The 115343-nt window shown below is 45.4% G+C and carries 100 protein-coding genes, 14 tRNA genes, 3 rRNA genes and 3 pseudogenes (2 of these 120 cut by a window edge); 23 read left to right on the top strand and 97 right to left on the bottom strand.

Going from position 1 to position 115343, the window contains the following annotated elements:
* Positions 1-520, top strand: the 3' portion of a protein-coding gene (locus AC0QUU_RS03030; protein ID WP_474544522.1) for a glycosyltransferase family 2 protein. Its footprint begins 401 nt before the window's first position; only the last 520 of its 921 coding nucleotides appear in the window; the start codon falls outside the window, past its left edge; the stop codon is at positions 518-520.
* 74 nt (positions 521-594) lie between these two features.
* Here AC0QUU_RS03030 and treR read toward each other — a convergent pair whose 3' ends face one another.
* Positions 595-1368: a trehalose operon repressor gene (gene treR, locus AC0QUU_RS03025; protein ID WP_474544521.1), complete on the bottom strand. Its 774-nt coding sequence runs from the start codon at positions 1366-1368 to the stop codon at positions 595-597.
* A gap of 187 nt (positions 1369-1555) precedes the next feature.
* Between treR and treP the strand changes: the two genes are divergently transcribed.
* The 5 genes from treP (at position 1556) to AC0QUU_RS03000 (ending at position 7833) form a co-directional block, all read left to right on the top strand.
* On the top strand, positions 1556-3544 hold the full coding sequence (treP, locus tag AC0QUU_RS03020) for a PTS system trehalose-specific EIIBC component (RefSeq protein WP_474544520.1): 1989 nt from the start codon (positions 1556-1558) through the stop codon (positions 3542-3544).
* A gap of 47 nt (positions 3545-3591) precedes the next feature.
* Entirely contained in the window at positions 3592-5253 is a 1662-nt protein-coding gene (gene treC / locus AC0QUU_RS03015) for an alpha,alpha-phosphotrehalase (protein ID WP_474544519.1), read from the top strand.
* Positions 5254-5583: 330 nt separating this feature from the next.
* Positions 5584-7473, top strand: coding sequence for a DUF975 family protein (locus AC0QUU_RS03010; protein ID WP_474544518.1), 1890 nt, complete (start codon positions 5584-5586; stop codon positions 7471-7473).
* A 121-nt stretch (positions 7474-7594) separates the two neighbouring features.
* Positions 7595-7666: transfer RNA gene (locus tag AC0QUU_RS03005), tRNA-Glu, on the top strand.
* Between the two features lie 95 nt (positions 7667-7761).
* Positions 7762-7833: transfer RNA gene (locus tag AC0QUU_RS03000), tRNA-Cys, on the top strand.
* Positions 7834-7887: 54 nt separating this feature from the next.
* Here the strand turns inward: AC0QUU_RS03000 and AC0QUU_RS02995 are convergent.
* The 4 genes from AC0QUU_RS02995 to AC0QUU_RS02980 form a co-directional block, all read right to left on the bottom strand.
* Entirely contained in the window at positions 7888-8130 is a 243-nt protein-coding gene (locus AC0QUU_RS02995) for a helix-turn-helix transcriptional regulator (protein ID WP_474544517.1), read from the bottom strand.
* A gap of 137 nt (positions 8131-8267) precedes the next feature.
* A complete protein-coding gene (locus AC0QUU_RS02990) occupies positions 8268-8879 on the bottom strand; it encodes a nucleoside recognition protein (RefSeq protein ID WP_474544516.1) in 612 nt (203 codons plus the stop codon).
* Positions 8880-8898: 19 nt separating this feature from the next.
* Positions 8899-9429: a spore maturation protein gene (locus AC0QUU_RS02985; RefSeq protein ID WP_474544515.1), complete on the bottom strand. Its 531-nt coding sequence runs from the start codon at positions 9427-9429 to the stop codon at positions 8899-8901.
* A 3-nt stretch (positions 9430-9432) separates the two neighbouring features.
* On the bottom strand, positions 9433-11133 hold the full coding sequence (locus AC0QUU_RS02980; protein ID WP_474544514.1) for a DUF885 domain-containing protein: 1701 nt from the start codon (positions 11131-11133) through the stop codon (positions 9433-9435).
* A gap of 258 nt (positions 11134-11391) precedes the next feature.
* On the opposite strand from AC0QUU_RS02980, the gene AC0QUU_RS02975 reads away from it, so the two are divergent.
* Positions 11392-12072 carry an ABC transporter ATP-binding protein gene (locus AC0QUU_RS02975; protein WP_474544513.1) on the top strand — a complete coding sequence of 227 codons (681 nt, stop codon included), beginning with the start codon at positions 11392-11394 and terminating at the stop codon, positions 12070-12072.
* 10 nt (positions 12073-12082) lie between these two features.
* Here AC0QUU_RS02975 and rsmI read toward each other — a convergent pair whose 3' ends face one another.
* The 26 genes from rsmI to AC0QUU_RS02845 form a co-directional block, all read right to left on the bottom strand.
* A complete protein-coding gene (gene rsmI / locus AC0QUU_RS02970) occupies positions 12083-12931 on the bottom strand; it encodes a 16S rRNA (cytidine(1402)-2'-O)-methyltransferase (protein ID WP_474544512.1) in 849 nt (282 codons plus the stop codon).
* Positions 12932-12982: 51 nt separating this feature from the next.
* Positions 12983-13735, bottom strand: coding sequence for a tRNA1(Val) (adenine(37)-N6)-methyltransferase (locus tag AC0QUU_RS02965; RefSeq protein WP_474544511.1), 753 nt, complete (start codon positions 13733-13735; stop codon positions 12983-12985).
* Positions 13725-14630: a PSP1 domain-containing protein gene (locus tag AC0QUU_RS02960; protein WP_474544510.1), complete on the bottom strand. Its 906-nt coding sequence runs from the start codon at positions 14628-14630 to the stop codon at positions 13725-13727. Before AC0QUU_RS02960 ends, AC0QUU_RS02965 begins: the two co-directional genes overlap by 11 nt.
* Positions 14631-14635: 5 nt before the next feature.
* Positions 14636-15631, bottom strand: a complete 996-nt coding sequence (gene holB, locus AC0QUU_RS02955; protein WP_474545509.1) for a DNA polymerase III subunit delta' — start codon at positions 15629-15631, stop codon at positions 14636-14638.
* A gap of 165 nt (positions 15632-15796) precedes the next feature.
* The gene (locus AC0QUU_RS02950) at positions 15797-16417 is read right to left on the bottom strand and encodes a guanylate kinase (protein ID WP_474544509.1); all 621 of its coding nucleotides are present in this window, start codon (positions 16415-16417) and stop codon (positions 15797-15799) included.
* Entirely contained in the window at positions 16410-17879 is a 1470-nt protein-coding gene (locus AC0QUU_RS02945) for an aminotransferase class I/II-fold pyridoxal phosphate-dependent enzyme (protein ID WP_474544508.1), read from the bottom strand. The genes AC0QUU_RS02950 and AC0QUU_RS02945 overlap by 8 nt, the downstream gene beginning before the upstream one ends.
* 366 nt (positions 17880-18245) lie before the next feature.
* Positions 18246-18318 (bottom strand) — tRNA-Lys (locus AC0QUU_RS02940).
* Positions 18319-18369: 51 nt separating this feature from the next.
* Positions 18370-18442 (bottom strand) — tRNA-Phe (locus tag AC0QUU_RS02935).
* Positions 18443-18475: 33 nt separating this feature from the next.
* Positions 18476-18549: transfer RNA gene (locus AC0QUU_RS02930), tRNA-Met, on the bottom strand.
* 34 nt (positions 18550-18583) lie between these two features.
* Positions 18584-18656 (bottom strand) — tRNA-Thr (locus AC0QUU_RS02925).
* Positions 18657-18663: 7 nt separating this feature from the next.
* Positions 18664-18745, bottom strand: a tRNA-Tyr gene (locus AC0QUU_RS02920).
* A 14-nt stretch (positions 18746-18759) separates the two neighbouring features.
* Positions 18760-18832: transfer RNA gene (locus tag AC0QUU_RS02915), tRNA-Val, on the bottom strand.
* A gap of 5 nt (positions 18833-18837) precedes the next feature.
* Positions 18838-18911, bottom strand: a tRNA-Asp gene (locus tag AC0QUU_RS02910).
* Between the two features lie 80 nt (positions 18912-18991).
* A 23S ribosomal RNA gene (locus tag AC0QUU_RS02905) occupies positions 18992-21882 on the bottom strand.
* Between the two features lie 227 nt (positions 21883-22109).
* Positions 22110-22182 (bottom strand) — tRNA-Ala (locus AC0QUU_RS02900).
* Positions 22183-22265: 83 nt separating this feature from the next.
* Positions 22266-22339 (bottom strand) — tRNA-Ile (locus AC0QUU_RS02895).
* A 5-nt stretch (positions 22340-22344) separates the two neighbouring features.
* Positions 22345-22462: ribosomal RNA gene (gene rrf / locus AC0QUU_RS02890) — 5S ribosomal RNA — on the bottom strand.
* 104 nt (positions 22463-22566) lie between these two features.
* Positions 22567-24099, bottom strand: a 16S ribosomal RNA gene (locus AC0QUU_RS02885).
* The 16S, 23S and 5S rRNA genes sit together here with 10 tRNA genes alongside, the layout of an rRNA operon.
* 495 nt (positions 24100-24594) lie before the next feature.
* A tRNA-Ser gene (locus AC0QUU_RS02880) sits at positions 24595-24682 on the bottom strand.
* Positions 24683-24891: 209 nt separating this feature from the next.
* Positions 24892-25602: a lysophospholipid acyltransferase family protein gene (locus tag AC0QUU_RS02875; protein ID WP_474544507.1), complete on the bottom strand. Its 711-nt coding sequence runs from the start codon at positions 25600-25602 to the stop codon at positions 24892-24894.
* 40 nt (positions 25603-25642) lie between these two features.
* A complete protein-coding gene (locus tag AC0QUU_RS02870; RefSeq protein ID WP_474544506.1) occupies positions 25643-26131 on the bottom strand; it encodes a deoxycytidylate deaminase in 489 nt (162 codons plus the stop codon).
* Between the two features lie 20 nt (positions 26132-26151).
* On the bottom strand, positions 26152-26781 hold the full coding sequence (gene upp / locus AC0QUU_RS02865) for a uracil phosphoribosyltransferase (protein WP_474544505.1): 630 nt from the start codon (positions 26779-26781) through the stop codon (positions 26152-26154).
* On the bottom strand, positions 26763-28307 hold the full coding sequence (locus AC0QUU_RS02860; RefSeq protein WP_474544504.1) for an L-threonylcarbamoyladenylate synthase: 1545 nt from the start codon (positions 28305-28307) through the stop codon (positions 26763-26765). Before AC0QUU_RS02860 ends, upp begins: the two co-directional genes overlap by 19 nt.
* 82 nt (positions 28308-28389) lie before the next feature.
* Positions 28390-29085 carry an N-acetylmuramoyl-L-alanine amidase gene (locus tag AC0QUU_RS02855; RefSeq protein WP_474544503.1) on the bottom strand — a complete coding sequence of 232 codons (696 nt, stop codon included), beginning with the start codon at positions 29083-29085 and terminating at the stop codon, positions 28390-28392.
* An 80-nt stretch (positions 29086-29165) separates the two neighbouring features.
* Positions 29166-31106, bottom strand: a complete 1941-nt coding sequence (locus tag AC0QUU_RS02850; protein WP_474544502.1) for a glycosyl hydrolase family 18 protein — start codon at positions 31104-31106, stop codon at positions 29166-29168.
* 124 nt (positions 31107-31230) lie between these two features.
* Positions 31231-31482 (bottom strand): hypothetical protein, encoded by a 252-nt coding sequence (locus AC0QUU_RS02845; protein ID WP_474544501.1) that lies wholly within the window; start codon positions 31480-31482, stop codon positions 31231-31233.
* 538 nt (positions 31483-32020) lie between these two features.
* Here AC0QUU_RS02845 and AC0QUU_RS02840 point away from each other — a divergent pair.
* Positions 32021-32743 carry an adaptor protein MecA gene (locus tag AC0QUU_RS02840; protein WP_474544500.1) on the top strand — a complete coding sequence of 241 codons (723 nt, stop codon included), beginning with the start codon at positions 32021-32023 and terminating at the stop codon, positions 32741-32743.
* A gap of 82 nt (positions 32744-32825) precedes the next feature.
* Here the strand turns inward: AC0QUU_RS02840 and AC0QUU_RS02835 are convergent, their stop codons facing one another.
* A complete protein-coding gene (locus AC0QUU_RS02835) occupies positions 32826-33035 on the bottom strand; it encodes a DUF1858 domain-containing protein (protein ID WP_474544499.1) in 210 nt (69 codons plus the stop codon).
* 529 nt (positions 33036-33564) lie between these two features.
* Entirely contained in the window at positions 33565-34626 is a 1062-nt protein-coding gene (locus AC0QUU_RS02830; RefSeq protein WP_474544498.1) for a C40 family peptidase, read from the bottom strand.
* A 451-nt stretch (positions 34627-35077) separates the two neighbouring features.
* Between AC0QUU_RS02830 and AC0QUU_RS02825 the strand changes: the two genes are divergently transcribed.
* The 3 genes from AC0QUU_RS02825 to rbr all read left to right on the top strand — a co-directional run bounded on the left by AC0QUU_RS02825 (position 35078) and on the right by rbr (position 36712).
* Positions 35078-35473 carry a Fur family transcriptional regulator gene (locus AC0QUU_RS02825; protein ID WP_474544497.1) on the top strand — a complete coding sequence of 132 codons (396 nt, stop codon included), beginning with the start codon at positions 35078-35080 and terminating at the stop codon, positions 35471-35473.
* 39 nt (positions 35474-35512) lie between these two features.
* A complete protein-coding gene (locus AC0QUU_RS02820; RefSeq protein WP_474544496.1) occupies positions 35513-36058 on the top strand; it encodes an NADH peroxidase in 546 nt (181 codons plus the stop codon).
* A 117-nt stretch (positions 36059-36175) separates the two neighbouring features.
* A complete protein-coding gene (rbr, locus tag AC0QUU_RS02815) occupies positions 36176-36712 on the top strand; it encodes a rubrerythrin (RefSeq protein ID WP_474544495.1) in 537 nt (178 codons plus the stop codon).
* Between the two features lie 39 nt (positions 36713-36751).
* Here rbr and AC0QUU_RS02810 read toward each other — a convergent pair whose 3' ends face one another.
* The 6 genes from AC0QUU_RS02810 to ileS all read right to left on the bottom strand — a co-directional run bounded on the left by AC0QUU_RS02810 (position 36752) and on the right by ileS (position 45984).
* Positions 36752-37027 (bottom strand): GIY-YIG nuclease family protein, encoded by a 276-nt coding sequence (locus AC0QUU_RS02810; protein ID WP_474544494.1) that lies wholly within the window; start codon positions 37025-37027, stop codon positions 36752-36754.
* A gap of 461 nt (positions 37028-37488) precedes the next feature.
* Positions 37489-38241 carry a peptidoglycan DD-metalloendopeptidase family protein gene (locus AC0QUU_RS02805; RefSeq protein ID WP_474544493.1) on the bottom strand — a complete coding sequence of 251 codons (753 nt, stop codon included), beginning with the start codon at positions 38239-38241 and terminating at the stop codon, positions 37489-37491.
* Positions 38242-38301: 60 nt separating this feature from the next.
* Entirely contained in the window at positions 38302-39291 is a 990-nt protein-coding gene (locus AC0QUU_RS02800) for a SpoIID/LytB domain-containing protein (RefSeq protein ID WP_474544492.1), read from the bottom strand.
* Positions 39292-39386: 95 nt separating this feature from the next.
* Positions 39387-40334 (bottom strand): hypothetical protein, encoded by a 948-nt coding sequence (locus tag AC0QUU_RS02795; protein ID WP_474544491.1) that lies wholly within the window; start codon positions 40332-40334, stop codon positions 39387-39389.
* Positions 40335-40349: 15 nt separating this feature from the next.
* Positions 40350-42824 carry a glycogen/starch/alpha-glucan phosphorylase gene (locus AC0QUU_RS02790; RefSeq protein ID WP_474544490.1) on the bottom strand — a complete coding sequence of 825 codons (2475 nt, stop codon included), beginning with the start codon at positions 42822-42824 and terminating at the stop codon, positions 40350-40352.
* Between the two features lie 4 nt (positions 42825-42828).
* Positions 42829-45984: an isoleucine--tRNA ligase gene (ileS, locus tag AC0QUU_RS02785; RefSeq protein ID WP_474544489.1), complete on the bottom strand. Its 3156-nt coding sequence runs from the start codon at positions 45982-45984 to the stop codon at positions 42829-42831.
* Positions 45985-46051: 67 nt separating this feature from the next.
* Here ileS and AC0QUU_RS02780 point away from each other — a divergent pair, with 67 nt between their 5' ends.
* Positions 46052-46189 (top strand): hypothetical protein, encoded by a 138-nt coding sequence (locus AC0QUU_RS02780; RefSeq protein ID WP_474544488.1) that lies wholly within the window; start codon positions 46052-46054, stop codon positions 46187-46189.
* Positions 46190-46743: 554 nt separating this feature from the next.
* On the opposite strand, the gene AC0QUU_RS02775 is transcribed toward AC0QUU_RS02780, so the two are convergent.
* From AC0QUU_RS02775 to AC0QUU_RS02705, 15 genes are all read right to left on the bottom strand, one after another.
* Complete coding sequence (locus AC0QUU_RS02775; protein ID WP_474544487.1) at positions 46744-47535, bottom strand: transporter substrate-binding domain-containing protein; 792 nt, start codon at positions 47533-47535, stop codon at positions 46744-46746.
* Positions 47536-47540: 5 nt separating this feature from the next.
* Positions 47541-48965 carry a D-alanyl-D-alanine carboxypeptidase family protein gene (locus tag AC0QUU_RS02770; protein WP_474544486.1) on the bottom strand — a complete coding sequence of 475 codons (1425 nt, stop codon included), beginning with the start codon at positions 48963-48965 and terminating at the stop codon, positions 47541-47543.
* A 137-nt stretch (positions 48966-49102) separates the two neighbouring features.
* Complete coding sequence (locus AC0QUU_RS02765; protein WP_474544485.1) at positions 49103-50512, bottom strand: glycoside hydrolase family 32 protein; 1410 nt, start codon at positions 50510-50512, stop codon at positions 49103-49105.
* A gap of 78 nt (positions 50513-50590) precedes the next feature.
* Positions 50591-52537 (bottom strand): PTS sucrose transporter subunit IIABC, encoded by a 1947-nt coding sequence (locus AC0QUU_RS02760; protein WP_474544483.1) that lies wholly within the window; start codon positions 52535-52537, stop codon positions 50591-50593.
* Between the two features lie 199 nt (positions 52538-52736).
* Entirely contained in the window at positions 52737-53801 is a 1065-nt protein-coding gene (locus AC0QUU_RS02755; RefSeq protein ID WP_474544482.1) for a LacI family DNA-binding transcriptional regulator, read from the bottom strand.
* A gap of 26 nt (positions 53802-53827) precedes the next feature.
* Entirely contained in the window at positions 53828-54256 is a 429-nt protein-coding gene (locus AC0QUU_RS02750) for an Rrf2 family transcriptional regulator (RefSeq protein WP_474544481.1), read from the bottom strand.
* A 128-nt stretch (positions 54257-54384) separates the two neighbouring features.
* Positions 54385-55224, bottom strand: a complete 840-nt coding sequence (locus AC0QUU_RS02745; protein ID WP_474544480.1) for a protein-ADP-ribose hydrolase — start codon at positions 55222-55224, stop codon at positions 54385-54387.
* Positions 55211-56170, bottom strand: coding sequence for an SIR2 family NAD-dependent protein deacylase (locus AC0QUU_RS02740; RefSeq protein ID WP_474545508.1), 960 nt, complete (start codon positions 56168-56170; stop codon positions 55211-55213). Before AC0QUU_RS02740 ends, AC0QUU_RS02745 begins: the two co-directional genes overlap by 14 nt.
* A gap of 283 nt (positions 56171-56453) precedes the next feature.
* Complete coding sequence (locus AC0QUU_RS02735; protein WP_474544479.1) at positions 56454-57023, bottom strand: hypothetical protein; 570 nt, start codon at positions 57021-57023, stop codon at positions 56454-56456.
* A 4-nt stretch (positions 57024-57027) separates the two neighbouring features.
* Entirely contained in the window at positions 57028-58161 is a 1134-nt protein-coding gene (locus AC0QUU_RS02730) for a HAMP domain-containing sensor histidine kinase (RefSeq protein WP_474544478.1), read from the bottom strand.
* Positions 58158-58829 carry a response regulator transcription factor gene (locus AC0QUU_RS02725; protein WP_474544477.1) on the bottom strand — a complete coding sequence of 224 codons (672 nt, stop codon included), beginning with the start codon at positions 58827-58829 and terminating at the stop codon, positions 58158-58160. The genes AC0QUU_RS02730 and AC0QUU_RS02725 overlap by 4 nt, the downstream gene beginning before the upstream one ends.
* A gap of 93 nt (positions 58830-58922) precedes the next feature.
* A complete protein-coding gene (locus AC0QUU_RS02720) occupies positions 58923-59291 on the bottom strand; it encodes a hypothetical protein (protein ID WP_474544476.1) in 369 nt (122 codons plus the stop codon).
* Positions 59291-59557 (bottom strand): hypothetical protein, encoded by a 267-nt coding sequence (locus AC0QUU_RS02715; protein ID WP_474544475.1) that lies wholly within the window; start codon positions 59555-59557, stop codon positions 59291-59293. The genes AC0QUU_RS02720 and AC0QUU_RS02715 overlap by 1 nt, the downstream gene beginning before the upstream one ends.
* Before the next feature lie 228 nt (positions 59558-59785).
* Positions 59786-59953 (bottom strand): 4Fe-4S binding protein, encoded by a 168-nt coding sequence (locus tag AC0QUU_RS02710; RefSeq protein ID WP_474545507.1) that lies wholly within the window; start codon positions 59951-59953, stop codon positions 59786-59788.
* A 76-nt stretch (positions 59954-60029) separates the two neighbouring features.
* Complete coding sequence (locus tag AC0QUU_RS02705) at positions 60030-61712, bottom strand: phospho-sugar mutase (protein WP_474544474.1); 1683 nt, start codon at positions 61710-61712, stop codon at positions 60030-60032.
* Between the two features lie 299 nt (positions 61713-62011).
* Here AC0QUU_RS02705 and AC0QUU_RS02700 point away from each other — a divergent pair, with 299 nt between their 5' ends.
* Entirely contained in the window at positions 62012-63220 is a 1209-nt protein-coding gene (locus AC0QUU_RS02700) for an ion transporter (RefSeq protein ID WP_474544473.1), read from the top strand.
* A gap of 35 nt (positions 63221-63255) precedes the next feature.
* Here the strand turns inward: AC0QUU_RS02700 and thpR are convergent, their stop codons facing one another.
* The 9 genes from thpR to AC0QUU_RS02655 form a co-directional block, all read right to left on the bottom strand.
* On the bottom strand, positions 63256-63741 hold the full coding sequence (gene thpR / locus AC0QUU_RS02695) for an RNA 2',3'-cyclic phosphodiesterase (protein ID WP_474544472.1): 486 nt from the start codon (positions 63739-63741) through the stop codon (positions 63256-63258).
* Positions 63742-63770: 29 nt separating this feature from the next.
* Positions 63771-64760 (bottom strand): helix-turn-helix transcriptional regulator, encoded by a 990-nt coding sequence (locus tag AC0QUU_RS02690; RefSeq protein WP_474544471.1) that lies wholly within the window; start codon positions 64758-64760, stop codon positions 63771-63773.
* A gap of 137 nt (positions 64761-64897) precedes the next feature.
* Positions 64898-69289 carry a pectinesterase family protein gene (locus AC0QUU_RS02685; protein ID WP_474544470.1) on the bottom strand — a complete coding sequence of 1464 codons (4392 nt, stop codon included), beginning with the start codon at positions 69287-69289 and terminating at the stop codon, positions 64898-64900.
* Positions 69290-69538: 249 nt separating this feature from the next.
* Complete coding sequence (locus AC0QUU_RS02680) at positions 69539-69961, bottom strand: hypothetical protein (protein WP_474544469.1); 423 nt, start codon at positions 69959-69961, stop codon at positions 69539-69541.
* A 78-nt stretch (positions 69962-70039) separates the two neighbouring features.
* Positions 70040-70267, bottom strand: a complete 228-nt coding sequence (locus AC0QUU_RS02675) for a hypothetical protein (RefSeq protein WP_474544468.1) — start codon at positions 70265-70267, stop codon at positions 70040-70042.
* A gap of 339 nt (positions 70268-70606) precedes the next feature.
* Complete coding sequence (locus AC0QUU_RS02670) at positions 70607-71086, bottom strand: hypothetical protein (RefSeq protein ID WP_474544467.1); 480 nt, start codon at positions 71084-71086, stop codon at positions 70607-70609.
* Positions 71007-71291, bottom strand: coding sequence for a hypothetical protein (locus AC0QUU_RS02665; RefSeq protein WP_474544466.1), 285 nt, complete (start codon positions 71289-71291; stop codon positions 71007-71009). Before AC0QUU_RS02665 ends, AC0QUU_RS02670 begins: the two co-directional genes overlap by 80 nt.
* A 20-nt stretch (positions 71292-71311) precedes the next feature.
* The gene (locus tag AC0QUU_RS02660) at positions 71312-71839 is read right to left on the bottom strand and encodes a hypothetical protein (RefSeq protein ID WP_474544465.1); all 528 of its coding nucleotides are present in this window, start codon (positions 71837-71839) and stop codon (positions 71312-71314) included.
* Between the two features lie 226 nt (positions 71840-72065).
* Positions 72066-72257 (bottom strand): MerR family transcriptional regulator, encoded by a 192-nt coding sequence (locus tag AC0QUU_RS02655; RefSeq protein ID WP_474544464.1) that lies wholly within the window; start codon positions 72255-72257, stop codon positions 72066-72068.
* 342 nt (positions 72258-72599) lie between these two features.
* Between AC0QUU_RS02655 and AC0QUU_RS02650 the strand changes: the two genes are divergently transcribed.
* Positions 72600-73550, top strand: a complete 951-nt coding sequence (locus AC0QUU_RS02650) for a PDDEXK nuclease domain-containing protein (protein WP_474544463.1) — start codon at positions 72600-72602, stop codon at positions 73548-73550.
* Positions 73551-73854: 304 nt separating this feature from the next.
* Here AC0QUU_RS02650 and AC0QUU_RS02645 read toward each other — a convergent pair whose 3' ends face one another.
* From AC0QUU_RS02645 to AC0QUU_RS02625, 5 genes and pseudogenes are all read right to left on the bottom strand, one after another.
* A complete protein-coding gene (locus tag AC0QUU_RS02645; RefSeq protein ID WP_474544462.1) occupies positions 73855-74172 on the bottom strand; it encodes a DUF4315 family protein in 318 nt (105 codons plus the stop codon).
* Between the two features lie 15 nt (positions 74173-74187).
* A pseudogene (locus AC0QUU_RS02640) lies at positions 74188-74604 on the bottom strand (C40 family peptidase); the annotation flags it as partial.
* 467 nt (positions 74605-75071) lie between these two features.
* Positions 75072-76151 (bottom strand): HigA family addiction module antitoxin, encoded by a 1080-nt coding sequence (locus AC0QUU_RS02635; protein WP_215632548.1) that lies wholly within the window; start codon positions 76149-76151, stop codon positions 75072-75074.
* Positions 76144-76551, bottom strand: a complete 408-nt coding sequence (locus tag AC0QUU_RS02630; RefSeq protein WP_474544461.1) for a hypothetical protein — start codon at positions 76549-76551, stop codon at positions 76144-76146. Before AC0QUU_RS02630 ends, AC0QUU_RS02635 begins: the two co-directional genes overlap by 8 nt.
* 261 nt (positions 76552-76812) lie before the next feature.
* Positions 76813-77406, bottom strand: coding sequence for a biosynthetic peptidoglycan transglycosylase (locus tag AC0QUU_RS02625; RefSeq protein ID WP_089705449.1), 594 nt, complete (start codon positions 77404-77406; stop codon positions 76813-76815).
* On the opposite strand from AC0QUU_RS02625, the pseudogene AC0QUU_RS02620 reads away from it, so the two are divergent.
* From AC0QUU_RS02620 to AC0QUU_RS02605, 4 genes and pseudogenes are all read left to right on the top strand, one after another.
* Positions 77318-77962: pseudogene (locus AC0QUU_RS02620) on the top strand (tyrosine-type recombinase/integrase); the annotation flags it as partial. The gene AC0QUU_RS02625 and the pseudogene AC0QUU_RS02620 overlap by 89 nt on opposite strands.
* A gap of 15 nt (positions 77963-77977) precedes the next feature.
* Positions 77978-79708 (top strand): tyrosine-type recombinase/integrase, encoded by a 1731-nt coding sequence (locus AC0QUU_RS02615; RefSeq protein ID WP_089705380.1) that lies wholly within the window; start codon positions 77978-77980, stop codon positions 79706-79708.
* Positions 79701-81212: a tyrosine-type recombinase/integrase gene (locus AC0QUU_RS02610; RefSeq protein ID WP_204907370.1), complete on the top strand. Its 1512-nt coding sequence runs from the start codon at positions 79701-79703 to the stop codon at positions 81210-81212. The genes AC0QUU_RS02615 and AC0QUU_RS02610 overlap by 8 nt, the downstream gene beginning before the upstream one ends.
* Positions 81175-81474: a DUF6262 family protein gene (locus tag AC0QUU_RS02605; RefSeq protein WP_311136023.1), complete on the top strand. Its 300-nt coding sequence runs from the start codon at positions 81175-81177 to the stop codon at positions 81472-81474. The genes AC0QUU_RS02610 and AC0QUU_RS02605 overlap by 38 nt, the downstream gene beginning before the upstream one ends.
* A 518-nt stretch (positions 81475-81992) precedes the next feature.
* On the opposite strand, the gene AC0QUU_RS02600 is transcribed toward AC0QUU_RS02605, so the two are convergent.
* The 21 genes and pseudogenes from AC0QUU_RS02600 to AC0QUU_RS02500 form a co-directional block, all read right to left on the bottom strand.
* Positions 81993-83846, bottom strand: a complete 1854-nt coding sequence (locus AC0QUU_RS02600) for an LPXTG cell wall anchor domain-containing protein (protein ID WP_474544460.1) — start codon at positions 83844-83846, stop codon at positions 81993-81995.
* Positions 83847-84156: 310 nt separating this feature from the next.
* Positions 84157-87372 carry an InlB B-repeat-containing protein gene (locus AC0QUU_RS02595; protein WP_474544459.1) on the bottom strand — a complete coding sequence of 1072 codons (3216 nt, stop codon included), beginning with the start codon at positions 87370-87372 and terminating at the stop codon, positions 84157-84159.
* 162 nt (positions 87373-87534) lie between these two features.
* A complete protein-coding gene (locus AC0QUU_RS02590) occupies positions 87535-87720 on the bottom strand; it encodes a hypothetical protein (RefSeq protein WP_087163023.1) in 186 nt (61 codons plus the stop codon).
* On the bottom strand, positions 87710-88054 hold the full coding sequence (locus AC0QUU_RS02585; RefSeq protein ID WP_474544458.1) for a hypothetical protein: 345 nt from the start codon (positions 88052-88054) through the stop codon (positions 87710-87712). The genes AC0QUU_RS02590 and AC0QUU_RS02585 overlap by 11 nt, the downstream gene beginning before the upstream one ends.
* Before the next feature lie 52 nt (positions 88055-88106).
* The gene (locus AC0QUU_RS02580; protein WP_021950629.1) at positions 88107-89243 is read right to left on the bottom strand and encodes a hypothetical protein; all 1137 of its coding nucleotides are present in this window, start codon (positions 89241-89243) and stop codon (positions 88107-88109) included.
* 33 nt (positions 89244-89276) lie between these two features.
* On the bottom strand, positions 89277-89627 hold the full coding sequence (locus AC0QUU_RS02575) for a hypothetical protein (RefSeq protein ID WP_474544457.1): 351 nt from the start codon (positions 89625-89627) through the stop codon (positions 89277-89279).
* Between the two features lie 34 nt (positions 89628-89661).
* Complete coding sequence (locus AC0QUU_RS02570) at positions 89662-89988, bottom strand: hypothetical protein (RefSeq protein WP_087229370.1); 327 nt, start codon at positions 89986-89988, stop codon at positions 89662-89664.
* 418 nt (positions 89989-90406) lie between these two features.
* Positions 90407-91822: a LuxR C-terminal-related transcriptional regulator gene (locus AC0QUU_RS02565; RefSeq protein WP_474544456.1), complete on the bottom strand. Its 1416-nt coding sequence runs from the start codon at positions 91820-91822 to the stop codon at positions 90407-90409.
* Between the two features lie 17 nt (positions 91823-91839).
* A complete protein-coding gene (locus AC0QUU_RS02560) occupies positions 91840-92046 on the bottom strand; it encodes a helix-turn-helix domain-containing protein (RefSeq protein ID WP_087163027.1) in 207 nt (68 codons plus the stop codon).
* 252 nt (positions 92047-92298) lie between these two features.
* Positions 92299-92553, bottom strand: coding sequence for a helix-turn-helix domain-containing protein (locus AC0QUU_RS02555; protein ID WP_087163028.1), 255 nt, complete (start codon positions 92551-92553; stop codon positions 92299-92301).
* Positions 92554-92782: 229 nt separating this feature from the next.
* A pseudogene (locus tag AC0QUU_RS02550) lies at positions 92783-93238 on the bottom strand (type IV secretory system conjugative DNA transfer family protein); the annotation flags it as partial.
* A complete protein-coding gene (locus AC0QUU_RS02545) occupies positions 93232-93582 on the bottom strand; it encodes a prealbumin-like fold domain-containing protein (RefSeq protein ID WP_474545506.1) in 351 nt (116 codons plus the stop codon). The gene AC0QUU_RS02545 and the pseudogene AC0QUU_RS02550, both read right to left, overlap by 7 nt.
* 849 nt (positions 93583-94431) lie before the next feature.
* Positions 94432-94503: transfer RNA gene (locus AC0QUU_RS02540), tRNA-Arg, on the bottom strand.
* A 530-nt stretch (positions 94504-95033) separates the two neighbouring features.
* Positions 95034-95939 (bottom strand): hypothetical protein, encoded by a 906-nt coding sequence (locus AC0QUU_RS02535; RefSeq protein WP_474544455.1) that lies wholly within the window; start codon positions 95937-95939, stop codon positions 95034-95036.
* Positions 95940-96374: 435 nt separating this feature from the next.
* A tRNA-Arg gene (locus AC0QUU_RS02530) sits at positions 96375-96448 on the bottom strand.
* 287 nt (positions 96449-96735) lie between these two features.
* A complete protein-coding gene (locus AC0QUU_RS02525; RefSeq protein WP_474544454.1) occupies positions 96736-97611 on the bottom strand; it encodes a DUF3881 family protein in 876 nt (291 codons plus the stop codon).
* Between the two features lie 98 nt (positions 97612-97709).
* The gene (serS, locus tag AC0QUU_RS02520) at positions 97710-98999 is read right to left on the bottom strand and encodes a serine--tRNA ligase (protein WP_474544453.1); all 1290 of its coding nucleotides are present in this window, start codon (positions 98997-98999) and stop codon (positions 97710-97712) included.
* Positions 99000-99009: 10 nt separating this feature from the next.
* On the bottom strand, positions 99010-99534 hold the full coding sequence (locus AC0QUU_RS02515) for a DUF4446 family protein (protein ID WP_474544452.1): 525 nt from the start codon (positions 99532-99534) through the stop codon (positions 99010-99012).
* A 197-nt stretch (positions 99535-99731) separates the two neighbouring features.
* Positions 99732-100643 (bottom strand): ParB/RepB/Spo0J family partition protein, encoded by a 912-nt coding sequence (locus AC0QUU_RS02510; RefSeq protein ID WP_474544451.1) that lies wholly within the window; start codon positions 100641-100643, stop codon positions 99732-99734.
* Between the two features lies 1 nt (position 100644).
* A complete protein-coding gene (locus AC0QUU_RS02505) occupies positions 100645-101412 on the bottom strand; it encodes a ParA family protein (RefSeq protein WP_474544450.1) in 768 nt (255 codons plus the stop codon).
* A gap of 290 nt (positions 101413-101702) precedes the next feature.
* Positions 101703-103022 carry a transposase gene (locus AC0QUU_RS02500; protein WP_474541810.1) on the bottom strand — a complete coding sequence of 440 codons (1320 nt, stop codon included), beginning with the start codon at positions 103020-103022 and terminating at the stop codon, positions 101703-101705.
* A 286-nt stretch (positions 103023-103308) separates the two neighbouring features.
* Between AC0QUU_RS02500 and AC0QUU_RS02495 the strand changes: the two genes are divergently transcribed.
* Complete coding sequence (locus AC0QUU_RS02495) at positions 103309-104271, top strand: alpha/beta hydrolase (protein ID WP_474544449.1); 963 nt, start codon at positions 103309-103311, stop codon at positions 104269-104271.
* Positions 104272-104368: 97 nt separating this feature from the next.
* On the opposite strand, the gene rsmG is transcribed toward AC0QUU_RS02495, so the two are convergent.
* The 8 genes from rsmG to rpmH all read right to left on the bottom strand — a co-directional run bounded on the left by rsmG (position 104369) and on the right by rpmH (position 111656).
* Positions 104369-105079 carry a 16S rRNA (guanine(527)-N(7))-methyltransferase RsmG gene (gene rsmG / locus AC0QUU_RS02490; protein ID WP_474544448.1) on the bottom strand — a complete coding sequence of 237 codons (711 nt, stop codon included), beginning with the start codon at positions 105077-105079 and terminating at the stop codon, positions 104369-104371.
* Positions 105080-105229: 150 nt separating this feature from the next.
* On the bottom strand, positions 105230-107122 hold the full coding sequence (gene mnmG / locus AC0QUU_RS02485) for a tRNA uridine-5-carboxymethylaminomethyl(34) synthesis enzyme MnmG (RefSeq protein ID WP_474544447.1): 1893 nt from the start codon (positions 107120-107122) through the stop codon (positions 105230-105232).
* Positions 107088-108461, bottom strand: a complete 1374-nt coding sequence (mnmE, locus tag AC0QUU_RS02480) for a tRNA uridine-5-carboxymethylaminomethyl(34) synthesis GTPase MnmE (RefSeq protein WP_474544446.1) — start codon at positions 108459-108461, stop codon at positions 107088-107090. Before mnmE ends, mnmG begins: the two co-directional genes overlap by 35 nt.
* A 184-nt stretch (positions 108462-108645) precedes the next feature.
* Positions 108646-109539, bottom strand: coding sequence for an RNA-binding cell elongation regulator Jag/EloR (jag, locus tag AC0QUU_RS02475; protein ID WP_474544445.1), 894 nt, complete (start codon positions 109537-109539; stop codon positions 108646-108648).
* Position 109540: 1 nt separating this feature from the next.
* Positions 109541-110869 carry a YidC/Oxa1 family membrane protein insertase gene (locus AC0QUU_RS02470; protein WP_474544444.1) on the bottom strand — a complete coding sequence of 443 codons (1329 nt, stop codon included), beginning with the start codon at positions 110867-110869 and terminating at the stop codon, positions 109541-109543.
* Positions 110870-110881: 12 nt separating this feature from the next.
* A complete protein-coding gene (gene yidD, locus AC0QUU_RS02465; protein ID WP_474544443.1) occupies positions 110882-111094 on the bottom strand; it encodes a membrane protein insertion efficiency factor YidD in 213 nt (70 codons plus the stop codon).
* A 16-nt stretch (positions 111095-111110) separates the two neighbouring features.
* Complete coding sequence (rnpA, locus tag AC0QUU_RS02460) at positions 111111-111449, bottom strand: ribonuclease P protein component (RefSeq protein WP_474544442.1); 339 nt, start codon at positions 111447-111449, stop codon at positions 111111-111113.
* A 72-nt stretch (positions 111450-111521) separates the two neighbouring features.
* The gene (gene rpmH / locus AC0QUU_RS02455) at positions 111522-111656 is read right to left on the bottom strand and encodes a 50S ribosomal protein L34 (RefSeq protein WP_004613283.1); all 135 of its coding nucleotides are present in this window, start codon (positions 111654-111656) and stop codon (positions 111522-111524) included.
* 481 nt (positions 111657-112137) lie between these two features.
* Between rpmH and dnaA the strand changes: the two genes are divergently transcribed.
* The 4 genes from dnaA to recF form a co-directional block, all read left to right on the top strand.
* The gene (dnaA, locus tag AC0QUU_RS02450) at positions 112138-113508 is read left to right on the top strand and encodes a chromosomal replication initiator protein DnaA (RefSeq protein ID WP_474544441.1); all 1371 of its coding nucleotides are present in this window, start codon (positions 112138-112140) and stop codon (positions 113506-113508) included.
* Positions 113509-113849: 341 nt separating this feature from the next.
* Positions 113850-114959, top strand: coding sequence for a DNA polymerase III subunit beta (gene dnaN, locus AC0QUU_RS02445; protein ID WP_474544440.1), 1110 nt, complete (start codon positions 113850-113852; stop codon positions 114957-114959).
* A 14-nt stretch (positions 114960-114973) separates the two neighbouring features.
* Positions 114974-115195 carry an RNA-binding S4 domain-containing protein gene (locus AC0QUU_RS02440; RefSeq protein WP_474544439.1) on the top strand — a complete coding sequence of 74 codons (222 nt, stop codon included), beginning with the start codon at positions 114974-114976 and terminating at the stop codon, positions 115193-115195.
* A 41-nt stretch (positions 115196-115236) separates the two neighbouring features.
* A protein-coding gene (gene recF / locus AC0QUU_RS02435; protein WP_474544438.1) for a DNA replication/repair protein RecF crosses the window boundary here: on the top strand, positions 115237-115343 show its start. 982 nt of this gene lie beyond the right edge of the window; 107 of the gene's 1089 nt are visible here — the first part of the coding sequence; it begins with the start codon at positions 115237-115239; its stop codon lies off the right edge, out of view.

Raw genomic sequence — 115343 nt, 5'->3', positions numbered from 1 at the left:
TTTTCTCTCCCATGCATTTTACAAAATAATCGGCCGGCTCTGCCGCCTGGACATGACAGACGGCGCCGGTGATTTCCGTATGATGAACCGGACCATGGCCGACTCTATCCTGGAACTGAAGGAATATAACCGCTATATGAAGGGAATCTTTTCTTTTGTAGGATTTGATACAAAGTGGATTCCATTCCACAATGTAGAGCGGGCGGCAGGAGAAACCAAGTGGACATTCCGTTCTCTGTTCCGTTATGCGCTGGACGGCATCCTTTCCTTCTCTTCCGCGCCGGCCACTCTGGCGGGAACCGCAGGATTTTTTCTCATTGCGGCCGCATTTATCATTGGAATTGCCACTCTGCTGATCCGGCACAGTCTGCCAGGCCTCACCCTGGTCATCTGCCTGCTGTTTTTCCTGAGCGGCATTCAGATGTTTTTTATCGCGATTCTGGGACAGTATATTGCAAGGGACTATATGGAAAGCAAAAAACGTCCCATCTATATTATAAAGAAAAAAGGCGGGTTCTGATCTCCCGCCTTTCGTACCGTTTTAACCGGTATGCAGGATCTGTACTTTCTGCTTTACCGGACATTTCTCCTGTTCTATGCCCCTGCCAGCCTGAGCTCTGTTTTCAGCGAACCTTCCATAGCCCCCGACTTTTTTCTCACAGCCACATCCTGGAACTGAAAATAATCCGGATGATGTCTGGACTGTGTATATTCGAACTGGACTCCCTCGTCATTAAATGTCTGGCTCGTTATAACCGCCATACAGTTATAACCTTTCAAATCAATGTATTTTTCATCGACCTGTGTGACATGCTCTACAGTAAGCGTCCTTTTACTGGTGACAATGTTCATCCCCAGCTCCTCTTCCAGATACTCATAGACGGATCCTTCCGCAATCTGCGGGGTGAGCTCCGGCATCAGCTCCCGGAGGAAATAGTTATGATCAAGGATCAGCGGCTTTCCATCCAGAATACGAAGTCTCTGAATATACAGAACTTCCGTCCCTTCCGGAAAACCTGTCCTTTTCTCAATCCTTGCATCTGCTGTAAGCTCCGTAAACTGAAGCACCCTTGTGGCGCTCAGTCTCCGATTGCGCCGGGACGCTTCTTTAAACGACTCAATCCCGCCGACCGTATACGCATTCTGATCGACAGGCTGGTAAATATTGCGCACACCCTTTCCCTGCATAGACTGAATATAGCCTTCCGACGCCAGTTCAGCCAGCGCCCTGCGCACCGTATTGCGCGAGCATCCGTACAGGCTGATCAGGTTATGCTCCGAGGGAAGCAGCTCCTGATACGCGTATTGCTCCGTCTCTATTTTTTCTTTTAAATCTCTGTAGATCATGTCATATATTGCTTTTGGCATGGCAACCACCTTCTTGTTTAAACATTTATTTTTATTATAGAAAGACACTCAAAAAAAATCAATAGAAACCGGCAAAAAATAATTGACATGTTTAAACAAGCGTGTTATATTTAAGTTGTTCAAACAAGTGCGGTTTATTTGCTGTAAAAGCAGCCGGAAACAAAATCATGGAAAGGATGAGAAAAACATGGGAAAGTATGAAAACGATGTAAAACAGCTGCTGACCCTGATCGGCGGCAAAGAAAACATCCAGGCAGTCTCCCACTGCATGACAAGGATGAGATTCGTCCTTGTAGACCCGAAAAAAGCAGACGAAAAAGCAATCGAGGAGCTGCCGAGTGTTAAGGGAACATTTACTCAGGCCGGCCAGTATCAGGTTATCATCGGCAACGACGTGGCCGTCTTCTATAATGAATTCACTGCTTACGCAGGAATTGAAGGCGTAAGCAAAGATGCCGTAAAGGCGGCGGCAAAGACAAACCAGAATCCCCTTCAGAAGATTATGGGAACCCTGGGAGAGATCTTCGCTCCTCTGATTCCGGCGCTGATCTGCGGCGGTCTTGTCCTGGGATTCAGAAACGTGATCGGCGAAATCAATTTCTTTAACAACGGAACCCAGAGTCTGGCAGATATTTCCCAGTTCTGGTCAGGGACCTACAATTTCCTGTGGCTGATCGGTGAAGCTGTCTTCCACCTGCTGCCGGTCGGAATTGTTTGGTCTATTACCAAGAAAATGGGGACCACTCAGATCCTTGGTATTATCCTTGGTCTGACGCTGGTATCTTCCCAGCTGCTTAACGGTTTCAGTGTATCTACTACAAAAGCCGCTGACATCCCGTACTGGGATTTCGGATTTGCAAAAGTAGATATGATCGGTTACCAGGGACAGGTAATTGCGGCAATGATGGCCGGTTTTGTGCTTGTATACCTGGAGAAATTTTTTAAGAAAATCTGTCCGGAAGTCATCAGTATGATCGTTGTGCCATTCTGTTCCCTTGTTCCGGCGGTTATTATTGCCCACACCGTTGTAGGCCCCATCGGCTGGGCAATCGGAGACGCAATCGGCAACGTAGTATACACAGGACTTACATCAGATTTCCGTTTCCTGTTTGCGGCGGTATTCGGACTTTTATACGCGCCGCTGGTTATGACCGGTCTGCACCATATGACAAATGCCATCGACTCACAGCTTCTGGCGATTCCGCCGAAGACTACAATCCTGTGGCCCATGATCGCGCTCTCCAATATCGCTCAGTGCTCCAGTGTACTGGCTATGTCTATTCTTCAGAAAAAAAATGAAAAAGCTCAGCAGGTTAATGTTCCTGCATGTATCTCCTGTTACCTGGGCGTAACAGAACCGGCGCTCTTCGGTGTCAACTTAAAATATGTATTTCCCCTTGTCTGCGGGATGATCGGCTCCTGCTTCGCGGCGATGATTTCTGTAGGATTTGGTGTGGAGGCTCTGAGTATCGGCGTAGGCGGTCTTCCGGGCATCCTGTCCATCAAGGCTGCGGACTATCTGACCTTCCTTCTGGCAATGGCAGTGGCAATTGTAATTCCTTTCACACTTACTTTCATTGTAGGAAAGATGAGACTTTCCGGAGAAGACCGTTACGGAAAAGAGGCCGCTGACGCTGCTGAAGCCGCACAGGATAAGCAGGCCGCTGAAAGTGAAAATAAAATTGCTGATACGGCAGCAAACGCCAGTGCCGCAGCAGATGTAAAAGAACTGAAATCTATTCTTGACGGAAGAGTAATGCCGGTTACTGAGGCGCCGGATGATGTATTCTCGCAGAAAATCATGGGAGACGGACTGGCAATCGAACCCTCCGGCACAGTTGTAAAAGCACCGGCAGACTGTGACGTAAGCGTTGTAATGGCTGACACAGGCCATGCATGCGGACTGACTCTTGCAAATGGAATTGAGCTTCTGATTCATGTAGGCGTTGACACGGTAGACATGGGCGGAGACGGATTTGAGCTTCTGGTTCAGGAAGGCCAGCATGTAAAAGCCGGTCAGGAACTGATCAAATTCGATCCGGAAAAGATAAAAGCAGCCGGACATCCCTGCACCACCATGCTGATTGTAACATCAGAAGGAAATGCCTCCGGCATCACAATGCACACAGGAATCGACGCAAAAGCAGGCGAAACTCCGGTTATCACCTGGGACTGAACCGCAGGGGATTCTCAAAAGCTTCATAGCAGAAAGGAGCATATAAAATGAGCACAGATTTCAGAAAAAGCACAGTATATCAGATTTACCCGAAGTCATTCTGTGATACGAACAACGACGGACTGGGCGACCTCCGCGGCGTAATTGAAAAACTGGATTATATCAAAGAACTTGGCGTTGATTATATCTGGCTGACCCCGTTTTTCGTTTCCCCGCAGAATGACAACGGATATGATGTAGAAGACTATTACAATATTGATCCCAGATATGGTACAATGGCAGATGTGGAAGAACTGATCGCCGAAGGAAAGAAGCGGGGGATCGGTCTGATGTTTGACATGGTATTTAACCATGTATCCACACGCCATGAGTGGTTCCGGAAAGCCATGGACGGAGATCCGTATTACAAAGATTTCTTCTTCTTCCGCAAGGGAAAAGGAAAGGATGTGCCTCCTACAAACTGGGAAAGCAAATTCGGCGGGAATGCCTGGGAATACGTGGAAAAGTTCGATGAGTATTACCTTCATCTTTTTGATGTAACACAGGCGGACCTGAACTGGGACAATGAAAATGTACGGAAAGAAATTCAGAAAATCGTCCGGTTCTGGATGGATAAAGGCGTCCGCGGTTTCCGTTTCGACGTGGTCAACCTGATCAGCAAAGCTGCTTTTGAGGATGACGAAACAGGAGACGGAAGAAAATATTACACAGACGGCCCGAATATCCATAAATATCTGAAAGAGCTTCACGATATGACATTCGGAACCGATGCGGAAATCCTCACAGTCGGCGAAATGTCCAGTACCTCCATAGAGAACTGCTACCAGTATGCCGGAGCTGATACCGGAGAGCTGTCCATGGTATTCAGCTTCCATCACCTGAAAGTGGACTTTATGGGAAATGAAAAATGGGTGCTTGTGCCTGCAGATTTCGGAAAGCTGAAAAAAATCATTTTCGAATGGCAGACAAAAATGGCTGAACACAACGCATGGAACGCCGTTTTCTGGTGCAACCACGATCAGCCCAGAGTGGTATCCCGTTTTGGAGATGAAGGGAAATACTGGAAGCAATCTGCCAAAATGCTGGCAACAATTATACACTGTCTGCGTGGAACTCCCTATGTATACCAGGGTGAGGAAATCGGCATGACAAACACAGACTTTACAGAGATTTCCCGGTTTAAAGATGTGGAGAGTCTGAACCACTACCAGATTCTGCAGGACAAGGGACTGTCTGCTGCAGATGCCCTGCGTATTGTCCAGGTACACTCCCGGGACAACGGACGTACGCCCATGCAGTGGAATGATTCCGCCTACGCCGGATTTACATCTGCAGACAGCGAAGAGCCCTGGATCGGCGTAAACAGTAATTACACGAAAATAAATGCTGCCAGCCAGCTCGAAGATCCCGATTCCATCTTCCATTATTATCAGAAGCTTATCGCTCTGAGAAAAGAAGTTGATGTTATCGCTTTCGGTGATATTGAACCACTTGCCGAATCTCATCCGTCTGTCTTCGCCTACAGAAGAACCTATGAAGGCCATGAGCTGATCGTAGCTGCTAACTTCTACGGCAGGGAATGCTGCTGGAAGGACGCGCCGGATATGAGCGGATTTGAAAAGCTGACCGGCAATTATCATGAAGAAACTGCTCCGAAAAACGGAGAGTGGACTCTGAAGCCGTATGAGGCACAGGTATGGTACAAATAATCCTGCTTAAACCAATGGCCAGATAATAAATAGAAAGAACCGGAAACATGAATACAGCGCAGTTTCTGCCGATACAGTACTGCCGCCATTTCTGTTTCCCGGTTCTTTTGTTATTTCGTTCTTTTCCTTTTCTGCATTCTCCTTTCTGCCCGTATTTACCTGAAAAACCCATTGCCATGACAAAATGAATTGTTTATACTATAAAAAGTATTTTCTCCGGAACCCGGCAAATAGTTTACTGCTGTGTGTCCGGAAATTTCTGCTCTTCTGCAGCGCACAGAGCAGAAAGGAAGGGGGATAACAGACTGATTTTACAGTCTTACTATACAAATGCTTACAAGAAAAGAAATGAAACAGAAGGGACGGCAGTCCCTGAAAAAGCACTATCTGATATTTCTAGCCGCCTGTCTTGCCGCAGCGTTCCTTGCATCAGAATTCCGCAGCGCTCTCGCTTTCACCACGATCCGGTCCTATGAACTTCCGGCAGATTTTTCCGGTACGGAAAGTCCGCCCCCTTCGCAGCGCCGGAGTATTGCCTGGGAAGATATTCTTATGAACATAGCGGAACATGACACATTGTCCGGCCGCCAGCTGTCTGAACAGATCAAACAAAACGCGATCGAGCAGGCAAAAGACGGAAATCCTATGTTTGGCCGGAGCCGCGGCATACTCTCCGGACTGGTGAACTCTGTTTCGTCCGGTTCCATAGTCGTATCTGCCGTTGCCGCCGTTACTTCCATCACCGGTTCTGAAAATCTGGGAATTCTTTTTCTGATCCTCATCGGAGAACTGGGATTTTTCCTGTTCTGGTTTTTAATACAAAATACATACCCAGTAATTATGAGGCGGATTTTTCTGGAAGGCCTGAATTACGGACGAGTAACTCCTCAGAGGTTTCTCTTTCTTCTGAGAATAAAAAAATGGCTGAAAGCCTCGCGTATTATGTTTGTAAGATATATTTTCTATACTCTGTGGTGTCTGACCATAGCAGGAATCTTTATAAAGCGGTATTCTTATTTTATGGTGCCCTATATTGCGGCTGAAAATCCGGATATGAGCGGCCGTGAAGCTGTAACTTTGTCTCGCAGAATAATGCGGGGACATAAATGGGAATGTTTTGTCCTGGAGCTTTCTTTCCTGGGCTGGCAGATTCTGGGGCTTCTCACCTTCGGGCTGTTTAACGTGCTCTATACAAATCCATATAAAACAGCTGTTTTTACTCAATACTACGGACAGCTCCGGGCACTGGCCAAAGAAAACGCTGTTCCTGTAACAGAGCTTCTGAACGATACATGGCTCTATGAAAAACCGGATCCGTCGCTTATAGAAGAAAAGTATGCCGACGTAATTTCCGTAATGAAGAACCCTGCAGATCCCGCAGGCGGTCTCACCGGATGGCGCGCTTTCTTTGCGCGGAATTTTGGCGTTCTGCTTTTTGCGCGTGAACGGGAAAAACAATATGAAAGCAGGCAGGCAGCATGGGTTAAATTTCAGGAACTTATGGATGATGCAGACGGCCGTGCCTATCCGGTCAGGCTTTTCCCGGTTCCCGAAGACAGCCGCCGGATGCTGGTGGACTCCCTTAACTATATGCGGCACTATTCCGTCTGGTCCCTGATTGTCATTTATCTGGGACTTGCCATTTTCGGCTGGCTGTGGGAAGTCGCAATGCATCTCATTACGTACGGTACTTTTGTAAACCGGGGCGCTCTCCACGGTCCCTGGCTTCCGATATACGGTCTGGGCTCCGTGCTCATCCTTACATTTTTAAACAGACTTCGCAGCCATCCTGTAATTGAGTTCTGCGCAGCAATTGTTCTCTGCGGTTTCCTGGAATACATGACTTCTGTCTTTATGGAATTTACCACAGGCGGTAAAAAATGGTGGGACTACAGCGGATATTTTCTTAACCTGAACGGACGAATCTGCGCGGAGGGACTTCTGGCATTCGGAATCGGAGGCATCGCCGTAGTATACATTCTGGCCCCGCTGATTGATAATATTATAAACCGGATCAATTCGAAAATCCTCCGGCCCGTCTGTATCGCTGTGGCGGCAGTTTTTCTGGCTGACTTCGTGTACTCACAGTTTTATCCCAATACAGGACACGGAATTACGGATATTGAAGCGCAGATCCAGATCCGGGATCCGGATGCATATACCGCTCAGTTTGAGCTTTCTCCACGGGTGACAGATAATGGCCGGACATATTATTTATAAAATCCGTCCGGGCTGCACGGCCCGCCGGCAGATAATATAAAATTTCAAAAAAACACTTGCAATTATACACTCCTTATGCTAATATATAACACGGTCACTGCGAAAACAGCGACCGTGTTATGGCCCCGTGGTCAAGCGGTTAAGACATCGCCCTTTCACGGCGGTAACACGGGTTCGATTCCCGTCGGGGTCATTTGTCGTTTTCCAGGTCAGATAATTTTCATCAAATCTGTAACGGCAGAAAAGCACTGCAGTATCCGGAATCCAGATGCCCAGTGTTCACAGTAAGGCGCAGTAGCCAAGCGGTAAGGCGTGGGTCTGCAACACCCTGATGCACCGGTTCAAATCCGGTCTGCGCCTCTTTATAAAAAGCAGCGGGAATGTCGCATATGCGATATTTCCGCTGCTTTTTCTCTAAAGATTTTCCACACAGTTATCTGTGTCCGTCTTCTTCTGTTCTTCATATGAAAATATATTTTCGATAGCCGTATTAAACACTTTCGCTATATCTGCCGCCAGTTTCAATGACGGATTATACTTTCCTTTCTCCAGTCTTACTATTGTTTCTCTTCTTACATTAACCTTATCGGCCAGTTCTTTCTGTGTCATATTTTGTTTTTCTCTGAATGCCTTTATCTTTGTAACAAGTTGCTCCATTTGATCCTGTCTCGCCTTTCTTCAGTATCCGCCTGTTTTTCCAGTCATCTCACAATAATAAACTGCGGCTGCGATAAAAGTATCACTGTATTTCTATGCTGTCAATATCTTATTTAAATAAAACACCGCCCTTATATTCAGCAGCGTTTGTCCATTATCTTACAGAATATTACAGCTGTTCCTGTACTGATGGCGGTTGCCACAATCCCTGCTCCCACAATTGCCGCCGGATTCACACTTCCGTACTGACTCCGAAAGGCAATTACATTTACCGGAATCAGCTGAAGAGAAGAAATATTGATAATAAGAAAAGTACACATTTCATTGCCGGCAATTCCTTTTTTCCTGGCCGGACCTGCCGTACGGCCGGACCTTCTCTCATCCTCCAGTTCCCGGAGTTCTTCCATGGCCTTAAGTCCTGCCGGTGTGGCCGCCCATCCAAGCCCCAGAAAGTTCGCGATCATATTTGTGGCAATGCTTTTCTGTGCCGGATGTCCTGCCGGAAGATCCGGGTAAAGGAACTTAAGCACCGGCCGAAGTTTTCCTGACACACTTTCAATTACGCCTGCTTTAGAGGCAATCTCCATCAGCCCGCTCCAGAGAGAAATTACTCCCATCATAGTAATACACAGTGTGACCGCTTCCCGGGATGAATCAATCGCCGCATTTGTAACCTCCGGTATTCTTCCGGTTACAACCGCATAAATAATACCGGTCAGTATCATACCCGCCCAAAGATAATTTAACATATCTCCGCATACTCCTTTCCTAGGACACCATCATACCGGCCAGAACCACGCTTGCCGCAAGTCCGGCGCCCGTAGCCGCAAGCGCCCCTGCCAGAGTGTATCTGGTCTTTGTGATTTTAACCGACATAAAATACACACTCATGGTATAAAAAATCGTTTCTGTACAGGACATGGCAATGGAAGCCGTCAGCCCCAGAAATGAATCTGTACCGTATTCTTTGTATACATCCAGAAGGAGTCCGGAGGCGGCGGAAGAAGAAAACATTTTCACAATTGCCAGCGGAACAAGCTCCCCCGGAAATCCTATATATGCAGTAAACCGGCCGAGAAGACCTGCAAGAAAATCAAGAAACCCGGAGGCGCGGAGAATGCCCACTGCGGTCATCAGACCGATTAAGGTGGGCAGAATCCGTATTACTGTAAGAAAACCGCTTTTTGCCCCCTTCACAAAAGTATCATATACCGGTACTTTCATCAGAATTCCGTAACAGACAATCAGAAAAATAATAAACGGGACGATAAAATCAGAGAGAAGGAGAAATACATTCATACTTTACATCTCCCACATGTAATCTTCCACGATATCAAAGGGGGCGGGCCCTACTTTCAGCACGGCCTCATGAAATTCCTTCTGTGAAAATTCTTCCCCCTTCTCGCTGATCCAGTCTTTTTTCAGTTCCAGAAACTCAACATAGCCGATATAATATTTCAGGTAATTTCCCGGAGAACCGATGATCAGTTCATAGATTCTTTCTACTGTATCCGTATCTGTAATGCCGTAGTTGCTGAAAAATGCTACAGTATCCATACGGGTCCACCCTTCATAATGAATGCCGATGTCCGCCAGGGTATACAGGCCCAGTATTATTGAATTGTTTTTCTGCAGAAGCGTGGCCTGCTCTTTGGAAAGAGGCATCAGATAATAGCTCCCCATCTCTGCATAAGTCGCCCACCCTTCTACATACCCGCCGAAACTAAAGATACTGCGGAGAGGGTCCGGATCAGTACTCTCATAGTAAATCGTCTGATACAGATGACCCGGATATCCTTCATGAGCCAGCGTAGTAAACAGAGTCAGATCATCATTCATATGTGCCCGGTTGATGTAAATTACATTTTCATTCGTATTGTCAATCGCGGGAATCATATAAAAAGCCGGACTCAGATGCTCTTCCATCTCCTCCGGCACGTATTTCACTTCCAGCGTTGTATCCGGTGCCTCCGGAAATGTTCCGGAAATCCCCTGCTCCAGCTCATTCAGAATCAGTTCTGCATTATTTTCTCCCATTTCTTTTGCCGTCTCCTGCGCTTCCTCCGCAGTAATGCCCAGCACCTGCTCCATTGCTGTAAGGTCATCTGATATCTGTCGTCTGGTCAGATCTTTCATCTCTTCCACCGAACGGTCCGAGCCCGTAGACTGCCTGACTGCCAGCTCATAATATTCCTTACCCTGCGGCAGGCCGGCAAGACCCTTTTCGTTTTGTCCCGTTCCTTTCAGTTTTTCAATTTCAGCAGTCAGTTTCTCATATGCCGGGATAATATTGTCCGATACGACAAGCGCATTATCCTGTATATAGTCACTTTTTTCTTTCTCTGTCAACTCTTCAACACCCCGTATTCGGTCCGCAAATGTAGAATACAGATAATTTCCGTCTCCCATATCCAGAAATGCCCTGCACTGTTCGATAACTGTCTCCGCCGTATAATCTGCCATAAAAAGACCTGCCTGTGATTTCGCTCTCTCAAATGTAATCAGACTGTCAAAGTATTCCCCTGTTGTTTCCAGAAGTGCAAGATATGTATCTACGTCGTCCCTGTCATAAAACTGATATTCCGAAAGAGCAACCGGGAGCTGCGTCTGCACCCCGCTGACCAGCGCAAGCGGTTCTTCGTACAGAATATAGTCCGCGCTTTTTTCCGCCTCTTTCAGATAATATTCCAAAACATCATATGTAACCTGATTCTGCACATTCAGATCTCTTTGTTCAAACTGCTCCAGTGCTTTCTGTGTGTTTTCCAGAGCCGCCTCAGTCCGGGCAGAATCCGTATCAAAAATGCCGAAAGTAACAGGCTGTTCTTCAATACCGTATGCTTCCGGATCTTTCAGGGAATAATGAAGACTGATCGTATTGGATGCCGTCTCCCGGCAGAACAGCGCATTTGTAAAATTTTCAAATTTCTCGTCTTCGCCTTCTGTACTTCCTCGCCCACATCCGCCTGTCAAGACAGACAGAGGAACTATTACGCCAGTCATTAGTAATGTAAAACATTTTTTTCGCAATTTATAAATATCTTTGAATTTATTATGAGCTCTATGCATTTCGTATAACTCACTGCCCTTTGAGATGCATTTACTGTATAGTATGATTATCCGAAACACATTATTCCAACAGGAACAGGGCACCGAATACGCAAACGATTCTCGTTTTCTATACTGGTTTTAGGATTGTTTACCGCATTTCTTTATGCTAAAATTAGAATATGCAGAAAAGAACTTGATGGAGGTGTACTGATGTCCAGCGTGACCTTTGAACACTTAACAAAAACATACCCGAACGGCTTTGTCTCCGTAGATGATGTAAACCTTCACATTGAAGATGGAGAATTTGTAGTTTTTCATGGCCCCAGCGGATGCGGGAAATCTACAATCCTCCGTATGATCGGCGGGCTTGAAGATATTACTTCCGGCAGAATCTATCTGGACAATGAACTCCTAAATGACATACTTCCCCGGGACCGGCGCCTTTCCATGGCTTTTCAGAACTACACGTTATATAAAAATTTTAATACTTATGAAAATATTGCCCTTGGATTGCGGCTGCGCAATTTCCCCCTGACTGTAATTGACTCGAGGGTTAAAACTGCTGCAAAATTTCTTGGAATCGCAGAAATACTGGATAAAAAACTCAAGGCTATCTCCGACGCGGATAAGCAGCGTACTGCTCTGTGCCGCGCTATTGTCTGTCAGCCGAAAGTTATGCTGGTAGATGAAGATTTTGCCCGCCAGGATGAAAACCGCCGTAAAGAAATGATTTCTGATATTCTGAAAATAAACAGGGTAATGAAAATAACCGTACTATATGTAACAAACAACTACGAAGAAGCTGTTTCTCTCGGAAAAAGAACTGTTTTTATGAAAGACGGAAAAATCACCCGCATATCGGAAGCCGCTGAAAAACGGAGTAAATGTTAACAGCAGAAGATCACTTCTTCTGCTGTTCCAGATAATTGTAGATATCCCGCTTTGATACTCCCCGGTCTTTTCCGGTTTTTTTCATTGCCTCCTTTTTGTCAAACCCCTGCGCCAGATAATACTGCATATGGTCGTCTATGCTCATATTCTCCCATTCCGCGCGCTTTTCGCGTTCCATATCCTCTCTGCTTCTGCCTTCAATAACAATAACGCATTCTCCTTTTGGCTCATTTGCCTCATAATATGCAGCTGCATCCTGAAGGTCCGTACGCAGGGCTGTCTCATACTTCTTGGTCAATTCCCGGCATACAGCCGCTCTCCGGTTTCCCAGCCTTTCCGCCAGAAACTTCAGAGTCTTCACAAGCCGGTGGGGAGCTTCATATAATATAATCGTTCTTGTTTCCCGCTCCAGCTCCCGGAAAATTTCCTCACGTTCTTTTTTTTCTGTCGGCAGAAATGCCTCAAAGGCAAATCGTCTGGTCGAAAGCCCCGAAATTGTCAGTGCAGTAATGCATGCCGCCGGTCCAGGAAGAGATGTCACAGGGATCTCTGCCTCACAGCACATTCTCACCAGCTCTTCTCCCGGATCTGAGATCCCGGGAGTTCCCGCATCTGTAATCAATGCAACATTCTTCCCTTCCATAAGCTGTTCCACAAGCTTCTTGCCTTTGTCATATTTGTTATATTCGTGATAGCTGGTCAATGGCGTCCTGATCTGGAAATGATTCAGCAATCGTATACTGTTTCTTGTATCTTCCGCCGCGATCAGATCTACCTCGCCCAGAATGCGTACAACCCGATATGTAATATCCTCCAGATTTCCAATGGGTGTGGCACACAGATATAATGTTCCTGGCATATTCCTCTTCTCCTTCTGCTTCCCGCAAAACAGATCTGTGATCTTCCCCGGTCACACATTCGTCCTGCCGCGTCCGCCTTCATTTCCGCCTTCTGCACGTTCATACATTATTATCGGAGGTTCCACTGTAACTCGTGACCTGGCTCCTCGCACCCCTTCAATCAGAACCATCGTCGGTTCCTTATCAATATAGGAATGTACAAACTGAATTCGTTTTGCCTCTATTTTATATGCATTCATTTTTATCAGAATCTCTGTCAGCCGGAACGGACGGTGTATCATATAAAATCTTCCTTTATCCTGCAGAAGCCTCATACTCTCCCGCAGAATATCATCCAGCGAACACAGCACTTCATGCCGTGCAATTGTCTTTGTGTCAGCTGAATTTGTCAGACCGTGCCGAGCCAGCATATAAGGCGGATTTGTTGTAATCACATCAAAAAAGGCCGGCCTGAATATCTCTGCCGCCTCTTTGATGTCTCCTGTCACAATATCTATTTTGTCTTCCAGACTGTTATAAAGCACGCTTCTTCTGGCCATCTCTGCCGTATCTTCCTGTATTTCCAGTCCGGTAAAATGTCTGCCCCGGGTTTTTGCAGACAGCAATATGGGAATAATACCGTTCCCGGTCCCCATGTCCAGTACTGTTTCTCCCGGTTTTATCTTCACAAAATCCGAGAGCAGTACCGCATCTACGCCAAAGCAGAACTGGCCGGGATTCTGAATCAGTTCGAGCCCTCCGAGCTGCAGATCATCCAGTCTTTCACCCGGCTTTACCAGACCCAATCTTTTCTCATTTGTCATCTAACTTTGACGCCCTTTCTCCTTTTTCCAGCTCAGCCAATTTTTTCATTTCCTCTTTGGAAACCTTCTGTTTCTTCTTTCTGGGCTTGAATTTCAGGTCATCCGCCACATATTCCCGGATTTCTTTCTCATCGTTTTCCAGATTTACAATAACCTTTACCTGCTTTCTCAGCACACTCAGAGAGTGCACTACACCTGTTAATCCGTCTTTTGTCGTAACGGCATCTCCCACAGACGGAAGCTGGCTGTTCAAAAGTTCATATGTTTCTTCCTCATTTGTAAGGCAGCACATCAGCCTGCCGCATACTCCGGAAATCTTTGTTGGATTCAAAGACAGATTCTGTTCTTTTGCCATTTTAATCGATACTGCAGCAAACTCTGTCAGATAAGTGCTGCAGCACAGCGGACGGCCGCAGATACCGATGCCGCCGCGGATCTTAGTCTCGTCTCTGACACCAATCTGTCTTAACTCAATTCTGGTACGGAATACTGCTGCCAGATCCTTTACCAACTCGCGGAAATCAATTCTTCCGTCTGCAGTAAAGTAAAACAGTACCTTATTATTATCAAAAGTATATTCCGCGTCAATCAGCTTCATTTCAAGCCCATGCCTGCGGATCTTCTCCTGACATATTTTAAATGCTTCTTTTTCTTTCTGATGGTTCTTTTCAACTGTTCTGCAGTCCTGCTCTGTAGCAATCCTCAGCACCGGTTTAAGGGGCTGTACTACTTCCTTTTCCTTTACATCTCTTGGACCGCTCACCACTCTTCCGAATTCGACTCCTCTTGCAGTCTCTACAATAACATTATCGCCACATTTTATATCAAACTTTCCAGGTGCAAAAAAATAAATTTTCCCTGCTGTCCTGAATCTTACCCCGATTACTTTTGTCATCCTTGTCAGTTCTCCTTTATTGTCAGTAAAAGCAGTTCCATCGCCAGCTCCAGATTGACATTTGCCTTTATTCTTGATTTAGCCTTGTCCAGACCGTCAAGAATGTTCTCTATCCCTTCATAGGAGCTCTTACTTGCCCTTTCTCTGATATATCTCAGCTGATCCGAAAAAACAACTCTGTCTACATTTTTTGTTGCTTTGTAGATAAGCACGTCTCTGTACCAGATGGCAATAACATCCAGATAATCGCCTATTTCCAGTTTATATGTCATACAGTGCTTTACTGCCTCCATCAGATCCGAAACGCTCATGCTGTCAATGTTTCGCAAAAGATGTACGGCATCTTCTTTAATCTCATTGAAATACTCAGAAGTAGCGAGCATAATTGCCTTTCCCATATTACCCTGGGCAAATGCGACGCATACATCTGCTTTGTAATCCGGTATCTCCATCTGCTCCATAAGATATTTCTTTACAAGCTGATCTTTGATATTCCGAAGCTTCATCATTACGCATCTGGAACGGATTGTAGGAAGCAGCGCTTCTGCATTTTCCGTGAGGAGCATAATAACCGCATACTGAGGCGGCTCTTCCAGAGTCTTTAAAAGAGCGTTCTGCGCCTGTACACTCATCATATCCGCATCCGCAATAATATAGATTTTATATTTGCTGCTGTATGGTTTAATTACAACATCATTATTTACCTGCTCCCGGATATCGTCAACACTGATCGTATTGGGTTTTTCATGACTTACACGGATAATATCCGGATGATTTCCGCTCACTGCCTGTTTACAGGATCTGCATTTTCCGCAGGCATCTCCGTCTTCTTCTCTATTCTCACACTGCAGACTCATGGAAAAAAGATTCGCCAGAAGTTTCTTGCCTGATCCCCTCTCGCCATTCAGAATATAAGCATGAGAAACTGCATCTGCAGACACTGCGCTTTCAATATATTTTATTATATTCTTATGTCCTACTACATCCTTAAAACTGCTCATATTCATCACCTGCCGTGCATTCATTCTCTTCATCTCTGTTACATCCGCCATACTGCAGCCACCAGCTGCAGAATCTAAGACTACCTATTAAGTATAACACAATCCCCGCGCAAGATATACCCCAAAATTTACCCTTCCACTCAGGGAATCTCTGGGCTTTTCCTCTCATAGGACTTCACTCTGATCTCCCCTCTTTGACTTCTCTTTATCTCTGCTGATAAATCCTTCAATTTCACTCAGACAGCTTGCCAGATCCCTATTTTCAAACCGGATCCGTATCCCCGCCTCCTGAAGTTTTTCTTCCGAAAAATCTTCCTCGTCCGCCAGAAATCTCCGGCACAGCTCCGTATATCTGGGGTGCGCTTCCTTCCTCTCCCGTTCAATTGCGCGAAAAAGTCTTTCTCCGTCTTCTACCTGGATATACAAAGGCACAATCCTCTCCTCACCAAAATACGCTTTCAGCGCACGGTAAGATACCAGAGTACCTATCATCAGATAGTCATGTTCTTCCAGGTTTATCTGACCGTCATCTGCGGTAAAATATGTCCACACGCCGCATTTCGTATCATAGGACCGCACCTCTATAACCTGGCCTGCCTTCTCCATCTTCGCCAGCTGTTCCCGGTTTACAAAAAAATATTCTACGCCGTCTGTCTCTCCTTCTCTGATCGGACGTGTAGTATAGGGAACTACCATCCTGAGCTCCGGATTCTCCTCGGCCAAATGTTTATAAATCGTATCTTTCCCGGAAGAGCTTTTTCCCATAACATAATATATTTTACTCATTTGCCAATACCTCAATCATTCCCGTATGTTCCGTCCCTTCTATATCAAATCCCATCTCCTCATATCGCTCAATCTGAGTTACTGTCTGATCCGATATACGTTCCCCCGGTACGATCAATGGAATTCCCGGTGGATACAGGTAGGTATATTCCAATGAAATTCTTCCCTTTGCCTCTGCCCACCGTACTGGCTTGCTTCCTTCCGCCCGCTTCTGTTCTGCATCATACGCATTATATACCGTTTCATACGATACAGTGTTCTTCTCTAAAAACGGCATATCCTCTTCTGCCGTGGATTCAGAAATATCTGTAAAGTCTTTTTTATTTCTTTTCTGCAAGTCCAGTTTCCGGTCTATTTCAAATAAGGCCGTCAGAAGACGCTCTATTCCCTCCCTTGTATCAGCCGGTGATGTCATAAGGACTACATAGAAACCCGCGGCCATCTCAGCCTGAAGATGGTAATTCTCCGCCAGACACCTATACAGTTCCCGTCCGGTAAATGTGTTTCCTGAATCTGGAAGTACCGTGCCTTTGACAGAAATAACAATCTTTGACGGATCATATCGTTCCGTCCGCATCAGCTTCATATGCCGGAGTCCCTGAAGTCTTCTCCTTGCATCGTCAAGGAGAATCGTATATTCTGCAAATACTTTCTCTCCTCTATCGTTCAGCATCCGGATACACTCATCCATTCCTGCCATAAGCACGTACGAAGGGCTGCTGGACTGCAGCATATGAAGATATCTCCTTACCTTGTCTCTTTTAACGATACTCCCGTTCATATGTAGAAGCGCTGTCTGAGTAAGAGAAGGAAGTGTCTTATGCAGGCTGTGAACCACTATATCTGCTCCAAGCTGATTTCCATTCTCCGGAAAATACGGATGAAATCCCAGGTGTGCTCCATGTGCCTCATCAAGAATCAGCGGAATATTTTTTTTGTGCACTGCTTCAGCAATTTTCCTCACGTCTGACACCACACCGTCATATGTAGGTGAAGTCAGAACTGCCGCCCGAATATCCGGATATTCCGCCAAAATTAATTCAACCTGTTCTGCGGATATCTCTCCGTTCATATCAGTTCCAGGCACATATTCCGGATAAATATATACCGGATGCAGATCGTTAAGAAACACAGCATTATACACCGATTTGTGGCAGTTTCTTGCTATCAGAATCCTGTCTCCGCGCTCCGTGCAGCCCAGCAGCGCGCTCAACAGCCCTGTTGTACTGCCGTTAATAAGATAATGGGTCTCATCTGCATGAAAGGTCTCGGCTGCCCGTCCCTCAGCTTCTTTCAGTATACTTTTTGCATGATGCAGATCGTCAAACCCTTCAATCTCCGTAATATCAATCTCATACGGCAGATCTGCGTCTGTTATATTATTCCGTTTATGTCCCGGCATATGAAAGCCATAATAATCAGATGAAGCATACTTCATCAGCTTCTCATATAAGTATTCCATATCATAAACCTTTCTTTTTCCCTGATTTTTCTTATTTTATCACAGCCGCATGTATTTTACTACTCTATTGATCTACTGAACTCCTCATCCCCCCTATTACTTCTTTACCACAATTTTTTAGAAATCTTAACTTCTTTTTTATATAAACGACACATACTTCTCACATTTTCTGGTTATATTATAGGCAAATAAAGCAGTAATGCTTTTTTACAATATATTTCCTCTTTTCTCAGTCGGGTGCCCTTGCTTCCGGCTTTTTTTATTATATTTTTAATGAATAAAGCTTGAGCAGCAGAAAAAATATAAATCTTCTGTTTCTGAAATAAAAAACCGGGGAATCGCTTTCCCCGGAATCGTAATATTTACTGAGCGTGCGGGGATTCGAACCCCGGACAACTTGATTAAAAGTCAAGTGCTCTACCACCTGAGCTACACGCCCTTATTCAGTTTTGTTTTCTCCAGCTATTTTGTAATTTATTGCAGAGAAAAATGCCCAGAACCGGAATCGAACCAGTGACACGAGGATTTTCAGTCCTCTGCTCTACCAACTGAGCTATCTGGGCATTTGACACATCCGCATATATGCAGTGTGTAAGTTGCGGGAGCAGGATTTGAACCTGCGACCTTCGGGTTATGAGCCCGACGAGCTTCCAGACTGCTCCACCCCGCGATATTAAATTTTTGTCTTCTTTTTAAAAGACAAAAGCCGATGATCGGACTTGAACCGATAACCTGCTGATTACAAATCAGCTGCTCTGCCAATTGAGCCACATCGGCATATAAATGGATGGAGGTGGATTCGAACCACCGAAGCAACTTGCAACAGATTTACAGTCTGCCCCCTTTGGCCACTCGGGAACCCATCCATAAATTTTTTAAGTGGGGCCTACAGGGCTCGAACCTGTGACCCTCTGCTTGTAAGGCAGATGCTCTCCCAGCTGAGCTAAGACCCCACATACGACCCAGAAGAGACTCGAACTCTCGACCTCCGCCGTGACAGGGCGGCGCTCTAACCAACTGAGCCACTGGGCCATTTTCCAATTATTCAGGATATATATACCCTGAAAACTACATACAAAGAATCAATCCATCCATCTTCACCTATTCCCGCTTTGGTTATGCCCTCGACCGATTAGTAACAGTCAGCTCCATGCGTTACCGCACTTCCACCTCTGCCCTATCTACCTCGTCGTCTTCAAGGGGTCTTACTAACTTGTCGTTATGGGATATCTCATCTTGAGGGGGGCTTCACGCTTAGATGCCTTCAGCGTTTATCCCTTCCCGGCTTGGCTACTCTGCTATGCTCTTGGTAAAACAACAGATACACCAGCGGCCAGTCCATCCCGGTCCTCTCGTACTAAGGACAGCTCCTCTCAAATATCCTACGCCCACGCCGGATAGGGACCGAACTGTCTCACGACGTTCTGAACCCAGCTCGCGTACCGCTTTAATGGGCGAACAGCCCAACCCTTGGGACCGACTACAGCCCCAGGATGCGATGAGCCGACATCGAGGTGCCAAACCACTCCGTCGATGTGAACTCTTGGGAGTGATAAGCCTGTTATCCCCAGGGTAGCTTTTATCCGTTGAGCGATGGCAATCCCACTTTATACCACCGGATCACTAAGTCCTACTTTCGTACCTGCTCCACCCGTCGGTGTCGCAGTCAAGCTCCCTTCTGCCTTTGCACTCTGCGAATGGTTTCCAACCATTCTGAGGGAACCTTTGAGCGCCTCCGATACCCTTTCGGAGGCGACCGCCCCAGTCAAACTCCCCACCTGACATTGTCCCCCAGCCGGATCACGGCTGCTGGTTAGAAACCCAGTACTGCAAGGGTGGTATCCCAACATTGGCTCCATGGCAACTGGCGTCACCACTTCACAGCCTCCCACCTATCCTGTACATGCAATACCGAATCCCAGTATCAAGCTGGAGTAAAGCTCCATGGGGTCTTTCCGTCCTGGCGCAGGTAACCAGCATCTTCACTGGTATTTCAATTTCACCGGGTGCATTGTTGAGACAGTGCCCAAATCATTACGCCTTTCGTGCGGGTCGGAACTTACCCGACAAGGAATTTCGCTACCTTAGGACCGTTATAGTTACGGCCGCCGTTTACTGGGGCTTAAGTTCAAAGCTTCGCTTGCGCTAACCTCTCCCCTTAACCTTCCAGCACCGGGCAGGCGTCAGCCCATATACCTCACCTTTCGGTTTCGCATAGACCTGTGTTTTTGCTAAACAGTTGCTTGGGCCAATTCTCTGCGGCCTCTCTCGAGGCACTCCTTCTCCCGAAGTTACGGAGTCATTTTGCCGAGTTCCTTAACAATGCTTCTCCCGTCGGCCTTAGGATTCTCTCCTCATCCACCTGTGTCGGTTTACGGTACGGGTACCCTGCAAACAATAGCGGCTTTTCTTGGCAGTCAGCTCACGTGCTTCCCTACTTGTTTTCGGTCCGCGTCACGTCTTCGGATTGTGTACCGGATTTGCCTGATACACTCCTACCTCGCTTGCACCGGTCTTTCCATTCCCGGCTCACGCTCTCTGCCTGCGTCCCCACAGTTCTGTTACAGGATAGTACAGGAATTTCAACCTGTTATCCATCGACTACGCCTCTCGGCCTCGCCTTAGGTCCCGACTTACCCAGGGCAGATCAGCTTTACCCTGGAAACCTTAGATATTCGGCCGGAAGGATTCCCACCTTCCTCTCGCTACTCATTCCGGCATTCTCTCTTCTTAACCGTCCACGGCTCCTTCCGGTACCGCTTCGTCCAGTTAACAATGCTCCTCTACCGATTTACATTCGTAAATCCCTGAGCTTCGGCAGTGTGTTTCAGCCCCGGACATTTTCGGCGCAGGACCTCTCGACTAGTGAGCTATTACGCACTCTTTTAATGGATGGCTGCTTCTAAGCCAACATCCTAGTTGTCTTCGAAATCCCACATCCTTTTCCACTTAACACACATTTTGGGGCCTTAGCTGCAGGTCTGGGCTCTTTCCCTTTTGACCACCCAACTTATCTCGGATCGTCTGACTCCCATGCATCATCTACACGGCATTCGGAGTTTGATATCCCTTGGTAAGCTTTGACGCCCCCGCAGGAATTCAGTGCTCTACCTCCGTAAGATTAACATGAGGCTAGCCCTAAAGCTATTTCGAGGAGAACCAGCTATCTCCGGGTTCGATTGGAATTTCTCCCCTACCCACACCTCATCCCCACCCTTTTCAACGGATGTGGGTTCGGTCCTCCATTGCCTTTTACGGCAACTTCAACCTGGACATGGGTAGATCACCCGGTTTCGGGTCTGCTCCGACTGACTGTGGCCCTATTCAGACTTGGTTTCCCTTCGGCTCCGGACCTGAAGTCCTTAACCTCGCCAGCCAGCGCAACTCGCCGGACCGTTCTACAAAAAGTACGCGGTTCATCATATAAAGATGTTCCACAGCTTGTAAACATATGGTTTCAGGTTCTTTTTCACTCCCCTCCCGGGGTCCTTTTCACCTTTCCTTCACAGTACTATGCGCTATCGGTCACTAAGGAGTATTTAGCCTTACGGGGTGGTCCCCGCGTGTTCAGTCAAGGTTCCACGTGTCTCGACCTACTCTGGATACCGCCATGTCAACTCGCCTTTCGCTTACGGGGCTTTCACCCTCTCTGGCCGGCTTTCCCAAAACCGTTCTGCTAGGCTCATTGAATCAATTCCGCGGTCCGAACCCCAGGATGCACGCACCCTGGTTTGGGCTCTTCCGTTTTCGCTCGCCGCTACTCACAGAATCACATGTTGTTTTCTCTTCCTCCGGCTACTTAGATGTTTCAGTTCACCGGGTTCCCTTCCCTGAGTTATGGATTGGCTCAGGGACGACTGAGGTTTGCTCAGCCAGGTTTCCCCATTCGGATATCTCCGGATCGATGGGTATTTGCCCCTCCCCGAAGCTTTTCGCAGCTTATCACGTCCTTCATCGGCTCTTAGTGCCAAGGCATCCACCATACGCTCTTATCAGCATAACCAAACGATTCAGATCCACGGGAATGGATCTTCCTCTACACATGTATAGCGTTACACATGTTGGCAATAGGCCAATTTATTTTAAGTCTGTTTTCTTCAGACTGTATTGTTAATGTTGTTAAATAACATTACCTCGGATGTCTTGTATAAGATATATAAGATCTTATATCATTGATTTTCTCTGTATGCAGTTTTCAAGGTACATTATCTGGCTTCTTGCGAAGCCAAGTGGAGAATACGAGAGTCGAACTCGTGACCTCCTGCTTGCAAGGCAGGCGCTCTCCCAACTGAGCTAATCCCCCATATTTAGTTAATACCTTTTCAGCTAAACGGGCTTAAGTAGACCTTGCCTCTTTTAACTGTAAGGCTTACCCGTCTGGGTAAATGGGCTTAAGTGGACTCGAACCACCGACCTCACGCTTATCAGGCGTGCGCTCTAACCGGCTGAGCTATAAGCCCATTTAATTTGGCAGCCACCTACTCTCCCACACCGTCTCCAGTGCAGTACCATCGGCCGTCCAGGTCTTAACCATCGTGTTCGGGATGGGAACGGGTGTTGCCCCTGGACGCATCGCCACCAAAAAATCTTAGGTTATCTTGATAACCCAACAATAGACAACAGCTCTTTACTTCTTCTTCCGTTTTAGTTGGATTGCTCCGGACGGAAAAAGTTATTTCTTCCTTAGAAAGGAGGTGATCCAGCCGCACCTTCCGATACGGCTACCTTGTTACGACTTCACCCCAGTTATCGGTCCCACCTTCGGCAGCTCCCTCCTTTCGGTTGGGTCACTGACTTCGGGCGTTACCAACTCCCATGGTGTGACGGGCGGTGTGTACAAGACCCGGGAACGTATTCACCGCGACATTCTGATTCGCGATTACTAGCGATTCCAGCTTCATGTAGTCGAGTTGCAGACTACAATCCGAACTGAGACGTTATTTTTGAGATTTGCTCGGCCTCGCGGCTCTGCCTCCCTTTGTTTACGCCATTGTAGCACGTGTGTAGCCCTGCCCATAAGGGGCATGATGATTTGACGTCATCCCCACCTTCCTCCAGGTTATCCCTGGCAGTCTCTCCAGAGTGCCCGGCCTGGCCGCTGGCTACTGAAGATAAGGGTTGCGCTCGTTGCGGGACTTAACCCAACATCTCACGACACGAGCTGACGACAACCATGCACCACCTGTCTCGAATGTCCCGAAGGAAAGGTGACATTACTCACCGGTCATTCGGATGTCAAGGGCAGGTAAGGTTCTTCGCGTTGCTTCGAATTAAACCACATGCTCCACCGCTTGTGCGGGTCCCCGTCAATTCCTTTGAGTTTCATTCTTGCGAACGTACTCCCCAGGTGGACTACTTATTGCGTTTGCTGCGGCACCGACAGGCTTTGCCTGCCAACACCTAGTAGTCATCGTTTACGGCGTGGACTACCAGGGTATCTAATCCTGTTTGCTCCCCACGCTTTCGAGCCTCAACGTCAGTTACTGTCCAGTAAGCCGCCTTCGCCACTGGTGTTCCTCCTAATATCTACGCATTTCACCGCTACACTAGGAATTCCACTTACCTCTCCAGCACTCTAGATAAACAGTTTCCAAAGCAGTCCCGGGGTTGAGCCCCGGGCTTTCACTTCAGACTTGCCTATCCGTCTACGCTCCCTTTACACCCAGTAAATCCGGATAACGCTTGCACCATACGTATTACCGCGGCTGCTGGCACGTATTTAGCCGGTGCTTCTTAGTCAGGTACCGTCATTTTCTTCCCTGCTGATAGAGCTTTACATACCGAAATACTTCTTCGCTCACGCGGCGTCGCTGCATCAGGGTTTCCCCCATTGTGCAATATTCCCCACTGCTGCCTCCCGTAGGAGTTTGGGCCGTGTCTCAGTCCCAATGTGGCCGGTCACCCTCTCAGGTCGGCTACTGATCGTTGCCTTGGTGGGCCGTTACCTCACCAACTAGCTAATCAGACGCGGGTCCATCCCATACCACCGGAGTTTTTACCCCTGCACCATGCGGTGCTGTGGTCTTATGCGGTATTAGCAGTCATTTCTAACTGTTATCCCCCTGTATGGGGCAGGTTACCCACGCGTTACTCACCCGTCCGCCGCTCAGTCACAAAACTTATCCTTCCGAAGATCTCAAAGTAAAGCGCTTCGCTCGACTTGCATGTGTTAGGCACGCCGCCAGCGTTCATCCTGAGCCAGGATCAAACTCTCGTTAAAAATGTTTGTTCCAAGTTCAGAACTAACTACTAGCTAATTCTTCCCTTTTTACTGTTTGTTTGGCATTGAACACTTGATGAGGTCTTTCACGAATCTGGTGTGAAAGCCGTTCGACGGAGTCGAACCTCATTGTTCAATGACGTTCTTAGAAATTTTCTCTTCAAAGAAATTTTCAAGGGTTGTTGTCTATTGTTCAGTTATCAAGGTTCCTGTCATTCTTTTTCTGCGACAGCTTTGATATTCTATCAAATCCATTCCGCTTTGTCAAGAACTTTTTTATTTTTCTTTGTTTTTCGCTGTCCTTCATGAGTCAGCTTTGATATATTACCATTTTTGTAGCCATATGTCAACCACATTTTACAAGTTTTTTCATTTTTTTCTTGGTTTCCATTTCGCTACTACATATGGTAGTTTTACAAGATATTATCCACAATCTTACATTAAATATACAAAAACTACTGGGAATTTCTCCAGTAGTTTCCGGATAATATCAAACGGAGAAAGAGGGATTTGAACCCTCGCGCCGGTTTCCCGACCTACACCCTTAGCAGGGGCGCCTCTTCAGCCTCTTGAGTATTTCTCCTGATTCTGAACACCGCCGCAGAAATACTGCGGAACTATATTCTGTTCTACACGAATAGTGCGAAATTTATTATACAAAATAACCATTCTAATGTCAATGTATTTTTTTCTTTTTTTTATTTTTGTCGGCGCATTCTCTGCAGACCGGAAAAATGTATTGGCAGTACCGGAATATTTCTAAGTTTTCCCTTAAATATCCGGCCTGGCCATTTATACATTTGCATCAATTGTCTTCTGTATACGTTCCTGAACCAATGCAGCCAGCTCTGTAGTCTTCATATTTTTATACTCTTCATATAAAACAGGCTTCAGAAAATGAACCTGAACCGTTACAGGCTGGATGGTATTTGTATCAAATGGTTTAAAAGAATCAATCAGAGCGACCGGCACAACCGGACATTTTGCTTTCGTAGCAGCTTTAAAGCTTCCGCCTTTGAATGCGGCAATCTTATTTCCGTTCTTTGAGCGGGTTCCCTCTGCAAAAATAAGATAATTTCTTCCATTTGCAACTTCTTTAGACACATCAAGAATAACCCGCATAGCCTGACGCACATCATCTCTGTCAAGCATATACGCTTTCATGCAGGCGAAAACCTGTTTAAGGAAAGGAACATTTGCAACTTCTTTTTTTGCGACCACGGAAAACGGCCTGGGACATGCTTCAATTATCGCCAGCACGTCATAGAGCCCCTGATGATTCGGGAAAAACATAAAACCGTCCTTTGGCGGAATATTTTCTTTCCCATGAACATCTATATGGACATTCCCGCCACGGTTGGCATGCAGATCAATCCATTTAAGAAACATATACATATCTTCCTCTGAATATTTTTCTACATGAGAAGCTCTGTAGCACAGACGGAACCACGCAAAGGGCACCATGAAAATATTTCTCAATACCATCATCAATATCCGTCTCATAATGCCTCTTCTCCTCTTCCGCCGGATTTTAAGGCCGCCATTACAGCTCAACCTCAATCTTTCTGCCAGTACGATGATACTGCCGGTATTTCACTCCCGCAGAATCCATCATACGTTTGGATGCAATCACACCGGCTGTATCGGCGTATTTATCGCAGTCATAAATAACCTCCCTGATTCCGGACTGTATAATTGCTTTCGCGCATTCATTGCAGGGGAACAAAGAAACATAGAGTTTTGCTCCTGCAAGACTTCCGCCGCTATAATTAAGTATAGCATTTAACTCACTGTGCGTAGAATAAACATATTTTGTCGCGAGAGGATCGTCCCCTTCTCTTGCCCAGGGATATTCATCATCCGAACAGCCGATCGGGAAACCGTTATACCCCATAGATAAGATCTTATTGTCCTGACTGACAATGCAGCAGCCCACCTGTGTGTTCGGATCCTTCGAACGCATGCCGGAAAGCATTGCCACGCCCATGAAATATTCATCCCATGTTAAATAATCTTTTCTTTTGTCTGACATGATCTTCTCTCCTTTTTGAATTATTTTGTCCCGAAAATCCGGTCACCGGCATCGCCCAGACCAGGCACAATGTAGCCATGTTCATTCAGCTTTTCGTCCAGTGCTCCTATATAAAGATCTACGTCCGGATGCTCTTTCTGCATGCGCTCCACGCCCTCCGGCGCTGCAATGATGCAGAGAAATCGAATATTGTTTACACCTTTTTCTTTCAGCATTCGGATTGCAGCCGCGCTGGAGCCGCCCGTAGCCAGCATAGGATCTACAACAAACACTTCCCGTTCCTCACAGTCGGAAGGCAGTTTGCAGTAATATTCCACCGGTTCCAGCGTCTCCGGATCCCGGTACAAACCAATGTGACCGACTTTCGCAGCCGGTATAAGAGACAACATGCCGTCAACCATTCCGACTCCTGCACGAAGGATCGGCACAATAGCAGGTTTTCTGCCTGCCAGTTCTTTTCCTACCGTTTCAGCAATCGGGGTCTTAATTTTTACATTTTTCGTTTTCAGATCCCTGGTCGCCTCATAGCACATAAGCTGAGCGATTTCATTAATCACTTCCCGAAATTCTTTTGTCCCCACATCTTCTTTTCTGATATAGCTGATTTTATGGGCAATAAGCGGATGATCCATTACATGTATTTTTCCCATCGTTCTTCTCCTTCTGCAAACGAGTTCAGTTTTACGGCAAGTTTTTTCACCAGCCCTTCCAGTACTTCCAGGCACTCTCCATATGCCGTCAGAGGCTTGCCATATGGATTTGGTATCTCCGTCTCATCTTCTGTAAACTCATTCAGAGTATAAATGTTCCGTATATTTTCGTTCTCTGCTTTCAGTTTTAACTTCTGGCCGTGTTCCATCGTAAGTACCAGTGTATCATCCGGTATATTGCCGCCCTCAAACTGTTGGGAGAAATGACTCTCCATAGTCATCTTCGCACTTCGCATGACAGCTTCCGCCTTCTGATTTACCGGTTCCGGGAAAAGTACAACCATCCCCCGGGAATCTATTACATATTCCTGTTCAAGGTCCTGGTTTCTGAGAAGTTCTGCCGCGATAGGTCCTCTCGCCGAATCCGTGCCGCTTACAAATATAATCCGACGGTATTTCTGAAGCCTCACGATCTCCGCAGCCGTAATTTTCTGATGTCCGGCTGCTTTTTCCAGCCGGTTCATCACAGCCTGGCCTATTCCCTGCACGGCAAACGACTCGCTGTAAATCACTTCTACATCTTCCTGATCGAACTCACGAAGTACCCGATACAGATTTCTTGCTATTGTTTTTTCATTCTCCCTGGTGCCGGCATTTTTCACTATTCCATAATTATAGAAAGGAAGTGTTTCATTTGTAGCAATAATGCCAATCTTCTTTTTCCTTCGATGAGCAGCATACGCAAGCTGGCGGATAGCCAGAATTTCTTCCCTGATATCCCCTTCCACTATCATCAGCCGGGCTTTGGGAGCATAATGCCTGTACTTCATACCCGGTGCTTTGGGCCGCACGCCGCTTTCCGCTTTTAAAATTGTTCTGTCTATATCCACCGGTCCGATTACTTCGGCAAACATCTCAGCCGTAACAGCGCCCGGTCTCAGAATCATCGGCGGCGAAACCGTCATATCCAGGATCGTAGACTCCACGCCAATATCCACAGCCCCGCCATCAATAATCATATCTATTTTTCCGTTCAAATCATGAACAACATGCTCCGCAGTGGTAGGACTGGGTCTGCCTGATGTGTTTGCACTGGGGGCAGATACAAAGCCGCCGGCCGCTCTGATCAGCGCAATCGCAATCGGGTCAGACGGCATTCTGACTGCGACTGTCTCCAGGCCGCCTGTCGTTCCGTAGGGCACTATATTGCTCTTCCAGAATATCATCGTCAGCGGACCGGGCCAGAAATGTGCGGCAAGCGCATCTGTCTCAGGGGGAATATTTACGGCAATCCGGCGCAGATCCTCATAATCAGCAATATGAACTATAAGCGGGTTATCTGACGGGCGTCCTTTCGCGTCATAGGTCTTTTTTGCCGCTTTTTCTTCCAGCGCGTTTGCGCCCAGCCCATACACTGTTTCAGTTGGAAATGCCACCAGTCCGCCGTCCCTTAAAATACTGCCGGCTGTCTGTATAACATCTTCATCTATATTATATTTATCTGTTTTTCTAACTATTGTTTCCATAAATTTCATTATATCATTATTTCATATAAAAAAAAACTGTTTTATCATCTGAGTTTCTCTGTCCGCACCGGTCTGCAGCCCCTCAGCTGCCTGAATTTCCGATATAATTCACTATTCCTTCTCTCACTACATCCGCCATTGTCTGCTGATATTCTTCATCTGCGAGTTTTTCCGCCTCCTCATAATTGCTCAAAAAGCCGCATTCCACAATTATGACAGGAACTTCCGTTTTTTTCAGAATATAATAAGATCGGTTTGCCTTTGCCTCCTTGCCATTGCCCTCCAAATTCTCATTTAACGCATTTTGCATAATTTCCCCTGCTTTTTTCCCTTTCGCGGAATCACTGTAATAAAAAACCTGCGCGCCTCTCACGCTCTCATCATGATAACTGTTCTGATGTATACTTACAGCCAGCACCGGCTGCTCTTCATTCATTATTCTGACTCGCTCCTTTAAATCTTCGACCTGGGTTTCCGCCAGTCTGCAGTCCTCTGCCCTTGTCATAATAACCGATATTTTTTCTTTCTCAAGTAACTTTTTAATATATAAAGCAATATTAAGATTTATATCTTTTTCCTTCGCACCATTAATTCCCGTTTTTCCCGCATCAATTCCGCCATGCCCCGGGTCCAGAAGCACCAGAGGTGGCGCAGTTTCCCCGGATACCTCTCTGCTCTTTTGTATCTTGCTCCGCAATACTCCGCCTGCATTCAGGCAGAACACAATCAGACAGATAAGCAGAACGGCAGCCACTACATATTTTCCTTTTTCTTTCAAATAAAACAGCCTCCTTCCATATAACAAGTATATGTAGAAGAAGGCTGTCTCTTTCTCTGTCTTTTGTTTCCAGACGCTTTTTAGTTAATATATCGGAGAATGACATCCCACGCCTCGGGAGCTTCCATTCCAAGGCTCCATTCGGCCACACCTGCCAGCTCATTTTGCCGGATCACCTTAAGTTTTTCCTCCAGCGACTGTACATCCTCCAGCCAGATTTTGTACGTACCGCCATCGGCATCCCACTGGGCATAGTTCTGCTTTACATTGTCATCCCATTCTGCCTGCACACCGGCGTTTTCCACCACTGCTGCCGCGTCGCCCATGCCATATGCCTGACTTGTAACCTTATTCGGATACGAAGCAGCTTCTGTCCCGGCCTCCTGGGCAAGTTCCTCTTCTGTCTTCGGCGTCTCAAACCACAATCTTGTGAAAAACGGAACTCCTGCGATCAGTTTTTCTGCTGAAACCGAATTGAGAGCATCTGTAATTCCGTTTTCCAGGTAACCGATGGATGCCACCGGGCCGGCCGTATAAGAACCATCCGTATGCTCGTCATAGCCCATGATTATTACATAATCGGCTACTTTCCCCTGCTCTCCAATATCGTAATGAGAATTATATGGCTGCGGCACATAATTATCTACCGACAATACCAGATTGTTTTCCCTGCATCTGACAGACAATTCACGAACAAACTGAATATAATGCTCTCCGCATTCTGTCGATACCAGTTCAAAATCCAGATTGATGCCATTTATTTTATTCCGGACCGCCTCCGCAATTACCTGATCGATTATCTTTGCACGTTTGGATGTATAACTCAGCACTTCATACGTTTCATCATATGAATTGATTCCGCCGTGAAAGTCTCTGAGAACCGCCCATACTTCCAGACCTGACTGGTGAGCATAATTTACATAATCCGGATCGGCCAGCGATGTTATATTCCCTTCCGTATCTGCAAGGCTGAACCAGGTGGGTGCAATTGTAGTCAGCCCTTTTGTCTGTGAAAGCGTCTCTGTGATATATCCGTTAGCATCCGAATTGGTCACATTATGCCACGCCATATTTATCGTATAATCTTTTGAAATATTTGTATAAACCGGTTCTTCAAATTCACGGGAGATCTCCTCCTCCTTTATATCGCCAAGCGTCCTCGTCTTAACGTATCCGACAAATCCGTCGCTTGTGGCTACTTTCATCCAGTTATTTTCATCTTCCAGCACGGTTACTTTATCGGACGCTTTTACTTCCGTAAGAATCGGGCTCTTTACGCCGCCCAGACGACGGACCTCCGTATCCCGTTTTAATTCAGACGACTGGATCGTCCCCCACTCAGAAGTAATTACAGCACGGGCAGGATCTTCATAGACAGAGTACTCCATATTCGTATACTTCTGAATAAACGGAAGTGCTATATACGCAATTGTGCCTTCTGTTTTCAGAATAATATAGTCCTCGCTTTTGGCTTCTGTAATATCTGTATACGTACTGCTTCCGGCCTCCGCCGAAACATTGCCCGACGGCAGGGTATACAGCAGGACATTTTCATTAGGATCCCAGTAAAACCGTTTATTAATCTGATCCCGTACAACAGAATATTCAATATAATATTGCCCGTCATATATTTTCCCAGGCGCAGGGGATGTCTCCTGTTCGCTTTGTTCAGCAGCTTCTTCCCTGCGTACCACTTCATTATTAATTACAACAGCCAGATCATTTTCCTCTTCCAGCCCATAATAACTCTTCAAATCGGCCTTCTCATTTGATGAACCGTACCTCTGCCAGATCAGAAAACCGCCTGCTGCTGCAGCAACAACAATCAGGACAATAAAAATAGTCCAGCGAATGATTGTATTACGCCTTCTGCGCCTCGCACGGCTGCTCTTCTTCCTCGGACCGGACTCATACATAGTATTTGCCGGCCTCCGGGCATTTCTGTCAGGGCGCCTTCTCCGTGTACTGCCTGAGGGCACCGCACGCTTTGAACCCGCTCTCTTTCTTTCTCTTTTGTCCATGCCGCACCTCCTATCAGGAATCATTATAACAACATTTTCATTATACGTCATTAATAATTTACCTGCTCCGGAGCTTTTTAAACCTTATACATCATAATTATACACACATATTTTCGTCCGACAGTTAAGGGGTATTCTCTGTCTGTCCAAATTCATTACAGTCTGCATGTATATCTGTAAAGGCCAGAGACTCTATATTCCCTTCCATATCCATAACATAATCGCGCATATAGGCGCCCTCTTCTCTGGTCATATATGCTGTTACAATCTGGAGCGGGCTGGCCTGATATCCGTCAATTGTAATATCAATCCCCTTGTTCTCATAATTTTCCAGTTCAGCATATAATTCTCTGTAAAGCGTTTCTTCCGTCTTCATCTTCGTATACTCCTTTCTCTGCAGACACCCTGATAAACACTATTTCCCGCCAATATTTCCCATATGGAAGCACGTGTGACATACTCATGGATTTTTCAACGGAACAAAAGACAGCATCATCCGCAGAGTCTATGTTTTCTTTCCGGCCCATTTCCGGGCACAACATCTCATTTCTAACGCAGAATTAAATTTCTCCTCCTTTCGTATAACATCCGTTCATCAAGCAATACTATCTTCTGTAAGTGCCATTATAGGTACGCTTCTATGGCGGCGCAATGTGTTTTTTGTTTGTAAGTGCATGGGATTTGTTGATAACTCAGAAGCCTGTATACAGACGCCGTTATACTGTATATCAGGCAAAGTACATCACAAATAACCCAGCAGATGATTATTCACTATATTCACATGAAAATGCTGCCAGTATATTCTTCTTTACATATTTTCATTTTTTGTTTATACTATGGTAGAAAAGATATATCCTGCCGAACATTCACTGAACGGCATGCATATTATCTTATAAAGATAAGGATGTGATCATATGAAAATTGAAAAGCTGAATGAAAATCAGATTCGTTGTACGTTGACACATGCTGATCTGGCAGCCCGCCATTTAAAATTAAGCGAGCTGGCTTATGGTACCGAGAAAGCAAAATCATTGTTTCGTGACATGATGCAGCAGGCATCCTTTGACTTTGGTTTTGAGGCAGAGAATATCCCCCTGATGATTGAAGCAATTCCTTCATCCTCGGATTCAATTGTCCTTATTATCACTAAAGTAGAGGATCCGGAAGAACTGGATACACGTTTTTCGAAATTTACACCCATCGGTGATACAGATACAGTGAACACAGAAACCCTGGAAAAGCTTCAGGGAGCGGATGAGCTTCTCAATCTGTTAAATAAAGTAAAGGAAGCGGCCGCAGGCGTATCGGTTCCGGAAGAAACCACTTCAGCAGAGAACGCCCCCTTCTCCATCCGTCTCTTCTCTTTCGAGACGCTGGACGGCGCAATCAGGGCCTCCCGCCTTCTTGCTCCGGGATACCACGGAGCCAATACACTGTATAAAGACCGTGACAGCGGCATGTTTATTCTGGCTCTTGCACCGTCAGACCACTCTGCGGGCGAGTTTAACAGAACGTGCAATATGCTGGCCGAATATGGCTCACCTGAAAAAGCTTCGCCGGCGGTTCTTGCTTTTCTTGAGGAACATTGCGAAACAGTCATTTCAGCAAACGCCGTACAGAGATTAGCCGGACTTTAAAATATGACAATTTTTAATTCCGTACAAAAAGCAGCAGGATTCTGATGAATTCTGCTGCTTTTTATGCTTACTTTTTGTTGGTTTATTTTGCTGCAGCGTTCATTGCCGCATTGATCTTTTCAACCAGAAGAGTGCTGTCAATTCCATGTACCATAGCTGCTTCTTCAAGAGTCTCCATCTGAGATGCCGGGCAGCCCAGGCAATGCATACCAATCTCCATCAGTATAGGCGCGCTCTCCGGAAAAATATTCAGCAGTTCGCCGATTTTTGTATCTTTAGAAATCTGTGCCATTTCTGTTTTCCTCCTTTTAAATTGTAAAATATCATCCAATGGCTTTTATTATAAGCCCTGTCTGTTAAATTATCAACTACCTTTTCTCCTTTTATCTACAGGGCAGCACATCTGCATAGTCCTGCCGTATTTTCACTTCAGCCGTTATGTCTGTCTGAATTTTCTGATAAATATTCTTCCCATTTTTCTTTCTTTTGAATACTCAAAAGTCAAGAATTTTGTCAGGTTTTTTCGACAAAATCTTATTTTCATCACAACTCACCAAAACGTCCGTTCTTTTTTCCAGCAGAAGTAATTCACCAAAAACACATGTTTTGATGTGGATAATGTGGATAACTCAGGTGAAAGGTACGGTTTTTTCACGTTTTTTTTGATTTTTGATGTGGATAAGTTGAAAACTTCACATTTCTCTCTCTCGACTCAATTTTACAATTTAGAACAAATTTGTGCATTTTGCTTATTTATCCAAAAAAGAAAATCCTGCGCTTTTTCTGAAGTACAGGATTTTCTTTATCTTTTTCAAACGAATCTAAAGCACACGTCTGACAGCTATAATCTGCATATATGTGGCATCACATATACCAATTCCTTTTTCCTCATTCATGGCATTGACAATATTTCCATCACCCATATAAAGTCCTACATGTCCGTCATACAGAATCAGATCGCCCGGAAGGGCGTCTTCATAACTGACAGCATATCCCGAATGCTCCATGTCATAAGTTGTCCTTGGAAGGCTGACGCCAAAATGTGCATATACCGACTGAACGAAACCGGAACAGTCTGCTCCGTCTGTAAGACTTGTCCCGCCCCATACATAAGGATTCCCGATAAACTGACATGCATAGTCAATCACTGCCTGTCCATCGGCTGCAGCCTGTTCCGCTTCCTCCCGGGCCTTTTCTTCCGCAATCCGCTCTTCCTCTTCTTCTTTTGTCTCCCCGTAAGAATAAGAAGTTTCCGCCGTAATATACTCTCCGCATACCCAGCCGTCAAGCTCTCCGATTTTAACCGGATACCAGCCGTCCACAGCCTCCCCGGTTATCACATATTCCTCGCCCTGTTCTACCTGAGTCAGTATGGTATATTCTGTCCCCTGCCCGTCCCTGACATTAAGCACAGAAGCTGTAACCGTCGCTTTATCTGTCTGATAGTCTTCTGCACTGGAGCGCGCTTCTGCGCCGGTAATCAGCGCATCTGCCGGAACATAACCCTCTGCCGAGCCTGATCGGATTTTCGTCCAGCCGTCCAGATATTCCAGCACTTCTGCCGCCGAGTCACTGTAGAGTTTCCCGACCCAGTCGCTTTCTTCATCTGGCGCGCTTCTGATATAGGTAAAATCATCTGTATCAGAAAACGCCATATTCAAATACTCTCCCTCTCCTGATGGCACCAGATAGAGATTGATATTATCTTTTACATCTGTCTCATAACATTTTTCCAGCACCGATTCAATTCCAGCAACCTGTACAAACGACTGCTTCTCTTCTGCTTTCTCCGCAGCCGAAGCATTGATTGCTCTCCCCGGAATCATAATCATTCCTGTCATTACAGAAATGATTATCCTTTTTCTGATGTGTGTTTTTTCCATTTATATAACCTCCTTGCAGTTCTGTCTTTATCTTTTGTAGGAAGCTATAAATGTTACACATTTGTTAATTTTGTTACATGCAAATTATATCAACAGAAAACCGCTGTGTCAAGCTATTTACCTGTCTTTTTCATTGACATACAACGACAGTACCTCTAACTTTTCCTCTTATAAATTTGTTTTTTACTTCTTCTCTTAATCATTTTGTAATATATTGCCGAAAATATTCCTTCCATATTTTAGTCAGTCAGATGCCCCCGGTCCGATACCCGGTCATAACCGAATATCTGTTTCACAGTCAATACGCTGTTGCTCCGGATAAAAAATTTAACGATAAAATACTAAATAACGGTTGACAATCTCCTTTTTATATATTATATTCTAATTACAGTAATCGTTACTGTTATTGTTTCTGAGAATCGTTATTATTTACGAGAAAGGAGGATTCCCCTTGGCAGCTCTAAAATACAGCAGACAGCGAGAATCCATCAAACATTTCCTTGCGGAAACAAAAGAGCATCCGACTGCTGATGCTGTATATCTGCATGTGAAGAAACAATTTCCCAATATAAGCCTGGGCACAGTATACAGAAACCTGAATCTTCTGACAGATCTGGGAGAAGCGGTCAAAATTTCAACGCCCTATGGCGGCGACCGATTTGATGGATGTATCGAACCGCACAATCACTTTCTCTGTACGAAGTGTGGACGGTTACTGGATCTGGATCTCGATATGAAAAGTATTGAAGAAGTAAACCGCCTGGCAGCGGAAAACTTTGGCGGGAAAATCGAATCCAGTACAACCTTATTCTATGGTGAATGCAGCGACTGCATTAAAAAGTCATAACAATAAAACACTATTTCAAAGAAAAGGAGACAGAAAATTATGAAAAAATGGGTTTGTACAGTATGTGGTTATGTTTATGAAGGAGAAGCAGCTCCGGCTGAATGTCCGGTATGTCATGCACCGGCTGAGAAATTCCAGGAGCAGTCAGGAGAGATGACATGGGCAGCTGAGCACGTTGTAGGTGTTGCTCAGGGCGTAAGCGAGGACATTCTTGCTGATCTGAGAGCTAATTTCGAAGGCGAGTGCTCTGAAGTTGGTATGTACCTTGCAATGGCAAGAGTCGCTCACAGAGAAGGATATCCGGAAATCGGCCTGTACTGGGAGAAAGCTGCATACGAAGAGGCTGAGCACGCTGCTAAATTTGCTGAGCTGCTTGGCGAAGTTGTTACAGACAGCACAAAGAAGAACCTGGAGATGCGCGTAGAAGCTGAAAACGGAGCTACAGCCGGTAAATTCGATCTGGCTAAACGTGCGAAAGCCGCTAATCTGGATGCAATCCATGACACAGTTCATGAGATGGCAAGAGACGAAGCACGTCACGGAAAAGCATTCGCAGGACTTCTGAAGAGATACTTCGGAGAGTAATATCCGGAATTATACAACAACCGGCAGATAAAGGAAACCATTTATAACAAGGCAGTCTTTTAGAACTGAATACAGTTGTTAAAAGACTGCCTCTTTTTATATGTATGGAGGTATGTTATGTCTAAATATGCAGGAACAAAAACAGAAAAGAACTTAATGGAAGCTTTTTCCGGCGAGTCACAGGCCCGCAATAAGTATACTTATTACGCATCCGCCGCGAGAAAAGCTGGATTTGTGCAGATGGCCAATATCTTTGAAGAGACCGCAAGCCAGGAAAAAGAGCATGCAAAAATGTGGTTCAAAGAATTCCACGGAATCGGAACAGTAGAGGAAAATCTTGCCGATGCCGCTGCAGGTGAAAATTACGAATGGACAGATATGTATAAACGTATGGCTGAAGAAGCAGAAGAGGAAGGCTTTACCGAACTTGCCGCTAAATTCCGCGGCGTAGCCCAGGTAGAGGCTGCTCATGAGAAACGCTATCAGAAGCTGCTTGATCATTACCGCGAAGGAAAAACTTTCAAGGACGAAGCTCCTCTTGGCTGGAAATGCAACAACTGCGGATATATTTATGAAGGCGATGAGGCTCCGGAAATCTGCCCGGTATGCGCACATCCAAAGGCCTATTTTGAAAGAAAGGCCGAGAATTACTAATAACAGCTGATTTTTCAAACCCGGAGGAATGCTCATTATTTATGGATATGTTTCTCCGGGTTTTTCTGCGTAAGTCTGCCCCTCTATTAACAAAAGCTTCTCTAGGTGCTTCAGCTGTTTAATCTCCCACTCCCGGCGCATGGCCTCCTCTTTAGTGGCAAACTGTTCGTAGTAGGCAAGAACAACCGGACGCCGTGACTTTGTATATTTCGCGCCGTTCCCGGCGTTGTGATCTTTAATTCGTTTTTCCAGATTATTTGTCCAGCCGGTATACAGAGAGCCGTCCCGGCAGCGGACAATATATGTATAATTCATAAAAATTTCCTCTTTTTCTTTGGATACAGAAACTTTGCCTCTTTCCTCTTCTATATTACTCTATTTTTCAAATAAATTCCACGCCCCTTTACCGTTTAAAAATTCGAATTGTCGGGGATACTGCTGACTGGATGTGCGCAGAAAACAGCGGGATACCGCCGATTGGATGCGACTTTTGGAAATGAGGGATGTGTGCTTTTGGTGACTTTGGAGCAGATATTAGAAAAACAGAAAACCTGGCGGCAGGCGTTAAAATTTACAGCAGAATTGTCTGAGCGAATGCGAGTTTTCTGCTGTAAATTTTGCTCTTAGCCTGTCGTCAGGTTTTTTAGTTTTTCTTTATCTGCGGAACGGAAACAAAAGCACACATCCCTCATTTCCAGATCCGATTATCCAATCTCCTGGTATCCAGGTGTTTTCGGAGGCCTCTCCACTCACAGCTCTCCGACAAATCCGGATTCTTACTCCATATAGTTCGTCGGATCGACCGGCTCCCCGTCTTTAAGGACTTCAAAGTACAGGTTCGGCCCCTCCACGCTGTAGTACTTTGTCGGCTCACTCAGGTATCCGACAGTTTCCCCGGTTCCTACATAATCTCCTGCTGAAACGGGTACTTCTTTAAGCTGGCCGTATACTGCCGTGTAACCATTTCCCATGTCCAGAGTTACTGTTGTCCCTGTCTGCGCAGTCTGTTCAATGTTGGTAACAATTCCTGCCGCTGATGCTCCGATAGTTTCTCCGACTTCTCCACCTACTATCAGCGCAGGATTGTATTTATACTGCTCTAATGTCTGGAAAAACACTGTCTGATCCATACTGTAACTCATTATAACAGCGCCGCTTGCCGGCCATTCAAGAATACTGTCCTCGCTGAACCAGACGCCTGATGTATTGTCTCCGGTAACTGCCGTCTCATCTGTATTAGTGTCGCTTTCCTCTGTCTGTACTTCTGCCGGCGTTTCTGTCTCACTCTCGTCTTCCTGCACTGCATCTTTTTCTTCCGGCAGTACAATATCATCCGCAGTAGTTTCTTCTGATTCTTTGGCCAGCTCTTCTGCCTGTTGTTCTGCTTTCGCCACCTGCTCGTCTATCTGCTTCTGATAATTATTAAATGTATATGCTCCGGCTATTGCTATGACCGCAACAAAGCAGATTACGATTCCAACTGCGATGGCCTTTCCTTTTAATAAGGACGGCTTTTCATTTCTATTCATAATCATCACCTCTGACTATATCTTTGCCAGAAAGATGATGTCTTATTCTTTCAAATAAAATTAAATCAAATCTGATTCCTGGACATCATTTTTCAGAGTGGCGCCTTCAAAGAAAAAACTCAATATTTCTTCGTAACTTTTTCCCTCTTTTGCCATTTCATTTGCCGTCCACAGACTCATACCCATCCCGTGCCCTCTTCCTGTAGTAGTAACAATCAATTTATTATCTCCGGCGCTCAGGGAAAAATCACTCGACGGAAGAGATAACGCATCCCTGAACTGATCTCCGGTACAGACTGTTGTTCCTATTCGCAGTTCCTGAACATAACCGGCAGAATCCCGTGAACGGATTTCAAAGTCCTCAAAAGAATACCCTTTCCGCGCCTCCTCCTCTCCTGCAGCAGCTACAAGGAAATCCCTGCAGCATTCCTGAATTTCATCATAACTGAATGAAAACATCCCGATCTCATCATCAGCCTCTTTATCAAGAGGACATTCTTTCACTGCTAAATAAGGATACTCCTGACTGTTCAGCACTTCTTCCGCACTTCTTGTCATTCCGCTGCTGGACTGATGAAAAGGCAGCCAGGGGTATGCATCCTGATACCAGAGTACAATATTATCCGTCTCTTCCACTGCACGAATGCAGCGTTCATATTGCTTCTGTGCTTCTGCCGCTCCCCACTTTTCCTCCATTTCTTCTCTGGTCAGATAACCGGAATCCAGTGTTTTATCTTCGCCTCCGCTCAGCTCCCGATAAATATTGGTTCTTATCAGGACAGCCTGGGCCTTCATCGCTTCTGTTCCACTGTCCTTCTGCATTTCCGCCGCAAGCATTCCGGCCAGATACTCCGTCCATCCGATTTCCACAGTCTGTACATTTCCTTCTGCGTCTGCTGTATTTACCCGTACGAAAGAATTTTCCTGGCTCCTGGAGGCCTCTGTATCCGTTCCATTCACAAACACAGAGACAACATAAGGCAGCAGAATAAGAATAATAAGGAATGCTGCTGCAGATTTCAGCTTTTGTTTCATATAATACCGTCTCATAAAAAACAGTCCTCCATATTTTAGTATATGAAGGACTGTCTGACAGCAGAACATATAGTATATGCAGGAGCATATACTCCTGCATATTGTTTCACTTATTGAACATTATTATCCGGATTCTGCGGCTGCTCATCAGAACAATTTTCCCCTGTCTCCTGCCGAGAATACGGCTGCGGATTCTCTCCCGCGTCCTGGTACGAATACTGCTGAGAGGACGTCTCTGCTTCCTGCTGCGCATAGTACTGCTGCTGCGGGGGCGTCACAGTTTCCTGCTGCGTATAGTACTGCTGCTGCGGAGGCATTCCGTTTCCCTGCTGCGCATAATACTGCGCGGAATTCATTCCTGCTTCCTGTTGGAAATTATCTGCAGGATTTACCGGTGAAACCGGCGGCGTCATTCTCTGCGGCGGCACAGGCGGCTCCATTCCGGGCATAAAATCTTTGTTGCGAAGAACAAAGGTACAGATCGCCTCGTAAAGGGGAACCAGAGAAGACAGCACCGCATGCACGATCGCCATGTTTCCCGCAGTAAATCTGCCGTAAATCTGTTTGTTGATCAGAATACGAAGAACCTGGTAGACAGCGCTGTATAAAACTGCGACAACAATCCAGATAATAAGGAAGAATATCATCCCCATAATCGTGCCTGTGCTAAGTCCGCCATATCCGCTTGATGACCGGTAATCCATCATCATTCCCATTCCGCTGACTAGGAAAAACAGCATATAAAATATCCAGAAAATCACACCGGATATAATCGGCACGACCAGATTCCATACCCCGGGATTTTTTATTTTCTTTGTTTTCAGAGAAATCTCTCCCGCCAGCTCGCCCTGCATATATTCTCTTGCGAACGGAATGAAAGCAAGCCACGGAATCGAATACCCGATCCTTTTCCCTATCGTATATAAGCCGATTGAGTGAAGGATATAAGCGGCCAGTGCGAAAACACCGATCAGCACCAGAACGATCAGACAGATCGATAAAACTGCTATCGCCGTATTTTCCGCTGAATCATATGAATAATGGTAATACGTGTGCATTGCAAACGCCTCCTTTTACGCTTCCTGTCCGGAAGGAACTTCTACCTTATCCAGTTTCCAGATATCTCTTACATACTCCTCGATGGTTCTGTCTGAGGAGAATTTTCCGCTGCATGCAGTCTGCAGCATAGCCATTCTGGACCATCTCTGCTGGTCTCTGTAAGCCTCTTCCACTCTCCTCTGCGCATCTGCGTAAGAGCGGAAATCTTTCAGAATGAAGTACATATCCGGCTTATCTGTGCTCTGCGTATTCAGCAGTGAGTTGTACAAATTCTTATACATATTGTGGTCGCCATGAGAATAAGTACCGTCCATAAGCTGATCTACAACACGCTTCAGTTCCCAGTCGTTGAAGTAGATTTCCTGCGGATTATAGCCGCCGTTATTCTCATAATTGATAACTTCCTGTGAACTCAGTCCGAAGATAAATGCATTCTCTTCTCCGACTTCCTGAACAATCTCCACGTTGGCTCCGTCCATTGTTCCCAGCGTAGGCGCGCCGTTGAGCATGAACTTCATGTTTCCTGTACCGGAAGCCTCCTTGGACGCTGTGGAAATCTGCTCGCTGACATCCGCCGCGGCAAAAATTATTTCTGCGTTGGATACCCGGTAGTCCTCAATGAAGACAACTTTCAGCTTGCCGTTGATACTTCTGTCATTATTGACAACATCTGCCACGGAGTTGATCAGCTTGATCGTCTCTTTCGCGCGGAGATAACCGGCTGCCGCCTTCGCGCCGAAGATAAATGTTCTCGGATAGAAGGATATTTCCGGATGTTCCTTGATCTTATTGTACAGGTACATAATATGCAGTATATTCAGGAACTGGCGTTTATATTCGTGGAGACGTTTTACCTGCACGTCAAAAATGGAGCGCGGGTCCACGTCAATGCCGTTGTGTTCTTTAATGTATTTAGCGAGACGCACTTTATTCTGGTATTTGATCTGCATAAATTCACGTCTTGCGTCCTCATCTTCCACATATGGTCTGAGCTTTGCGATCTGAGACAGGTCTGTGATCCAGCTGTCGCCGATCTTATCTGTAATCCAGTCTGCAAGCAGCGGATTGCCGTGAGCCAGAAATCTTCTCTGGGTAATGCCATTTGTCTTGTTGTTGAATTTCTCAGGCATCATTTCATAGAAATCTTTCAGCTCCTGGTTCTCCAGAATCTCTGTATGGAGTTTTGCCACGCCGTTTACGGAAAATCCCGCGATAATAGCCATATTCGCCATGCGGACCTGACCATCCATAAGGATCGCCATCTTCTTCACCTTCTGCTCGTTACCCGGATACATTTCACGGACTCTGATCAGGAAGCGGCGGTCGATCTCCTGTACGATCTGATAAATACGCGGAAGAAGTCTGGAGAACAGGTCGATAGGCCATTTCTCAAGGGCCTCCGCCATAATTGTATGGTTTGTATAAGCACATGTCTTCGTTGTAACATCCCATGCTTCTTCCCAGTTTAAGCCCTCTTCATCGATGAGAAGTCTCATCAGTTCCGGAACAGCAACTGTCGGATGCGTGTCGTTCATCTGAATTACTACTTTTTCATAGAGCTTACGCACATCGCTGTGTTTCTTTTTGTACTTTGCAATCAGCGCCTGAAGGCTTGCTGAAATAAAGAAATACTGCTGTTTCAGACGAAGTTCTTTTCCGGAATAGTGATTGTCATTCGGATAGAGAACATCAACGATCAGTTTTGCCAGATTTTCCTGTTCAACAGCTTTGTGATAATTTCCTCTGTCAAACTCATCAAGCTTGAAGTCCGTAATAGCCTTCGCGTCCCATACACGCAGCGTGTTGACTACATGGTTACCGTATCCTACGATAGGCATATCGTAGGGAATAGCCATAACAGATTCATAGTTTTCCTGGATGAATTTATCCTTGCCTGTTACAGGATCTTTTTCAAAACGGATATTTCCGCCGAAACGTACTTCCTTCGCATACTCTTCCCTGCGGAGCTCAAAGGGGTTGCCCTCTTTGAGCCAGTTGTCCGGCACCTCGACCTGGTAGCCGTCCCGGATCTCCTGTTTGAACATACCGTAACGGTAGCGGATACCGCAGCCGTACGCCGGATAGTTCAGAGTAGCAAGGGAATCAAGAAAACATGCCGCCAGTCTTCCCAAACCTCCGTTTCCAAGAGCCGCGTCCGGCTCCTGATCCTCTACGACATTCAGGTCAATGCCCATCTCGTCCAGTGCTTCTTTCACATCTTTATACACGGTCATGTTAATCAGGTTGTTCCCCAGAGCCCGGCCCATGAGAAATTCCATTGACATATAGTAAACTGTCTTCGCGTCTGCTTTATCATATGCCTTCTGTGTAGCAAACCAGTCGTCAAAAATGACATCTTTTACCGCATAGGACACAGCCTGAAATACCTGCTGCGGGTTTGCTTCCTCGATAGTTTTTCTGTATAAAGTCCTGATATTGTCCTTTACCGTCTGCTTAAATGTTTCTTTTTCAAATCTTTTGCTGAACATTGTACTATCTTCCTTCCTTTTCAACACCCATTGTAACCGCTTCACCGTTGATCTTCCACTCCTTCACATAGCCTGCTGGCTGAGCTTTTACAACCTCGTCGGCCAGAACTTCGCCGGCGATTTCCGTGCTGTTCTTTTCAAAAACGGCTTCTGCCTTTTCACTTCCATCATAAGTTACGCGGATTCTGTCCATAACTTCAAAGTCTGCTTCTTTTCTCATGGTCTGGATCTTGCTGATGATCTCACGGACAAAGCCTTCCTCCAGAAGTTCCGGTGTCAGATTGGTGTCGAGAACTACCGTAATTCCGTTGTCATTCTCAGACACATAGCCTTCTACCTGGGCCGTGTCAATCAGAAGGTCTTCTTTAAAAAGCGTCACTTCCTGTCCGTTTACATCCAGCTTCAGAGCGCCGGACGCATTGATCTCATCCATCGCGGCGTTGCCGTCCACGCTGTCAAGAGCAGCTTTTATGCCACCTAACAGTTTACCATATTTCGGGCCTACAGTCTTTAACTGGGGTTTAAAACTGTATGAAGTAAATTCTCTTACATCTTCCGTAAATTTAACATTCTTCACATTCAGTTCATCTGCTACGATTTCCTGATAGAATTCCGGAAGCTCAAATCCGGCTTTTACAAACATCTGACCGATAGGCTGGCGGTTCTTTATGTTGGACGCGTTTCTGCAGGCACGTCCCATAACAACCAGCTTGAGCACGTTATCCATATTCTGCTCCAGCTCCGGATCGATCTGCTCCTCTTTTACTTCAGGGAAGAGGCACAGATGGATGCTTTCCGGCGCGTCTTTGTCAATGCTGCAGACAAGATTCTGATAGATCTCCTCTGTCATAAACGGAATCATGGGCGCTGCCGCCTTGGAAACAGTAACCAGTGCGGTGTACAGAGTCATGTATGCATTGATCTTATCCTGCTCCATTCCCTTTGCCCAGAAACGTTCGCGGCTGCGTCTTACATACCAGTTGCTCATGTCATCTACGAACTCCTGGAGAGCACGTGCTGCTTCAGGAATACGGTAATTTTCAAGATGATTGTCCACTGCTTTTATCATGGTGTTCATTTTAGACAGCAGCCATTTATCCATAACGGAAAGTTTGTCATATTCCAGTGTATATTTTGTAGCGTCAAAGTTGTCAATATTCGCGTACAGAACAAAAAATGCATATGTGTTCCACAGCGTTCCCATGAACTTTCTCTGTCCTTCGGTTACAGCTTTGCCATGGAAACGGTTGGGCAGCCAGGGCGCGCTGTTGATGTAGAAGTACCAGCGGATCGCGTCCGCGCCGTATTTCTCCAGCGCGTCAAAGGGATCCACTGCATTTCCTTTGGACTTGCTCATTTTCTGGCCGTTTTCATCCTGAACATGGCCCAGAACAATAACATTTTTATAAGGCGCCTTGTTGAAAATCAGCGTAGAGATCGCCAGCAGGGAATAGAACCATCCTCGTGTCTGGTCAACCGCCTCGGAGATAAAGTCCGCCGGGAACTGTTCTTCAAATAATTCCTGATTTTCAAACGGATAATGATGCTGCGCAAAAGGCATGGAACCGCTGTCGAACCAGCAGTCGATTACTTCCGGCACACGATGCATCTCTTTGCCGCACTTCGGACACCTGATGGTCACCGCGTCGATATACGGACGGTGCAGCTCAATATCGTCCGGACAGTTATCGGACATCTCCTTCAGTTCTGCGATGCTGCCGATGGAATGCATGTGTCCGCACTCGCACTCCCAGATATTCAGCGGTGTACCCCAGTAGCGGTTACGGCTGATGCCCCAGTCCTGAACATTCTCGATCCAGTCTCCGAAACGGCCTTTTCCGATACTCTCCGGAATCCAGTTGATCGTGTTATTGTTCGCGATCAGGTCGTCCCTTACCGCTGTCATCTTGATGAACCAGGATTCACGCGCATAGTAAATAAGCGGCGTGTCGCATCTCCAGCAGTGCGGATAGCTGTGTTCAAACTTCGGCGCGTCGAAAAGCAGTCCTCTGCTGTCCAGATCCTTCAGCACTTCCGGATCTGCTTTCTTTACAAACAGTCCTGCAAACGGCGTGGACTCCGCCATGTTTCCTTTTTCATCTACAAGCTGTACGAACGGAAGACCGTATTTTCTTCCTACATTCGCATCATCTTCACCGAATGCCGGCGCAATGTGAACAACACCGGTACCGTCTGTCAGTGTAACATATGTGTCGCAGGTCACATAAAACGCTTTCTTGTTCTGCTTCGCAGCCGCATCTGCCGCGCACTGATAAAGAGGCTCATATTCCTTGCCCTCAAGATCGGTTCCCTTGTATGTCTCAAGGATCTCATATGCAGGCTTTCCTTCTTCACCCAGCTTTCCAAGCACGGTATCAAGAAGCGCGCATGCCATATAGTAAATATATCCGTCTGCTGCCTTTACCTTTGCGTAATCTTCATTCGGATTTACACAGAGAGCCAGGTTGGAAGGCAGCGTCCACGGTGTGGTGGTCCATGCCAGGATATAGGCGTCTTCGTCTTTTACCTTAAATCTCACAACCGCGGAACGCTCTTTTACATCTTTGTAGCCCTGAGCTACTTCCTGGGCGGACAGCGGCGTACCGCAGCGCGGGCAGTAAGGAACGATCTTAAATCCTTTATAGAGCAGGCCTTTATCCCAGATCTGCTTTAAAGCCCACCACTCAGACTCAATAAATGTATTGTGGTAAGTTACATAAGGGTGTTCCATGTCAGCCCAGAAGCCGACAGTGGAAGAGAAATCCTCCCACATTCCCTTGTACTTCCATACGCTCTCCTTACATTTGTCAATAAACGGCTCCAGACCGTACTCCTCAATCTGATCCTTTCCGTCCAGGCCGAGAGCCTTCTCAACTTCCAGCTCTACCGGCAGGCCGTGGGTATCCCAGCCCGCTTTTCTGGGAACCATATAACCTTTCATTGTACGGTATCTGGGGATCATATCCTTGATAACACGGGTCAGGACATGACCAATGTGGGGTTTTCCGTTTGCAGTCGGAGGGCCGTCGTAGAAAATATATTCCGGACATCCCTCACGCTCTTCGATACTCTTCTCGAAGATGTGGTTCTCCTCCCAGAACTTCTCCACTTCCTTCTCCCTGCCGACAAAATTCATATCTGTTGGGACTTTCTTATACATGTTCATTTTCCTTTCTTTCGCCGGCCCGCCGGTATCCTGTGTCCATTGCGGGCGCAATTTTTTTGGAATGAAACAGAGCTTTTCATCAAACCCGAAAGATCCGGGACCGCCTTCCGACTGCAGGTCCTGTCCCGGCAAGATCTTTTTCTTTCAGCACAGAGATGCTCCGGCCTGGATGAGCCGGGCGGACGGGGATGTCCGTTAAGGACCGTAGAAAAACGCCGGCACTTGGGCTGCGTACTTTGCAGCCCTATGTACCGCTGCGTTTCTCTCCGAGCGAAAGCGTGTCCGCAAGGGACATCCCCGTCCGCCCGGCGCCTTTCAAACGGTCCTTCTCCTGTCTGAAAGAAAAAAGCTTCCGTCCTGTAATAGGACGAAAGCTGTCTCTCGTTTTTACCACCTGTTACAACATACTCAGGCACACGCACCTTTCATATGCGTCCCCATAACGCGGGGACTTACGTCAGCCCTTACTCTGTATGTATTTCAGGGACTGCAGCTCGGGAGTGATCTTCGATAATCTGCTACTGATACCGGGCTTCCACCAATCCCGGCTCGCTGTGACGTTCATCAGATCTCTACTCTCTCCGTTATCACTTTTTCCTTTGAAATTCAATACAGAGTTATTATAAAAAGAAACCTGCAGTTAGTCAAGATTTTTTCTCCATTATAATTTATAACCCTTCATCAGCCGGGCTGTTCGTAAGAAAAATCCATGCTCGTGTTTTTCCAAAAGTGCCGGTCTGCGGACGAACTTTACTATAACAGATATCTCGCTAAAATCTCATCATATTCACCGCTCGCCTTTATATTTGCCAGGCCTTTATTAAACATATCCAGAAGCTCCTGATTTTTTTCTTCCATTATTCCCATACCATAAGGAGCCGGCTCACTCTCCATACCGTCAGGAATCCGAAGCGCCAGGTTCTCATCCCTGACAGAAGCCTGAATAACCGCTTTATCTTCCACGCACGCCGCGCTGTTGCCAAGGAGAACGTCCTGATACATTGTAGGAGAATCTTCGTATACGATTATAGTAAAGTCATATTTTTCTTTCAGGCTGTCTGCAAATTTCTCCCCTGCCGTACCGTTTTTCACTGCTACTATTTTGCCGTTCAAATCGTCAAAAGAAGAAACCGCACTGTCCTTCGGCACAACAAATGTCTGAGTACTCTCATAGTAGCCGTCTGAAAAGATCCACCCGTTATCGATTCTCTCCTGACTGATTGTGGCGCCTGCCATAACCGCGTCAGCCTGCCCGGACTGAACCGCCGTTACTGCTGTATCCCAGCCAAGGCTTTGAAATTCATATTCAAAACCCTGATCTTCGGCAATAGCCTCAATAATATCTACATCTATGCCGACAAATTCACCATTTTCATCTGTATATTCAAAAGGTCTGAAGGCCGTGTCTGTTGCAATTACCCATATTTTTTCATCAGGCGAACTGTTTCCGCCAAAGCTGCTGACGCTGATATCAGATGATTCGCATCCTGCTGTTATAACGGCAGTCATTGCGGCGCACAGCAGCAATGCAACCTTTCTTTTCATAAATATTATCCTCTCCTTCTGCCTGTATACCGTCTCCGCTTGCCGCCTCTTCCGCGCATTTCTTTTATCTGCTGTCTTCTTCTCCGCATCCTGCGCTGTTTTCGGCGGCGCCGAATCCGCACCAGAATCAGGGTCAGGATAACGGCCAGAATAACACATGCCGCCCCTGCGCAAAGAAGTACTTTTCCCCACATGGGAATTCCTCCGTTTTCCCGAACATCATCACCGGCTTCTGACGCTCCGCTGATCTGAAGCCGGGTAGTATATCCGGTAGCTGACTCAATATATTCCGGAGTGAGTGTAACATCCGTACTGCCCACATTCTGATTCTGATAAAAATATGTGACTCTGCCGGTTCCTTCTTTTTCATCCTGAACGGTAATCTCCATCTCCAGATCTTTATATTCTACCCCCGGAGGCAGTACCACATATGCTTCAGGATCCGTGAATTCCTCAATCTGTTTTGGCTTTTCTTCTTTCATCAGGCTGATCTTCGAAAAATTACCGTAGGTATAATCAAACATTGCCCGGGTATCTACATATGCATCAGTTCCGTAATCATACAGAACAACTGCGGCAAGACGCATCTGTCCGTTATCCGCCATTGTAACAAGTGTAGTCCCCGCATCATCTGTATAACCGGTTTTCCCTCCGATACAATATTCATAATAATTGCTGTTTCCCTCCCAGAGCATTTTGTGATGCTGCTGAAATGTCCGGTTCTCGTCTACCAGATTGGTGGCTCCAATCGTATAATTCATGGTCTGCATAATGCCCAGAAGTTCCTGATGCTTAGATACTTCCGAGGCGATCAGCGCCATGTCATGGGCCGTTGTATAGTGATTTTCATTGTGCAGGCCATTAGCGTTTGTCCAGTGGGAACCTGTGCACCCGAGTTCCGTGGATCTCTCATTCATTTTATCAATAAATGTGGTATAGCCGCCGCCCAGTTTGCCGCCTACATTTTCTGCTATTGCATAAGCCACCTCATTTGCCGAAGCAAGCAGCAGCGCATGCAGCGCATCTTTCATATTTATAATCTCTCCCGGCCGCATTCCTATATGGGCATCGTCATACTGGAGAAAAGAAATACTGTCATCTGTAAATAAGACTTCATCTGTAAAATCGGAATTCTCCACCGCCACCAGCGCTGTCAGCAGTTTAGTTATACTGGCCGGATAAAGTTTTTCGTCTGCGTTCTTTGCATATAATATGGCTCCGCTGTCCATATCCATAATAACAGCAGCTTTTGCGTAAACCTTCGGACCCGCCGGCCATCCTGTCAGACTGTCCGTATCTGCCGGTGTCTCGTAAGATTGTTTCTTAAGTTTCTCTGCGTCATTCTCATCTGCATATACCGCTGCGGGGAGTCCAAGCACAATTACTGTCATCAGTATCACTGCCAGAACAGATTTCTGCAACTTTCTCATTCCGGTTTTAACCTCCGTATATCAAACATGCCCATTCAGAGCTTTATTTATTATAGACTCACAACACAGAAGTTGCAAGAAACAAAGCGGTTTCTGCAAAAATTTGAATTTGTGAGGGAAATAACTTCAGCCGGATTTTAATCAATCCGGCTGAACTCTATCTCCGCTCCCTCTGCTTCTATAGAGAAGCAGAACCGATCAGGATAATATCTTGTAGTAAACACGTACTGTCCGTCATTGATGAATACTTCCACGGAAGATACATCGGTCAGAATCCGGACATTTTCCACAGATTCGATCTGCGCGTACCGAAGTCCCCGCCCGGCAGAAACCGAATTCCGGTTCTGATCTGTAAAGCGCATCTCGAACCGGCCTTCCCGGTACTCCAGGATCAGCTCTTCCGCCAGCACCGCCCGGAAATGATTTTTCCGGATACCGCTGATATAAGCCTGATACGCCGGGCATGCATCCTGTTCATAACGGCTTGCAGTCTTTTCTTCCGGCGTAAGGTGTTCCTGCAGTTCCCGCGCCGGACGCTGGCACACCTGTCCGTCCCGGACGAAGATCTCCCGTGGAAAAGTAAAGCAGTGCTGCCATCCCTCGTCCAGCGTCCGGTTCGTGTATTCCTCACAGTCCGGCATTCCCATCCATCCGATCTGGATCCGTCTGCCGTCCTCTGTCTCAAAGCTCTGAGGCGCATAATAGTCAAACCCGTAATCCCAAAGCCGGTATCCGGACAGACTGTATTTATCCAGAATGTCCCCTTCCACGGCAAACCAGCCTGACTGGTATACGTTCCGGCTGTCCCATATGCCACCTGTCAGCCCCTGGACAGAAGCCGACAGAATCTTCTCTCCATCCACTGTAAAATAATCCGGGCACTCCCACATATATCCGAAGGCTTCCTCTGTCTCAACCCGTCCGCAGTACGTCCAGTTTCTTTTATCCTCAGACCGGAAAAGTATGGCCGTTCCCGCATCATTCTTCGTGCGTGCCCCCTGTATCATATAGTAGGATCCATTCTCTTTCCAGACTTTCGGATCCCGGACATGACATGTCAGATCAGAAGGATAATCACTGTTCCGCATCAGTTCTTCCTTTCTTCCGAAATGCTTTCCGTCTCTGCTGACTACAAGGCAGGTATTTGCTTCCCGGCCGGTATTGATATAGTCAAAATTTTCTCCGTCCAGCTTTACATTCCCCGTATAATACAGGTACATAACGCCGTCTTCAATCAGGGCGGCCCCGGAATATACCCCATGACAGTCAAAGGGCTGATCCGGATACATGCTGACTCCTTCATATTTCCATTCAACCATATCTTCGCTTGTACAGTGTCCCCACATTTTCACGCCGCCTTCCGCATTAAAAGGAGAATACTGAAAAAAGGCGTGATAAACTCCGCCGTACCGGCAGAGTCCGTTGGGGTCATTGAGCCACCCCACCGGCGGCATAAGGTGAAATTTCTGCCGGAATCTTCCGTCCGATACCGCGTTTCTTTCCGCGGCTTCTGTCAGATTCATCAGATCTTTTGTCAATGCATTCATACTCTGTCTCCTGTTGCATATCTGAAAATCACCGCCCGGCAGAACTTCCGCGCCGCCGGGCCGGGTGTTATACTTTTTCTATTTCTTCAGCTTCAGAATCGGCTGATCCCTTCCCGTCTCTCCGGGAGCGGCCTTTTCAACCGTGCTGAACTGATCTGCGTTGGTCAGGATAACCATTGTCGTAGCCGGATATCCCGCTGCTCTGATCTGGTCCAGATCCGCTTCGATAAGCACGTCCCCGGCGTGGATTTTATCGCCGTCGGATACTTTCTTTGTAAATCCTTTTCCATCCAGCTTCACTGTGTCGATTCCCACATGAATCAGCAGCTCCGCTCCGGATTCTGTCGTGAGGCAGACAGCATGGCCCGTGTCAAATATATTCATTACTTCACCGCTGCAGGGCGAGGTGATTTTTCCATCCGAAGGCTCTACCGCGACAGTAGTTCCCAGAAGTTCTGACGCGAAAGTCTCATCACTTACCTGATCTGTCGGAACTACGGTTCCTGCCACAGGACTTGTGATGGTTTCTTCCGTAAGTTCTTCTGCTGAAGATGTTCCTTTCGTTGTCTCCGGCGTTTCTGCCGGATTTCCGGATGTTTCCAGTGCCGGAGCCTCTGTTCCCGCGCCGGCGGCCGCCTCCGGTTTCTTCTGATCTTTATAAAGGACAAATGATATGGCAAATGCAACTGTCACGGCAATTACCATTTCGATCAGGTACTGAACCGGCTGATCCAGGCAGAGCAGGATTCCGAAGATACCGGTCACGCCGGTTCCCCTGGCTCCCAGATGCACAATCGAAGCATAGAGGGCTCCGCAGCCTCCGCCGATACATCCCGCGATAAACGGCTTGAAGAATCTCAGATTCACACCGAAGATTGCCGGCTCTGTAATTCCCATGAACGCGCTCAGGGAAGACGGCAGAGCAAGGGATTTCACTTTTTTATCTTTTGATTTCACTGCTACCGCAAGAGCGGCCGCTCCCTGTGCCACATTTGCCGCGCTTGCCAGCGGGAGCCAGTATGTAACGCCGTACTCAGCCAGCTGTCCGATATCAATGGCCGTATACATCTGGTGGATACCGGTAACAACCGTAGGCGCGTACAGACCGCCCATGACAAGACTTCCCAGTCCGAGGGGCAGCGTTAAGAGCCACTGGATGCCGTACAGAACAGCATTTTCCGCCCAGACAAACACCGGACCAATCACTGCCAGGGTAAGATATCCTGTCACAAATACGCTGACCAGAGGAGTTACGAACAGATCCAGCACCTCCGGAACAATTTTGTGCAGCCGTTTTTCAATAAACGCCAGCAGCCACACAGCAATTACAACCGGGATAACATGGCCCTGATATCCGACCATATCAATCTCGTAAAGTCCGAAGAACACCGGCTGCTTCAGATGCACGCCTTCTGTTGCGACTGTATAAGCGTTCTGCAGCGCCGGGTTAATCATAATCATACCGATAACCGCGCCCAGATACGGGTTTGCCCCGAATGCCTTTGCCGCGGAAAAGGCGATCAGGATCTGCAGGAATGTATATGCCGTGTTGCTGAACAGATTGGCGAATACATAGATCGAACTGCTGGTATCCATGGAAATAAATCCGTTATTGATCATGAAATCCAGAGAGTTCATAATTCCCATCAGGAAACCGCTGGCAACGATCGCCGGGATAATGGGCACGAAAATATCTCCCAGCAGTTTGATGGCCCGCATAAATATATTCTGCTTCTGAGCCGCCGCCTCCTTGGCCTCTGCCTTGGAGCTGGCTGTAATGCCTGCAATGGCTATAAACTGGTCAAACACCTTGTTTACAGTTCCAGTGCCCAGAATAATCTGGAGCTGGCCGGAGGCCTCGAACACACCTTTTACCCCTTCCACATTTTCCAGCGCTTCTTTGTCTGCTTTGCTGTTGTCGGCAATAACAAGACGAAGCCGGGTTGCGCAGTGCGCTGCCGAGACAATGTTTTTGCTTCCGCCCACAAGATTCAGAATCTCCCGGGCTGTCTTCTGGTAATCCATCCTCATTCTCCTTCCCTTATATATGAAATCGTTTTCATATTATTTCTGTAAAAATAATATGAAAAAAAATGCCATTTGTAAAGATGGCATTTTTACTGATATTTCATGTTTATAATTGTAAATAGTGCACGAAAACGATTTCACATATATCTTCTCACTTGCAGAGGATCTACAGACATTCGGATCATCCGGCCAATTTTCATTCTGCCTGCTGCCCGCCGCTCCAGCCCGGGGCTTCCACAAACTGAAATCCCAGTTTCATCTCCACCGGAATCCGTTCTTCCTTCTCCACTACATCCAGAAGCAGCTCCGCCCCCTTGATTCCGCTTGTTTTGTATGCAAAATGAACCGTCGGAATTCCGCCCGTAACCGCCTTTAAAAACTGGTTGTCGCCGAATCCGGTCACCTTTACCGGTGAGTTGCCGAAACGATACCTCTTTGACCCATCCGTATCACTTTCTTTCTCCGGCCCGTTCTCTTTCCTGTAGTCCAGAATGGCTTCCATGGCCCCGGCCGCGATGGTATCTGTGGCGCAGGATATGATAACGATATCATCTTTTTTCTTCAGCAGATCCATAGCCGCCTCATACCCGGCCTCCATGCGGAACCGGGAAACCCGCCGGTATTCTTCCTCCAGTTCCTGCCCTTCTGCCTTCAGGCCGGCACAGAAGCCGTCCTCTCTTGCGGCGCCTGCCGCCTTGTCTTCCCGGGTAACACCGATATAAGCCGCTCTGCCCTCCGGATAAAGGGCCAGCGCCCGGCCCACCGCTCTGCCCATAGCCTTTCCCGCGCCGTAGTCGTCGTGGTAGACGCAGTTGGCCAGTCTGGTGTACTGTCCGATTACAACTACAGGAACTCTGGATTCCTTCAGAAATTTTCTGTGCTGAGCGGTAATCATGGTACCGATGAGGATAATCCCGTCAACCGGATAATTTTCAAAGATTTTCATGTACATCACTTCTTTGTCCGCCTGGTTGTCCGTGCTGGCAAGAAGCATGTGATAGCCCCGCTCCGAAAGGACCTGGCCTACGCCTTCTGTAACCCGGCTGATGGACTCGGAATTGATCTTCGGAACCACCACGCCCACGAGACAGGCCTTCTTAGTCCGGAGCGTCCGGGCCTGCATGGACGGCTGATATCCGGTTTCCTGAATAACTTTTTTAATCCGCTCCTTCTTCTCGCCGCTGACATATCCTCCGTTCAGATATCTGGATACCGCGGCGTTTGATACACCGGCAAGCTGTGCGATTTCTCTGATTGTCATCTTTTCTGCTCCTTACACGAATCCATTCAGATATATTTTCCCAGATCAGCCATTACATCCGCCATGGTGATAGCCTTCAGTTCCCGCTCCATCGCTTCCTGCACCCGGAGCAGCTTATCGTCCAGAATATTGTGGATATTCCTTCCTACCGGACAGTCCGGATTGGGATTCTCATGAAAATGAAACAGCGTGTTCTCCTCTATGCACTCCACGGCACGGTATATGTCCAGAAATGTAATCTCTTCCAGCGGCTTTATGACCGCCGCGCCCCCGGTCCCGCGCTTCACTTCGATCAGTCCCGTATCCTTTAACTGGGACAGGATCCGGCGGATAATAACCGGATTCACATTAATACTGGCAGCAAGAAAATCACTGGTAATCTTATATTCTTCTTTGAATGTCTCCATACAGGTCAGCATATGGACGGCAATCGTAAATCTGCTTGAGATCTGCATAACACACTCTGCTCCTTTCTCCTGAGCTTCCGCGTCTGCCGCGGCACACAGGATCGACCTCTGGTTTTATAACCTTCATTTTACCTGCTGTTCCCTGCGGTGTCAATTCTGACACCGGCGCCCCGGCTTTACCGCTTCAATTCCGCCTCATACAGCTCCCGGTCCACATCTTTGAACACATTGAAAATAATCCGGTCAAAGTCCGGATCATGCTCTTTAAGAAAGCCGGTCACGGTATCAGCCGCGATCTTTGCCGCCTCATCGTTCGGAAAATGAAATTCCCCTGTGCTGATACAGCAGAACGCCACGGAACGGATCCCATGCTCCACACAGCACTCCAGCACATTCCGGTAACAGCTTTCCAGATCATCCTTCAGCTTCTGATTCAGGCTTCCTCCTACAATGGGACCAACTGTGTGAATCACATAATCCGCGGGCAGATTGTAACCCTTTGTCAGAACCGCCTGGCCCGTGGGCTCCTCATAGCGGGCGCCGTACTGCATCCGTCTGCGCTTCATATAATGGCTGCATGCTTCCCTGAGCTCAATCCCGGCCGCGCTGTGAATAGCATTGTCTATACATTTATGGCATGGCACAAAACACCCCAGCATCTGCGAATTCGCCGCATTGACAATAGCTCCCGCACGCAGTCTCGTAATATCCCCCTGCCAGACGGAAATTTTGTCCGCATACGGATGGCTGCTCCCGTACTGCTCCGCCGCTGTCGGAATATCCGCAAGCCCAACAATTCCTTTTTCTCTGGCCTCCTCAGTCAGAAATTCATCCTGCACTTTTACAACGTTTTCATTCATTTTCCCGGGCATCCGGATATTCATAAGAGAACGCAGAAGCATTCTCTTCTCTCCGTAATCCTCTCCTGTCTCCAGATCTCTGTATCTGCCGGAATCTTCCTTGAATTCATGAAGAAGATAATCCAGCCGCTCTTCCTGTTTCTTATCTGCCCCCATCTTTCTCCGCCTCTTTTCTTATATCTTCAATACTTCTCGATATATCGTCATTGATTCCCACAGCCCGTTTCCCCAGGCTTTCCGGTACAATGGCCTCCCGGAGATTCATGCGGACCAGCGACCAGCCGCCGTTTTCCTTTACCATCTTTTCAAAGGGGAAACGGATAATCGCAGGTGTGTTAAATCCCACGCCCAGCTCCAGAAGAAGAGTTTTCTCTTTCCCGTGTTCCTTCAAAAACGCGGCGTACCTTCCAGCCGCCTCGTTCCAGTGCTCATCCTCCACAAAATACTGGTCGGACCTTAAGTGCATGGCCATATTTCCGCCGCAGACCGGACAGCGGGGCACCAGTTCCGACGGGATCCCGCAGTTTTTCCGCGCCCGGTTCATCTCCTGAAACAGCTCCACGGCGTCATATACTTTATCATGGCAGCCTTTCTCGCACTGAATCTCCCCGTAGTCTCCCTGGGTGGCAAAGATATCTTCATCTGCAAACCCGGCCTTCCAGAACTGGTGATCCACGTTGGTGGTCAGAACGAAATGGGGCTTATCCTTCACCAGTTCATAAACTGCCTGATAGAGCGGAAGCGCCGCCGGTTCGATCCGGTTCAGATATGCGTGTTTTGACCAGTATCCCCACTTTTCCTCCTCCGACAGGAAAGGATAAAATCCTGCGCTGTACATATCTGTCATAGCTTCACGGCCATACTTTTTTATAAAGTCCCCGAAGTTGTCCCGGAAGCGTTTCCCGCCGTAGCTTAATCCTGCTGCCGTGGATAGCCCTGCTCCCGCGCCGATAATCACTGCGTCCGCCTGTTTCAGAAGGGACGCCGCTTCCCGGATCTGTTCTTCATAAGGGGTGTGCTGGAACACATAATCCCTGGCCGGCACGCCGCTTAAAAACTGCATAAAATCCACTCTTTTCGTCTGTTTCTTCCGGTTTAATATCTGAATTGCCATATTGTTATTCATCCTCCTTTTCCCTGGCTGCCATAAAATCCGTGTATCCCGCGCAGCGCCAGTTTTATTGTAATATCAATTATTACATCTTGCACTGTCAAGATACCACTTCTTTGTTGTAATGTCAATAGTTACATATGATTTGCAGGAAATCACACCTATAAGACACATGGGGTTTATAAAGTATGAAGCCGGGATAAAGCCAAATGGAGTGAAGGAGTTATCGAAGAAAGATGGGACCCGGAGCTGTAAAGCTTCAGATCCCATCTTTCTAGTTCAATAATTTATTCCCCTTCTCACAGATTTCATAAATCTCGTCATACTTCTCTTCGATCAGCGGCGTCATCTTCTCTGTCTGCTTTCTGACGCCTGCTTTGTACAGGAAATACGGAAGGATCCAGCCGAGGAATCCCGGTATCGCCAGAATAATGCATAACAGGATCCGGGGCGGCTCCGCCGTCACTGCAAATGTCGCTCCCGCCATAAAAGCTGTGCCAAGGATCCCCACAGTCAGTGCTGTCACAGATGGACGGGATGTCTTCTCTTTCTCAAGATTCCCTATTTCTGCGACACACGCTTCAAAATTTCTCTGAAGTCTGGTCAGTTCCATTTTATTCAGGATTCTGCGGTCGCGCTTCATCCGGATAACGATTTTTTTATGCTGATGTTTCCCTTTACCTGCGGAATACCTTTCTGTGGTATCCGGCATTACATTTTCATCAATCTCCCAGCCGAAATTTGCATATCCGTCCATGAGGAAAGATGCCTGTGCAATGTCCGCGGTCACTTCCTTATATTCAAACGCAATAAAGCTTCCGTTTCTTCTTTTTGTCTGTTCCATCTGATCACTCCCTTTGACCCTTTTCCTGTAGTTTGCCTGCTGCCGGGACTCTTACCGTAAATGTACTCCCTCTGCCTTCTTCGCTGACAACGCTGATTTCTCCGTTCATCAGAACAAGGATCCGTCTGACGAGGGCAAGCCCCAGTCCGTTGCCTTCCTGAGAATGAGAGGTATCCCCCTGGTAGAACTTATCAAAAATATGACGGATGTTTTCTCTGCTCATGCCGCAGCCGGTATCTGTCACTTCCACCTCCGCATATCCGTCGGAAGATATCTGCCGTACCGTCACTTTTCCGCCGGGCTCCGTGAACTTGACCGCGTTGGAGAGCAGATTGTTCCAGACCAGTTCCATCAGGCTCCTATCCGCGTCTACGACAGCCTTTTCCTCCATATCCACTTCCAGATCCAGATTTTTTTCATCCCACATTTCTTCATAATTCAGGATACACTGTTCAAGCTGGCCGCACAGATCGTAGGATTCGATCTCCGGGTCGATCTGCTGATGCTCCAGCTTATTCAGCCGCAGGATATTGCTGATAAGGCTGGAAAGACGGCCTGCCGCTTCTTCGATATTCTGCGCGTATTCAAGCCGCTCTTCTTCTGTCCCTTTTCCGGTCTGGAGCACCTCCGCATAATTTTTGATAACAGCGATCGGTGTCTTCATCTCATGGGAAACATTGGATACGAAATCCGTTTTCAGTGTCTCCACGCTCCCCAGCTCCTCCACCATCTTGTTAAAGTCCAGGATCATAACATCCAGATAGTCCAGTCTGTCGGATGTATGCGTCGTAGGAACATATACCGAAAAGTCCCCGTTCGCCACCTGCTCCGTTGCCTCAGCCAGCCTGTGGAGGGGTTCCTCGTATGTGCTCTTTATCTTCCTTCGTGTAAATAAAGTCAGTCCCACTGCCACACATCCCCAGTAGACCATTGGAACAATCGTCTGGACGAGTTCATTCCATTTCAGCCTGTTCATCAGCACCACAAGTCCTACATGAATTCCGGACATAAGAAAAAGAACTCCCAGGAAAATCGCAAACAGCGAAATTGGGAATAGACTGTCCTTTATAATGGGCTGTCCGTTTTTTCCGGTTCCTTTCCGGGCAGAAGCTCTGGTATTTCTGCTGTTCCTGTTCATTGCAGCACCGCCTTGTATCCCAGTCCCCGGACTGTGACAATCTTAAATCCGTCACAGCCGGACAGTTTATTCCTGAGCTTGGTCATGTACACATCCACCGCGCGCAGACTGGTGTCACTGTCCACATCCCAGAATTCATCCATAAGCTGGGCTCTTGAAAATGTTTTTTTCGGATAGGATAACAATTTATATATGATATTAAATTCCCGTGTCGTCAGACTGATCTCCTCTCCGTCCACCTCCGCGCTCATGCCGTCTGCATCCAGCGTCAGATTGCCGACAGTGATTTTCCGTTCTGTCTCAATATTTGCCCGGCGCAGAAGCGCGCACACACGGAGTACCAGCTCATCCAGATCAACCGGCTTGACCATATAGTCGTCGATGCCCAGCCGGAACCCCCGCTGCTTGGACGGCAGATCATCCTTCGCGGACATAAAGAGGATCGGGATTCTCTCATTTACTTTTCTCACAGACCTGGCAAGCTCAAATCCGTCAATCTCCGGCATCATGATATCCGAGATGATCAGATCGTAAAGCTGACTGTACATCTCGTCATAGGCATCCCTTGCGTTCAGACAGCCTTTGGTCTGAAAACCACTGTCATTTAAGTAAGTGCAGACAATCCGGTTGAGTTTTTCATCGTCTTCCACAACAAGGATATGTATCATATTCTTTTCCTCCGTTATTTATAATAGCAAAAATAATCTTACAAAAAAGTATAGGCCGCGGCTGCATAAATAACACCCCCCGGATGCCCTTTATTATTTGAATCCTTTTGTCAGCGGAATCAGACACAGAAGCAGGACAATTCCCGCAATTCCGATCACAATCCCCAGAACCATATTGCTCCACACCATGGTCAGACACATGCCCTCTCCCAGGGTAAGAGCTCCCACAATTCCCAGAAGTACAGTACCTATCGTCTTTCCGGACAGGCGGATGGGACTCTTATTTTCCATCTTTCTCCACACAAGCACCATGATCAGGAGAACAACCACACCGATCACTCCCATAATAACTCCCGGCCGGAATGCGTTCCACTCGGGAATCAGTGCCATGCACATACCCAATGCGAATAAAATACCTCCGATCGTACTTAAAATCATTGCTACAAAACTGCTCTTTTTCATTATCTTTTTCCCTCCTGTTTTGCTTTTCTTTCCGCTTCTCTTTCCTGCTGTTCCGCTGCAAGTCTCGCCTTTGCTTCTTCTACCGTTTCGCCGTCTTTTGTCAGAAACTGATCTACAAAAGAATCTGAGATTTTTGTAAATCCGCTGACCGCGCCGTTCTCAATCTTTTTGTAGCCCCCGACTACTCCTTCCTCGATTTTCTTATAGCCGCCGACAACTGCATCGGCGATCTTTTCGTTTGCTTTTACAAGCTTTGATTTTGCCATTTTTCATGCTTCCTTTCTCTTTTTGTTTTCCTGTATTTCCTTTCGACGATATAAAGATACCGCCGCAACGTTGAAGAAATATTTCTGTTTTGTTTCTGAAATATTAATTGAAATTTTCTTTTGAAATTAAAAAACGTGTATGCCGCACTATGGATCATATAGTGTGACATACACGTTTCTTTTTATCGGTTTAAAAACGGAGGTCATCTTTCATTATGGCTTTCGCTGTCATATAGAATTCCCTTTCTTCACAGCGTCAAACGGACACGCTTCCATACAGTTTCCGCAGTGCAGACAGTGCTCCTGCCAGATAGTGAAAGGGATTCCTGTCATATCAATACATTTCTGCGGACATCTGCTGACGCAGGTACCGCAGCCCCGGCACCGGCCGGTAATGAAAAATTCTCCGATCTGACCGTCCGTCCCGGCAGGGAAAGTTAAAATACCACCTATATAAACAGCTGATCCGCTGTTACGCCATAACCGGCTTCAGCGCTTCCGCGAGCTTGTCTTTCTCTGCCTGTGCCTCTGCCAGATCTTTACCCAGTGTTGTGTAATAGATCTTAATCTTCGGCTCTGTTCCGGAAGGACGAACGATAACAGTCTCGTTGTTCTCCAGCTTGTAGATCAGAACATTTGCTGACGGAAGGCCTGTCTCCTCCGGTTTCGTATAATCTGTTACACTTACTACTTTGTATCCCGCAACCTCTGTCAGCGGGTTCTCACGAAGTCCCTGCATAATTCCTGCCATCTTGTCCATTCCGCTTAATCCCGGGAATTCGAAGCTGTCAACCTTGTTGAGGTAACGTCCGTACTGTGCGTAGATTTCTTCCATTCTCTGCTTCAGTGAGCTGCCGATGCTTCTGTAGTAAGCAGCCATCTCGCAGATCAGCATGGAACCGATAACCGCATCTTTGTCACGTACATACGGTCCTGCCAGATATCCGTAGCTCTCTTCAAATCCGAAAATAAAGCGGTCTACCTCTCCTGCTTCTTCCAGCTGCGCGATCTGATCGCCGATCCACTTGAATCCTGTCAGAACGCTGCGAAGCTCTACCCCGTAGTGCTCTGCAATGGCGTCAGCCAGCGGTGTGGATACAATGGATTTTACCGCAACGGCTTTCTCCGGCATAGTGCCTTTCTCAATACGTCCCGCGCAGATATAATCAAGAAGAAGAACGCCTACTTCATTTCCGCTTACCAGTTCATAGGAGCCGTCCGGACACTTCATGGCAATGCCTACACGGTCCGCGTCCGGATCGGTTGCAAGCATCAGATCCGCGCCTGTCTCCTTTGCCAGGTTCAGTCCCTGCTCCAGAGCCTCGAAAATCTCCGGATTCGGATAGCTGCATGTGGTAAAGTAACCGTTCGGATATTCCTGATCCGGTACGATGGTAATATCTGTAACGCCAATATCTTTTAACACCTGAGTTACCGGTACAAGTCCGGAACCGTTCAGCGGGCTGTATACCAGCTTCAGGCCTGCTGTCTTACAAAGACCCGGACGAACCTGTCTGGATTCAATCGCATCATAGAGAGCTCTCTTGCAGTCGTCTCCCACGAAACGGATCAGGCCTTCTTCAACACCTTCCGCAAAGGACATATATTTCGCGCCTGTCAGAATGTCCGTCTTCAGAATCTCATCATATACAATGGCAGCCGCATCGTCTGTCATCTGACATCCGTCCGGGCCGTAGGCCTTATATCCGTTATATTTTGCAGGATTATGTGAAGCAGTTACCATAATGCCCGCGTTGCAGTTATAATAGCGTGTCGCAAATGAAAGAGCCGGTACGGGCATCAGCGCGTCATAAATTCTTACTTTAATGCCGTTGGCTGCAAGAACGCCTGCCGCGTTCTTTGCAAAAACATCACTCTTAATACGGCTGTCATAGCTGATTGCCACCGTCTGGGTACCCCCCTGTGTTTTTACCCAGTTTGCAAGTCCCTGTGTAGCCTGACGTACTACGTAAATATTCATACGGTTTGTTCCTGCGCCAAGCACACCTCTCAGACCTGCTGTACCGAATTTCAGTGCAACCGCAAAACGTTCTTTGATCTCATCGTCATTTCCCTCAATTCTGGATAATTCCGGTTTCAAATCCGGATCTTCCAGATCGGCTTCCATCCAGCGCTTATACTCTTCCTGATACATTTTTACCACTCCTATTACTTATCTTATAATTTTTTTGTGAAAAAATCACAATATTTACTAACACTATACCATGTTTAAGGACAGACGGCAATCATTCTTGTACGACTATTTTTCTCTTTTTTATCTGTGGCCGACTTTTCTCAGAAAGACAGAACCGCATGGCCGGGCATTCAGAATAAACCCCTGCCTGTTTGCCTGAAAAGGTTGAATTATCACTTGTTTTTTCGCCTGGTTTTGTCTACTCTATTAGTAAGACCTGAAATCATTTATTTCGGATTAATTGTGGGGGATTGATCGATATGAACAGCAGGGAAAAAGAACAGATCAGATATCGTGTTTACGAAATACTTGAAGTGAGAAGCGGGCCGGATCCGGCTGCCCGCGTATATGATTTCGTATATCTGATTACGATTATCCTGAATCTGACTGTCAGCGTTCTTTATACATATGAAAAATACCGGATGCGGTACGGCAGTCTGTTTCTTGTGCTGGAAAATATTACTGTAGCCATGTTCTGCCTGGACTACCTGCTCCGGATATGGACGGCAAAATACGCCCATCCGGAATCCGGCGGCCTGAAGGCTGTCCGGAAATATATTCTGTCCTTTACCGGAATTGTGGACATGCTTTCCTTTCTCCCCTATTATCTGCCGATCTTCTTCCCGTCCGGAGCGGTGGCTTTCCGGATGCTGAGAATCATGCGGGTATTCCGGCTGTTCCGGATCAATTCCTACTATGATTCCTTCCGGCTGATTACAGAAGTACTGAACAGCAAACGGCAGCAGCTCTTCTCCTCTGTATTTACCATACTGATTCTCATGGTTGCGTCCAGCCTGTGCATGTACAGCCTGGAACACGAAGCGCAGCCGGAAGTATTTACCAACGCATTTTCCGGCATCTGGTGGGCCGCATCCACTCTGCTTACCGTCGGATACGGGGATATCTATCCCATAACCACTCTTGGAAAACTGTTCGGTATTTTTATCACATTTCTGGGAGTGGGCATGGTGGCGATCCCTACCGGTATTATATCCGCGGGATTTGTGGATCAGTACTCCCGCATCAAGCGGATGGCCGAATACGGGCGGGAAGAAGACGTGCATTTTATCAAAATCCACCTTACATCCCGGGACCCCTGGATCAATAAGAGCATCGCCCAGCTTCACCTGCCTGAAAGAGTCATTGTTGCCGTAGTGCAGAGGAACCATCGGATTCTTGTTCCCCGGGGCAATCTTGTCCTCCAAGAGGACGATGTAATGGTCCTGGCGGCGGAATCCTTCCAGGATAAAGATCATATCCGCCTAAAAGAGATTACTCTTCAGAAAAATAATCCCTGGAACGGGCATCGCATCCGGGATCTGGATATTTCCAGACATTCTGTCATCGTCCTTGTAAAACGAAGGGATAAGATCATGATTCCCAACGGGAATCTGATTCTCAGAGAAGGAGATATGGTAATACTGTATACAGAGATGCGGATCGCGGAGGGAACGGAGATTGAGATATAACGATACTAACAGGATTAATTTAAAAACTTCTTTTCTTACAGTTCTTTATACATAACTTTCCCGTTCTTCTGTTCTGACTTCATAAGAGAAGCTTTTTTTACAGTCATCTCTGCCTTTGGCATGTGAAACTGATACGGTTTCTTCGCGGAAAATTTCCGGATCAACGTAATATGGGGGACAAATTTATCCTTCTCGCAGGGAATTCCCGCTGCTGCCAGGGCGGCTCTCAGGTCTCTGACATATGTTTTCAGTTTCTGGTTGCCCTTGACGCCTGCCCACAGAATATTGCCGAAATTTCCTTTATCCGCCAGAGTCAGACGGAATTCCGGAAGCGGAACTTTTCCCATAACTTCTTTTACTTTGCCTGGATCGTCATACTCTCCGATAAAGGCCAGAGTCATATGCAGATTCTGAGCCGGAACGTAATTTCCTTCCATTCCCTGCTTCTTCAGATCATGCATACAGCTCACCAGAGCCTTTTTCATCTCCGGAGACAGCTGAATCGCTATGAAAAGTCTCATGATGCATTCCTCCTTACACGTTTATTCTCTTACTTATACTGCCGGATCAGCCGTTCTGTTTCTTCACACATCTGCTCCACAACATCCTCCGGCCCGGTAATCTTTACGCCTTCGCCAAGAGAAAAGATCCAGCCAAGAAACTGACTGCTGACACGGACATTTACATTTACCGTAAAATGTTCCTCATCCGTGGGAATCAGCAGCACATCTTTTCCGAACCGGTCAATAATCACCCCGGCCAGGCGGTTTTCCACGAAAAGTTTCACCTGCCGCTCTCTGCCTCCGAACATGCCGAAACTTTTCTTTGTATAATCCGCCATATCCGGCTTTTGAAAATATTCTTTTCCCTCCCTGGACTCATCCGACATGCGGATGTGCAGCATCTTGTCAACCCGGTAATGTTTGATCATTCCCGCATCGGAATCATATCCCACCAGATAATAATTTTCATTGTCCCAGGAAAGTCCCCAGGGACTGATATGATAATACGCGCCGTTATGCCGGAGCTCCATCTCCTTTTTCACATTCCACTGAAAATACTGAAATTTTATTTTCCGGTTTTCCGCAATTGCATTGTGGATGGCGTCAATCGTGTAATAAATGCTCTCGTTCATGGTTTTGATTCTTCCGGACACATAGACCTGGCGCTGCAGTTTTGTAGCCTCATATCTGCTGACCAGCTTTTCCAGCTTTCTGATCAGAGCGTTTGTCTTTCTCTCTGTAATAAATCTGGAAGACTGGATGGCGTCCACCAGCAGCTTCAGCTCCGGCAGTTCAAAAGGACGGTTTACAACATGGTAATGATACCCTTTTCCCACAGCCTCCCCTTCCACCTCGATTCCAAGATGCTCCAGATCTCTCAGATCTTCATAAACACTTTTGCGGGCCGCGCTGATTCCCTGCCGCTCAAGCGCGGACAGAATCTCCGGCATGGTAAGATAGTGTTCATCGTCTGTATTCTCCAGCATAATCTGCGCCAGACAGTATAATTTGAATTTCTGATTCGCGCCTTTTGCCATAACCTGCTTCCTCTCCTGTACGATAATGTCAGTATAACACAGATGACGGCATTTATGACAAAAAGGTGTCCCATAAAAGGAACACCTTTTCAAATGACCGGTCACAGTCCGCAGCTGTTTCAATCGGTTTTATTCTTTTATCTGGACTGACGTCCTCTTCTCCTGATAACAACGGCCGACGCTCCGGCAGCGCCTGCAAGAACCAGTACTGTACTCCACAGCGCTATATTGGTATGGTCTCCGGTATCTACAGGATCAGCCGTCAGTTCCTCTGATTTCTGTCCGTCGCTGCCGGCAGATCCTTCTGTTTCCTTATCCCCGGACACGCCGTTATCTCCCGGCCTGACTTCCGTATCAGTTCCGCCGCCTTCTCCTGACGGATCGGAAGGCTCCTGAGAAGGATCCTCTGCGGGAGGCGTAACCGGTTCATCCGGTTCCTCTGTCGGCGGCTCTTCCGGTTCTTCCGGCACTTCTGTCACAATATCGCCAACATAGGACTTGCTGATTGCCTGGGATGCCTCACAGGGATTCCATCCCAGATCTGCCAGCAGCGCTTCGGCTGCAGACGGTGATATCTGTCTTCTGTCAGCATTGACCGCATATCCCGGACCATAGGAACCGCATTCATAGAATCTGGCTTCTGTATGCAGATTGCCGCTCATATCCGCATATGGCTCATCTTTATCTATGGCGCTGCCCATATAGCAGCCGATCCAGTAGATACATGCGTCCGGTCCCCACGGCCTTGCCAGACGGTATGTGCCGTCCACACATCCCTCTTCCGATGTAATTACACAGTGATTAAAGATCAGTCCGTAGGGCGCGTCTGCCTCTGTTCTCGGAGCACATACATATCCGCCCTCCGGGTGAGTCTCTTCATAGACAAATACAAGTTCGCAGTCCTCGAACAGCGCTCTGGCGTCATCACCGGAATAAATAAAGTCAATCAGACCCTCAATCCGGCAATTCCTGTAATACTGGTTACCGGCATGCATGTAAAGAGTATCCTGCACGCCTGAAATGGTTACATTTACAAAGGATGCGCCGTCCGCGTCACACCGGAGCGCGTCCGCGGATTTGTTGCTCTTTCCGTCCGGTGTGGAATAATCGTAATCATTTGCGAATGTAAGATTCTCCGCCGAAAATCCTGTCGCTCCGCTCATAATATAGGTTGCGCACCGTTTGGACATGTCTCCTCCGGCCTCGTATCCTGCATCTTCCGGATACAGTTCCGCCGGATAACAGTGGATGCGTACGCTGTCGCTGTCCTCGCCGATCAATGAAATATAGGGCGTATTCACGACAAGGCGTTCCTTGTAATCACCGGATTTTATATAAATAACCTGTCTTTCGGCATTGTCTGACGGAACGGCATCCACCGCCGCCTGAACCGTGCTGTAGGTAGGAAGGCCGTTTATCAGCGCTCCGTCTTCCCCGGTGTAGGAAGCATCTACAACCATATCGTAATTTGTCAGATATACAAATGTATAGACAAGACGGGTCTCTTTTCCGTTTTCATCAGTAAAGATCAGCTCTGCATTATTTCTGCCTTCCGCCGCTGTCAGACTGAAACGGAAGTTTCCGCCTGCATTTACCGCCTGCTCCGAAGCCGTTCCTCCGTTTACAGACGCTCTGATTACGCCTGCGCGGTCAACTGTTCCTGCCAGAACTGCCGTCTCCCGGAATATTGTTCCCTGAGGAGATTCGGTAATGGTAATCTCTGCCGCCTCATCCTCATATACATAATCCCCTGTGTGTCCTGCAGACGCCATGGCCCATACAGTCTGGGACGGATTGCTGGAATTAACCTCCTGACCGTCTGCATACGCACAGGCAATAACATAATAGTAATAGGGCACTTCCGGTGTTACGTCTGTATCCGTATAAGCTGTACCGGTAGCCGCTTCTGTACTGTAAATCAGCTTCGAATTCTCCGCGCCCTCATCAGAAGAATATCTGTACACTTCATAAGCGGTTGCTCCTTCGGATTCTGTCCAGGAAAGATCGATGGAATTCTCACCTGCGGTCAGGCTGAGCACCGGAGTGGGAAGTGCCGGAAGAAAATCTACCACTTCTGAAAGTTCATCACAGTATGTGACTTCTCCTTCATTTCCAAGTTTTCCTCCTACACGGAACTGATACTGTCCGGCTTCATCTGTCCGGTACAGCCAGGATGTGGCTGTTGTTTCTGCAGCATCTTCCCACTCTCCTCCGTCTTTTCTTACCTGAATCACATATCTTCCGTCCCCGTCAGCCGGTTCTCTGCTGTTCCAGGTAACATTGATGGCGTCCCTTGTATCTGCCACGACTGCCTGTACAGATGAAACAACCGGTTCTGTTCCGATGGGTTCATAGCAGTCATTCTGATCGTATAAAAGCGTGCCGTCTGCATCATAATATTTCATATTTGTGACCGTAACCGATGCGTCGGCCAGAATAAATCCGAAGGAAATCTCCGTCTCCTCTCCATTTTCGGCAAAGAGCGCGTCACTGTCAGAACTGAGCATAACAAAACGCTGTCCGCTCTCAGGTACTGCTGTAATGATCAGTCCGTCCTCCGTTCTCTCCGCAGTAAAATGAACCGTACTTCCTGCCGCAATTGTTTCATTCATCCGTCCTGCACCGATTTCCCCGGTTTCATCGGAATAAACGCCTCTCAGATTTGTTGTATTACGGATTGCAGCTGTCTCAATATTTGTTCCGTCAAACGCGCCGAAAAACACACCTTTTGAGGAAGATGAGCCGCAGGAATTTACTGTTACATCCGCCTCCAGCCGGTTTCTGTCAGAGGTCAGATCAAATCCATAATATCCCACATTTTCCGAAAGCGCGGCTCCGGTCAGCAGACTTCCGCCTGTCTGTGTAAGAGTAAGGCGCTGCCCTGCAGCCGAAACTGTCATGCTGTCCGGCGTACCGAAGTCCTTTATCTCCGGCATTGCATCCTGAGGATTGACTTCCGTCTCTTCCATCTCATTTGTTACCGACATGGTGTGAAGATATCCGGACCCGCTTCCTTCATAGGTAAAGGTCAGGGTCGCCGCCTCTCCGGTATAGCTGAATACTTCTGTATTCCCGTCTGCCGCCGCTTTCGCGGAAACAGATTCCGGAGTGACTGCCCCGTTTCCGTCTGTCACCTCAGCATTCAGCATACTTCCGTCAGCCGTATATGCACAGAGTTCCATTACAATTTCTGCATTTCCCGCAACTTTTACGCTGACCTGATCGCCGTTTCCGATCATAATGCCATGTGATCCGTTGTACCGGATCCGGTTATTTCCTGTAAGAGTAACCAGGCCGTCCGGTGAGCTGACAGAGTCTCCTCCTGTAATAGAGTAATTGCCTGTATAAAGCTCAGATACAATGCTGCCGTCACCGAAATCATAGGTAATGGTCCGGCCGTTGGCATGGGGATTTCCCGACGCGCTGTTGTCTTTTACCTGTACGGTATAAGAGAGGGGAGACGTATCTGCATCATTATATGTAAATGTGACAGTGTTGCCATCAATGGTATAGGAGACATTTTCACTTACATCTTCCAGGGTATCCTGCATAAGCGTTCCCAGTCCTCCGCCTTCCAGATCCGCCCATATGATGGCTGTCTCCGGCGTTGCCAGTTCTGTCCGCCCGTCTCCGCCTTCTGCCTTCACCGTAAAATCAGCGGAAGAGGACTCCCCCGGTGATACGGTGAACACGGTATTGCCGATTGTAAAATGGAAATCTTTTGACAGATCCCAGATAATACGGTAGGTAATATCATTTACCGCTTCATCTCCGTTTTCTGCATCGGTCAGATCAACTGTGCTTCCCTCTGTCACCTCATAAACATCAGAATTTTCAAATGATACGGTATATGCATGACCCACAGGAAGAGATACGCTGTACGCGCCTTCATTGATCACCGTCTCAACTTCTGAACCTGACTCATCCGTAAACAGAAGGGTCTGCCCGTCCGCCGAATCTTCTGATCCGGAAGCCGCGGAAACACTTCCGCTGACCACCGCTGTCCGGGGCGGCGTAATGGTTTCTGCCGAAATATGATGAATATAACCGTTTCCGGTTACCTCAACAGTAATAACCGCCTCTGCGTCAGATGTATAACTGACAGAAGTTTCCGCTCCGTCTTCAAGAGCTCCGTTCAGAGGCAGATCTTCCGCAATAATCTGCCCGTTTGCTTTTACTACAGCCATAGAAGACCCGTAGGCGCAGATGCCAAACGATACTGTCGTCCGGCCCGCGGGCACTGTAAGGGTAAATACCGTATCATTTCCGATATCCGCTCCGTGCCCGCCGCTGTTAAGAGCCAGCGTTCCTTCTGCACTCAGGGATCCATCCTGTCCGTCGGTGTAGATAGGAGAACTTCCGTCTCCAAAATCCCATGTGATTTTCCCGCCGTCGGTTTCCAGAACATTTCCTGCTGCCTGTACTGTCCTTAATCCCTGCGGAAATAATGACACAACCAGGATCAGAGAAAGCAGCCCCGCCAGAAACCGGAACGGTTTTTTCATCTGATTTCTTTTCAATCGTTTCATTCTTTCACTCCTTTGAACTTACAAATGCTTCCCTTTCTGCTGCCGGAGCATTTTTCATTCAAAATATGAAGTAAAACCCTGATTGATGCCGATAGAATAAAAACCACTTCTGACAACAGAAAAAGGGCCAACCGATAACCAGTCAGCCCCTTTGATGTCTCAATAAGTCCATTGGAAATACTACCATATTATTCCAGTTGTTTCAATCTTTTTGTGAAAATTATCACAAATTTAACACTGGATAAAATATCAGTTATTTTCTTCGTTTTTCTTTTCTATACTTAATTTCCCGGATTCATAATCTGCGTGTACGATTATTTCCTGATCATCCTCTTCGATTTTGAATTCCAGCGCACCTAAAGTACTTGAAAGAAGAACATAATTTCCCGGCGGGATGTTCAGAGTCCTAACATCACTGTTGGACGTAGCAATCCCCATAACCGCCCGCTGGTCTAATTCTGTAAATGCCAGTACATCCCGCTCCTCTAACTGATCCTCGCCCTTATAGTCCATCGTTATCTTTACACGCTCTGTTGTTTCCTCCTCCGGATCATCGGACGAAACGGTATCGGCTGTTCCGGAGGCAGATTCCGCCGGGGAATCCGGTCCGGCGCAGGCTGAGAAAGACAGTATGAGGGTGGCAGTTAATAAAAGAATTGTTGGCTTTTTCATAAGATTTTTCCTCTCCGGTTAATTGTTTTATTTCGTGTGTAAAGGAACTTCTGAGTAAATATATCATTAATACGATAATTATCTTATAAATCCATACCAGCTGTTTAACGGGATAAATGCCCGTCTCAGTCGTTCTTTTTCTTTGTATTGGTTTATATGATTATACACATTATGAATGCTTTCCAGATAAAGAATAAATGATTTTTTATGAGGATCTCTATTCCTGTTCTTTATTTTAAGATATTCATCTTTAATTATATTCCATCCTTGTTCGTATTCAAGTATTTCTTCAAGTTTATCATCCACGTTCTGTGATAGTTTTCTTTCTTCGAATGAATACCCGTTATTTTTTCTCCTTTTTAAGTACATATAACCTGCATTTGTATCTTCATCATCCAGGTAATAAATAATATATACCTTCTTTCTCTTTTCCCCATCCGCCCATTTAGAAGAACTAAATCGTATTATTGTACTTATATAATAACTGAATGTCAAGTTTTTTCAAAAAATATTGAAAAATGAAAAATATCATAAATTTCACATAATTAAAATTACTCCAGCCCTTTGCGAGTTGGAGTAATTCACTATAATTCATATTCATTTTTCTTCTAAGAACAATAACGTTCATCCTTCATCGAACTCTTTTCAGATCACATGCAGAACAGCCTTCACATCCGCTCCGTTTAATGCAGTCAGACTTTCATCCATGGTAAATGCGGAAATATTCAGATGGATCTCATAATCTCCTGCTTCCAGAGGTTCTGACACCTCAAATTCAGTGATTGCTTTCCCCGGCTCGATCAGATCAGATTCATAAATCGGGGTATCCGAATCATCAATCGTAATGGCATACTGGAAATAGCAGTCATTTCCTTCAGGATTCAGAAGTGTGATCTCCCATGTTGTAGAACCGCTGTTCACGGTAATGTCCCCATAACCGGGGATTTTAATTCCCGGCTGGCCCCCTGAAGTATCTTCAAGGTCTTTATTCCATTCCACGGCTTCATCGGATACTACGATTCCCGCAGAGTTTCTTCCATTGTCTTTATCCCTCAAAGCCATCCACAGGATCACTGCCGCAAGGAGGATCAATGCTATGATTAAGATCACCAGAATTTTTTTCATTCCTGTCTGTTTCTGCATAAATTACATTCTCTTCTTTCCTTATATTTTCTTTGATTCCTGAAGTACCAACACCTGCCGGAACGCGTTTTTCTGTTTCCGCCTGTACATACATTTCCAGCCTGCCGCTCTCTTCAGCCGCAAAACGACAGCAAGAGAGTGACAGACTGGATGCTGAAATGCTTATATAATGATTCTTTTCAATCACTGTAATCCGCTTACTCTGAATTACTCTGCATCTGCGAGTTCAATTCCAAAAGTAATACTTCCTGTGTAAGGAACACCAGTTACAAGTCTGTCCTTATTGGCGTCCACAATAACCGGCTTGATCTGATACTGTTTTGTCTCATTTCCGGTAAAAGAAACCACTTCACTTCCAGTAGCAGTATCCTGGCCTGTTGTCTCGATTACTTCTCCATCTTCGGAAATGATCTGGTAACGAAGAGTACGGGCATGATTGACGTCAACAAGGTCCCTGTCTGCTTCCAGAACCAGCTGATTTCTGTAATAATTTGTTCCGGCAATCGTTACGGAAATCTTCTGTCCGTCTGCAAGGTTTTCAACATCAGATGCTGTTACATCTACTGTTGTTCCGTCATTTCCCATGTTAACAGTAGCCGGAATTGTCACAGTATAAGTCGGATCTGCTGTCAGCACTGCTGAAATTTCCTGAGTGCTCTCTGCCGCCATAGCAGTAACAGACATTGCCATACAGGATACAGCAGCAAGAAATGCAGCTAAAATTTTCTTCTTCATAATATATTCCTCTTTTCTGATGAATTAGTGTTTTGCTATCTTTTTTCCAAGGCCCCTGGAATTTTCTTCATCATACATGGAGAATATTAAAACTATGCACTTCTATTTGTAAAAATCAGGAAAAGTTTTTGAAAATTCCTGTACCGTTCTGATCCTTTCAGGCTGCGGGCATAGAAAAAGAACAGTCGGTTTTTCGTTCCATCGAACCACTCCTTTTCCTATGTAATTATGAAGCCAAGTCCTGCGGCTTAACTTCATAATACCGGTCATTTATTCTTTTTTGAAGTTTGCCACCTTCTCCTTTTTTGTCAGAAGGACTGATCATATCCCGTTCAATATAATACTTAAGCGTTCGCTTGTTGATTCCTGTTAATTCTGAAACCTGATCTATTGTATATAAGCGCTTCACTCCATTCACCTTCTCTACTTAACAGAATATTATTAGCCGATATCGGCTTCAACATTTTTTAAATTTTGTAATCTTACTACACGCTTATTTAATCTGAAAACTATGTAAAAATATCTATATTCCAAAATCTACAATGATTATTTCGTCAAGTCCAGTCCAGTCACAAACTCTTGATCCCCGGCGCTGCCTCTGAGGATTCAGCTGTCCAATCTGGCAGTTCCTCCGGAGATCTCACCCTATTCAGTTTTTGTATCAATTCAGCCCTGTACTAATCAGTGTGGCAGTACCTGAACATAAAATTCAAGGACATAAAATTCAATAATACTGTTCTATTGTTTCAAAATATAGGACATGATAATATATATTATATTCAATAGATCAATTCGTCAAAATTACGCCTGGGGGTCTCATTTTTTTGAGCAAATTAGCAAAGACCTCAAAGAATTGCTTCCTGATGTAAAATCGTTTAGTCCCCGCAATTTGCAATATATGTGTCAGTTTTACAGTCTCTATCCAGAACTTAAAATTACGAATCAAGCTGATTCGCAAATGGATACCGCAGAAATTACGAACCAGCTTGATTCGCAATTCATTTTTTTAATTCCCTGGGGACATCACAAGGTAATTATGTCAAAATGTAAAGGCGATACTGAAAAGGCACGATTCTATATTAAAAAGATTCGTGAAAACAACTGGTCACGTGCTGTACTTCTCAATTTTATTGATACAGATCTTTATGAGAGACAGGGAAAAGCTATTTCTAATTTCAAAGATGCACTAGAGTCCCCACAAGGAGATCTTGCGCAGGAAATTACACGCGATCCTTATAACTTTGATTTTTTGTCCATAAGTGTAAAATACAATGAGAAAGAATTAAAAGATGCCCTTATGGATAATCTGCAGAATTTTCTTCTGGAACTCGGAACTGGCTTTGCTTTTGTAGGGCGCGAATACCGGCTTATTGTTGGGCAGACAGAGCAGTATATAGACATGTTATTTTATAACATAACACTCCACTGCTATATTGTTATAGAAGTCAAAATAACGGAATTTGATCCTCGTGATATGGGACAACTCGGAACCTATGTGGCCGCAGTTGATGGAATTTTGCGTAAAGACGGAGACAATCCGACAATCGGCTTGCTGATATGTAAAACAAAAGACGATGTTCTTGCACAATATGCAGTAAATAATATGAAATCTCCTATTGGTATTTCTGAATACGAATTAGCCAAACTTATGCCTTCGGAATTTAAGAATACTCTTCCTACGATTGAAGAAATCGAAAATGAGTTAAAATAATCGATAGTTGCAGATACAACATAACGATCAAAACATAGACAGTCTTGTACTCCACTACAAGGCTGTTTTTATATGGTGCAACCTAAAGCATCTTTACGTTCTGCTCTTTTACAGCCATTTCTACTTTGAGCATATCTTTCATCGCACTGTAATCTACGAGAATTCCATACTGTTCCTCCTTCGAATCTGATTTTCAGATCGGATAGGGAAAAATTCCTTCCCCTTGCCAATACGATCATAAAGGCGGCCAGTCGTAGCAGATCCCAGCATCATTGCGCCCATCATAATGAGGACCGCAAGTCTCTTACTCATATTTTTCCATCTCGCCATAATCTGACTCCTTTCCATTTTCTGTATTTTCTTTAAAAAACAAGGAGCCTGATTCCTCATTGGAACCGGACTCCTCATCTACCTGAAAGCTGATGCTTCCGTCCTGAATACCATTCAACAAATCAAACAGTTCATGGCTATTCAGCTTCATACTGCGAATGCTTTTGATCATCTCATTTTCTTCCTCCGCCTTTAAAGCAACTCGGACACCCTTGAGATAAGCCTGCAGCTCTTCAATTTTCTTTTCTGTGCGCTCGATCTCATCCAGATAGCGCTTGATCTTTCTATTCAAATAACTCCTCCTTCCTTATGGCAGTCGGCCAAAGCACATGAAATGCTGTTGCCAGTAACTGCTGTTGATGTTTGCAAACTGGATCGGATTACCACAATGGATCATGACTCCATCACCACAGTAGATTCCTACATGACTGGCTCCGGAAGTAGCATAGGTTCCCTGGAAGAAGCTCAGATCTCCCGGTTTAGCCTGGGACGGTGCCACATAAGTACAATGACCTCGAAGACCTTCTGCTGTACATCTTCCGATATTCCATCCATTTCCACAGTGATTGATTACCCAGGATACAAAACCTGAGCAGTCAAAGCTGGTACTTGGTGAGCTTCCTCCCCACACATATGGATAACCAAGATATCTCTGCGCCTCAGTGATCATTTTTCTGAAACGTGCATCGGATAATGCTTCCGGTGGGATATCATAGTTCATGCCACCAGGTAATGTTGCAATAGTACTGAGATGGTCAGCAAGATTCTCCTCATCCATCTGACCTTCATGATCCTGGAGCTTTCTTGAGAAGCCACCGTCATTTACGACAGCTTCATTAAAACCATTCCCATCCCGGACACCTTTCTGTACCATCTGCTTTTTTCTTCGCGAGGCAGCATCCGATACCGGCTTATCATCTACGGGATCAGCCCTGGACTGGGCGCCTTTACGTTCTAACTGAAAGTCAGCCTCATTGATGCGCCTTCCATCGGACTTTGCTTCCGCAGTTTCCTTCACTATCCCTTCTCTGGAATCTGTTTCCACAAGTCCCTTTCGGGTCATCTTTTTGACCGCATGGCTTTTCGCCTTAAATTCCTCCAATCGCTTTCACTTCCTTTCTCCCCAAATGGATAAAAAAATAAGGCCATCTATCGTGGATAACGGTAGACGACCTCAAGTTATATACTTCTTTATGATGTTATTACTTTGTATTTGTGTTTTAATGCTTTTGACAGTGCAACATTTGTAAATGGAACAATCTGATCATTTTGCAAGCGGCCAAGGACAATACCCGGATCTCTGTCAATTCTTTCAGCAAATCTGCGGATAGCATTTTCGCTAAACTCATTCATTTTAACGAAAGCCTCATATTCTCCTGGAGGGATCAATTTGTCTTCCGCATATTTATCTGCTGCATCCTCCTGTCCAGCGTGCTCATTTTCAAACGTAATTCCATAATCACCATTAATAATATGGCCAATCTCATGGAACAGAGTAAACCAAAATGTATCTGAATAGAAACGTCTGTCATTCACCATCAGCATTACATTCTGCCCAATCTTCTTGGTTGCACCATTTATTCCTGAACCCGGAAGATTTGGAAGTATTACGAATATTACTCCCGCATCTTCAAAGGCCTTCCTAATCAGTGGATAAAAATCACCATGCTGTGTTGTTAATGTCAATGCATAATCAACAGCTTTTTCAAACTTCTTTTTGTCAAACTTAGGTGCTTCTATCTTCAGTGCCTGATTAATTGCGATCTGAACCATTGCATTTGCTCTGGCAATATTAGCCTCTTTCATATCTTCAGATGCACTTCGGAAACTAACTGCCATATTTTGCTTTGTGAAAACAGATAATGACGCAACATTTAAAAATTCACGTAGGCACTTAATCTGCTCATTTGTTTTTCTCGGAAGATCAGGCAATCCAAAATTCTCTCTGAAATATGTGTACTGAAAGTACTTGAAAATTCTTCTTTCCTGCTCTAATTCCTTGGATGATTCAAACTCAGCAATCAAAGCGTCATAGCTCTTCTGAAGATTCAGCCAGTAGTCAACACTAGTCCCTAACATTCGAGATAATTTCATGGCAATATCGATTGATAAGCTTTGCTCCCCACGTACCAGAATACTTAAATTCTTTGGCGTGGTATCTAATCGTTTTGCAAAATCTTTCTGAGAAAGTCCACTTTCTTCAATGATTTCTTTGATATAGTATCCAGGATGAAAAGCAATCTTATCATTATATTCAATATAATTACTCATAATGGTTACTTACCTCCTTTACTTCAACAATTCTAACCACACCAGCAATTTCATCAATATTACAAGGATCATAAGGTTCTTCATTCTCATCTAATGGCTGAATAATAATACGCCATGGATCTCTTCTCGTTTTTACATCTATAGCAAAAAATCCATCCATATTGCCACTCAGCTTATGAAAATGAAATGTCGGCATCATTACAATATCCTTAATTACACTCGCCTGCTGCATAGCATTTATTCGGGCAAATAGGCTGGTTGCTAATGCAGCATTCCCGCCAAACAACTTTTTTGCAGTTTTTAAATCGGTACATTGTTTCTGAACTTTGCTGTTATTGTATAGTAGCTGCACGTTTGCCCTCCTTTTCAAATTACCCGTTAGGTAATCTAAATATACCATCAGGAGAATCTCTAGTCAATAATTCACACTCTCTTTTCACAATTATTCTTCCATTTCCTTTTGCTTTCTGGCTTCAACCTCCTCCGGCTTAGTAGTCATGAGTGAGTAAAGCTTCAATGTCTTATCGAACACCTGTAAGGCTTCTTTAACACCAGATGCTACATAAATTTCAAATTCTTTTCCCAAAACAGTAACTAAAAACGCTAAGTAATCTAAGTCATCATCTACAACAAGTATTTTTTCATTCTTATTTCATCCTCCTTACTGCGACAGTTCTTTTCCCTCGTCCTCGCTTATGTAACCATATCTCACCATCTGTTGAATAACATATTGTTGGCGTTGTTTTGCCAAGTCAGGATTTGCTGTCAATGAGTAAACGGATGGTGCGTTAGGGATACCTGCCAATAGGGTGCTCTCATATCCAGTCATATCAATAGGCTCTTTTCCAAAGTATCCTCGACTGGCATCCCGAACACAATAGTAGCCATCACCGAAATATATAGAATTAACATAGAGTTCTAAAATTTTATCTTTTGTATAGGTGTTTTCCAAACGGAACGCCATGAACATCTCTGCAATTTTTCGGATGAAGCTCTTTTCCTGCGTGAAATACATATTTTTGGCAAGCTGCTGGGTGATTGTACTTCCACCCTCTCTCAAGCTCCATGAAATCAGATTATTCCATGCAGCTCGTCCTATTGCAATCAGGTCAATCCCCCAATGCTGTTCAAAGCGATGATCCTCCACAGCTACAACAGCATCCAAATATAAGGGATATATGAAAGAAAAAGACAGGGATGTCCGTGCGGCAGACGAGGTTGAAATCGTTGATATCCTCCAAGCCTGCACCAACATCCGTGACCAGCTTCTACTCCTGCTGATAGCAGAAACCGGCTTCCGCATCGGAGAAATCCTCGGCTTGGATTATACCAAAGATATTGATTATAAACAGCATAACCTCAAGGTGTACTTTCGGGATGATAACGATAACGATGCCCGCGCCAAGAATGCGGAATACCGTTCAGCGAAGATAAGCAACGACACCTTCGAGTTCCTTATGCATTATCTGTCGGAATACCGGAGTCTGCTCCAGCATCAGAATCTGCTGTTCATCAATATAAAAGGAAAGACCGCTGGCAGACCGATGAGGGTGGAAAGCGTTTACGATATGCTGGAACGGATGGAAAAGAAAACAGGAATCAAGCTGACTCCTCATATGCTCCGCAGATACTACGCCGTATCAAGACGGAATTCAGGCTGGGTGCTGGAACTGATACAGTTAGCCCTCGGTCACAAGCATCTTGATACAACGGTTAAATATCTCGGCATACTGGACGATCAGCTCATGGAAGCAAGCCGGGAATTTTATGAGAAGCACTCGGATCTGTACGGCATCAAGAATTTGCTATAAAGGATGTGGAATGAAATGGCGGTGCTTGCATTAAAACAGGTTGAAACACAACAGGACGCTTCGATTCTGCAAGCACGGCTGCAGAAAGAAACCTCCGAAGTCAAAAATCCGTATAAAGGCAAAGTGATTGAATTCATGGTGAGCGAAGACATGGAAACCATAGCTGACCTTGACTATCCGGCAAGGGTAAGGTTTGAAAAATGGCTGCCAGATCATACAGACTCGGCAGAATATCGTCACTATCTGGTCTCGTTTGATAGGATAAAGCAGTATTCGGTAAGTAAAGAAATCCACATTGCAGCGGATGGAAAACCTGTCCGTCCGAATTATGAGAACACAATCCTGTTCCTGCTGTATCATCCCAACCCGGACATCCGGGCGATGTTCCGAAAAGCCACGAAGAAACACGAATTGGCATGGGATTTTACACGGGCTGTACCGGAGAAGCTGAAAAGGCAGATTTTCGATATCCTGCACTATGCGTTAGAAAATGACACAGCCTTTGAAACAAGGCGCAAGCATCTGTTAGGACTGAGAGAACTGTACGATTTCTGCGCAGACGAAAAAATCGATGACATCGAGCAGATGGAGCTGGCGCAGGAACAGCAATTCAAAGGCCTTGACAGTGAACGGCTCAAACCCTGCAACCGAGTCGGAATCATAAGTTTTTGCCGAAAAGCACTGTTCATGCAGACCGAAAAGATTAACTGGAATGCCCATGTCTGGTACATGGAACGTTTTCAGATACAGCCGGAAAGGCTGGATGCGGCAAGTCCGGTATCCTCAATCTCCTTCACAGAAGTTACGCATAAGAAAAACCGGGAATTACTGAAAAAATACATCCGATACGGACTTGGCATCACCAACCTGTCGGTGAGTGTGATTCGCGGAGAACATTCTGCTATCCGAAATTTTCTGAACGATATATGCCAAGATGAAAATGAGGATGTATGCTCGGTGACTCCGGCACAGATGGATGACTACTTCAAAAAACAGCGACAGCGATCGGTACAAGCTGAAACCTACAATAAGAATGTCATGTGCATACAGCACTTCTTCAATTTTCTCAAGGTTCGGCAGTACATTGAACGGATACCCTTCGATGCAGAATGCTGTCTGAAGAAAATAATCCCACGGCATCTTGACCGGAGTGTAGCTCAAGAGGCCGCGGATGAAATTCTCGAAAAGCTCTGCTGTTTCCCCGAAACGATAAGGATCATGTACCTGCACCTTTGGGGAGTCGGCCTGCGCATCAGCGAGGTATGCACCTTAAAGGGCAACGCCTACTACATACAGGGCAAGGACGCTTGGATTCAGGTGTATCAGATAAAGATGAGAACTTATAAGCGAATCCCGATTCCGGACGCCTTGTATAAGCTAACGAAGGTTTATCTGAAAAAGCATGGCATCAAAGCGGATGATTATGTATTCCAAAATGCAAAAGGCGGCGCATACTGCAAGTCAACCTTCCGCTACAATATGTTGAAATACTGCGAACTCAACAACATTCAGAACGGCGGCTATGTGTTCAAATCCCATGATTACCGCCATACGATAGCGACCTATTTTTACGACACGGGCGTATCGCTGCAGAGTATCCGTGATTACCTCGGTCATGACTACGAAGAAATGACCGAGCAGTATATCGACTATATGCCAAAGAAAATTGAAAAAGCAAGCGAGGAATACTTCAGCCGGCACAGTCTGGCGGCTTGCATGAAAAGAGGTGAAAAGACAGATGGATAACCGGATTTATTTATGGGATTTATATGACGAGGCAGAGAAAGCGAAATTCTTGAAAAAGCAGATCAACAAAAATCCATATTACGACTTAGAACCGATACCGGCATCAAAGCTGCGTGAGGAAATAACGGATTTTATAAAGTGGCGAAGCACGCAGGTCTGTTTAACGAGGCTGTATAACGACCTGCAGCAGTTCAAAAAGGTGTGCCGGTTTTTACAGGATACTGCCAAACCCGGTTCGAGCCTGCATGACATAAGTGCAGAGGCATGGATAAAGCGGTTTAAAATATGGATGTTCAAGGAACAGATGCCTTTATATAAAAGACAGACCGCCATCAACGGAAACACCTTAATGGTAAAGGCTCGGGAAATATCCTACCTTGAACGCATGTTGAAATTCCTCTCAACGGATAACCGCCAGGAAGAAGAAAAGGATATCTGGGAGCTTGATAAGCTCGGCATCGAGTTCAGAGCCAATCCGATCAAGAGAGTCCGAACCTTAAACTTCACAAAGATATCGCAGGACGGTATCCGGCAGGAAGTGAAAAAAGGCATCTACCTCAACCTGCAAAGCGAAGCCATCGCCTGCGTGATAAAAGAACTGACAGCAGTGCGGAGGTTGTCACGGTATCTTGAAGAACGGCAGCCAGACATCCAGTCCTGCAAGGACATCAGCCGCAAGGTGGTTGAAGAATATCTTACCTACCTCAAAACAGAGGCAACGGAAACCAAACATTTCCATGCAGACCTAAACCGCCTGCGCTGCCTGCTGGAAAGCATCGGTCAGATGTGTGATTATCCGAATTTAATCGGGCTGTTTCTTACAAGAGATATTCCGCAGACGCCGAAAGCAGCCTTCAAAACTTATTCGGACGAAGAACTCAAGCGCCTCAACCGGGAGATTGTCAAGCTGGATGAGCAGACTGCAAGGCTGATGATTATCCATCAAATGCTCGGCACACGAATCTCTGATACACTGACGCTCGCTCCCGACTGCCTGTCGGAAAAAAACGGTGAAATCATTATCCGAATCCGGCAAATGAAAACAAAGCCTTATGAAAAACCAATCAGTGCAGAGCTTGCAGCTTTAATCCAAATGGCAATTGATTATACCAAAGAAAAATACGGGGATACCCCTTACATCTTCGTGGATGATAAAGATACAGCACACGCTATGCCATATACCAAAGTGCAATATCGAGTCACGGCGATGATTTACGACAAGGACTTAAGGGATGACAACGGTGAGCTCTTCGGATTCAGCACACATATCTACCGGCATTATTACGGCGTAAAGCTGACAGAAATGCATCTGGATGATTGGACTATCGCCAAGTTGCTGGGACACAGCAGTGTCCGGAATGTAAAATACTATCGCAAGATGAGCAATCAACTACTTGCCGATGAAACCCGAAAGGCACGGCAGAAGCTCTCGGCGATAATATTAAACAACTTAGACGGATGGGAGGATGAATATGAGCAAATACGAAAAGATGGTCGCCTGTAACCGAAAGAGCAGTGCGGACAAGATTGAACTTGCTAAAAAGACAATCTTTAAAATGCTGGATGAGGGAGAGAAAATAACGATTCCGAAGCTGATTGCTAAGACAGGATTGTCGAGAGGATTTTTTTACAAGAACCCCATTGTACGAAGCACACTGGACAAGGCACTTGAACAGCAGGTCGGAATGACTGATCCCCGAAAGAACATTCTCGATATGGCGATGGACAACGAAATCGTTGTATCATTCTTCATATTATGTCCGTAAATCACAGTATGCCGGTCTGAAAAATCTGCGCTGTTGCGGTAGTCCATAAAAATGGTTCCTGCCGTGTTCCAAGAGCCGTCCAGCAGGCGACGAAGGTAGTAGCTGTTATCCTCGCTCTGCGCCACCGGATAGTTTATCTTGGTATCGGGGCAGTGCAGCCATGCGATGATGTCCTTGTTTTCTGTCTGTAAAACCTCAAAATCTACTATGATCGGCGCAGTTTCCTGTACAGATTCTTGTTCCGACTGGTTGCTTTCAGCGTCCTGCGGAAGTTTCATTACTGCTTCCTTCGTAAGTGAATCGTTCAAATTTTGGCTTTCCAGCATTTCCAGCAAATACCCTGAAATTTTATAAATAGACAAAGCCGCAATTATCAGGCATACCGCCACAATTATAATTTTTTTCATTGTTAATAGTTCCATCGCTTAAATTAGCACAAAAAAGACGGTGGCGGTTTTTAAGCCGTCACCGCCTGTAACTGATGTTGTCAATGAGATGAAATCTCAATCATCTGTTATTTAGCATACTTTCTTTCTTTTGCTGTAAACCGCCATACCTATAACACCGCCGCAGGAGGCCAGCATCAGACCAATCCACAGCATCATATTGCTGCTGTCCCCGGTCTGGGGGCTTTCTGTTTGCTCAGAAGGCTTGCCCGGCTGTTCGGGGTTGGCTGGGTCAGTGGGGTCTGTAGGAGTGGTAGGGTCGGTGGGCTGTTCGCTGGTTTCAAACGGTGTGTTGGAACCAAGGATAGCATACTGGCTCAGATGGGTAGTCTCAAATACCAGGAAGTCTCCTTCCACCACTGCATCAAAGCGTTCCAGCGGGTCACCCAGATATACCGCCTGGTAGTATTTGTAGCCCTTCAGGTGGTCGTTCATCGGGATTTTGACCGTCATGGGGTTGTCCTTGATTTCCAGAGCTTTACCGTCTTTTCTAACGCTGATGTCGTAAATGGACAGCAGGCCCGGCAGTTCCTCTTTCAGTTCCGGACGGCTTCCCAGCACGCTTTCCTGCGCGATGGTGTCAGCAGAAAGCTCTGCTCCCTCTGGCACGCCGTCGGTCAGGGAGATGGAAACGCCGGTTTCGGAAGCAGTCAGATCTTTGACGCCAGTATCCTCACCAGGTTTTGTTCCAGGATCAGTGCCCGGATCGGTAGAAGTCCCGGACGGGGATACTTTGATCACATCATTGGTGCAGTAGTAGCTATACATGCCGGTCTTCTCAATGACTGTCTTATATCCCTCCGGATAGCCTTCCTGATCCGTGGTAAGATTTCTCATACCCTCAACAGGAGCTGCAATTACAGCTTCTTTTTTATCGCCCCAATGATCCACAATCTCCATCTTGTCGGTAAGTCCCTTGTAAACGGAATACCAAGATGTTCCTACTCCGCCTTCAGGAGGATATTCAATCTTATCCGGACCCCAATAGAAGGTTTCGCCGTCTTTTTGAAGTAAGGTCATGTTCATTGTATTTGAAATTTTTGCGTCAACGGTTTTTCCCTCGGGGTCCTTAGTATAGCCCTCGGGCCATGCTACGCCGGCGGTTTTGCTGACAGCTACCGCGAGATATTCATTTCCACTGGCAAGTCCGTCAACCTTTACAAGCTCAAACACATCAGTTTGACCCTCTGAATACTCATTAGCCTCGAAGAAGTAAATGCCGTAGAGTTTGCCGTCATTGTCCTTTGTGGCAAGCTGCCATGTTCTGTTAGCATAACTTTCTTCATCTTCATAAATAACAGTTGCACCCACTGCATATTCGCCTTCCACGCCGGAGTCAGGGGTCATGGTAAGGGCTGCTTCCAGATTGCCTTGGAAGGGAAGGGTTGAGGAGGTAGTAGATACAAAGGCCGCAGAATAAGTGTTTTCACCTGCGCTCTTATACGCTGTCACAGAAGCGTTTGAGCCGACCTTGAGCAGACCCTGTGTTCCCTCAGCCATAAAGCGGATCGCCGCAGTCTGAGATGTTTTGTTTTCATTGATGGTCAGGGAGCCGTCTCCGGTAATTTCCAGATTGCCGCCCCAGCCGAAGCCGTATACAACCAGTTCGGAGATATGGTTGTCTCCCACCAGATTAAGCTTCAGATCATCACCCATCTCGTTGGCGACAAGGATATTGGTCGGGTTGTTGTAGTTGGTCAGGGTAACGGTGTTGCTCGCCTTATCATAAACAGCACCTGATACATCGTCAATCTGGCCGCTGTTGGCAAAGAGCGTCTGATACCCATCCTCCGAATTACCGAGCCTGAGGTATGCATAACTGTAGTCCCCGGACGAGGGGCCGTTCGCCGCAAACACCGGCACAGCCATTCCAACAGCCATACAAAGCGTCAGCAGTCCTGCAAGAAGTTTGCGCTTTAGTTTCATAACTGATTTTTCTCCTTTCAAGATAACTTTTATGTGAATATACAGGTTTGATCATTCTTTTTGGTGTATCACCGCCTTTTTCTCTATATTTCTATGCCATCCGTTCCCCGGTGCGTCGGTTCAGGCAGCCAGGGCGGAACGAATAACCTTCTTTGCCGCAGTTAAAGTTCTTTATGCTTTGGTGAAGACCAAAGCATAAAGAAGGGATATCCCTTCTGCAAAACAACGCTGGCTACACCGGGGCGGGCTGCGGGATTTGCATGAAGCCCGCCCGCAGGCGCTTTTGCCGGTTTTGTTTTATCTTTAAGCCTTATTTCCCGGCCGCTGTTTTTTTCCGTTTGTAGAACAGCATCCCCAGCAATCCGCCGCAGGAAACCATCATCAGGCTGATCCACAGCGCCATATTGCTGCTGTCCCCGGTCTGGGGGCTTTCTATTTGCTCAGAAGGCTTGCCCTGCTGTTCGGGTTTGGCTGGGTCGGTTGGGTCAGCCGGGTCAGCGGGGTCTGTCGGGGTGGTCGGGTCAGTCGGCCCAGCCGGATCGGTGGGATCTGTTGGAGTAGTGGGGTCAGCCGGGTCAGCGGGGTCGGTCGGCTTTTCGCTGGTTTCAAACGGCGTGTTAGAACCAAGGATTGCGTACTGGCTCAAATGGTCGGTTTCAAACACGAGGAAGTCTCCTTCCACCACCGCGTCAAAGCGTTCCAATGGGTCGCCCAGATACACCGCCTGATAGTATTTGTAGCCTTTCAGGTGGTCGTTCAGCGGGATTTTCACCGTCATGGGATTGTCCTTGATTTCAAGGGTTTCCCCATTCTGGCGGACGCTGATGTCGTAAATGGACAGCAGGCCCGGCAGCTCCTCTTTCAGCTCCGGACGGCTTTCCAGTACGCTTTCCTGCGCGATAGTATCAGCGGAAAGGGTCGCGTCCTCCGGCACACCGTCGGTCAGGGAGATGGAAACGCCGGTTTCGGAAGCAGTCAAATCCTTAACGGTGGTACCGCTCTCAGCGCCTTTAGACTCCCACTTGGCATAGAGGTCAATCGGCGCATAGGGCGCGGCGCCGTAGGGCTCATCCTTCAAATCATTGTAAATGCTCAGATAGGTGATCGGCCCGTCGGTACAGGCTTCGTCCCTGTACCAGCCTGCAAACACCATATCGCCGTTTTCCGGCTTGGGACAGGTCGCTTCCACAAAAAAGTCATCCTGGCCGGAGAATTCCATTGACTGCGGCTTTATATACAAATGGTCGCTGCCGTCCTCCGCAAAGGTTCCGCCGTTGGCCCGCAGGATGACGGCGTATTTCGGATACTCTCCGGAAGGTGTTTTATTGGTCAGGTCATCTTTGTCTACAATCTCTGAATGAAATGCTGCAGTGATAACCACGCTTTTATTGCCGCTCTCGTCCGTCTCGATCGCGTTCCGGACGTCCTCCGCCGTGACGGAGCCTTTCAGCGCCTTATATCCGCCCTTTCCGTCCTTTACCATCCATGCGGCAAACGTATAATAGAAGCCGGCTCCTTCCGGACGATATTCTGGTCCGTCAGGAAGCGGAACAGTAAAGGAAGATGCGTCTGCGACCTCCACATCATAGTACAGATGCGCCATAGTGATGTCTGGTTCAATGCTGGAGATGCTTTTGTCCGCCGGATTGATATCGCCTTCAATGGTGGTATACACCGGCTCATCGCCTGGGTTTTCCACATGTCCGATGGTTCTTGTAGCATAGAACCGTCCGGCATCGGTATCGATATCACCGACATCGACCCAGCCCATTTGATAGTAGCCATATTCCGCGCCGCCGTAGTAGAAGCTGATGGTAAGGGGGTCAGTTGGGTCGGTGGGGTCGGTCGGCTTTTCGCTGGTTTCAAACGGCGTGTTAGAACCAAGGATTGCGTACTGGCTCAAATGGTCGGTTTCAAACACGAGGAAGTCTCCTTCCACCACCGCGTCAAAGCGTTCCAATGGGTCGCCCAGATACACCGCCTGATAGTATTTGTAGCCTTTCAGGTGGTCGTTCAGCGGGATTTTCACCGTCATGGGATTGTCCTTGATTTCAAGGGTTTCCCCATTCTGGCGGACGCTGATGTCGTAAATGGACAGCAGGCCCGGCAGCTCCTCTTTCAGCTCCGGACGGCTTTCCAGTACGCTTTCCTGCGCGATAGTATCAGCGGAAAGGGTCGCGTCCTCCGGCACACCGTCGGTCAGGGAGATGGAAACGTTGGTGTCGGAGTTGGTCAGTTCGGTAACATTTTTCTCCCATTTTGCGTAAACCTGCATATCATACGCATTGATCCACTCGTCGCTTGCGGTATTTGCAATCCGGCTTTCATCTGTGCAGTCGGGCGATGTATACCAGCCTGCAAAGGTGTAACCCTCACGCACGGGGATAACCCCTCCGATGTCGAAAAACTGTCCGTTTTCCACGCTCTTGAGGTCAATTTCACGGATAGCTTTTTCCCCGTCCTTCAATGCTCCGCCGTTGGGATTGAAAGTAACCGTACAGCCTCTTGTAAAGATTGGCGCCAAGTTTTTGTCCCCTGCCCCATATCTTAAACCGTTTTCAAAATCAAAGGTTATAAAGGTTTTACCGTCTTTTACCGTTTTTGTTTCACCCAAACCAATAATTGTATCATACCCTGATTCTCTCCAGTTTTTAAAATGATAGCCGGGCCGAACAGGATTTGGCAGAACAATCTGCTGCTCTTCCCGCTGGATATAATAGCGGTCAGGCAAATCCGCCAATTCTTCCTCGGTAAAATAGTTTTCCACGCCTTCATAGTTTATATTGTAATAAGGCTCATAAAAGGTAACATAGAACTGAGAGAAACCTCCGCCATACATCGATTGTACAGGCCCATGACCGACGTGTCCGCAGCCTTCTGTGCCCACTTTCTCGCCTTCGGCTCCCTTGCCGCCGGCATAACAAGCTGTTAAAAGCATGGGTAAACCAGTATTGTTAACATATCCTGCATTGAAAGTATGCCCCGGAAGTTCGCGTGCCGCTTCCAAAGCGGACTGTAAATTACTATATTCTTCTTCCCCATAGGCTGATGGGTCGATCTCTAATAACTTGTTTTCATAGGCAATCTTTATCGCATTGTCATAATATTTTGTTATGGGTTCCAGCTTTGACAAATCCGGCGTGCTGGTTGTTAAATAGCCATCACTTACATACCTCGGTTCATGAGCACTGTAATTAGGACTATCAACATATCCCAAATACAGGTCTGCATTCATGAATTGAACCGTAGTTATATACTTCCAATACTGACCGTCCGCCGTGATACACATGCAATTGCCCTTGTGAATGTCCGTGTTGGGCTGTGCGGTGAAACTCTCGCCGGGCATAACCAGTATATCCATGTTGGTTCTATGCGTATCCTCATTCAAAACGTGGTCTACGTGTGTGTATTTCGGGCCGTCAGCGCCCTGCTCCTGTTCAGCAGGCGTAGTGGCTGCGGCTGCCGGTACGGCCATTCCCGCCGCCATGCAAAGCGTCAGCAAACCTGCAAGTAATTTTCGCTTCATGATTGTTTCCTCCTTGTCAAATAAGATTGTTTATCCTTTGGTGTAAGCAAAGGATAGAAGGGGCGCCCCTTCTAAAAATTTTTCCTGCCGGCTGCCTGGGACAGGTTTTGCATGAAGCCCCGCCTGCAGGCGCTTTTGCCGGTTTTGTTTTATCTCTCAGCCTTATTCCTCGACCACCACCTTTTTCCGCCTGCAGTCCAGTATTCCCAGTACGCCGCAGGAGACCAGCAGAACGATATAGACGGCGTTTTGCCCTTTATCGCACTGGAGCGCTCTGCGGGAGAGCGGCGCCCTGCATTTCGGACAGAATTTCACGCTTGGGGCCGGCCGCTGTTCCTTACACAGCATAATGCCGATCCTGCACGAAACAGCGGCGGTTGATCATCAGCTCGTTCTCAAGGTACTGGGCGACCATATCGGCTACGGCGGTCACCGCCCGTTCCTCTCCCTTGGCCGACAGGCCGGGACAGGGATCACGTACGGAAACCGTCAGTCCGGTTCCCGTGTCGCATATCTCCGCCGAAAGGCTGAAGGTGCTGACGTTCCCGTAAACCGAAAGCCGGGCGACCACCGCGCCGCTTTCATTCTTCCAGTATTCCGCCCCCTCCGCGTCCAGCACATCGTAAACAGCCATCTGCACATACCGCCGGACATAGGGAAGGAGCCTTTTCACTTGACGCATTCCGTTTCCCTCCTTGTCATGTATTCCTTGTTTGCGGTTTTCCGCCGCTTCCCTATTCGATGTAACCGCTGATGGGCTCTGCATACATTTTGTTTTCAGTCACCGGCTTGTAGCGGTCACTGCCGGTGCTTTCATACCATCCGGCCTCCGCCCGGTAGATTTCGCCGGTCTGCGTGTCGTACACGCGCTCGTAGCCGCCGGTTTCGTCGCTCTGCATCTGGCTGGTGATGTCCTGCTCGACGTTCCGGTCCTCCCAGGCCGCCATGATGATTTCCAGCCTCTCGTTGGTGATGCGGCTGATTTCCTTTGACATCGCCACCTTTTCTTCACCGGCCTGCTCAGTGGCTTTTACGAAACTCTCAGAATAGGCGAGCGTTCCAAGGCATTTGGTGAGGACGCTCTCCCATTCGATGAAGGTATCCTTCGCGGCGGTGACCGCCATGACGTTGTATGCCATGTAGTAGCCGCCGTCCGCCCGGGGGATGATATATCCTACCGGCAGTCCTGCGGCAATATCAACGCTTCCGAAGTCCACCACCGACGCGGCGAACATCCCCTCGCCTTCCTTGCCGTTTTCGGTAAAGGACGCCCGCAGCGTCTCTTCTCCCAGAGCATACGAGGACAGGAGGCTGGCCGAGGCAAAGCGGTCGGTCACGGCAAAGCCGTCAAACCGGGGGAAGGTATAGCCGGCATAGCTCGGCTCCCACTGCTCTACAAACGCCGCGTATTCCGAAAACAGCTTGAAAAAGTTTTCGGTGGAAGGGGTTGTCAGCACCGGCGCCTGGGAAAGCATCTGCGCCCATGTGTTCCCCATGGTGACGTTATACGCATAGGCGTCCTTTCCCTCCTGGCTGTGCAGCAGGCCCTCCGCCTTCAGCAGGACAAACATCTGGTTGAGGGGCTGGCTGGGATCCTGCACCCGGATGGAATGGTACATGGCCGTACCGCCGCTGGTGACTGTCCAGCCCTTGGGGATCTGCAGGCTGAAATCCGCCGTTTCATACAGCTCGGTTTCGATGGACCTGGCCGCTGTCTCAGTGATTTTTACGTCGTTTTCTTCTTTCGTGATGGTCCCGTCGCTGTTGACGACAGGCTCCTTTCCGCCCGGCTGCCCCTGCCCGGCGCAACCGGCGAGGGAGAGCGCCAGCGCCGCCGCCAGCAGCAGGGATAATACGCTTTTCTTTTTCATAGCAGAATGCCTCCTGATCGATTTTTATTAATTTCAATAGCCATCCAGAGCGAGGAGCTTCTCCATCACATCCGGCGGGTATGCGATGTAGCCCGATTCATAGTCCTCGCCTATCGCCTCCGTGGCGGGGAGAAGCTTGTAGTCCGCCGTGATGATATAATCATGGGCGATGGTGAGCACGTCGCTGTAATACCGGCTCAGCAGCTCCAGCTTTACAAGCCGGTAGCGGTTGCCGCCGCCGAATTTTGGGAGATAGGCGGCGGGGGTGCCGTCGGCGTTGGTGGTCTTTTCCTCATAGCTCAGATCATTCTCGGAGATATCGTCGTACATGATCTGGTAAAACGCCTGATCGGTCGCCAGGATGTTCCCATTTATCCCCGTCATTTCTCACACCTCCTGTCCCCTGAAGCGGCGTTTTTTAAGCGTCTTCCTCCCCTTTCGTCATCAGGGTATTTTCCAAATGCCGGACGATCTGGTCCAGCATCTCCTGCAGAAGCCGGTACGCTCTCTGCTCCGGTATCCCGTCGCAGGGGCGGCGCAGCGAAACCGTCAGTTCGGTTCCAAACGCTTTTTCCTCCGCCGTTATGGAAAGGGAGACGTCTGTTCCGTCCTCTCTCCATTCGGCAATAACCCTTCCCGGCTCTTCCTCCCCAAAAGTAATCCCTTCCTGCCGCAGCACGCCGTACACCGAGCGCAGGACAAAGGAGCGCACATAGGGAAGTTCTCTTTGAACGTATTCCATCATTTCTTTTCCTCCTGAATTTTTGGGGAATCGTGGCGGACGCCGGGAAGAAGTAGATTCCTAAGTCCTCATTTTAGGTGAAAAGAGGCCGGATTGTCTATGCGTAAACCCCGCCAATCGTATCAAAACAGGTGGCGGTGAACCGCCATTTTTCAAAAAACCGATGGCGGTCAACCGCCACTTGTGCATATTATATAAATCAAAGCAACTATTTTGAGGCTTTATATATGCATAACTTCTAATCGTTCCAAGTAGGGGATGAGGTGTGCTTTTCTTTCCTGATTTTTCCTTTCGCGGATGCCGAATGGCGTAAATTTCATTTTTCAGATGGGGAAAACGATATTTTTCATCAGGACAATTCGTTACCGCACACAAAAACACCCTGCCTCTCCGGAGAGAAAGCAGGGTGTCAGCCAGTATGTTAATCGTTGCGGTAAAGCAGGTACATAGTGATGCGGGATTTTGCGCCTGTCTTTTCGTACAGGGCGGAGATATGCCGTTCCACCGTCCGCTTGGACAGGAACAGGCAGTCGGCTATCTCCTGGGCGCTGCTGTCCGAGGAAATCATCTTGGAGAACACATCCCATTCCCGTTCGGTCAGCCCGTATTTTGCGATGAACGCCTCCCTTCGCTCTTCGTCCGACTTTTGGGAAGCAGGCGGCTCCTTGGGTTCTTTGACGGCGTTCATGCGGGCGGTATACACAGCCATAACAACGCTGACCGCCACGAACAGCACCAGGGCGATGACAATGGCGGCCAGGCTGTTGCCGGTGGACAGCAGCGCCACCGATCCGCTGGCGATCAGGGCGGCGCTCACGTTATTCATGGCGCGGCCCATGCCCGCCCACAGCGACGGCAGGCGCATATGCCGGGAAAGCTCCATAAAGCCCGCTGTGAAAAAGACAACGAAAAAACCCGAGGACAGGTAAAAGACCACCAGTCCAATCAGGAACGGAGCGCCCAGGTTCAGTACCACAATGGACAGAACCGACATCATCATCACGCAGTACATGATAAGCCCCATATACTTCCGCTTTCGGATATCGAAGACAAAGCCTGCGGCGAGGCCGCTGAGCGCCAGCAACAGGCGGGGCCACTGCCCGATATCCGTCCCGCCCGCATGGCGGAGGGTCACGGCGTTGTCCAGTGTGCTGAACACACATGCCATCAGCACTACCAGCAGCGCCAGCATAATGCCCGCCGTCCGTTTTTTCCGGGTGAGGGAAATGTCTGTTTCTGATTTTGAGGCCAAAGCCGCAGTCTCCGTCATTTCGATGCGGCTTTGGCCGGCCTGTCTCGTTCGGATGACCAGCAGGCTCAAAGCCGCCAGAAATACCGAAAGAAACGCCGCCTCCGCAACCTCCAGGTTGACAAGGTTGTTGTTTGCATACTGGAGCAGAATTCCCAGAGCGTAGGCGATCCCCGCCAGCCGTGCCAATGCATTGTCGCCGTCTATGGTGACGGAAGCCAGATAGTGGACGGCGCTGCCGAAAACGCCCAGCAGCAGAAACAGCACCATCCCTGCTGTCATAGTCGCCGCATAGGAGATATGCTGCTGGACAATGAAGGTACAGATAATCGCACCCAGCGCCAGGATAAAGGTCAGCGAGCTTTTATAGCGCCTTCCAACCCAGCGTTCCATGGCCGGATACAGGAAAAAGCCGACGGCGCTGGCGCCCAGCGCATAGTTCTGGGCAATGACGGTTTTCCCTTCCGTCACCGACAGGGAGATCATATTGACAAACAGATATTCCGCACCTAAAAAGACAAAAGTGAAAATGCCGACCAAAAGGATAAAGTGAATCGCCGGCTTGTTAAAAACAAAATGATGTTTCATATGTTTTCACCCCCGTCCTAGGGTTCTTTTACGATCTCAACCACATCGCCGATGTCGCAATCCAGAGTCAGGCAGATCCGTTCCAGTACGGAAAGAGCCACATATTCATCCCTGTCCAGCTTCGCCATAATAGAGGGGGCAATCCCTGTCATTTTCGACAAAGCAGAAGGCTTTATCTTTTTATCTATCAGCAGCTTCCAAAGCTTATTGTACTGAACCGCCATTTTGTTCACCTCATAAACAGAATATATTTATTATAGCAGAAACAATTTGATAAGTCGAGCTTTAATTTGACTTGTCAAAATATTTTATGAGAAAAACATTAACAGAGGAGTAACAGCAAATAGTCTGTGTTTTCTCTTTCTGCTGTATTCTCTCTTAAAGTGGGTACTTCAAGGCGGGTCAAAATGAACCGCCCCTCAGTCCACTGTTTAGGCATAGTTCTCCCTTGGCGGACGAGATTTGTTTTTTTCGGCTCACAGCAGATAGTATCGATTGGAGGTCGCACTGCCGTTTTCACGGCAGTGCGGCTCCTTTCGTATCAGTCCGGCTTTCTCTAAATCCTTGACGGCTCGTTTAACAGTGGAACGGGAGAGTGAGAGGTGGGAGGCGATAGTGTTTAGCCCCGGCCACGCCTTTCGCTCCTTATCCATGCGGTCATGGAGATAGATATACACGAGCTTTGCCCGATGCGGCACATCGGTTTTGTATAGCTTATCAAGTCTGCCCATTGGCACTCACCTCCGGCTTTGGTTCTTGAGGCGGAGTCCTGCGAGCTCTTGGGGAAGTCTGCAGATTTGATCCGCCTGTTTTCTTCTTATCCCTTGTCTGCTGTTTTTTCGTCTGTGGTTGGCTGCTTTCGTCCTTCGCCTGATCCTGACCGCCGGATGCATTGCCTTCGTCTGCAGGTTCGGGCGGCGCTAACAGGTCAGGACGGTATTTCTTCACGATGCCGTCCATAATGTCCTTCTTCGAGGCATACTCCACCTTGCGGTTTCCCTGATCGGCAACGGCGTAGGGATTCTTCTCATCAAACTGAATGCCCCATTTGAAGAACAGTTTCAGCTTTACCTTCATCGGGTAGAAGCCTGTTTTCATCACCACAAACTGCCCTTTGGGCATACTCTTTAATTCATCCGGCGTCATCAGCGGCCGTTCTATCATCTGCAGCGATTCGGACGGATCGTTCTTGCTTCTTGATACCGAACCGGACATGACAGTTCGGCTGCCCAAGGCTTTGGACAGGGTTTCCGCAGAAGTGCTTTGAGGAGCAAAGCCGCCGAAGATGGTGAGCTGGGTATTGTCTATGATAATTTCCGCACCTTCCTTGCCGTAGTTCTTTTCAAGCTGAGAAAAGGACTGGATGATCGGCACGATCTGCAATCGCCTTGAACGGGAGGCGGAGAACATCATTTCTGCTGGGCATCCACCTTTGTGGTCTGTACGCTGCCCACAATAAAGCGGTTTTCAATCTCAATCTCTACGATTTCTTCGTTTTCAGAGATGGTCACCGGGTAGGTCGTTTCGTTCAATACAAATGCCGGGGCAGCTTTTAGTTCACGGATTATCCAATTTCCAAACGGTACATTTTCAAATCCGAACACGCCGATTTCATTGGACTCGGCGGTAAGAATAGCGGTATCCTCAGTAAATTCCGTTTCGTCTGCCTTAAACAATCCGAAGATGGCGCCGCAGATGGCAAAGCCGTCCTCGTTAATCTTCTTGCCGATGACTGAGCCTCTGATAAGCTTGTTCTCCATCGGCTGACCGTCATTTACGGAGATATTCACGACTGCCGTTTCCTGTCCTGCATAGGCAAATTCCACAGGATAGATTTCATCGCTGATGAGGTAATGCTCGTCTGTGCTGTATTCCTTCACATAGAGCTTTGCACCCACCGGGAGATCTGTTGCAAAAACAGCTTTTCCGTTTTCATCGCAGGAAGCAATTTCAATGAGACCGTCCTTCGGGATAGCCATGCCGTCTGCCGCTGTGATATCCTCGGCTGCATACAAGCCGAACTGTACCGAGAGGATTTCGCCGTTCTGTCCGATACCGAACTTCTCGTCCTGTTCCAATACTTTGGAAAGGTCAATCTGCACACGCTGGCGCTCGTTATAGAATGCGGAGGAGACGGATGTGATTTCCACTTCCTCATGCTCTTTAAAGTCTCGAAGCCTCTCAATCTCAATTTCAATAACTTTCTCTTTTTCTTCCAATTTTTCTCCTTTCCTCTGATACGAAAAAAGCTCGTTCAGATCAGTTTTGTAAATCTGATCCAAACGAGCTTCCCGTTTGACTATTATATGTAATTGATATTGTATCGGCTTCCAGATGAACCTCTGAAAAATGTGCAGTCCGCATACCACGCTTTTACCATGTTTTACTATTTTAAATACAGGCTGACATTTAACTGAGCACTGTTATTAGCTGATCTGCCTGGAAAAAAATTATTAGCCACAAAGCTTTTTTATTAGCCAGATCCGCTAATTTTTGACAGTGTATTAGCTGGATTTTCATCCCATTCAGGGTAATTTTCTTCTTCAGAAAATGAGATAAGCGGGTAATTATTAAAGCCTTTCCAGCTAATAATTCCCGCTTATATCTACCGTCTCGTATAGGAATCGAACCTATAATTGAGTCTTAGGAGGACCCTGTTATATCCATTTAACTAACGAGACATTCTCTGATTTTTTGGCTTAAACACTGGGTTTTCAGCCTCTCGGTCAGATAGCCGATTCTATGGTAACAGCCTTTTTCAATGCTGATAACCAACAATTTTTTTGATCCCTTTGACACTTGAGCAAACACCTTTTTCTTGTCTCCGCTCCGTTCAAATGGTTTCCGTACCGGATCCGATTTGATCCTTTTTCTGCTTCTGTCCTGTTTCCTCAGGTGTTCGCTTAGCAAACACTTAGGAGTTCACTCGAAACCCTGCTTTCACTATCAAAGTAAGTAAAAGAAATGCAAGGAAATCAAGGGTTTTCTATCGGTCAGGAATCAACCGTATGTAAGCAAAATCAAACGAAATAAAAGGCGTTTTTCAGGCTCTCCTTTGCAGGTGATTAGCAGAAGAGGTGAATTTAGGTGGAAGGTTGGTTGTTCTATTTTCAAATTCCAAACTATCCTACTAATAAACACCATAAAGTTCATATTATCTCATAATAATTCTTACTTTATTAAAAATTGTCTATCCAACATACGCAAAAATTTATTTTTTTAGCTTTGTAATCATCTCCTCTATTTTGCCACCTTCTATATCCTTTGCATCTTGAGTAATAAATGCAGACCCCTTGTCAATATTCCAGTTTTGAAGAACATCTTTTAGTTCATTCCAATCAAATTTATTTTTAAATAGTTGTAAATATAACTTTCCTAAGCCGATTGCATGTGCCCTATCAGAAGCTCTGATCGCCTCTACCATAAATGATTTTCCTAATATAAATAAAAATCGTGAAGCCGATATTGCTAAAGCCGATTCTGTTACTATTTCAATGCCCTTCCAAATCAAAAAATACAAATCATTACTTAATACTTTATCATTAGCCTTAACTATCACTAATACCAGAAAACTTATAAGGATTAAAAAGCTTCCTAAGTAACAGGCAATAGAAACTACTCTATTTCTAAAAGCACTAACATTTAATTTATTAATAGTATTATCTAAATATTGGAATCCTTCATTTTCTATGGATTTATTCAATTCTTTTACAAATCTTTGGTTTTCAATTTCTTCTGGATCTTGAAAGGTATTAATTAGATACGCTCTTCCTTCTTCCGTAGAAAAAATTTTGCAAGGTGATATCTCCAAAATTTTCTGGCACTGCTCATCAGATAAATTATCATGAATATCGATAAAGACAATATTTGATATCTTTTCCAATATACTCTTTAGACATTCCAATGCTTCTAAACTATCCAAGAAAAGGGGGCTTATAAACACAATACACGCATCATAAGCTTCTGCTCCTACAAACTTGCCAAGACGATCTGCAAAAAACAACTGATTTTCAGTTTTATTTTGATTTGTGTGATATTGCAAATATCTGGGCAAATTATCAATAAACTTTTTAACATTATCAAATTCTTTTGTTCTGGGTCCTCCAAGAACACACAAATATAGAAGCCTCATAGCTCTTATCCCTTCATAACAGTGTTTAAAAATATTTCATCCCTTATGTTTTTTGGTGTCACACTCTGTAATTTCAAAGGTAATTCCATTATAACATACACTAAAATTTTTACCACAAGTGCTCTATGTATTTATAACGTATTTACTTTGATTTATTTTCATTGAAACAGGAACGTACAACTTTTTGATTAGCAGGATTTTTTGCAGAAATTTTGCTCTGATTAGCAGGAAGGCGTTTTTCATTAGCAAAAATCCTCTCTTTTCTGCTAATTATTAGCAGCTAATGGAATTGTACAGTTCAGAGTCCGATTAGCAAATTGTGAACTGCTAATCGCCGTTAGGTTCTGTGTTCGGATTTTTTCTGAAAATGGAAGAAGCCGAAAACCTCGATTTTTCAAGGAATTTTCGGCTTCTCGGTTACGTTCCTGGGCGGATTCGAACCGCCGGCCTTCCGCTTAGGAGGCGGACGCTCTATCCTGCTGAGCTACAGAAACTTATATAAAAACAGCTTTTTATCGCTGTTTTTAACTATTTTATTGAACTGTTGACTTTTTTCCTCTTTTACTCAGGCGGACGTTCCGACGTCACCTTAGGAGGCGGACGCTCTATCCTGCTGAGCTACAGAAACTTATATAAAAACAGTTTATAAAAACTGTTTTTATCTTATCCTTTCGGACACGCTTAATAATATACCATATTTTCTTTTTTTTCTCAACTGTTTTATAAGAATTGCAAGATTCTCCACAGGTCCTGTTTTCTCTGCTGTCTGCTGAGCAGCATACTAAAAATTGATATACCCCTGCAGCCAGATTGTTCCTTTGAACCTTCTCCCGATCTCCGGTTCTCCCATAACCGAATCTGCCGGAACGCATACGTCAAACTGCAGCTCATTTACATTCAGCTTCATCTGATACAGTCTGACTCCCGTAGCGAAGTTATATCGTTCCCGGACGGCCAGTATTTCTCCCATAATCGAGTACAGATCACATTCTACGCCGTAAGGCATAAAATAGGTATCTACAATTGAGAACACATCTTCATTTGCAAGACGCCGGGATACTTTTGAATACATATCTATATCATCCAGTGTCAGAGTTTCTATTGCTGTCTGATCTCCGCTGCGGGCGGCGTTTAAAAGCATCTTCCTGTTGTCTGCGGCTGCCTTCTCATTTTTAAGCTGCTGTTCGTTTTTTATAACCGGCAGAAGAATCATACCGGATAAAGCAAGTCCGGAAAATGTAACAGACGTGGTGAGGCCTGCTGTAAATCCCGCCTGATTTTCCCTCATATATTCGATTCCGTTCTGGAGGGTAAATATCAGGCTGATTCCGATTTTGGAATCCTCGCACATGCCTACGTACTGTTCCTTTTCAATTTTCCTTTCCACAACGATTTCCGCGAATGTAGTAATGCCACTCCCCTCAAAATACGGGAAATAGTACGCCTGCTCAAACTCTTCTCTTTCATTCAGTTCTCCGCATAATGTAATTCCTATACTCTGCCCGTACTCTTTCTGATATTCGCAGAAATCTTCCTCCGGTTTATAGGAGACTATCGTCTCGTGAGTAAATTCGTTTTTCACTTCATCAAGCAGATGAATTAAATCTTTTCTTGTACGGATATTATCAAATCCGATTGCTTTTAAATACTGATGCATTTCACTCCTATTTTCCGAGTAAAGTGGATGCTCCTAATCCGCTTTGTTCACTTTTCTGTTTTGTTCCAATTATTTGCTTTTAAAAATCAGCAGCCGCCTTATTTTTTCTTCGGTCTGATTTCTGTATTTCCGCCCATATACGGCTGAAGTACCTCAGGTATTTTTACAGAGCCGTCTGCCTGGAGATTATTTTCAAGAAAAGCAATCAGCATTCTCGGCGGCGCTACTACCGTATTATTCAGTGTATGCGCAAAGTAGTTTCCGTTTTCGCCTTTTATTCTGATTCCAAGTCTTCTTGCCTGCGCGTCTCCCAGATTCGAGCAGCTTCCGACCTCAAAATACTTTTTCTGTCTTGGAGACCATGCCTCCACATCTACTGATTTTACTTTCAGATCCGCCAGATCGCCGGAGCAGCATTCCAGGGTTCTTACCGGTATATCCATAGAACGGAAAAGATCTACTGTATTTTTCCACAGTTTATCGTACCATTCCATGCTCTCTTCAGGTTTACATACAACAATCATTTCCTGCTTTTCAAACTGATGGATCCGGTATACTCCTCTTTCTTCAATTCCGTGAGCTCCCTTTTCTTTTCTGAAGCAGGGTGAGTAACTGGTCAGAGTCTGAGGAATCTGGTCTTCACTAAGCAGAGTGTTAATAAACTTTCCTATCATGGAGTGTTCGCTTGTCCCGATCAGATACAGGTCTTCGCCCTCTATCTTATACATCATGGCGTCCATCTCCGCAAAGCTCATAACTCCGGTAACAACATTGCTGCGGATCATAAACGGTGGAACACAGTAAGTAAATCCTCTGTTAATCATAAAGTCTCTTGCATAGGCAATTACCGATGAATGAAGGCGCGCAATGTCCCCCATCAGATAATAAAATCCGTTTCCGGCCACTTTTCTGGCGCTTTCAAGATCGATTCCGTCAAAGGCTTCCATAATATCTGTATGATACGGAATTTCAAAATCCGGAACTACAGGTTCTCCGAACCGCTCCAGCTCAACATTTTCGCTGTCGTCTTTTCCGATCGGTACAGAAGGATCTATGATATTCGGAATTGTCATCATGATCTTCTTTATCTTTTCTTCTACTTCTTTCTCTTCTTCTGAAAGAGCGTCAATTCTGCCGGCGCTTTCTGCCACCTTTTTTTTCATTTCTTCTGCATCTTCAAATTTTTTCTGCGCCATCATGGCGCCGATCTGTTTGGATGCTTTATTTTTTTCAGCGCGAAGTGCCTCTACTTCCTGTTTGATCTCTCTGTTTCTCTGATCAAGGGCAATTACTTCATCCACAAGGGGAAGCTTTTCATCCTGAAATTTATTCTTTATGTTCTGTTTTACAACATCCGGATTATTTCTAACAAACTTAATATCAAGCATTTATCTTTCCTCACATTTTCTTTTTTATATCGTATTCTTCCTGGTAAATTGCCTTTTCCAGACACTGCCTTTCTTCTTCGGCCAGTTCAATGTAACTTTCTCCATTAATGATTTCTTTTATATAAGTATAGCAGCCTTCTCTGCTGTGCATTGCATTAAAAATCCAGCCATTATCATTCTCATCCAGCATGGCAAGGGCAAAACTTAATTCCCCGCCCATTTCATGGAAAGCATCGTATTTTACAATTCCGACTTTCTGGTAATGACTTTCCATCTTTTTGTAAATATTATCGATCTCATCTCTGTTTTCTTTTGCCAGCTGAGCTACTTCATCCAGTTCTTCAAATCTTTTAAAAAAACTTTTTTCAAGATTCTTTCCATTTTTCCCCTTCATAAATGTTGCGTAGCTTCTCTGCAATTTTCTGTATCTCTCGTTAAGCAGTACATAGAGTATAAACAGTACTGCAAGTAAAACAAACACAACTATAAACAAATAAAACGGATCAACTCCCAGACTTTCCAGTATTCCGTTCATTTTATTATTCATCTCCTTCTTATTTTTCTCCCTCTCTTTTTCACTTCTTTAGTTTCTTTCCTCCCTTTTCCTTCATGAATTATATATTCAATATCATGCACAATCCTGTTCTATCATAATTCATATCTTATGCTATGTCATGTATTTTTTATATTTTGTTGCAGTTTTCTTTTTTTATCAATGAAGGACTATTGTAATTATACAGTTCGAATGGTCATTATAAGATCATATATTCTTTCCAATTCTTCTTCGGAATAATATTCTATCTCTATTTTTCCTTTTCCATTCGCTTTAGGATTCACAATTACTTTTGTTCCGATAATATTTTTCATTTGTTCTTCTATATTATTGTATACAAACGTATGTTCTATTTTTTGATTCTTTTTTTCTTTTTTAGGATTTTTCAGTGCTTTTACCAGTTTTTCTGTTTCTCTTACACTGAGTTTTTCATCGAATATCCGATTGGCCAGTTGATACTGCTGTTCTTCGTCATCTATGGCAAGAAGCGCTCTGGCATGACCTGTACTGATCATATCGTCTACGATCATCTGCTGTACCCTCGGACTCAATTTAAGAAGCCTCATTGAATTTGTAACAGCGGTACGGCTTTTTGAGACTCTTTCAGCCACTTCATCCTGTTTTAGGCTAAACTCCTCCAGAAGTCTCTTATATGCCATTGCTTCTTCAATCGGATTAAGATTTTCTCTTTGTATGTTTTCAATAAGAGAAATTTCTACAATTTCCTGGTTTGTATATTCCTTTACTATAATAGGAACTTCTTTTATTCCCGCAATTTTTGCCGCGCGCCATCTTCTTTCGCCGGCAATTATTTCATAGTAATCTTTCTTTTTCTGTACAAGAAGAGGCTGCAGAATTCCGAACTGTTTGATAGAATCAGCAAGTTCCATCAGAGAATCTTCGTCAAATTCCTTTCTCGGCTGTTCTCTGTTTGGTTCGACCTGATTGATTTTTACAAGAATTTCTCCTGATTCACTTTTTCTTTCTTCTTTCTTTTCTTCGGGTTTTTTTTCTGCTTTGACAGTTTTTTCTGCTTTATTCGGTATAAGACTATCCAGTCCCTTTCCCAATCCATTTCTCTTTACCGCCATATCATTCTTCTCCTTTATGAATCACTTCTTCTGCTAATAATCTATAGCTTTCGGCGCCTGTCGATTTTGAATCATAGAGATTTATCGGCATTCCATAACTTGGAGCTTCTGCCAGACGTATATTTCTTGGAATAATTGTTTTATAAATATTCTGATTCAGATTATCTTTTACGTTTTCTACAACCTGAAGTGATAAATTTGTTCTGGCATCATACATAGTAAAGACTACTCCTTCTATTTCAAGCTTCGGATTTAGTCTTTCCTGAACCAGCTCAATTGTATGTATAAGCTGGCTTAATCCTTCCAGAGCATAATATTCACACTGTATGGGGACAAGAACTGAATCTGCTGTTGTCATCGCGTTTATCGTCAGCATACTCAAAGCCGGCGGACAGTCTATAATAACGAAATCATATCTGTCTTTTACTTTTTTAACTTCATCTCTCAGGATAAATTCCTTATTATCCACTCCTATCAGTTCAATTTCCGCTGCTGAAAGATTTATATTAGATGGAAGCACATCCAGATTTTCCAGAACATCTCTGCAAAGACATTCTTCAATTCCCGCATTTCCTATTATAAGATCATATACTGTTTTATCAACGCCGTCTTTATCGACGCCCAAGCCACTGGTCATATTTCCCTGCGGATCCATATCAAGAGCAAGTACTTTTTTATCCATACTTGCGAGAGATGCCGATAGATTGATTGCCGTTGTAGTTTTTCCTACACCGCCTTTTTGATTGGCGATTGCTATTATTCTCCCCATTTTTACCTCCTGGCAAACTGCTTTCTCTTCTTTTTTTCATGTACTTTTCCATTATAACACCTTTTCCATTTTTTATCTATAATATAATGTTTCACGCAGTTTTAAACGGTAAAAATATATTTACCTGCCATATGCCAATGAATTTCTAAGAAAAAATAAGTTATCCACAACACTGGTTTTTCTTCCGAACTTATTCACTTTTAAGGCCCTGATGACCGAATTTCCTCTTTTTGTAGATAATTCAGTTCATTTTCCTCTTGGCAGGCACCACTTCCTTTGCTATACTTATCTCAGTTGAATGACTGTGTATTTTCATCAACTGGGAATATATCTTCTTTTGTTAGTTGCCGTCCAAAGCTGGCTAACAAATCAGAAGATATATTTTTTTGCTTCTTTTTGATCCCATTCTTCTCCAGATAATAATACTCATACAACTGTTTCACAAAATCCGAGATCTGTGCCATCAGATAATGGTTCTTCTGCGCCTGGTCATCCCAGCTGCATGTATGGGTAATGCTTCCCTGCCAGTTCTTCTGCCGGTTAAATCCTTCATTCTCTATCTTCCAGCGCTTTCTTCCCGTTTCCGCCATCTTTTCCGCATTCCCTTTGGTAATCCTTATGCTGCTCAGCCATTGGAATTCTGTTGTTTCTCCAGCCTTTTCTTCCCGATATCTTAATACGTGTACCGGTTTGCCATCATAATCAATATCATTCACGAATTCGGCTTTCTCTGTTTTCCCTTTTTCCGGTATCTTTTCGTATTCTTCCGCTATGCTCGGAATACTTCCCTTTTTATACCGGATCAGGAATTCCCACTTATATTCCCTGCACAGATCCATAACCGGTTTTGATGCATACAGACTGTCTGCCAGCAGCAGGATCGGCAGCCGGGGAAATCTTTTCTTGATCCGTCCTGCCAATCGGGTAAATGCTTTGGTCTCACAATCCTGTTTGATCTCCTCCGCACTCATTTTTTCCTGGCGTTTCCGGTCTTCCCCGTTATTCTCGATGAATTCACTCCCTATACTGGCTACCAGCTTTTCTCCAAAGAAGATCTTCGCCTCCAGCACATCCCGGTGATACAGTGTGATCTCTTTGTCTGTTCCCTTATTACAGCACCGTTCCAGACAATGCTCATTCAGTTTTCTCTGTCCGCAGTATAGCTGTGTCCCATCCACTATGATCAGCCATTTTTTCTTATATCTTGCATCCTCAAAGCATCGTCTCCGGATCAGATGATACACCAGGTCCTGCTTGATTTCTTCCAACTCCATAGGAGCAAGCCTTTCCAGATACTCATTCTCTGTTACATGATGGGGAACGTATTCCCCGGCTTTTTCCCCTATAAATGCAGACAGATTTTTAGAAACCGTCTCTTCATTAAACTGTTCTGTCATCTCCTGCATACTGTCAATCCCCGCGATTCCCTTATAATATAAAGTCCCCAGCATCATCCGGTTTGTATATGTGATATAGCTCGGATGTCGGGGATCCTTTGTTTGGGCAAACTTCCAAAACAGCTGACTATAATATCTGTTTTGGATTTTATTAAGTTCTCTAATTGGATTTTTTTCAAGTTTCTTTTGTATTCTCTGTTCTTTTCTTCCCATTTCAGCCTCACCGCGAAAAAATTTTTTGTAATAATTCTATTTTCGCAGTGAAGCTGTGTATTTTCAATAGATTTAGTGCGAATTATTTTTACCTGTCAAAGCTGTGTTTCACGTGAAACATTTTTTATTATTTATCAGTTTATATGAAAATAATTGTTATGTTTAAATTTATTTATACTTGACATTTATAAAATGTTTCACGTGAAACATTAGAAGAATTAAGTCTTTATTTAGATATGTCGATGTAGTATAATAGAAGACAAATAACGAAAGCAGGTGAACAGGTGTGAGCATAAAGAAAAAACTCGGTACTGCAGCAATATTTACAGGCGCATTGCTAGGAACAATGCACGTAGTTAATCGCATTTTTAATTATATTTCTACAGCTGATAATCTATTAAACAACGACAACTATGAGTATTATGACTGGAGATTTGGAGAAATTGCGTATAAAAAAAGCGGATCCGGCAAACCAGTATTACTGATACATGATTTAAATGTATGTTCTTCATTATATGAATGGAATAAAATTGAAAAACGTCTTTCGAAAACAAATACTGTATATAGATTAGATCTTCTTGGATGCGGATGTTCTGACCGGCCAATACTTACATACACAAATTATCTGTATGTACAATTGATTACTGATTTTATAAAACATATAATCGGGGAAAAAACAGATATAATTGTATCAGGAGAATCCTCATCATTTGTATTAATGGCCTGTTCAAATGATGATTCGATAATCGACAACGTAGTGATGATCAATCCGTCTGATATTATTAAATTTGCAAAAATTCCTACAAAACGTTCTAAACTTATAAAATACCTTTTATATGCACCTGTCATAGGCACTTTTATATATAATATGAAAGTAAACAGAAGAACTATATCCGAAGCATTTGCTTCTTCCTATTACTATAATCAAAACGAAATTAATGAGGAAGATATACTTGCATTTACGGAAGCCTCCCAGAAAGACAAAACACATTCCAAGTTCTTATATGCAAGCCAGGTATCAAGATTTACAAATGCAAATATCGTCTGCTGTTTGAATAAACTGACCAATAGTATATTTATTATTACCGGAAACGCAAATCCGGAGAATATTCTTCTGGCTAATCAATACCAGAATTATCTGCCGTCCATTGAGATTATCGGGATTGAAAAAACAAAGAAAATGCCGCATATGGAAAAACCCGAAGAGTTTATAAATCAGATAAGAATTCTTTTATCCGACGAAGAATAAAACAAAAAAATCATAAAAAAGGAGCTTCCGAAGCATATCAATGTAACTTAGATAAATAAATGATATGTTTTCAGAAGCCCCTTTTTTATATTGTATTCTATAAGGGTTCTTTTGCAGGAATTCCCGCTTTGCGTGGATATTTACCGGGAGTATTTCTGATTTTGCTTATTTTAACAAGTGTTCTTCCCATATCCGTATCCGGAAGAACAAATTTATCCACATTTTCTATTTTTCCCCCCAGAATATTCAATGCATTTTCAGATTGTTTTATTTCCTCGTCTGCCGATACGCTTTTATAAGAAACAAAAGATCCTTTTTTTCTTACAAACGGAATGCAGTATTCACTCAAGGTAGAGAGATTCGAAACAGCCCGCGATACACACAAATCAAACACTTCTCTATATTCCCCTTTTTTCGCCATATCTTCCGCTCTTCCATGCACAGCATATATATCAGTAAGTCCCAATTCATCTATAACGGTATTCAAAAATTTTATTCTTTTATTCAAAGAGTCCAGAAGAACAACTTTGATATGAGGGTATGCTATTTTGATCGGAATACCGGGAAATCCCGCACCGGTCCCCACGTCTATAAGACACCGGATTTTTTTCATATCTATAACCTTTACAATAGTAAGACTATCTGTAAAATGTTTTAAGTTTACTTCATCATAATCAACAATTCCCGTAAGATTCATCACTTTATTCCACTCTACAAGCAGTCTGTAGTACTGATCAAATTGTTTTTTCTGATCATCCGTCAGGGTTATGCCGATTTTATCTAATTCTGATTTAAATCTGTCAGTCATTACTCTCCACTTTCTAATTACATTATTTAATTATAAAAATTTTCCAGTTTTATATACATCGAATTATGTGATATATTTATCACATAATTTAATATCATATCAAACATTCTGCTAAATCAGTCCGATATTTTTCTTATTGCAATAATAATATCATTCATGCTTCAGATAAACCAGAAGGACCGATACATCCGCCGGAGACACTCCTGATATTCGGGAAGCCTGTCCGATTGAAGCAGGACGTATCTGATTTAATTTCTGTTTTGCCTCAATCCTCAGACTTTTAATTTCATCATAATTAATATCGTCCGGTATTTTTTTATTTTCCATCTTTTTAAACTGTTCAACCTGTCTCAGCTGCCGTTTGATATAACCTTCATATTTGATATTTATATCCACCTGTTCCTGTACATCAGCAGGAAGTTCAGGACGTTCAGTATCAATCGGGGCAAGTTTTTCATAGGACAATTCAGGACGGCGCATCAGCTCAGCCAGGGTTGTTCCGGAGGTCAGCTCTGTGCTTCCAAAACTCTTCAGAACATCCTGAACGTTCCGGGAAGTTCCTACATTTACATGATTTACACGGGAAATTTCCCCTTCAATCATCTTCTCTTTATTTACCAGTTTCTCATATCTTTCATCGTCAATCAGACCGATTTCATGCCCCAGTCGGGTAAGCCGAAGATCTGCATTATCTTGTCTGAGAATAAGCCTGTACTCAGCTCTGGAAGTCATCATTCGATAAGGCTCATGGCTTTCCTTTGTAACAAGATCATCAATAAGAACCCCTATATATCCCTGGGAACGGTCAATTACAATTCCTTCTTTTCCCTGCAGTTTTCTTGCGGCATTAATTCCCGCGATCAGCCCCTGAGCCGCCGCTTCTTCATATCCGGAACTTCCATTAAACTGTCCGCCGCTGAAAAGTCCTTCAATTACCTTAAATTCCAGTGTACTTTTCAGCTGCCTGGCGTCAATGCAGTCATATTCAATTGCGTAGGCATTTCTTACAATTTTCGCATGCTCCAGTCCGGGTACACTTCTGTACATTGCATACTGAACATCTTCCGGAAGAGAACTGGACATACCTCCCACATACATTTCATTTGTAGAAAGTCCTTCCGGTTCTATGAACACCTGATGCCGGTTCTTGTCCGGAAATTTCACAACCTTATCTTCTATTGAAGGACAATATCTGGGACCCGTTCCCTCTATCGCGCCGGAAAATAGGGGAGATCTGTCAAGATTATTTCTTATAATCTCATGGGTTGTTTCATTAGTATAAGTAAGCCAGCAGGATACCTGATCAATCTGTACATCTTCCGGATCAGTTGTGAAAGAGAAAGGCACAACCCTTTCATCTCCTTTTTGCTCTTCCATTTTACTGAAATCAATGCTTTTTCCGTCAATTCTGGCCGGTGTTCCTGTTTTAAACCGGTACATTTTTATTCCGAGAGATTTCAGGCTGTCTGTAAGATAATTTGCGCTCTGGAGTCCGTTTGGTCCCGTATACGTGCTCACATCGCCATAAATACATCTGGCCTTAAGATAAGTTCCGGTACAGAGGACAACAGCTCGGCAGCGGTATACAGCTCCGGAATAGGTCTTTATTCCTGTTACTTTTCCGTCTTCTGCCAGAATATCCGTAACCTCCATCTGCTTAATATCAAGATTATCCTGATTTTCCAGAACACTCCTCATAGTACGGCTGTATGCAGCCTTGTCCGCCTGTGCTCTCAAAGAATGTACGGCAGGCCCCTTCGAGCGGTTCAGCATTTTCGACTGAATAAAAGTTTTATCTATCACTTTTCCCATCTCTCCGCCCAGAGCATCGACTTCCTTTACAAGATGTCCTTTGGAGCTTCCTCCGATATTCGGATTACACGGCATAAGCGCAATACTGTCTACGCTCACAGTAAATACCGCAGTACGAAATCCCAGTCTTGCACAGGCAAGAGCAGCTTCACATCCCGCATGCCCCGCTCCGACAACTGCAATATCGTAATGATCTTTATTTTCCCATACAAAATCTGCTGAATATTTCATTAATCAAATCGTCTCCTACTTCTTCTCCTGTAATACTTCCAAGCGCCTCATATGCATCCATCAGATCAATAGAATAAAAATCTTCAGGCATACCATTATCTATACTTTCAATCACTTTTTTCATACTTTCCACCGCGCGGCAAAGTGCGTCTTTCTGCCTGGCGCTGGTAATATAAATTTCCTCGTTAAAAGAAATATCCCCTTTTAGAAACATATCTTTTATAAGATCTCCCAGTTCGCTTATTCCTCTCTCCTCTGCAGCCGACACTTCAATAACAGGCGCATCCCCGGCTTTTTCTTCGATCATTTCCCGGGTAACAACCGGTTCCAGATCTGATTTATTCAAAAGAACAATCTTTTTCTTATCATAAATCATATCCAGAATTTTTTCATCGTTTTCATCAAGATTTCTGGAACTGTCCGCTACATAAATAACAAGATCTGCGTTTTCCACATAATCAACAGCTTTATCCACACCTATTTTTTCCACCTTATCATCCGTCTGTCTGATCCCTGCGGTGTCAACTACATTAAGTGTGATCCCCTGAAGATTAATCTGTTCTTCAATTACATCCCTGGTTGTACCTTCAATTTCTGTAACAATTGCTCTTTCATGTCCCGCAAGCACGTTTAAAAGTGAAGATTTTCCTGCATTTGGTTTTCCTACTATTACAGTCTGAATGCCTTCTTTGAAAACTTTTCCATTTCTATACGAATTAATTAATTTATTTAATTCGCATATTATTTCTTCTGCGTTTTTTCTTAATTTTGCATCATATCCTTCAAAACTATAGTGTTCCGGGTCGTCAAGAGCACTTTCTATAAACGCAGTCTGGTATATTATTTTATTTCTTATATCATTAATTCTATTTCTTATATTACCTTTTAATTGATTAACCGAATTTTTCAGAGCATAGTCATTGCTGGAGGAAATCAGATCGCCGACAGCTTCCGCCTGCGAAAGATCCATTTTTCCATTCAGAAATGCACGTTTTGTAAATTCACCCGGCTGCGCCGGACGGACTCCGCCGTGTCTGAGTACAGCGTCAAGCACTCTTGTTACCACATAAGTCCCTCCATGACAGTTTATCTCTACTGTATCTTCTCCTGTAAATGTCCGCGGACCTTTCATTACCATGACAAGAACCTGATCCACTGTTATGTCTCCGTCTACAATATACCCATAATGTATTGTATGGCTTTTACATTCCGATATTTTTTCTTTTCCGCGGAATATTCTGTCTGCGGCGGAAAATGCATCTTCACCGCTGATTCTTACGATTCCGATTCCCGCGTTCGTCATTCCGGTGGAAATTGCGGCAATTGTTTCTTTCTTCATAGAGGCATCCTTTCCTTCTGTTTTTAAAGCTGCTAACATAAATTTTCATGATAAAGACCGGTTTATAATCTTTAAAATTCCGGATAAGACAGATCTTATTCTCATAAAAAAGGACGTTTCCGTCTTCACGAAAGAATCCGTGAAGCGTTAACGTCCTTTCGCTTCAATCAGTTAATATCCTGTCTTATCTTTTCAAAGTAACAACAACTTTTCTGTAAGGCTCTTCTCCTTCGCTGTGAGTAGTCACATAAGGATCAGACTGCAGTGCCGAATGAATAATTCTTCTTTCATAAGGATTCATTGGCTCAAGAGAAACAGGTCTTCTCGTTCTCTTGACTTTGTGTGCAATATTTTTTGCCAGGTGTTTCAGCGTCTCTTCTCTTCTCGCGCGATAATTCTCAGTGTCAAGCTTTACTCTTACATATCCATCCTGATGCTTATTTGCGACACGGTTCGCAAGATACTGAAGCGCGTCAAGCGTCTGTCCTCTCTTTCCTATGAGAATTCCCATGTGCTCGCCTTTCATATCTACACACAGAGCGCCGTCACTGTCAATTCCGGAAGTAATTTCAACATCCATATTCATTGCTTTAAGTGTATCTGTTACAAATGTCTCAACAGCCTCTATTGTCTGAGGTTCAACCTCTGCAAGTTTATCTTTCTCATCCTTTTCATAAACTGTCTCAGGATCTTTTTCTGCTTCCCTGACTGTTTCCTTTTCTACAGCTTCTTTTTTGATTTCTTCCTTTTTCTGAGGCTTGTTTTCCGTTTTCTTTTCTTCTCTTTTTTCCTCTTTATATTTTTTCTCTTTTTTCTCTCTTACAGGCTTTTCACTTTTCATCTCTCCGAGAATGTCTTTTTCGGAAAATGTCTTAAATACATCTATTTTTTCTTCTGCAGGCTCTTCTTTTCTCCAGGCTTCAATTACAGCCTGTTTCATACCAATCCCGAGAAATCCGGCGCTTCCTTTTTCAATGACGTTATATTCCAGTTTGTCACTTGTTACGCCTAACTGGACGGAAGCCTCTGTAATCGCATCATCTAATGTCCTTGCTGATACCCTGATACTACCTTTCATTTTATTTCTTTCCTTTCTTTTCAGAAACCTTTTCAGATTCAGATGAGGATTGTTCCGATTTCTGGCCGTTGTTATATCTTGCAACAAGATTTGCCTTATCCGTAAGACTGCCGGGCTTTGCATTCTTAGCCAGCTCCTGTGCTCTCCTTATCTTTTCGTCATTTTCAGCCTGGCTCTTCTTTGATTTGGAAGAGCTGCCCACATTCCTTGTACTTGTTGTAGCCATTCTGTTGATTTCCTGTGCAGAGGTTCCCTTTTTCTCTATTTTCTTTTTCATCTTCTTCTGGTTCTCTGCAATAATATCTTCAACTGACTTTTTACTCAGATATTTATTAATCGCAATCTGCTGTACACATCTTACCGCCGCGCTCGCTACCCAGTAAAGACCAAGTCCTGCCGGAAGAGTAAAACCAAACACAACGGAAATCAAAGGCATTGTATATGTCATGGTCTTCATGGATCCCGCCATCGGATTATCCTTATCATCCATCATAGAACTGCCTGCCTGAGAAAGCTTCACACTGAGAAACTGTGTAAGGCCGGCAAGAACCGGGATAATAACCGCCAGAATAATACCGATAATGGAGAAATCTTTCAGCGCGTCCATAAGAAGATTCCAGGGATGTGCTCCGATATTTACTCCCAGAAACTGATTCAGATTATCAATCTGATCTCTTGTGCTGTTTACAAGGCTCTCTACCTGAGGAATCTTATCAATCAGAGTATTCCATGTAGCGTCCTGGAATTTATAAAGCGCTTCTACAAGAGTATTGGCCTGGGAATAATCGTAAGACCCCGGGCTCATCAGAACAGGACTTGCTTCCCCTATTTTTTCCATAATAGCCTGAGAACCTGCAACACTCTGAATCTTCTCAACAAGAGGCATGTAAACATCATGCACTTTGTCTACATATCTCGGAATATTCTGAACGACCGGATACAGACCGAAAAGAAACAGCATCTGGATCAGAGAAGGAAGACATCCGCTGGACATTTTTGTTCCGTATTTATCATATACGGCATTCATCTCTTCCTGCTGCTTCAGCATAGAAGCCTGATCTCTTTTTCCTTCATACTTTTTCTGAATCTTTCTGATCTCCGGCGTCATTACGCTCTGCATTTTTGTAAATTTCTGCTGCTTGATCGTAAGCGGAATCAGAAGCGTATACACGATAATTGTAAAAATAATGATACTCACGCCGATATTTTCAATTCCTATGGCGCTGAGTACATTATAAATACCATTCATAACTTTTCCCAGCAGCCAGGATATCTGACTTATGACCGGCCAGTCATAAATCCCGGCAGCTAATAGTCCGTTAAATTCCATTACTCATCCTCCTTAAGGTACCGGATCATATCCGCCTTTTGAAAATGGGTTGCAGCGCAGAATTCTCCATACAGCCATAAGGCCTCCTTTAAAAGCTCCGTACTTTTCTATAGCTTCAAGACCGTACTGTGAACAGGTCGGATAATATTTACAGGTACTGTATCTTTTCATTCCGGACAGATATTTTCTGTAAAATTTAATCATCCCGATAAGAATGCGTTTCATTCGCGCCACTTCCTTTTCAATCTATAAAACATTTATGAAGTTTTCCGAGGTGGAGCAGTGCACTTTCAATTTCATGATAACTTTTTCCTTTTGCACTTGTTCTTGCAATCACTATTATATCAAATCCACGACGGAAATGTTCTTCTGACATTCGATAGCTTTCTCTTATCAGACGTGTAAGCCGATGTCTTACTACACTGTTTCCCACTTTTTTACTTACTGAAATTCCCAGTCTGTTTCTATTAAGTTCATTTGGAAGCAGGTACATTACAAGATAATGATTTGCCAGGGATTTCCCTGTTTTGTATACAGTCTGGAAATCCTTGTTTTTCTTTAAAGATTCAGAATACTTCATTCATGACCTCTTTAATTAAATAAACGATTGAAAAAAATAATTGAATAGAAGAAAAGGCCACATATCTGCGGCCTAAGCTGATAACTGTTTTCTTCCTTTTGCTCTTCTTGCAGCCAGAACTTTTCTTCCGCCTGCTGTGCTCATTCTTGCTCTGAAGCCGTGAACTTTAGATCTTGATCTCTTTTTCGGCTGAAATGTCATCTTCATACCCTTACACCTCCCTTTAGCTGATATACTTTATAATAAAGTATTCACATAATTAACAATTTCTTTTTTGCGTCAATCACTATATATCCGAAAGGACGCTGCCCATAATTATAGTGAAAAAAGCTGCACAAGTCAAGCAAAATACGCTTTTTTACCTCCTGGAATACATTTTATTTCTTTTTATTTTCGTCATAAAGTCATCATAAACTTTTTCTATTATTTATTCCATTAAATTATCAACATGATATTTCACAGTTATCCACAAGTTATCAACAAATGTGAATAACTTGTGGATAACTGTGAAATATCATGTTGATAACAATATTTTTCTTTGTCTAACCTTTGAAAACAAAGCATTCTATGTGTTCATAACTTTATAAACATTGATTTTTCGTTGCTTACGATCTGTTTTTGATGTAAAATGTAATAGAGAGATTTTGCCTTAATATCTCTCTATTATATTGATTAGGAGTTACTTTCGATGAACATTGTGGAACAAAATTGGGATCAGATACTTAATAAGATGAAGCTTGAATACTGCTCATCCAATATTTCTTATAATACGTGGATCGCTCCTCTGACAGTGTATGAAATCAGGGATAATACAGTCTATATTCTTGTCAAACTCAGGGCAAGTCTGGAGCATATTGAAGAAAAATATCTGCTTCCTTTTAAAGTGTGCATCGCTGAGGTAACAGGAATAGAATATGAAGTGGCATTTGTCACAGATAATCAGACTACCATACAGGAAAAACGTGATAACACGGTAAAAAGAAATCGTGTAAACGCGATCTACGAAAAAGCGAACCTGAATCCGAAATATACCTTTGATACATTTGTAGTAGGAAGCAATAACAGTTTCGCGCACGCAGCTTCACTGGCTGTTGCAGAATCACCCGGAGAAATCTACAATCCTCTGTTTATATACGGAGGAGTAGGACTTGGAAAGACGCATCTGATGCACTCCATCGCCCATTTTATTCTTGAGAATGATCCTTCCAAGAAAGTTCTCTATGTAACAAGTGAGGCATTTACAAATGAACTGATTGACGCTCTTAAAGTCGGAAAGAACGGCAACGAACTTGCCATGACTACATTCCGGGAAAAATACAGAAATAACGATGTCCTTCTTATTGACGATATTCAGTTCATAATAGGAAAGGAAAGTACGCAGGAAGAATTTTTCCATACTTTCAATCACCTTCATGTATCAGGCAAACAGATTATCATCTCAAGTGATAAACCGCCGAAAGATATTGAAACTCTTGAAGCACGGCTCCGTACACGATTTGAATGGGGACTGATTGCGGATATTTCTTCTCCTGACTATGAAACAAGAATGGCTATTCTTCGGAAAAAGGAAGAACTGGACGGTCTGGAGAGATATCATATACCAGATGAAGTTATGCAGTATATCGCAAATAATATAAAATCCAACATCCGTGAGCTGGAAGGATCGCTTAATAAGCTGATTGCGCTGTCAAATCTGGAAAATAAGCCCATCGACATTCCTCTTGCGGCCGAAGCTCTTAAGGATATGATTTCTCCGGATAATACAAGGGTTATCACACCTGAGCTGATTATAGACGTAGTATCCGAACACTTTAATATCTCACCTGCTGAGATCAAAGGAAAGAAAAGAAACGCGGAAATCGTACTTCCGCGGCAGATCGTCATGTATCTGTGCAGAACCATGACAGATACAGCTCTTAAAACAATCGGCGTTATTCTGGGCGGAAAAGACCACGCATCAATCAGCCACGGCGTAAAAAAGATCGAAAATGATCTTAAGACAGATGAAGCACTTAACAATACCGTAAACATTATTAAAAAGAAGATCAATCCTCTTTAAAGTATAATTGCAATAACTTAAAAACCGGATTTTAAATGTTGAAAAAAAGAAGATAAAAGTGGATAAGTATGTAGATAACCTGTAAATATCCTGACAGTAACCTGAGAATAAAAAATAGTGCAATTCATATCATCTGAATTTTACACACCTGTTTCACACGGTTCCTACACGAAATCAACAGGGTTATCAAAACGGACAAACCGTGTAACCACAAGGCTTTAAAGGGGTTTTCAACATATTCACAGCCCCTAATAAGACGGATACGGAATTGATATTATAAAAAAATATATAAAGCACACGCGGCTGAGATTTTTACACACTGTGAAAGGAGTTATCACCATATGAAAATTATCTGTACAAAATCCAATCTTGTAAAAGGAGTAAGCATTGTTTCAAAAGCAGTTCCTTCAAAAACGACGATGCCGATTCTCGAATGTATTCTTATTGACGCATCAACAGATGTTGTAAAACTGACTGCAAATGATATGGAACTTGGAATAGAGACGACCATTGACGGAGAAATCTCAGAGAGAGGCATTCTCGCAATTAATGCCAGAATCTTTTCAGAGATTGTCAGAAAGCTTCCTGACAGTGATGTTGTGATTGAATCAATTAATGACAGCCAGGCAATTATTACCTGTGAAAAAGCAAAGTTTAATATTGCTGCACAGTCGGGTGAAGATTTTGCTTATCTGCCTTCGGTGGAAAAGGATGATTTTATTACAGTCTCTGAATATACACTCAAAGAAGTGATCAGACAGACGATCTTTTCCATAGCTGACAGTGACACAAATAAGATGATGACCGGAGAACTTTTTGAGATTGACGAAAATATTTTAAAGGTGGTATCTCTTGACGGACACAGAATCTCCATCCGTAAGATTGAGCTGAAGGACTCCTACTCTCCGAAGAAAGTAATCGTTCCGGGCAAAACTCTTCAGGAGATCAGCAAGATCGTAGGAGGAGAGGCAGAATCGGATGTTGACATCTCATTTACGAGAAATCACATCGTGTTTGAATTTGACAGAACTGTAGTAGTATCCAGATTGATTGAAGGAGAATACTTCAAGATCGATCAGATGCTTTCAAGTGATTATGAGACCAAGGTAAAAATCAATAAAAGAGAGCTTCTTGACTGTATTGACCGTGCGACTCTCCTTATCAAAGAAGGGGATAAGAAGCCGATCATTATTGATATCAGGGACGACTCCATGGAGCTGAAAATCAAATCTCAGGCCGGATCCATGGATGAGGTAATTCTCTGCGCGAAAGAGGGAAGAGATCTGCTCATCGGATTCAATCCCAAATTTTTGATTGACGCTCTCAGAGTCATTGACGATGAAGAGGTTGACCTGTATTTTATGAACGCAAAAGCGCCGTGTTTTATCAAGGATGAGGCTCAGAGTTATATTTATCTGATTCTTCCTGTTAATTTTAATGCAGCGGTATAGGAAAGAGGAAAAATATGCAGACATTCAGATTGAGAGCCGGAGATGAATTTATCCGGCTTGGACAGGTTTTAAAGGCATCTGCGATAGCGGAAAGCGGTGCAGATGCAAAAGATATGATCCAGAGCGGTATCGTAAGTGTTAACGGTGAAAATGAGACGAGAAGAGGAAGAAAATTGTATCCGGGTGATACCGTCTCTGTGAATGGAGAAGAGCTTCAGATCCAGGCCGCTCTTTAGACTGCTTTACAAAAAAATGGGAAAAGTGTAGAATAATTGCAATGATAATCAAATCTTTAAAGCTGAAAAATTACAGAAATTATGAGTTATTAGATTTGAACTTTGATCCAAAGACAAATATTCTGTACGGGGACAATGCACAGGGAAA

It is taken from the genome of Mediterraneibacter sp. HA8405, assembly GCF_056148955.1.
The sequence above is the reverse complement of the archived record's forward strand: the minus strand, read 5'-3'. Positions and strand labels throughout refer to the sequence as shown.

Bases quoted from the DNA above. Each gene is read 5' to 3' on its own strand.
- AC0QUU_RS02680 (WP_474544469.1), bottom strand. From the start codon at position 69,961: ATGAAAAAGCCAACAATTCTTTTATTAACTGCCACCCTCATACTGTCT.
- AC0QUU_RS02615 (WP_089705380.1), top strand. From the start codon at position 77,978: ATGGCGGTGCTTGCATTAAAACAGGTTGAAACACAACAGGACGCTTCG.
- AC0QUU_RS02760 (WP_474544483.1), bottom strand. From the start codon at position 52,537: ATGGATTACCAGAAGACAGCCCGGGAGATTCTGAATCTTGTGGGCGGA.
- AC0QUU_RS02945 (WP_474544508.1), bottom strand. From the start codon at position 17,879: ATGGAATACTTATATGAGAAGCTGATGAAGTATGCTTCATCTGATTAT.
- AC0QUU_RS02650 (WP_474544463.1), top strand. From the start codon at position 72,600: ATGATAATATATATTATATTCAATAGATCAATTCGTCAAAATTACGCC.
- AC0QUU_RS02510 (WP_474544451.1), bottom strand. From the start codon at position 100,643: ATGGCGGTAAAGAGAAATGGATTGGGAAAGGGACTGGATAGTCTTATA.
- AC0QUU_RS02715 (WP_474544475.1), bottom strand. From the start codon at position 59,557: ATGGCAAAATCAAAGCTTGTAAAAGCAAACGAAAAGATCGCCGATGCA.
- AC0QUU_RS02670 (WP_474544467.1), bottom strand. From the start codon at position 71,086: ATGAAAAAAATTCTGGTGATCTTAATCATAGCATTGATCCTCCTTGCG.
- AC0QUU_RS02690 (WP_474544471.1), bottom strand. From the start codon at position 64,760: ATGGCAAAAGGCGCGAATCAGAAATTCAAATTATACTGTCTGGCGCAG.
- AC0QUU_RS02725 (WP_474544477.1), bottom strand. From the start codon at position 58,829: ATGATACATATCCTTGTTGTGGAAGACGATGAAAAACTCAACCGGATT.
- AC0QUU_RS02440 (WP_474544439.1), top strand. From the start codon at position 114,974: ATGCAGACATTCAGATTGAGAGCCGGAGATGAATTTATCCGGCTTGGA.
- ileS (WP_474544489.1), bottom strand. From the start codon at position 45,984: ATGTATAAGAAAGTCCCAACAGATATGAATTTTGTCGGCAGGGAGAAG.
- AC0QUU_RS02560 (WP_087163027.1), bottom strand. From the start codon at position 92,046: ATGGCGGTTCAGTACAATAAGCTTTGGAAGCTGCTGATAGATAAAAAG.
- dnaA (WP_474544441.1), top strand. From the start codon at position 112,138: ATGAACATTGTGGAACAAAATTGGGATCAGATACTTAATAAGATGAAG.
- treC (WP_474544519.1), top strand. From the start codon at position 3,592: ATGAGCACAGATTTCAGAAAAAGCACAGTATATCAGATTTACCCGAAG.
- treR (WP_474544521.1), bottom strand. From the start codon at position 1,368: ATGCCAAAAGCAATATATGACATGATCTACAGAGATTTAAAAGAAAAA.
- AC0QUU_RS02570 (WP_087229370.1), bottom strand. From the start codon at position 89,988: ATGATGGAATACGTTCAAAGAGAACTTCCCTATGTGCGCTCCTTTGTC.
- AC0QUU_RS02835 (WP_474544499.1), bottom strand. From the start codon at position 33,035: ATGGCACAGATTTCTAAAGATACAAAAATCGGCGAACTGCTGAATATT.
- AC0QUU_RS02705 (WP_474544474.1), bottom strand. From the start codon at position 61,712: ATGTATCAGGAAGAGTATAAGCGCTGGATGGAAGCCGATCTGGAAGAT.
- AC0QUU_RS02780 (WP_474544488.1), top strand. From the start codon at position 46,052: ATGAAACAGAGCTTTTCATCAAACCCGAAAGATCCGGGACCGCCTTCC.
- jag (WP_474544445.1), bottom strand. From the start codon at position 109,539: ATGAAAGGTAGTATCAGGGTATCAGCAAGGACATTAGATGATGCGATT.
- dnaN (WP_474544440.1), top strand. From the start codon at position 113,850: ATGAAAATTATCTGTACAAAATCCAATCTTGTAAAAGGAGTAAGCATT.
- AC0QUU_RS02805 (WP_474544493.1), bottom strand. From the start codon at position 38,241: ATGAATAGAAATGAAAAGCCGTCCTTATTAAAAGGAAAGGCCATCGCA.
- AC0QUU_RS02790 (WP_474544490.1), bottom strand. From the start codon at position 42,824: ATGTTCAGCAAAAGATTTGAAAAAGAAACATTTAAGCAGACGGTAAAG.
- AC0QUU_RS02875 (WP_474544507.1), bottom strand. From the start codon at position 25,602: ATGAGACGGATATTGATGATGGTATTGAGAAATATTTTCATGGTGCCC.
- treP (WP_474544520.1), top strand. From the start codon at position 1,556: ATGGGAAAGTATGAAAACGATGTAAAACAGCTGCTGACCCTGATCGGC.
- AC0QUU_RS02840 (WP_474544500.1), top strand. From the start codon at position 32,021: ATGAAAATTGAAAAGCTGAATGAAAATCAGATTCGTTGTACGTTGACA.
- rbr (WP_474544495.1), top strand. From the start codon at position 36,176: ATGTCTAAATATGCAGGAACAAAAACAGAAAAGAACTTAATGGAAGCT.
- AC0QUU_RS02850 (WP_474544502.1), bottom strand. From the start codon at position 31,106: ATGGACAAAAGAGAAAGAAAGAGAGCGGGTTCAAAGCGTGCGGTGCCC.
- AC0QUU_RS02590 (WP_087163023.1), bottom strand. From the start codon at position 87,720: ATGCTGTGTAAGGAACAGCGGCCGGCCCCAAGCGTGAAATTCTGTCCG.
- AC0QUU_RS02500 (WP_474541810.1), bottom strand. From the start codon at position 103,022: ATGGGAAGAAAAGAACAGAGAATACAAAAGAAACTTGAAAAAAATCCA.
- AC0QUU_RS02975 (WP_474544513.1), top strand. From the start codon at position 11,392: ATGTCCAGCGTGACCTTTGAACACTTAACAAAAACATACCCGAACGGC.
- AC0QUU_RS02990 (WP_474544516.1), bottom strand. From the start codon at position 8,879: ATGTTAAATTATCTTTGGGCGGGTATGATACTGACCGGTATTATTTAT.
- serS (WP_474544453.1), bottom strand. From the start codon at position 98,999: ATGCTTGATATTAAGTTTGTTAGAAATAATCCGGATGTTGTAAAACAG.
- AC0QUU_RS02750 (WP_474544481.1), bottom strand. From the start codon at position 54,256: ATGCAGATCTCAAGCAGATTTACGATTGCCGTCCATATGCTGACCTGT.
- AC0QUU_RS02600 (WP_474544460.1), bottom strand. From the start codon at position 83,846: ATGAAACTAAAGCGCAAACTTCTTGCAGGACTGCTGACGCTTTGTATG.
- AC0QUU_RS02985 (WP_474544515.1), bottom strand. From the start codon at position 9,429: ATGAATGTATTTCTCCTTCTCTCTGATTTTATCGTCCCGTTTATTATT.
- AC0QUU_RS02595 (WP_474544459.1), bottom strand. From the start codon at position 87,372: ATGAAGCGAAAATTACTTGCAGGTTTGCTGACGCTTTGCATGGCGGCG.
- AC0QUU_RS02860 (WP_474544504.1), bottom strand. From the start codon at position 28,307: ATGGAAACAATAGTTAGAAAAACAGATAAATATAATATAGATGAAGAT.
- AC0QUU_RS02580 (WP_021950629.1), bottom strand. From the start codon at position 89,243: ATGAAAAAGAAAAGCGTATTATCCCTGCTGCTGGCGGCGGCGCTGGCG.
- AC0QUU_RS02700 (WP_474544473.1), top strand. From the start codon at position 62,012: ATGAACAGCAGGGAAAAAGAACAGATCAGATATCGTGTTTACGAAATA.
- rsmI (WP_474544512.1), bottom strand. From the start codon at position 12,931: ATGCCAGGAACATTATATCTGTGTGCCACACCCATTGGAAATCTGGAG.
- AC0QUU_RS02870 (WP_474544506.1), bottom strand. From the start codon at position 26,131: ATGTCAGACAAAAGAAAAGATTATTTAACATGGGATGAATATTTCATG.
- AC0QUU_RS02820 (WP_474544496.1), top strand. From the start codon at position 35,513: ATGAAAAAATGGGTTTGTACAGTATGTGGTTATGTTTATGAAGGAGAA.
- upp (WP_474544505.1), bottom strand. From the start codon at position 26,781: ATGGGAAAAATACATGTAATGGATCATCCGCTTATTGCCCATAAAATC.
- rsmG (WP_474544448.1), bottom strand. From the start codon at position 105,079: ATGACTGACAGATTTAAATCAGAATTAGATAAAATCGGCATAACCCTG.
- AC0QUU_RS02770 (WP_474544486.1), bottom strand. From the start codon at position 48,965: ATGAGAAAGTTGCAGAAATCTGTTCTGGCAGTGATACTGATGACAGTA.
- AC0QUU_RS02605 (WP_311136023.1), top strand. From the start codon at position 81,175: ATGAATATGAGCAAATACGAAAAGATGGTCGCCTGTAACCGAAAGAGC.
- AC0QUU_RS02585 (WP_474544458.1), bottom strand. From the start codon at position 88,054: ATGCGTCAAGTGAAAAGGCTCCTTCCCTATGTCCGGCGGTATGTGCAG.
- AC0QUU_RS02630 (WP_474544461.1), bottom strand. From the start codon at position 76,551: ATGGTATATTTAGATTACCTAACGGGTAATTTGAAAAGGAGGGCAAAC.
- AC0QUU_RS02810 (WP_474544494.1), bottom strand. From the start codon at position 37,027: ATGAATTATACATATATTGTCCGCTGCCGGGACGGCTCTCTGTATACC.
- mnmE (WP_474544446.1), bottom strand. From the start codon at position 108,461: ATGAAGAAAGAAACAATTGCCGCAATTTCCACCGGAATGACGAACGCG.
- AC0QUU_RS02830 (WP_474544498.1), bottom strand. From the start codon at position 34,626: ATGGAAAAAACACACATCAGAAAAAGGATAATCATTTCTGTAATGACA.
- AC0QUU_RS02800 (WP_474544492.1), bottom strand. From the start codon at position 39,291: ATGAGACGGTATTATATGAAACAAAAGCTGAAATCTGCAGCAGCATTC.
- AC0QUU_RS02765 (WP_474544485.1), bottom strand. From the start codon at position 50,512: ATGAATGCATTGACAAAAGATCTGATGAATCTGACAGAAGCCGCGGAA.
- AC0QUU_RS02555 (WP_087163028.1), bottom strand. From the start codon at position 92,553: ATGGGCAGACTTGATAAGCTATACAAAACCGATGTGCCGCATCGGGCA.
- rnpA (WP_474544442.1), bottom strand. From the start codon at position 111,449: ATGAAGTATTCTGAATCTTTAAAGAAAAACAAGGATTTCCAGACTGTA.
- AC0QUU_RS02470 (WP_474544444.1), bottom strand. From the start codon at position 110,869: ATGGAATTTAACGGACTATTAGCTGCCGGGATTTATGACTGGCCGGTC.
- AC0QUU_RS02635 (WP_215632548.1), bottom strand. From the start codon at position 76,151: ATGAGTAATTATATTGAATATAATGATAAGATTGCTTTTCATCCTGGA.
- AC0QUU_RS02745 (WP_474544480.1), bottom strand. From the start codon at position 55,224: ATGGGGGCAGATAAGAAACAGGAAGAGCGGCTGGATTATCTTCTTCAT.
- AC0QUU_RS02755 (WP_474544482.1), bottom strand. From the start codon at position 53,801: ATGACAATCAGAGAAATCGCACAGCTTGCCGGTGTATCAAACGCCGCG.
- holB (WP_474545509.1), bottom strand. From the start codon at position 15,631: ATGAGCAGTTTTAAGGATGTAGTAGGACATAAGAATATAATAAAATAT.
- AC0QUU_RS02505 (WP_474544450.1), bottom strand. From the start codon at position 101,412: ATGGGGAGAATAATAGCAATCGCCAATCAAAAAGGCGGTGTAGGAAAA.
- AC0QUU_RS02515 (WP_474544452.1), bottom strand. From the start codon at position 99,534: ATGAACGGAATACTGGAAAGTCTGGGAGTTGATCCGTTTTATTTGTTT.
- AC0QUU_RS02610 (WP_204907370.1), top strand. From the start codon at position 79,701: ATGGATAACCGGATTTATTTATGGGATTTATATGACGAGGCAGAGAAA.
- AC0QUU_RS02735 (WP_474544479.1), bottom strand. From the start codon at position 57,023: ATGGAACAGACAAAAAGAAGAAACGGAAGCTTTATTGCGTTTGAATAT.
- thpR (WP_474544472.1), bottom strand. From the start codon at position 63,741: ATGAGACTTTTCATAGCGATTCAGCTGTCTCCGGAGATGAAAAAGGCT.
- AC0QUU_RS02965 (WP_474544511.1), bottom strand. From the start codon at position 13,735: ATGACAAATGAGAAAAGATTGGGTCTGGTAAAGCCGGGTGAAAGACTG.
- AC0QUU_RS02545 (WP_474545506.1), bottom strand. From the start codon at position 93,582: ATGGAGAACAAGCTTATCAGAGGCTCAGTCATCGGCAAGAAGATTAAC.
- AC0QUU_RS02660 (WP_474544465.1), bottom strand. From the start codon at position 71,839: ATGAAGAAGAAAATTTTAGCTGCATTTCTTGCTGCTGTATCCTGTATG.
- AC0QUU_RS02685 (WP_474544470.1), bottom strand. From the start codon at position 69,289: ATGAAACGATTGAAAAGAAATCAGATGAAAAAACCGTTCCGGTTTCTG.
- AC0QUU_RS02845 (WP_474544501.1), bottom strand. From the start codon at position 31,482: ATGAAGACGGAAGAAACGCTTTACAGAGAATTATATGCTGAACTGGAA.
- AC0QUU_RS02775 (WP_474544487.1), bottom strand. From the start codon at position 47,535: ATGAAAAGAAAGGTTGCATTGCTGCTGTGCGCCGCAATGACTGCCGTT.
- AC0QUU_RS02730 (WP_474544478.1), bottom strand. From the start codon at position 58,161: ATGAACAGGAACAGCAGAAATACCAGAGCTTCTGCCCGGAAAGGAACC.
- AC0QUU_RS02720 (WP_474544476.1), bottom strand. From the start codon at position 59,291: ATGAAAAAGAGCAGTTTTGTAGCAATGATTTTAAGTACGATCGGAGGT.
- AC0QUU_RS03010 (WP_474544518.1), top strand. From the start codon at position 5,584: ATGCTTACAAGAAAAGAAATGAAACAGAAGGGACGGCAGTCCCTGAAA.
- AC0QUU_RS02565 (WP_474544456.1), bottom strand. From the start codon at position 91,822: ATGAAACATCATTTTGTTTTTAACAAGCCGGCGATTCACTTTATCCTT.
- yidD (WP_474544443.1), bottom strand. From the start codon at position 111,094: ATGAAACGCATTCTTATCGGGATGATTAAATTTTACAGAAAATATCTG.
- AC0QUU_RS02525 (WP_474544454.1), bottom strand. From the start codon at position 97,611: ATGCATCAGTATTTAAAAGCAATCGGATTTGATAATATCCGTACAAGA.
- AC0QUU_RS02575 (WP_474544457.1), bottom strand. From the start codon at position 89,627: ATGACGGGGATAAATGGGAACATCCTGGCGACCGATCAGGCGTTTTAC.
- AC0QUU_RS02960 (WP_474544510.1), bottom strand. From the start codon at position 14,630: ATGACAAAAGTAATCGGGGTAAGATTCAGGACAGCAGGGAAAATTTAT.
- AC0QUU_RS02980 (WP_474544514.1), bottom strand. From the start codon at position 11,133: ATGACTGGCGTAATAGTTCCTCTGTCTGTCTTGACAGGCGGATGTGGG.
- AC0QUU_RS02950 (WP_474544509.1), bottom strand. From the start codon at position 16,417: ATGAGTAAAATATATTATGTTATGGGAAAAAGCTCTTCCGGGAAAGAT.
- rpmH (WP_004613283.1), bottom strand. From the start codon at position 111,656: ATGAAGATGACATTTCAGCCGAAAAAGAGATCAAGATCTAAAGTTCAC.
- AC0QUU_RS02795 (WP_474544491.1), bottom strand. From the start codon at position 40,334: ATGCACACGTATTACCATTATTCATATGATTCAGCGGAAAATACGGCG.
- AC0QUU_RS02625 (WP_089705449.1), bottom strand. From the start codon at position 77,406: ATGTTGGTGCAGGCTTGGAGGATATCAACGATTTCAACCTCGTCTGCC.
- mnmG (WP_474544447.1), bottom strand. From the start codon at position 107,122: ATGAAATATTCAGCAGATTTTGTATGGGAAAATAAAGATCATTACGAT.
- AC0QUU_RS02995 (WP_474544517.1), bottom strand. From the start codon at position 8,130: ATGGAGCAACTTGTTACAAAGATAAAGGCATTCAGAGAAAAACAAAAT.